We start from the raw sequence: 115,343 nt of genomic DNA on the forward strand, positions 1-115,343 counted from the left end.
CCAACCTGAGCGTTGGCCTGGGTTACCGCACCCTGTTTGGCGCTGACTCCAGCCTCTACGGCTCACTGAGTTTCGAACGTATTGATCCGGATCATTTTGATGACGATACCGGTATGGTATTGGCTGTCGGTATTCGCGGTTTTATTACCCCGGAAGTTGAAGGTCGTATCGAGCTGGCCCACCATACTGTCTACGACGGCGATACCCAACTGAATGCCGGTGCGGCCTATTGGTTCAACGCCCAGTTTGCAGCCACGGGGGACGTTACCCTGGGCTCGGAAACCACAGGTATCGGTATCGGCCTGCGCATGAATTTCTAATGCATTGAGACCCGCAAGGATGCGGAAACCACTCCTCCCCGCTTGTGTTTCCCCGCTTCGCCAGCAACACTGCACACCAACCCAGATCAACCGAGGGACTGATGTTGAATTCACCATCTCATCAAACACAAGACCACGGCAGTAAAAGCCAAGCCCAGGCGCGCGCCGACCAGATACGGGCATTTCGCGCCGAGAGCGATTTGCTGGCCCAGGCCGGGCTCCTGTCCCTGACAGAGGAAAACCGCCAACACATCAATACTTACCATCAACAGGTACTCGACGATTTGCGCCGACACCAGGACGTGGACCTGTCCGAAGGCGCGAGGCACCTTTCACTTGGGATGCAAATCGTCTCCTTCCTGGGCGCCAGCGCACTGGCGACCAGCTTGTTTTTTCTTTTCTATCAATACTGGGGCTATTTTTCGACCACACAGCAGGTCGTCCTGCTGACACTCGCACCCCTGCTCAGTTTTGGCTTGGCCCTGGCGACTCGGCGTTTCGACACCAGCGGTTACTACGCAAAACTCATTGGCCTGATTTCCTTTGCCGCGCTGGTACTGCAAATCAATATGCTGGGCAGTATTTTTAACATGGCCCCCAGCCCCAATGCCTTTGCGCTGTTTGCAATATATGGTTTTCTGCTGGCGTATCTACTACAGGTACGCTTGTTACTCGCGGCCGCTATGGCGAGTACCTTTGCGTTTATTGGCGCCCACCTGGGCACCTGGATGGGCGGCTACTGGATTTATTTCGGTGAAAAACCAGAGCACTTTTTCCTGCCTGCGCTCTTGTTGTTTGCAGTGCCCCTGGTATTTACACAACATCGCTACCACGGCTTTGCCAGCATTTACCAGATACTCTCCAGCATCGCTTTTTTTATTGCCGTTTTAATTCTCGCCAACTGGGGAGGTGCCAGCTATTTGCCGTGGGAGCGCAAGCCAATTGAAGGCTTTTACCAGGTTATCGGCTTCGGGTTTGCAGCACTGCTAATCCTCTACGGGTTACGTGCGGGGCGACCTTACTTGATGCTCACCGGCAATGTATTTTTCGCGCTGTTCCTCTTCACCAAATTTTTCGATTGGTGGTGGGACTGGCTCCCCAAATATCTCTTCTTTCTGCTGATTGGACTGACCGCCATCCTGGCGATGATGGTGTTTAACCGGTTGCGCAAGTTACAACAGGGAGGTCATCTATCATGAAGAAACTGACCATCATCAGCATTGGATTTTTATTAACGACCAACATCCTGCTGCTGGGTAAAGTCTGGTACAACCGCTGGGAGCCTCATTACGGAGCACTCACCCTGAGCGAAAGGGAACTGCGGCTACCCAGCGGGTACCGCTTCAACAAGGAGAATAGTGGTATCAGCCTGGATCTCACCTGGAACACCAAAGACGATGACACGCCCAACAGGCTATGGGGATACAATCGGGAGTTAACCTTATCGGACGAACACTTTTCCAGTTTTGGCTTTGCCGCTTGCAACAATCAATACAGGGAAAGGGCACAACCGGGCTGGATCCTCGTAGAGTTCAATGGCCCTGCATACCGCAACTACCTGGCCTCGATGACTGCCAGACGCGACCAGCATATTGCCGCTGAACCTACCGATGAAACACTACAAAAAACCTGGCAACAGGAAAAAGATACCCTGGACAAGCGCGTCAGGCAGGTAGCGCAGGAGGAATCGCGTCTTTTTGTGATTGATGCCGCCGCAAATTCCGCTGTATTGATAAAAAACCAGGTCAGTTTGCAGGCGAAAAATACGCAGACCCAATACCTTACCCTGCCCGCAAAAATCAGAAGCAGTTACCGCCGTTGCCTGGACAACAACGCCAAGCCGACCAGCATACAAATCGATAGCCTGTTGATCGCCCGGATCCATGTTCCCAATCGCCTTGCCAGGCAACTACCCAACACCAGCAACAATAATTCAGTTCGCTATCAAGCGACCTTGCGCTATGGCCGCCTGCTTGAACCCTGGGTTCGGGAGTTGCAAATACTACCCCCGTAGTTGCCGGGATAGCTAAAAAACTATTGCGGGATGGGCTGGTGATCACGCGACAAATAGGCACCGCCAGTGTTGAGTTTGACTTGTCGCCAAATGGGAAGGTCTTCTGAGGCCCAGTAATGGGTAACCAGCGTGCGTCGGGTTCTGTTGTGATCTGCTATCGCCGAGCCGCCGTGATATAGCTGTCCGTGCCATATAAACACATCCCCAATATCACCGACAAAAATGTCCGGCGTTAATCCTCTCTCCGCCAATTGCGCCTGAATGTAACGACGGGCATCGGGCAGTTCATCATTAACTGCCGCCAGTCCTCCATGGGAAAAACGGTAAGGGGGAATGAGGTGGCTTCCGGGGTAGTAGCTCAAGGGGCCGGCTTCCAGCGTTTGTTTCTCCAAACAGATACTGCTGACAACCATCCGCCCCTCAACCGGGGGAGGCATGTAATAGGTATCAAAGTGATGTGGTTGCTGGCTGCCCTTGGTAAAGGATAAGGAGTTTACGACCACCGGCACTGCGCCCAACACATCGTTCAGCACTGCCACCAGGCGATGGTGCAAATTCAAGGATCGACAGTTGTCAGACACGAGGTACAGATCGTTAATCTTATGGGTGTGATCAATAGCTTCCTGGGGCGCATCGCGCAATTTGATTCGCTTACCGGTCAATGGGCCATCCAGGACATCAATCACAACTTCACCGGCGGCCTGGGCGCGCTCCTGTATCAGTTGCGCCACCTCATCTTCAAAGACATTAATATCCTGTGGTGTAAAAAAACCTTTGAGCACTAAAAAACCATTGCGCGACCAACTGTCCATTTGCTCATCACTGAGTAACTGCCTAGCACTGGAGCCAGCCTTAAACCAACGTTGTAATTTATTCCACATAATTAATCCATTCAGCCATTGGCCGCTTCTAATTCTTCACTGATTAATAACCAATTTTCTTCGGTTTCTTGCAGCTGTGCAGTGAGCTGTGATTGCTCAGCCAGCAACTCCTGCAGCGTTGCCTTGTTTTTATCATCATAGATCGAGGTATCCCCCAACAGGGACTCTATATCACCCAGTCGTTTTTGTAATTTCTCTAATTGAGCTTCGAGATTTTTCAATTTATTGGCCAGGGGTTTTAATTGTGCCCGCTGGGCGGCCGATTGCTGGCGTTGGGCTTTTTTATCCAGCCTGGGCTCAGTAGTCGGTTTTTCGGCTTCAGGCACATTGGCCCGCTGTTGGCCCAACCAGCGATAATAGTCTTCAAGGTCGCCATCAAATTCTTCAACCCTGCCATCGGCTACCAGCCAGAACTCATCGACTGTATTGCGCAGCAAATGGCGGTCGTGCGATACCACAATCACCGCGCCTTCAAAATCCTGCAACGCCATGGTTAATGCCTGGCGCATTTCCAGGTCCAGGTGGTTGGTAGGCTCGTCAAGCAAGAGCACATTGGGTTTTTCCCAGGCGATCAATGCCAGTGCCAGGCGCGCTTTTTCGCCGCCGGAAAAATGGGTAATCGGCTCAAAGGCGCGCTCACCATGAAAATCAAAGCTGCCGAGGAAATCGCGAATCTCCTGCTCACGCGCTTTGGGTGCAATGCGCTGGAGATGGAGTGCTGGCGATGCATTGAGATCCAGCGCTTCGAGTTGATGCTGGGCAAAATAACCGAGCTTAAAATGCTCGCCATTGGTGCGGTCACCGGCGAGCAGCGGCAGGGAACCTGCCAGGGTTTTAATCAGGCTGGACTTACCCGCGCCATTGGGGCCGAGTAAGCCAATACGGGTTTCAGGGATAATACTCAGCTCTACCCTGTGCAGGACAGTTGTATCGCCATAACCGATTTCACCGCGTGCTATGTGCACCAGCGGTATCGACATTTTATCCGCACAATCAAAGGTGAAACTAAAGGGAGAATCCACGTGGGCCGGAGCGATTTTTTCCATGCGCTCCAGTTCCTTGATTCGGCTTTGCGCCTGGCGCGCCTTACTCGCCTTGGCGCGGAAGCGGCGGATAAAATCTTCGATATGCGCAATGCGCTCCTGCTGCTTCTCGAAATTCACCTGCTGCTGGGCCAGCTTTTCAGCGCGCTGGCGCTCGAAGGCAGAGTAGTTACCGGCATAGGCATCGAGTTTTTGCCTTTCGATGCAGACAATCCGGTCAACAATATTGTCGAGAAAATCGCGGTCGTGCGAAATGATGACCAGGGTGCCCGGATAGCGCTTGAGCCAATCTTCCAGCCAGAGTGTGGCATCCAGGTCCAGGTGGTTGGTGGGCTCGTCGAGCAGCAGCAAATCCGATGGACACATCAGTGCCTGCGCCAAATTCAGGCGAATGCGCCAACCGCCGGAGAAATCGCTCACCGGACGCTGGTCGTCGCCCGGGGCAAAGCCCAAACCATTAAGCAGCTGCTGCGCACGGGCCGGCGCTGTATAGGCATGGATATTTTCCATCTCGCTGTAGAGATGGGCCAGTTGCTCACCGGGATCAGGCAGTGCACCGAGTCGGGCAATTTCCGCTTCCAGGCGACGCAATTCGCTGTCACCATCAAGCACGTAATCCAGCGCCGAGCGACTGGTGTGGCCGACTTCCTGCGCCATGTGCGCACGGCGCCAGTTGCGCGGGATATCGACGCTGCCGCTATCGCTCTGCAGCTCGCCCAGCAATAACTGGAACAGGGTGGATTTGCCACTGCCATTAGCGCCGATCAAACCGACTTTCTGGCCCGGATAAATAGTGAGGTCAGCATTTTCCAACAGGAATTTGCTGCCGCGCTGAATAGAGATAGTTTGCAATTGAATCATGGGGGCGCATTCTAGCAGTTTGTACGCCCTCTACGACGAGGAGATTCTTGTGTTTGATACCGGTTCACTGTGGGACTTTTCCCTTATCCAGTACGCCAAACCCGGTGTGGCAGACGCCTGCCTGACGTTGCAGGACAAGTATGGGGCCGACGTCAACCTGCTGCTGTGGTCCTTGTGGATGGCACAGCGGGGTATCCTTCTGGATCAAGCCCGATTGGACCTGGCCCGAAAGCACATCCAACCGTGGCATGCGCAGACAGTCTTGCCGTTGCGCCAACTGCGGCGTGCGCTGAAAGCCCAATATGGCACTGCGGATAAACGCATTGAAGCCGTGCGCGCGAAGATTAAAGCGGCTGAACTGGCCGCCGAACAGCAAGTGCAGTATTCACTCGAACAACTGTGCAACACCTGGCCACCGGCCAATGGAACGACCCCGGCCACTAACCTGGCAATTTACTTTGAGGATGTGGGAATCGCAGAAAAGGACTGGCCAGAATGGTATCGACAACTCGCCCTTCAGGATGAGTAGCCTGGAAAAAACAAAACCCCGCTCAGCGGGGTTGGCAAGGGGTAGCTGTTACGACATGGCTGTGGTCACTGCACCCGATGTCGACCTGAGACACTGCCTCAGGCCGCACGATACTGTTTAAGCACATCCGATACTTTGGGTTCAGAGGCGTGAATGAACTCGATAAATTCGCCCACCCCCACTTCGGCGTCCTCGCGACTGTCAAAGGGCCCGATATCCACCCCCTCTCGGGTGGTGTAATACCAGTAACCGCCTTTCTGCAGATAGCGCACCCTGCGTGGTGGCGCCTCACCCTTCTCACCGCTTCTGTTAGTGGTATCACTCTTGTTCAGACTTGTCATCATGTACTCCTCGATACTGGCGTGACAAAGGTTCCTTTTGCAAATGGCGATCAGAAATCGCTCGCCTGATTATAAACACCCGCAAGCATCCATCACTAGATTTAGTTTGTCTCTAAATATGTATTTTTTATAACCGGCGCTGTGACATTTTCCCGTTTTAGCCCAAAGGGGCAAACCTGGCCGTTATTCCAGCCATTTAAGGGCAGGTGGCAGGGAAAAAGGATCATGCAACGGCGGCGTTTCTGCCCAGAGGGATAGGGGCGGAGCGAGGCATTGGCCCGCGTTGACCGATGGGCGGGATGAAGGCATTAACAGCGATGCTTTTACCAGGGTTATGGCGTATTTCTCTAACAGCGGAGCAATCTTTTCCAATGCGGCGAGCGTCGACGGATAGGGGTGACCTATGGCCACCGCACTGCCTTGCCGGCGGGCAGTTGCCATCGCCAATTCCAACTGGCTGGCGACATGGGCAGGTTCGGGGCGGTCATCCAGGAAGACATCGCGTTTGCGATTAGGGAGTCCGGCAGCCTCTGCCATGGCCTGGGCACGGGTTTTTGCCGTTGTACGGCTGTCGACAAAATAAAGCCCGCGCTGCTTCAGCTCCGCCATCAACCAGCGCATAGGTTCCTCTTCCTGGGTCAGCTGGCTGCCGGTGTGGTTATTCACCCCGCGCACATGGGGAATATCCGCCAGGTTCCGCTCAAGTACCTGCAAAAAGGTTTCCCGGGACATACCACTCTCCAGGCCACCCTTACCCAAAGGCAGGTGCTGTTCGTTACTCATGGGGGCGTGAAGCATGATTTCCTTGCCCCTGCGATAGGCGCGCTCGGCCAATTCGCGACCATGGGGTGTAAACGGAAGTACCGCAAGGGTGTAGTCCCCAGACAAGTCCGCTGCCCGACGGCCTGCGTCGAGGTTGTAACCAATATCATCAATAATGATGGCCAATTGCCCTGCCTGGAGTTCCAGGCTAGACACGGCAAGCACCAGCATCGACAGCCAGCGCATTAACCTGTGGGCAAGGCTAGGGACGGGGAGTGGATTGCTCACTGCCAAGGTCGGGCGTAATGCTGATATCCGGTGCTATGGCAGGCGCAGGCTGGGCCGGTGCCGGCTCGGGTTGTTTGACCGGGGAGGACTGGATAAAGATGTGCAAGCCCTTGAGCAGGTTGAGCGCCTCGTGCAACTGGTTGTCTTCCTTTAACAGTTGCGCGCTGGTGATGCGTTTTTCCTGGCGCGACTTGCTATTGCTCTCCCGCCCATCCTTGCGATTCAGGTGGCCGGCGAGGTCTGCCTCGGTCGTGCCCTGTACTGTGCTTATCTCAGCGATCTTAACCCGCTCCACTTCGACATCCGGCTCTATCCCCTGGGCCTGGATACTGCGCCCCAGGGGTGTGTAGTAAAGGGCGGTGGTCAGTTTGACGGCGCGATCCTGGCTGATAGGGATGACTGTCTGTACCGAACCCTTGCCAAAGCTGCGCGTTCCCATAATGACCGCGCGCTTGTGGTCTTGCAAGGCGCCGGCCACGATTTCCGAGGCTGAAGCCGAGCCATCGTTGATCAATACCACCAGCGGCAAACCATTGGCCAGGTCACCGGCTTCAGCATTGTAGTGAATATTGCTGTTTTCCAAGCGCCCCTGGGTATATACCACCATGCCGCCATCCAGGAAGGCATCGGCGACCTCCACAGAGGATTGCAACACCCCGCCGGGGTTATTGCGCAAGTCCAGCACTATGCCTTTGGTTTTCGGATTTTTTTCCAGGTGAATGCGCAGTTTTTGCAGCATTTCAGTGCCGGTATTGAGCTGGAATTGGGAAATGCGAATGTAGAAATAATCGTCTTCCAACACCCGGGTGCGGATACTTTGTACTTTGATGATGTCGCGCACCAACTCAAAATCGATAGGTTGATCCACTCCCTGGCGCATCACACCCAGCTTGATCTTGCTGCCTTTGGGGCCGCGCATCATGTTAACGGCCTTATTGAGATCCATGCCTTTAACCGGCTGATCGTCGAGGCGAATAATCACATCGCCGCTGAGAATACCGGCGCGCGCTGATGGACTGTCATCAATGGGGGTCACGACTTTGACAAAACCATCCTCCAGGCTGACTTCCAGGCCTACCCCGCCGAACTCACCGGACGTATTGGCCTGCAAATCGGCGAAGGCATCTTTGCCCAGGTAGGCGGAGTGGGGGTCGAGCTCGGCAATCATGCCGCGAATAGCGTATTCCAGCAGTTGGGAATCGCTGATCTCCTCAACATAGCCATTGCGGATCTGGTCATAGACACGCGTGAAGGTACGCAGGTCTTCCAGCGGTAACAGGGCAGGTGGAGACTGCTCGGCAGATTGCGATCCGGTGTCCTGGGCGGACAGAGGACTAACCCATAGTGGCGCAGCCATACAGGCCAACACCATCAGCAGGCGGGCTGGTTTACAGGCAGGTGTCAGTAACGCGCACAACATGAAAACTCCGCAGGCTCCTCGCCAGATTCGCACAACAGGACATCCCGTTGCCGACAATAAAAGACTACACAGCATCGCAGGGAATAAGGCATCACCCTCGCGCTAACCAGGCGCCCGGATCTATGGGTTTACCCTGGTAACGTATTTCAAAATAAAGCCCATTGCTGGACTGGCCACCACTGTTGCCAACTCGCGCGATGGTATCACCTGCGCTGACCAATTCACCGGCTTTTTTCAGCAATTCCTGGTTATGGGCATAGAGGCTCATATAGCCCTCGCCATGGTCGACAATAATCAGCAGCCCATGCCCGCCAAAATAATCGGCAAAAACCACCCGGCCATGATGTACCGCAACCACTGAATTACCGGCAGGCGCACTGATATAGGCGCCGCTCCAGTTGATCTGTCCGGCAATACGCGCACTGCCGAAACGATGGATCATACTGCCTTGTGTCGGCCAGGGCATACGTCCCTTGCGCTTGCTGAAGCGCTCGCCACCCGGCGGCAGGGGCACATAGGCGGGCGACTGGGCCGCGCCTGCCACACGCTTGGCGACCTGGTTCATCAAGGCCTGCAGGCGATTGCGATCCTGCACTGCCTGGCGCAGGGCTTCCTGTTTATCCTTGAGGCTGTGGTTAACTTTGGCCAGCGCTGACTGGCGCTGGCCATGCAGCTTTTTTAGCTGGTTACGCTGCCTATCCAGTTGCTCCTGTAATCCGCGCAACTCGTCTGTGCGCTGGACAATAGCCGGGGTCAGGTTATCGATCTGTGCAATGGTTTCCCGGTAGCCGGCCAATTTCTGGTTATGTGCTGCCATGAAATAACTGTGGTATTTCATGATGCGCGCAAAATCACCGGGCGACTCCTGGTTGAACAACACCTTGAGTTCACTTTGTTGGCCCAGGCGGTGGCTGGCGCGCACCTGCTCGGTCAGTTGCGCCAGCTGCGCTTGCTGCTGGCGCTCCAGTGCAGCGCGCTCATGTTCCAGTTTGTTGAGTTCCTGTTGCTGCTGCTTCAATTCCTGATTGATCTTATCCGCCTTTTTTTGCAGCTCGTTAATGTCCTTTTCGGACTTCTCGACTTCTTTCTGCAATTCAGTGCGGGTTCCCTGGACCGATTTCAACTCTTTCTGCAACGCCTCTATATCGCGCTGCAATTTGGCCATTTCCTCCTGATTGGCAAATACCGGCACGGTCGCCAGCAACAGGGCAAAGGCAACCAGGGCTGTAGCACAGGGTGAAAGAAATCGGCGGGAAAGGCTGCTGGTCATGAGCAATTCAAATCCGTGGCTTGTCTTGCGGCTGATCGATGATAACGCCTGGTGGAAAAACAAAACCCGGATTGCGCGGCAATCCGGGTTGGTTCAGTAGGCTTTAACCTTCGAGGGTGATGAGGTTGCGGCCAGTCATCTCTTTCGGTTGTGGCAAGTCCATCAAGGCCAGTATGGTCGGCGCCACATCCGCCAGCGAACCGCCGGAAGCCAGTTTTCCCTTGCGGCTGCTAACAAAAATAAACGGAACCGGCAGGGTCGAGTGCTGGGTGTGGGGCTGGCCGGTTTCCTCGTCAAACATTTCCTCCACGTTGCCGTGGTCAGCGGTAATCAGGGCTTCGCCGTCCACTTTTTTCACTGCAGCCAATACCCGGCCCAAGGCAACGTCTACCGCTTCCACCGCTTTAACCGCGGCATCAAACAGACCGGAATGGCCCACCATATCGCAGTTGGCATAGTTACAGATAATGGCGTCGTACTTGCCCGACTCTATGGCCTCAACCAGTTTATCGGTCACTTCCGGCGCACTCATTTCCGGTTGCAGATCATAGGTGGCAACCTTGGGTGAAGGCACCAGGATGCGGTCTTCACCGGGGTATACCACTTCATTACCGCCGTTGAAGAAAAAGGTCACGTGGGCGTATTTTTCCGTTTCGGCAATACGCAGCTGGGTTTTTCCCAGGCCGGCAATATATTCGCCAAAGGAATTGCTCAGATCCTCGGGAGGGAAGGCGATAGGGGCTTTAATGTCCGATGCATATTCGGTGGTCTGTACGAAATGGGCGATGGCCGGATGCGTCTCACCGCGATCAAAACCGGTAAAGTTTTCGTCGATCAGCGCGCGGGTAATTTCACGGGCGCGGTCGGGGCGGAAGTTCATGAAAATTACTGAGTCGCCATCATTAATGGTGGCCACTTCTTCATCTTCACCACAGATAACCGTGGCTTTTACAAATTCGTCGTTCTCACCGCGCTCGTAAGCGGCTTTCAGGCCGTCCACGGCGGTAAGCGCATCAAACTCGGCCTCACCGGTGACCATAACATCGTAGGCAGTTTTCACGCGATCCCAACGGTTGTCGCGGTCGAGTGCGAAATAGCGGCCCACGATAGAGGCGACGCGACCGGTACCGAGCTTGGCAAACACATCCTGGGCTTTTTGCAGCGAGGCTTCTGCGCTGCGTGGCGGGGTATCACGGCCGTCGAGGAACGCATGTAAGTAGACTTGTTTGGCACCACGCTCCACCGCCATATTGATCATGGCGTAGAGGTGATCCTGGTGGCTGTGTACACCACCTTCGGACAGGAGGCCGAGGATATGCACCGCCCTGTCGTTGGCGATAGCACTGTCGATTGCCTTCACATATTCGGGGTTGGTAAAGAAATCGCCATCGCTGATCGATTTATTGATACGGGTAAAACTCTGGTAAACCACACGGCCGGCACCGATGGTGGTGTGCCCCACTTCGGAGTTACCCATCTGGCCCGCAGGCAGGCCAACGGCCATGCCGGAGGTATCGATCAGGGTATTGGGGCAGGTTTTCCAGAGGTTGTCATATACCGGAGTCTGCGCCGCGTAAACGGCGTTGTATTTGGTTCGTTCCGAATAGCCATAGCCGTCGAGGATCAGCAGAACTACAGGTTTCTTGGCGCTCATAGGGTCTCGTTTCCGGGGTCGTTGACTGCCTGCATTTACACACAGGCAAAAGGCGGGTTACTCATGCCCCGCATTCTAACGGGTTGAGCGACGTAACTCTATGCAAAATATGCCTATCAGATACCGTAAAGGCCGGCTATAACCCGCGCAACCTGCGGTAAGCCGGAAGCGATGGTGTATACTGCCGCCGCCCCAGACCGGGCCCGGGTCGCGGGTGAGTTGTTGCAGGTCTATTCCGGCAGTTGAAATCCCTGGCACTCGCCCCCACTCTTCACAACCATTGGCTCCTGGTGAGCAACTGACAAGAAGGCAATTTCTGTGGATTTTCTGGTTTTTATTACCCAAGAGTGGCTGTTAGTCACCACCCTGATTGTGCTGGTTTACCTCTATGTCTGGCGCGAGCGCATTAAAAGCGGCCGCCCCATCACGCCCCATGAAGTCACCAAGCTGGTCAACGAGGGTAATGCGGTATTGGTCGATGTACGCGAAAGTACCGAATACAAGGCCGGCCACATCGTTGGCTCGCTCAACATTCCCTACGCCAAGCTCAGCAAGGAATCGACCGAGCTGGCGGATTACAAGGGCAAGGTCATCATCCTGATCGACAAGCTCGGCCAACACGCCGGTGCTGTAGGCCGCTTCCTTGGCCGCGAAGGATTTGATGTGCGCCGCCTGGGTGGCGGTATCGCCGAGTGGCAAGCGCAGAGTTTGCCGCTGGTAAAAGGTAAAAACTGATCCTGAGCGCGACGAGGTTTAAATCATGGCCCGTGTGTTGATGTACACCACCGCTGTTTGCCCCTACTGCAATAACGCCAAGAAGTTGCTGGCGGAGAAAGGCGTGGTGCCCGAGGAAATCCGTATAGACACGCAACCGCAGCTGCGCCAGGAAATGATGGCCAAAAGCGGCCAGCGCACGGTGCCGCAGATCTGGATCAACGATTTCCATGTAGGCGGTTTTACCGACCTCTGGGCGCTGGATAAAGCCGGCAAACTGGATGCGCTTCTGGCTCAACACTGAGCCCTGCATATTCCTCCTGTAGTTTTTAATCACCTGAAAAAACGAGTTCACTATGTCTGACGAAAATAACCAACAAGACGCCCAGCAGGCCGCTGGCGGTCCACAATTTGCCATTCAGCGCATTTACCTGAAGGATTTGTCTTTCGAGACCCCCATGGGAGTCGAAGCCTTTACCAAGGCCTTCAAGCCTAATATCCAGCAAGATTTGAATATCCAGGCCAACCAGGTTGAAGAAGGCCTGTTTGAAGTGGTCCTGTTGCTCACAGTGACTGCCCGCACTGATAATCGCGCTGTGTTCCTGGTGGAAATCAAGCAGGCAGGCCTGTTTGCGATTGGCGGCCTTGAAGGCGGCGCCGTGACCCAGTTGATTAACACAGCCTGCCCGCAGATCCTCTTCCCCTATGCGCGCGAAGCGATCGATAGCATCCTCAACCGCGGCAGCTTCCCTCCGCTGATGCTGCCCCCCATTAACTTCGACGCCGTGTTTGTACAGGCAATCAGCCAAGCGCAACAGCAAGCTGAAACCGAAAAAGCCCAGGGCGAAACCATTAACTAAATCCGGTTTATGCCCCTGTAAGGCAGCCCTGGTGGCTGCCTTTTTTATTTTCCACGGCCAATAGCGGCACGAACATACACAGGCAATCGCGATGGGGTAGAATCGGGCCAGCTGTGAACGATCAGGACGCCCCATCCATGTTTAACCTCTCCCCCGGCAAAGACAGCCAGGCCAGCCATATCGCGGCAATCGACCTGGGTTCCAACAGTTTTCACATGATTGTGGCGCGCTGGGACAATGACCAATTGGTGCTGCTCGACCGCTTGCGCGAGCCGGTGCGCCTGGGCTTTGGCCTGCAGGAAGACGGCAGCCTGAGCGACGATGCGCGCGAGCGGGCCATGGCCTGCCTGGAGCGCTTTGGCGAATGCCTGCGCGCCTATCCCTCGCGCAGCGTGCGTATTGTGGGCACCAAAACCCTGCGCAGTATCAGCGATTCGCGCCAATTCCTCGCCGATGCCGAGAAACGCCTGGGTCACCCGGTGGAAATTATTTCCGGCGATGAAGAAGCGCGCCTGATTTACCTGGGTGTGGCCCATTGCATTGCGCCGGACAAGGGCAAGCGAATCCTAATGGATATCGGTGGCGCCAGCACCGAGGTTATCCTCGGCGAAGGTATGAAACCGCTATTGAAAGAAAGCCTGAATATGGGCTGTGTTGCCATCACCAAAAAATTCTTTATGGATGGCAAGGTCACTGAAAAACTGGTCACCAAGGCACTGATTGCCTGCCTGCAAGAGCTGGAGCCGGTCAACGAAGGCTTCCTGGCCCTGGGCTGGAATGAAGTGCTGGGGGCATCCGGTAGCATCAAGGCGGTGGCGAAAGTTTGCGCGGCACAGGGTTGGAGCGATGGCACCATTAGCCTCGACTCACTCGAAAAAATCCTCCACGCCTATCTCAAGCACGGCTCACTCGATTTGACTATGGATGGGCTCTCCAGCGATCGCCAGCCGGTGTTTCTCGGTGGGGTTATTGTGTTGACTGCGCTGTTTGAAGCCTTGGAATTCGACCGCATGACTGCCGCGGATTGGGCCCTGCGTGAGGGTCTGCTGTTCGATGTCAAAGGCCGCCTGGAAAACCGCGACATCCGCCAGGCGAGTGTCGATGCCCTGGCACAGCGTTTCCACGTGAATATGGATAAAGCCAGGGCTGTGGAAAAAACCGCGCTCAATTTGTTAACACAGGTTTCCGGCAGTTGGTCACTCACAGCCGACGATGCCAGCAAGTTACTGGGCTGGGCCGCGCGTTTGTATCAAGTCGGCCTGGATATTGCGCACAGCGATTACCACAAACACAGCGCCTATGTGGTACAGCATGTGGATCTGGCCGGTTTTTCGCGCGTCGAACAAACCCAACTCTCCGCCCTGGTACTGGCCCATCGCCGCCGTTTTCCCACCAGGCAATTTCCGCTCGATAATACTGACCTGTTGAGATTAGCCATCTTGCTGCGCCTGGCGGCAATTTTTCACCGCGGCGGCGCAAGGGAAAATTTACCAACCCTAAAATTGGCTGCCACCGCAAAACAATTGCAACTCAAACTACCTGGCAAATGGATGGATAAACATCCGCTGACTATCGCCGACCTGGAAACCGAGCAGCGCTACCTGGGTGATATCGGCTACGCGTTGCAGGTGGGTGAACACTAAACCATTGCCGGAAATATTTAGCGCAAGAAGCAAGAAAAAGGGGCATGACTGCCCCTTTTTCTTTTGGTCACTCAGTTACACACAGACCCACTGATCACCGGCGTTTCCGTGCTGCCGGAGTAAGTCCCCTGGAAACCGAATTCCACGGTTTGCCCCGGCTGGATGGTTGCATTCCAGCCCAGGTTGGCAGCGCTGTAGGGATTGCTGCCGCTGACAGTGGCATTCCAGCTATTGCTAATGCGGGTATTACCGCTGTAGGTCCAGCTGACATTCCAACCGTTAATCGCGCTGCTGCCGCGATTGGTGATGCGAATCGCACCGGTAAAACCGGAGCCCCAGTTATTGGTGATCACATAGCTGCAGCTACCGCTGCCGCCACTGGCCGCCGAGGAACTGGATACAGCACTGCTGGCCACGGAGCTGGAAGAGGATGACGAACTTGAAGACGCCACTGAGGAGCTGGAACTGGTGGCAGCCCCAACCGGGGTTGCGTTGAAGGCATTGGAATTGTAGGCCGTGCCATCTGCCCCGGTGTATTTCACCCAGAACCAATAGGGCTGGCCATTGGTTAACCCGGTAGCCGTATAGCTGCGCGTGCTGGCACTCAGGGATGCGATGCGCGTGCGGCCCGCAGGATCGGCATCGGTATCGCGATAGATTTCGATACCGTTAATGCTGCCATTCACGGTCCAACTCAAACTGACCTGGCCATTACCGGCCACACCGCTCAGGTTGACCTGGGGTGCTGCCACCGATGAGCTGGAACTGCTCGATGAGCTGCCGGTTGAACCGCCATTGGGGTTGGTGCCTACAAAGTAAATATCCGGTGCCGCCGGTGTCGCCATACCATCGCCCAGGAAGAAGCTGGGGTGGGGTGGCTGGTTGTAAGCCACGTTTTGCCAGGCAATTGCCGTGCGGTATTGGGTATCGTGCATCAGCGTGCGCAGCTTGTGGGTGGTGACAGCAGTGGTGCTAAAGATCAGCAACTGGCTGTTGTTGTCGTGGCGCCAGATCACTTCTTCGCGCCAGTCGCCAAACAGGTCAGCCGATAGCCCCGGTGTTGCCTTGGTACCGTTATTGGACGCCGCACCGTAGTTATAGGCTGTGAGCAGGCGCGAACTGGTGTTATTGCTGTAGTTCCACTTGTCGATCATGGTGTTGTTCAACTGCTCGCGCAGCAGGTCAGCATCCCACCACACCCCAAAGTTAATGCTGGCCGGTTTGCTGGTGGTGATCTGCTGCCCGGTGGCGGAGTAGAGTCCGCCGGTGGATGCCCAGCTTTCGTTACCGGGATAGCGCGGATCGACATCCATGGTTACCCCGCGACCTATATCGCCACCGCCCTGTACACTCCAGACGATAGCGCCGGTGCGCGCATCGTGCATTTCAATACCGTGCTGGCCATAGCTGGAGGGGGATTCGTGCACCATAAACACTTCCAGCCCCGGCCGGTTGGGGTTGAAATCGCCCAGGTGCAAGGCATCGCCATGCCCCAGGCCGGTGGAATAGAGCAGGGTACCGTTATCGTTGATGGTGGCGGCGCCATAGACAATTTCATCGCGGCCGTCCTGGTCCACATCGCCAATGGTCAGCGAGTGGGCGCCCTGGCCGGCTGCCGCGCTGTTGCCGCCGCTGTTGCTGTCGAACGTCCAGCGCCGGCTGAGGCTGCCATTGCGCCAATCCCAGGCAACCACCACTGCACGGGTGTAATAACCGCGCGCCATGACCAGGCTCGGGCGCTGGCCATCCAGGTAGGCGACCCCGGCGAGGAAGCGATCTACACGGTTGCCATAGTTATCGCCCCAACTGCTGACCGTGCCGCGCGCCGGTACATAGTCGGTGGTTGCCATGGCAACCCCGGTCTGGCCATTGAAGATAGTCAGGTATTCCGCCCCCGAGAGGACATAGCCGCTGGCATTGCGGTAGTCGGTATTGGCATTACTGCCACCGAGTACATTACCCGCTGCATCGCGCGTACCGGGGGCTGTTTTCATGGCGACCTCGGCCTTGCCGTCACCGTCCAGGTCGTAGACGATAAATTGCGTGTAGTGGGCACCGGCGCGGATATTACGGCCGAGGTCAATGCGCCACAGCTGGCTGCCATTAAGGCGATAGGCATCTACATACACATTACCGGTATAACCACTCTGGGAGTTGTCCTTGGCATTGGACGGCTCCCACTTCACGATAATGTCATATTGGCCGTCGCCATCGAGGTCGCCCACGCTCAGGTCGTTGGGTGAGTAGCTATAGGCTTCGCCACTGGGTGTGGTACCGCCGGCCGGGCGGTTGAGGTTAACCAGCCAATAGGGGTTGCTCCAGGTCGCTTTTGCCGGGTTGGCCGCCTGCTCTACCCCATTCACAACCGGGCGCACGGTATAGGCTGCACTGGAGCTGCCACTGGCATCGAAGTAGTTGGTGGAATTGGTGATCGGACTTGACGTAATACGGGTGCCATTGCGATACACGTGGAAGCCGATATTGGCCGGATCATCGCCCAGCATACGCCAGCCGATATAAATCCCCGACCCCGATGGCAGGGCTACCACCCCGCGATCCAGATACTCCGCCTGGCGCGCGGCGAAGGCAGGGGCCGCCAGCAGAACGCTACACCCCAGCGCCAGGACCTGCTTGCATAGCCTATGAAATAGTGATCGGTTTTGGGGGCGCCAGAGTGGCGACCGCGATGGTTCTTTTCCTTGCATGGTTATCTTCATGGCAGTTATCTCGTTATTGGGTTTATTCGCGGATACTCGCTTTACTGCACAAAAAAAGCGCAACACAGGGTATATAAGTCAGATTTATCTGCAAGTATGAAAGTCGCGTTCTGTGGGAGACTGCGCAGGAGAAATGATGGGGTTTTCGCTATTCGGATAAATGCTTATCCAGCCCGTCGCCTCAAGCGACGGACTGCCTTGCCAACGCCGGATCAGGTCGCGGGTGGTTGTTGAACGGGCATTGGATCAGTTATGCGCCGCCCAGCGTTCCAGCAGGGTAGCTTGCGCATCGACCGGCTCTTCATCTGTGCCGGGCCGGGCCAATACGTAGGCGCCATCGGGCTGTAACAACCAGGCGTGGGTGTTATCGCGCAGATAGAGCTCCAGATCCTCCATAATCCGCTCGCGGATTTTTTTATGGCGAATCGGGAAACAGGTTTCCACCCGGTGGAACATGTTGCGCAGCATCCAGTCGGCGCTGGAGCAAAACAATTCCGGATTGCCGCCGTTTTCAAAATAAAACACGCGATGGTGTTCGAGGAAGCGACCGATAATTGAGCGCACGCGGATATTCTCTGACAGGCCTGCCATCCCCGGCAGCAACTGGCACACGCCGCGCACGATCAGGTCTATTTGCACCCCGGCCTGGGAGGCCGCATAGAGTTCATTCACCAATTCCAGGTCGTAGAGCGCATTCATCTTGGCAATAATGCGCGCCGGCTTGCCCTGCTCGGCATTTTCACGCTCGGTGCGAATGCGTTTGACCATGCCCTTGTGCAGGGTAAACGGTGCATAGAGCAGCGCATCCATTTTGGAAGCTTTGCCCATACTGGAGAGCTGCAAAAAGATGCGGTAGACGTCCTCACCGATTTCCTTATCGCAGGTCAGCAAACCATAGTCGGTATAAATTTTACTGGTGCGCGGGTGATAGTTACCGGTGCCCAGGTGCACGTAGTAGCGCAATTTTTCCGCTTCGCGGCGCGCCACCAGGATCATCTTGGCGTGGGTTTTAAAACCCACCACCCCGTAAATTACATGGATACCATAGCGCTGCAGGCGCTCGGCCAGGGCGACGTTTTGCTCTTCATCAAAACGCGCACGCAGCTCAACAATTGCTGTCACTTCCTTGCCCGCTTTGGCCGCTGCAACCAGCGCATCCACAATGGGCGAGTTGGAGCCGGTGCGATAGAGGGTTTGCTTGATCGCCAGTACCTGGGGGTCTGCGGCAGCCTCGCGCAAAAAATCCACCACACACTGGAATGAATCAAACGGGTGGTGCAACAGGATGTCCTGCCGCTGGATTGCATCAAAATAAGAGCTGCTGCGCTTGGGCAATTTGGGCATGGACTGCACAAACGGCTTGAAATAAAAGCGCGCGTCCTTGATCAACTCAAATAAATCGCTGTAGCGGTTGAGGTTGACCGGGCCATTGATGCGATACAAATCGCGCGGTTTGATTTCGCAGCGCTCCAGCAGGAATTGCTCCAGTTCCGCCGGGCAGGTGTCGGTCAGTTCCAGGCGCACCTCGTCGCCATATTGGCGGTACACCAGCTCACCCTGGACGGCGCGCAGCAGGTCTTCGGTTTCCTCTTCGTCGAGGAAAATATCCGAGTTGCGCGTCAGGCGGAACTGGTAGCACTCCATCACCGTCATGCCGACAAAAATCTCGGCCATAAAGTAATGGATGATGGAGGAGATAAACACAAAGGCGCGCCCGCCCTCTACCAATGCCGACGGTAATTCAACCAAATGGGTCAGCGAGCGCGGCACCTGGACGATAGCGCGCCCGGAGTTGCGCCCAAAGGCATCTTTGCCATCCAGGCGCACAATAAAATTCAAGCTCTTGTTGAGGATGCGCGGAAAGGGGTGCGCCGGGTCCAGGCCGATGGGGCTCAGCACGGGTAGCACATCGCTATGGAAATAGTGCTGCAGGTAGGCCACCTGCGCCTCGCTCCACTCCTCGCGCCGCAGCACACGGATACCCTCTGTGGCGAGCAGCGGGATCAGTTCGCGGTTGAGTATCTGGTATTGCTCATGCACCAGCTGATGGGCGCGAATGGAAATTTCATCCAGGGTTTCCTTGAGCGCCAGGCCATCGGGGCCGGTTGTCGGCGGGGCATTGCGCTCAAGCACCTCCAGCAAACCACCCACGCGCACTTCGAAAAACTCGTCGAGGTTGGTGGAAAAAATACACAAAAAACGCAGCCGTTCCAGCAGGGGCAAGTTTTGGTTATAGGCTTGATGCAACACCCGCTTGTTGAATTCCAGCAGGCTGAGTTCGCGATTGAAATAGGCGTCCGACACCTTATACCTCGGGGAGCAAGCAATGAAACGATTCTGAAACAAAGGATGCCCGCTAAATTATGGCAATTATGTGACAGAAATAAGACAGCGCTGAATTAACCCTAGCAAAGAATTGGATTTCGGGAATCAGGGTCAGGAATAAAAACCAAACAGGCGGGAAGGAGACATGGCCCCGGCATTGCCGGGGCGAGAACATCAGCAATCAATAACAGTTGTACACATCAAAGCTCTGGCGGCCATCGGCAACCTGGCTCACCGGTACAATAGTATTACCGCCTTCCGCTGCCGCTTCATTGCGCGCCAGGTTGGTCAACTCCTGGGCAACCTTGTTAGGGTCGCGTTTCATAGAACCCACAAAATTGTCTTTAACACGCACGGTTACTGTGCTCAGTTTTTTGCAATCGCGCACGTTCGCCAGATTGGCAACTGCCACAGAGCTCCCCTGTTCGGAGACTTTTACCCAGGAGCAACCGCTACTCAGGCAGGCCAGGGCGATAACAAATACAGCGAAACATTTCATACTCAGCTCCTCGGACAAGGTAATAGGAAAACGGCAGCTACACTAATCGCAACCACCTGGATTTGGCAAGCCGGACTCATCAACCCGCAAATTTATATGCCAATTCGATTGGCCTGATTTGGCCCCCATAGTATCTTTACGACCAAATGTATCTTTACCACCCAATATTTCCTGCAGTGCACTCCACCGGGCAAGGTGCTGTAACCACCACAACTTCAACGCAAGGCTTAATCCGGGAGTCAAGACATGGGTATTTTCCGTATTGCCACTATTGTTGGTCGCCTGCGGTGGCGCTTCTTAATCTACGCCTTCCTGCTCATCCTGGGGGCAATGTTAATCGCCTTAGCGATCGGTAAGACCTACCAGCGGTGGGATAACGATCCGGAGCGAGGTGCGCTTGCTATCAGCCAGGATCGCTTCGGCGAGCCGTATTCCACCCCTATCTACCTGGACCAGGGCTGGAGCCCCACGGATAGCCTTTGGTTTTACAACACCACCCAGGGCTCGGCCCTGCTGCCCTACGATTTTTTTATCGCCCTGGAACAGGCCGGTACCCAAACCCTGTTCCGCGCTAACACCAACATGGACGGGTATCGCTACCTGCCCCAAAAACCCACCTTTTTTAACCGCGATGGTTTGCCCGTCGGCTTCGTCAAAGATACCTACCAGGGCGTGGACTACCTGGGCTTTACCTGCGCTGCCTGCCACACCAGCCAGATTAATTACAACGGCAAAGCAATCCGTATTGATGGCGGCCCCAGCATGGCCGATATGGTGGGATTCCTGAGCGGACTTGAGCAGAGCCTCCAGGCCACCCTTGATAACGACGAAAAATACCAGCGCTTTGTCACCGCCGTGCTCGCGCGCAATAACACCTACAAAACCCCCTCCCAAATCCGCGCCGACCTGGAAACCTGGACCGCCAGCCTTAACCTCTATAACCGCATCAACCATTCGCCGTTTGACTATGGCTATGCGCGCCTGGACGCCTTCGGGCGCATCTATAACCGGGTACTGCAATACATGATCAACCGGCAGCAACTGGAAGCTGTGCTGCTCGGCGCCACCAATGACCAGCGGCAGTATTTGCTCACCCCGGACGAAGTAAGCCGGGTACTGGACGGCATCAGCGAGACCATTATCAGCGACCGGCAATTTGTCCAGGTCATCACCCGCCTGGGCTCAACAGCGGCGGGCTATCCGGGGCTCAGCCGCGCCGACATCACCCGTATCAAGCAGCATATTTTTAATGAGGCCAATGCGCCGGTGAGTTACGGTTACCTGTGGGATGTCCCCCACTCCGACTACGTGCAATGGAATGGCCTGGCAGCCAATGCCGGGGTTGGCCCCCTGGGGCGCAACGCGGGCGAGGTGATGGGTGTATTTGCCATACTCGACTGGAGCGCGCAAAAGCCGGGATTCAGCCTCTCCGCCTGGCTGACGGGGCAACAGAAGAAAACCCGGCACATCGATTTCACCTCCTCGATTGATTCAGTCAACCTGGCGCGCCTGGAGGCGCACCTGAAAAGCCTGACCTCCCCACGTTGGCCAACCCTTGCCACCAGCCACGAGAACCAGCAAAACGCCAAGGCTATTTTCGATGCAGAGCCCGCGTGGAAAATTGACCCGGAGAAAGTCCGGCGCGGCCAATGGCTCTATGCCACACATTGCCAGTCCTGCCACGAGCTGATCGACCGCACCGACTGGGATCGCAAAATTGTCGCGCACCTATCGAACGTGAACCAGGTCGGTACCGATCCCGCCACTGCGCTTAACAGCGTCAACTACACCGGTTACTCGGGAAACTTTAATAACACTTACCTGCGCGGAGGCATTGGCAGCCAGGTCATTCAAAACCGTGCCCCCGCCCTGCAAATCCTCACCGCCGCCACTACCGGGGTTGTCGCCACACCCGACCCGGATAAATGGCTAGTGCATCGCTTCCTCGACTGGCTCTATATGCTGGCCCATTCCTTTTTTAACAACGAGCTCAAACCCAGTATCAAAACCGGTGATTACCAGCCCGATACCACGGCCGATCCCTATGCCTCACTGCGCGCCTATAAGGCGCGACCGCTAAATGGCATCTGGGCCACAGCGCCCTACTTGCACAATGGTTCAGTACCCACACTCTACGATTTACTGCTGCCCAAACAGCGCACGGGGGATCCCGAGGAGGGTGTCTATCGCCGCGATGAGTTCCGTGTGGGCGCGCGCGAGTTTGATCCGCTCCGGGTCGGTTTCCGCAGTGAAGGCTACGATGGTTTTTTGTTACGCACCACGCGCCCCGGTGATTTGAATAGCGGCCACGAATACGGCACTATTCACGATTTACGGGTCAAAGCCGGTGAGCTGGAACCGCTATCGGATGAGGATCGCTGGGCACTGGTGGAATATTTAAAAACCCTGTAGTGAAAACAGCCCCTTTGCTGATGCCTGCAGATAGCCACAAACAGCTACACTGATAACCGATAAACCCTGCAGCCGAGAACGCATAACGCAACACTAAAGGAAGATAACGCCACTCGATGCTGTGCGGCCTGACCGCCAGTCGACAGTGGCGTTGTTCGTTTCAGATCAGGATGAAAACGCCCATGCTGATAATTTATTTAAGAGTGCTATGCCGATTTTGAAGTACCTGCGCCCAGATTACCGTTGTCCCGTCCCAGGGAGCGGGTCAATCCGCCAACTGCCCCAGCTCATCGCGCTCATGGCGCTGGTATTCAGCCCGCTGCTGTCCGCCAATGACAAGCGTGTCACCATTCCGCTGACGCTCCCTATCCAACAGGCCATTAACGCCCCCAGTAGCGCCACAACCAGCAGCGCCCCCACACTGAATAGCACCCAGTTCACCCAGACGCTGGAGCACAACCCCCAAGCTGTAGTGTCCAATCCCCCCCAGGCAACTGCCCAACCAGCCCAGCCCGCCGTACAACCCAAACCGGCGCCCCCTGCAGCAAGCAGGGCCAACCCCCGGGCTGATGACAAGATCCCCCCGGCAGCGGATATCGCCAGCGATGAGGCAATCCGCAACAGCAAGCTGCTGGCCAAGAAAATCCCCCTGATCACCACCGCGTCCATAGCCGCACCGCGCTATCCCCAGGGCCATCCGGAAGCCTTTGTTACCCAGTTCGAGGATTATGTCGCCAGGGAAATTGCCCCCTATGTCCCCGGGGTGGCCATTGTGATCGTGTCCCAGGGACAGATCCGCTCCCTGCAGGCCTATGGGGTAAAACGTGCGGGAACGCGCGAAAAAATGACCCCCGATACTGTTTTTCGCCTGGCATCGGTTTCCAAACCGGTTGCCGCCACAGCGACAGCCATCCTGGTACAGGAAGGCCAGTTGAGCTGGAACGCCAAGGTCACCAGCGTCTTACCCGATGTCAAATTCAAATCCACCCGCTATGGCGAACAGATCAACCTGCGCCATTTACTGTCGCAAAGTGTGGGGCTTCCCAGCCACGCCAATACCAGTGTGATCGAAGCGGGTATGAGCTACGCTGAAGCCGTGCGCCGCCTGCGCCTGGTTAACTTTGTCTGCCAGCCGGGCAAGTGTTACGCCTACCAGAACATCACCTATAGCCTGGCCGGGGATATGGTCAGTAAACAGTACGGCAAACCCTTTGAGGATTTTGTCGAGGATAAGCTGTTCACCCCGCTCAATATGCGCAGCGCCTCCTTTGGCCTGGAATCCTTCCTCGCCTCACCCAATCGCGCCAGCCCCCATATCGCCAGCGGTAAACGCTGGATTCCCACCCATGTCACCCCCAACTACTACCGCATTCCCCCCGCCGCCGGGGCCAATGCCAGTATTGTGGATATGTCGCGTTTCCTTATGGCCCAACTGGGCAAGCGTCCGGATGTGCTCTCACCAGCCACCTTGAAACAATTGCAGGCGCGCGTCACGCACAATTCCCCCGCGCAAAACCACTACGGCACGCGCGACGCTGTGGGCAATACCGCCTACGGCCTGGGATGGCGGGTGTTTGACTATGGTCGCTACAAAAACTTTGCCCACCACGGTGGCTGGGTAAAAGGCTTCCGTTCCGAGGTGGTGTTTAACCGCGACCTGGGCATTGGCATGGTGTTCCTGACCAACTCGGAAACCCGCCTGGCGCGCAATGTGATTTTCAAGTTCATGGACTTGCATGAAATTGCCCAGGAAGAAGCCAAAAAAGCCCGTCGAACCGCCGCTACGCCTTGACACAAGGCAGTGATATAGTCGGCGCCATTCCATAACAACATGACCGACAGGTGCCCCCTTGCGCTCACTGATCAACCGCCTTCACCCGCGCCAGATACTGGTTGCCCTCGACCGCATCGACCAGGAGCCGGATGCCTACCGGCTCAACCGCCCCCAGGCCTTGCGCCGGGTACTGTTAACTCTTGCCTGCGTCAGTGTCTGCCTGTTACTGCTGCACTACGCCAAGTATTCCAGCAACCTGCACGACCTGCTGCGCCTGCTGGCGCAATGGCAAGGCAAGCCATCCAACGACTATTTGCTGCAACTGGAAACTGCCGGCTGGCTTGAGCTAGCGGGTTATCTGTGGTGGACCTTCTGGCACCTGGTCGCCTTTATCCTGATTCCGTTTGCCCTGGTCCATTTCGCGCTGCGTGAACCCATCCGCGATCACGGCTGGCGCTGGAACCAGGTCAGCCAGCACTGGCGCGGCTATTTACTCCTGCTCAGCCCGATTCTGTTGTTTGTGTACCTGGTCAGCCTGGGCGAGGATTTCGTTAATCACTACCCCTTTTATCGCCATGCAGGACGCAGCTGGTTTGACCTGATCACCTGGGAGCTGCTCTACCTGTCCCAATTTATCTTCCTGGAATTCTTCTTCCGCGGTTTTATGCTCAATGCCCTGCGCCCGGCGATCGGGGCTAATGCCATCTGGGTGATGTGCGTGCCCTACATGATGATCCACCTGCCCAAGCTCTGGCTGGAAGCAACGGGAGCCATCCTGTTCGGATTGTTCCTGGGCATACTGGCCATGCAGTCCCGCTCCATCTGGGGCGGGGTACTGGTACATGCGGGCGTGGCGGTGAGCATGGATCTGGCCGCCCTGGCGCGCAAGGGACAGATTCCTACCCAGTGGTGGCCCTTCTGACCCGCCAACGCCCTGGCCAAACGGAAAATTTCCACCATACCGCCATCGGGGACTCATCTGGCGGTGGCTATATGTATATCTGCCCAGTACAATTTCACGCCCAGGCCCTTCCGGCCATCGCCCAGAGATTTGATACCGGTAGCTTTTATGGATGTGTCCCACCTGCTCGATAACCTTAATGACGCCCAGCGCGAAGCAGTTAGCGCCCCGGCCGGCAACCAGTTGATCCTGGCCGGTGCCGGCAGCGGTAAAACCCGGGTGCTGGTACATCGTATTGCCTGGCTGATCCAGGTGGAGCAGGTATCGCCCTATTCGATTATGGCGGTCACCTTTACCAATAAAGCCGCGCGCGAAATGCGCGCGCGGCTCGACGAGCTGTTTGGCCAGTCCCTCACCGACAGCGGCAGCCAGCACATCAACAGCCGCGCCATGTGGGTAGGCACCTTCCACGGCCTGGCGCACCGCCTGCTCAAGGCCCACTGGCAGGACGCCGGCCTGCCGCAAAATTTCCAGATCCTCGACAGCGACGACCAGCTGCGCATGATCAAACGCGTGTACCAGCAGCTCAACCTGGACGACAGCAAATGGCCACATCGCCAGGCCATCTGGTACATCAATGGCCAAAAAGACGAAGGCTTACGCCCACAGCATATCGAAGAAACCGCCGATCCCTTTGTGCGCACCATGCTCAGTATCTATCGCGCCTACGAGGAAGACTGCGCGCGCGCCGGGGTGGTGGACTTTGCCGAATTATTGCTGCGCGCCCACGAACTCTGGCTCAACAAGCCCCATATCCTCGAACACTATCGCCAGCGCTTCCCGTTTATTCTGGTGGACGAATTCCAGGACACCAACAGTGTGCAATACGCCTGGTTGCGTGTTCTTGCCGGCAAGGAAAGTGTTGTCACCGCTGTGGGTGACGACGACCAGTCCATCTATGGCTGGCGCGGTGCCAAGATCGAAAATATCCGCCAGTTCAGCGAGGATTTCCCCAACACCCAGTTGATTCGCCTGGAGCAAAATTATCGCTCCACCGGCAATATCCTCCATGCCGCCAATGCCGTCATTGCGCACAATTACGGGCGCCTGGGCAAGGATTTATGGACGCAAGGTGCCAAAGGCGAGCCTATTTCCCTCTATGCCGCCTTCAACGAGCAGGATGAAGCGCGCTTTATCGTGGAGCGCATCCAAAGCTGGGTGAAACAGGGCAAGGCTAAAAATACCTGTGCGATTCTCTATCGCTCCAACGCCCAGTCGCGGGTGCTGGAAGAGGCCCTGCTGCGCGAAGCTATCCCCTATCGCATCTATGGCGGTCAGCGCTTCTATGATCGCCTCGAAATCAAAAACGCCATCGCCTATATGCGCCTGATCAGCAACCGCCACGACGACGCGGCGTTTGAGCGGGTAATCAATACACCCACCCGCGGCATCGGCGGCAAAACGGTTGATGATATCCGCCTGTTTGCGCGCGAGCAGGGCTGTTCACTCTGGCAGGCCTGCGAACAAATTATCGCGCAAAAGGCACTGTCAGCCCGCGCCGCCAATGCCGTACAAACCTTCCTTGCCCTGGTCCAGCAACTGGCCCGCGCCGCCAACGACATCAATATCCATGGCGATACACCGTCACTTGATGAGATCGCACGCCTGGTCATTGAAGATACCGGGCTACTGGACTTCCACCAAAGTGAAAAGGGTGAGAAAGGCCAGGCGCGCGGCGAAAACCTGCAGGAATTAATCAACGCCTGCCGCGCCTTTGATGCGGAAGATGCCGAAGAGGGTGTCACGCCGCTGCAACAGTTCCTCGATACCGCCGCACTTGACGCAGGTGAAACCCAGGCCGATGAATTTGAAGATGCGGTGCAACTGATGACCCTCCACTCCGCCAAGGGGCTGGAATTTCCGCTGGTCTTCCTGGCCGGTGTCGAAGAGGGATTATTCCCCCATAAAATGTCCGCCGACGACCCCGACCGCCTCGAAGAAGAGCGCCGCCTGGCCTATGTGGGTATCACCCGCGCGATGGAAAAACTCATCATTACCTATGCCGAAACCCGGCGCATGTACGGCAGTGAAACCTTTAACAGCGTTTCGCGCTTTGTGAAGGAAATCCCCGCCGACTGCATCGAGGAAGTCCGCCTCAAAACCGCCGTTACCCGCCCGGTCAGTTTCCAGCGCACAGCAGCGCGTGAAGCCCTGGTAGATACCGGCAGTGACACCGGCTTTAAACTTGGCCAGCGCGTCAGCCATCCCATCTTTGGCGAAGGCGTTATCCTGCAATTTGAAGGCTCAGGCCCCAATGCGGTGATCCAGGTAAAATTTGAAAAGATCGGCAGCAAGCGTCTGGTGATGCAATACGCGAAGTTGCAGGCGATTTGATAGGTATAAACCAAGAGGTGTAGCCAAAAAAGCTACAGTTGTAGCTAAATAAGCTATAGGCAGAAGTATTTTGGTTGATTACAAAAACCATAAAAATTTAACTTTTCTGTAAATGCGACTATGAATAAGCAAACAATAAACTGGTATCCCCTCGTTATCATCCTGCTGGCAGCAGCACTGATTGCCACCTTCGCCGCATTGGTCCTGAGTAAAGCGCGAGCGGGATCCATATCCCCGCGGGGAGAAAATGCCGATATACCTGTGCAGCAGCAATTTCACTGGAAAATGGTTACCTCCTGGCCCAAAAACACGCCCGGCCTGGGCACCAGTGCGGAAAAAATTGCGCAGGTTATTAATGAGATGAGCAACGGTCGCCTGCAAATCCATGTGTATGGCGCCAATGAACTGGTGCCGGCACTGGGGGTGTTTGATGCAGTCTCCTCCGGCAGCGTGGAAATGGGCCATGCCGGCGCCTATTTCTGGCGCGGTAAAGTACCCGCCGCACAATTTTTTACGTCAATTCCCTTTGGCATGAATGCACAGGAGCAGAATGCCTGGCTGTTCCACGGCGGCGGCCTGGAGTTGTGGCGAGAGGTTTATGCCCCCTTTAACCTGATCCCTTTTCCCGGCGGTAATACCGGTGTGCAAATGGCAGGTTGGTTTAATCGTGAAATCAATTCAGTGGCAGACTTGCGCGGCCTGAAAATGCGCATTCCCGGTTTGGCCGGTGAAGTGTTTAACGCCGCGGGCGGCACCTCAGTCAATATTCCCGGTGGAGAGCTCTACACCGCACTGCAAACGGGCGTCATTGATGCAGCGGAGTGGGTAGGACCGGAAAATGACCTCGCGTTCGGTTTTCACCAGATCGCCAAATACTATTACTACCCCGGCTGGCACGAACCAGCGCCCACCCTGGAATTGATTGTCAATAAAACCGCGTTTGAAAAATTGCCCAAGGATTTGCAAGCGATTGTCACCTGGGGTGCGCGTGCCGTTAACCAGGACATGCTCGACAGTTACACCACCAATAACAGCCGCGCCTTAAAAAGCCTGGAGGAAAAAGGGGTGCAGGTGCGCCGCCTGCCCGACGAAGTCCTGAAGCGCTACTACGAAATTGCGCAGCAAGTTTATGCAGCCCAGGCAGCGAAAGATCCACTTTTCAAAAAAGTCTATGACTCTTATAAAGCGTTTATGAAAGATGCTTCGCCTTATCAGAAAATTTCTGAGCAGACCTATTATGAGGTACGGGAAAAACTTTCTGCCGAATAACTCCATTAAACCCGGCGCCAATCGACGCGATCAAACGCCGCCAGTGTGACCTGGTCCGGTTCAACCTGGTTATACAGGCGGCTGACCAGTTCACTGTTTTCAACTGTCAATGGCTGGGCCAGTGAAAATAATTTCTTGAAGTGTTCAGCACTACAGGTGTTGTGTCCTGTATAGCAGTAGATATACAGCTTTGGATCTTGCAGTGGAGCGATAACGCCCTGCGCTTTTAGCTTGCCGAGAAAATAGGTATCTTCACGTTTATTAATTGAAGGGTAAACCAAATCATTGTCCACAATGAATTGCTTACTGCACATCATACTTGGCTCCCAGAGCCATTGGCTGGAAAGATAGGCTTGCGTGCAGGTGTTATCCAACATCACCATATTTAGTAGAACATTTGCCCATTTTCCCGCCTGCACAATGCTTTCATATTGCGCCCGCAGGCGATCCGGGTGAAACCAGTCATCATCGTCCCAGGTACAAATATACTCACCGCTGGCCTCAGCAATAGAGATATTGCGCAGGTCACCCAGTGAGAGCGTATCCTCATAAGGCACTTCAACCGCTTTTACTTCATGATCAGATACCCATCGTAAAAAATGCCGGGTTGAAATATCCGTTGAAAGATAAACAACAACCATCTCCTTATGCGGATAGCCTTGTGCTTTAAAAAGTGCAATGGATTTTTGCAGTAAAGCAACGCGATTATTGGTAATACACAGGCAGGATATTTTGGGTAAATGGGGTTGCATGGAAAGCACGAACAATCCTTATGATGTTGTCTGGTCACCGCGAGCAGTGATTTCCACCAGGGTGGCAATCCCCTTCTGGCGCAATTTTTCCATCAGTTGTGCCAGCCTCTCCACCTCTGCGGCATCCAGTTGCTCACCGTGGATAAAACTCAGGCGCTGTTTGGCTACCAATTCGCGGACATACTCGGGGCGCACACGCAGACGCTCTGCGGTTTGGGTGATGGAAAGCAGCTGGCGCAACATGGTAAACCTGCACAATCGGGTGGGTAGTATCACTATGCCACAGATTGTGCCCCAGGGCGCAGACTTTGCCCTGATAGGAGCCATCAGGCTGAAGCAGGGACAAAGCTGTGCCATAATTTTGCTTTCCCTTTCTCACTTGCCCCGAAATAAGGCGTTGTTCATGGCTAATCTTGGCACTCTTTATACCGTTTCGGCGCCCTCAGGCGCCGGCAAAACCAGCCTGGTCAGTGCGCTGGTTAAATCCAATCCCGAGGTTTGCGTTTCTGTGTCCCACACCACCCGCGCCATGCGCCCGGGCGAGCTCAATGGTGTTAATTATCACTTTGTGGATCACGCCACTTTCGAGGCCATGCTGGAGCAGGGCGAGTTTCTGGAATCGGCCCGGGTATTCAGTAACCTCTACGGCACCTCGCAGAAATGGGTGATGGATACCCTGGCTCAGGGGTTGGATGTCATCCTCGAAATTGACTGGCAGGGTGCCCAGCAGGTGCGCAAGCTGATTCCCGGCACGATCAGTTTGTTTATTCTGCCGCCATCACTCGCCTGCCTGCGCCAGCGCCTGACCGGTCGCGGCCAGGATGCAGACAACGTGATTGAAGCGCGCATGGCTGAGGCTATCAGCGAAATGTCCCACTATGTTGAGGCAGACTACCTGATCATCAATGATGATTTCACCACCGCCCTGGCACAATTCCAGGCTCTGATTACCGCCCAACATATTCGCCGCGAGGCACAGGTTCAGCGCCATACCCAATTGCTGCAGGATTTATTGGGCAACTAACCCGGGCTATTGGGGCTATAGCCCCTATTGTTGGATTTATAACCAGCCAGGTGTTGGCAGCCCTCGGGCTTCTGACGCATAATGGCTCCCCTTTTTTCAGAACCACCCTTTGGTAGCGATTTTTATGGCACGTATTACTGTTGAAGACTGTTTGGCCCACGTAGACAACCGTTTCGAACTGGTGATGGTTGGCAGCAAGCGCGCGCGCCAGTTGGCCATTGGCGGCAAGGACCCCTTTGTTCCGGTAGAAAACGATAAACCCACCGTAATCGCCCTGCGCGAAATCGAAGAAGGTTTTATCGATGCCAGTATTCTCTTGGAAAAAGACGTTCTGCCCCAACCTAAGCAAGAACCGGTTTACGATACCGAACTGTAATACGCGTGTGATTGATCACCAGCCGCTCATGCGGCTGGTATTGATGGAGTAGGGCGTGCAAACCATTGAGGCTTTAAGCCACCGGCTATCGTCTTATCTCGAGCCTCCCCAAATCAGTTTGGTGAAGCGCGCCTACTTTTACGCCGAACAAGCCCACGATGGCCAAAAGCGCCGCAGTGGCGAAGCCTATATCACCCATCCCCTCGCCGTAGCCGATATCCTCGCCGATATGCACATGGACCATCAAAGCCTGATGGCGGCCATGCTGCACGATGTGATTGAAGATACCGGGATCAGCAAAAAAGCCATCTCCGGCCAGTTTGGCGATGCGGTGGCCGACCTGGTGGACGGGGTATCCAAGCTCACCCAGATTGAATTCGAATCCCACGCCGAAAAACAGGCGGAAAACTTCCAGAAAATGGCCATGGCCATGGCCAACGACCTGCGCGTAATCATGGTGAAGCTGGCCGACCGCCTGCACAACATGCGCACCCTGGGCGCCATGCCTGCCGATAAAAAGCGTCGTATCGCGAAAGAAACCCTGGAAATCTACGCCCCGATTGCCCACCGCCTGGGTATGAATGATGTGCGCCTGGAATTGGAAGACCGCAGCTTCTACTGCATGTACCCGCTGCGTGCCACACGCCTGCAGGCCGCGCTGAAAACCGCGCGCGGCAACCGCAAGGAGCTGGTGGAGCAGATACAGACCTCGCTGGACAAGCGCCTGGCGAAAGAAAACATCAGCGCTGAAGTCATCGGACGCGAGAAACACCTGTTCAGCATCTATGAAAAGATGCGTACCAAGAAGAAATTCTTCAAGGAGATCATGGATGTCTACGCTTTCCGCATCATTGTGGACAGTGTGGATACCTGCTATCGGGTCCTGGGGGTCGTGCACAATCTCTACAAACCCGTGGCCGGTGAATTCAAGGATTACATCGCCATCCCCAAGGCCAACGGCTACCAGTCACTGCACACGGTATTGGTCGGCATGCACGGGGTCCCGATTGAAGTGCAGATCCGCACCCGCGAAATGGATGAAATGGCCAACAGCGGTATTGCGGCCCATTTCCTCTACAAATCCAACAGCGATGACACCATCAATACCAGCCATAACCGCGCCCGCCAGTGGGTGCAGGGCCTGCTGGAAATGCAGCGCCGCGCGGGTAACTCGCTCGAATTTATCGAAAACGTGAAAATCGACCTCTTCCCCGACGAGGTCTATGTGTTTACGCCCAAGGGCAAGATTGTCGAACTGCCCTCGGGCGCTACCCCGGTGGATTTTGCCTACGCGGTACATACCGATATTGGCAACACCTGTGTTGCCTGTCGTATCAATGATCGCATGGCTCCCCTGTCACAGCCGCTGCAATCAGGGCAAAAGGTCGCCATCATCACCGCCCAGGGTGCGCAACCCAACCCCAACTGGCTCAATTTCGCAGTGTCGGCCAAGGCTCGCTCAGGTATTCGCCACTTCCTCAAACACCAGCGCCATCACCAGTCAGTGACCCTTGGCAAGCGCATGCTGACCCGCGCCCTGGCGGAAATCCATATCGATATAGAACACCTGAACGAAGAGCAGAAACAACGCATTCTGCTCGGCGCCCAGGTGGATAACCTGGATAAGCTGTACGAGGAAATCGGCCTGGGCAACAAGGTGGTTTACTCGGTCGTAAAACTGCTGGAGCCGGAGGCGGAGATCAAACCCAAGGCGGTGGCGACATCGGCCATTACCATCGATTCCGCCGAAGGCATGATGATCAGCTTTGCACGCTGTTGCCGCCCCATTCCCGGCGACCCGATTATCGGCCATATCAGCTCAGGCAAAGGCCTGGTAATCCACCAGGATACCTGCCGCAATATGGCCGAAATCCGCAACTATCCCGATAAGATCAGCCAGGTAAACTGGGCCGCTACGGTCAGTGGCGAGTTCCTGGTGGATGTGCGGGTGGAGGTCGAAAGTGAGCGCGGTATTATCGCCACCCTCGCAACGCGCATTACCGAGCAGGGTGCCAGCATTGAGCACATTAACGTGCAGGAGCGCGACGCCCACAACAGTGTTATCCACCTGTGTATCGGTGTGCACAACCGTATCCACCTCGCCAATATCATGCGCCGCATCCGCACCCTGAGCTTTGTGATTCGGGTGCACAGGGCGAAGAACTAGTTGGTGCCCCACAGGATTCCGACAGAAATTTCGAGACACGCCGTAAACCCATCCCTGGGGGCTCGACGGCGGATTCCCGCCGCCGACGGTCTCGAAATTTCTGTCGGAACCCTGCTGATACACAGTGCCATGATCTCCAGATACTTTCTTCCACCGCCTTATATACCTATACTCGCCCGCTTTCGTTATTAGCCAAAAGGGTTAGCCATGACCAACAAAGCCATTATCCACAGCGACAACGCACCTGCTGCCATAGGTACCTACTCCCAGGCAGTTAAGGTCAACAACACGGTTTACCTCTCTGGCCAAATCCCGCTGGACCCCAAAACCATGCAATTGGTCGAAGGCGACTTTGCTGCCCAGGCCCACCAGGTTTTCAAAAACCTGCGCGCGGTCTGCGAAGCTGCCGATGGCGGCCTGAAAGACATCGTTAAACTCAACATCTACCTCACCGACCTGGCCAACTTCCCCACTGTGAATGAGGTCATGGGCCAATACTTCCAACAGCCCTATCCCGCCCGCGCCGCGCTTGGTATCAGCCAATTGCCGCGCAATTCACTGATTGAGGCGGATGGTGTGATGGTGATTTAATCGCGCAAAACCTTCGCCCATTAAAAAGCCGACCCGGTTTCTCGGGTCGGCTTTTTTAGTCTTATCAACCTACCGAATTACTTCTTCAGTGTCGCCTTGGGATTGGGCAGGTCGGTAATGGTACCTACACCCAGTTCAGCCGCTAGGCCAACGGATTCGTGCAGGGTCGGGTGAGCGTGGATGGTCAGTGCGATATCTTCCACGCTGGAACCGAACTCCAGCGCCAGGGTAATCTCACCTAACAACTCCCCGGCGTGAATCCCTACCAGACCGGCACCCAGCAGGCGATCCGATACCGGATCGTAGATCAGCTTGGTCTTGCCTTCGCTGCGATCCGACGCAATGGCGCGACCGCTGGCGCTCCAGGGGAATACCGCGACCTTATAATCGCGCCCTTCCTGCTTGAGTTCCTTTTCTGTTTTGCCGACCCAGGCGATTTCCGGGCTGGTGTAAGCGATAGAGGGAATGGCGATCGGGTGGAACGCATGGGGATGGCCAGCGGCGCCCTCAGCAGCGGCATGGCCCTCGTGGGTCGCCTTATGGGCCAGCATGGGCTGGCCGACGATATCGCCAATCGCCCAGATGTGGGGCTGGTTGGTTTGCAGGTATTCGTCGACGGGAATAAAACCGCGCTCGTCCACTGTCACACCGGCTTTGTCAGCATCGATCAGTTTACCGTTGGGGCTGCGCCCCACAGCGACCAGCACCGCATCAAACTGGCGTGGCTCAGCAGGCGCCTGGGCACCGCTAAAGCTGACTTCTATCGCCTCCGGCTTGGCAGCCACAGCCTCCACCTTGGTGGACAGCAAGACTTCAAAACGGTCTTTGTTGTGTTTGGTGTACACCGCAATCAGGTCTTTATCCGCTGCGGGTACCAGTTGGTCGGCAAACTCCACGACCGTGACCTTACTGCCCAGGGCTTCATACACAGTGGCCATTTCCAGGCCGATAATACCGCCGCCAATCACCAGCAAACGCTGGGGCACCTGGCGCAACTCCAGGGCGCTGGTGGAATCCCAAATACGGGGATCTTCGGGGATAAAGGAGAGTTTTACGCTGCGTGAACCGGCGGCAATAATGGCTTTTTCAAATTCAATTGTGGTTTTCTCTCCCTGGTTGTCCACTTCCAGCTGGTGAGTGCCCACAAACCTGCCGTAGCCTTCCACAATACGTACCTTGCGCCCCTTGGCCATGGCTCCCACGCCGGATACCAGCTTGCCAACCACCGATTCCTTATAGGCGCGCACCTTATCCAGGTCATAGCTGACCTTGCCAAAGCTCAGGCCCAGGCTGTCGGCATGCTCGGCTTCGTTGATAACCTCGGCCACGTGCAGCAGTGCCTTGGAGGGAATACAGCCCACGTTGAGGCACACACCGCCAAGGGTTGGGTGACGCTCTACCAGGGTGACATCCAGGCCCAGGTCGGCGGCGCGGAATGCAGCGGAATAACCACCGGGACCACTGCCCAGGACAACGAGTTGGGTTTTGATATGAGCCATTTAGATACTCCTTAGTATGGGATAAAGGTCCGCATCATAAGCGATTCGAAGCAGACAATAGCTGGCCAGGTTGATTGATTTAATAAAATCATATCAGTGTGATTAATATCTCTTTTTCATGATTTGGTGGGAAAAAGCGATAGCGATCTGATCGGAAGAGAAAGTAGTATTCATAATGTTGAAAATAATGACCAGGGAATTACGGTTGCCCCTTGTACCTTAATCCTCCTGTCTTATCTTCCTCATTTCCAAACCATGCCCTCAAGATTTATGCAACAAGCACAAACAACAAAGGGGCCTACATTCAATAATTAAATGGATATTTTCACAATGAAAAAATATATGCCTGGTTTATTGGCAGTTTGCGGAATGGTTTTAATCAGCTCTGCTGCAAGCGCGATAGAGGAGGTTATTGTAACCGGTACACCTATGCCCACCCCCACTTATGATATTCCTGGTTTTTCTTCGTCCACCAGTGGCTCTTATGGATCCAGTTTTGGTTTTAGTGGCGGCTATAAAGATGCGGCCATAGCGGCAGCTAAAAAGCAATGTGAAACAGTGTTTGCCACAGCACAAAAGAAAGCATGTGATGATAAAAAAGAAATGATTTATAGGGCACAAACAGAAACCTGTAATAGCTTGGGAACAAATGGTACGGTCGGAATGGTGGTAGGTAGTACCAGTGTGGTGGTAGGTGGGGCAGTTGCCTTCGCAGGTGGCCCAATTGGGTGGGCAGTAGCGTTAAGCCTCGGAGGAACAGCGATTGCTGGTGGAGGGGCAGTTGTACAGCAACAAGGAAATTATAGTTGTCGCGACCAGGCTAATTTTGATTACCAATACAATACACAGGCCTGTATTAATTATGCGAACAAACTAAAATCAGAATTCTGTTCAAAAATTTACTAAGAATCCCGTTTTATGAAAAAAATACATTGGTTTTTACTAATTGTAATTGTAGGTATCTGCTATATCGCATATAGCTCTTTATGGCAACCCGAAATTGATGTACCGACTCAAGTAACTGCTGTTACTCAATCACCTGTCGAAACAACAATAACATCTTCATTATCCAGCGAATCAAATGGATCAATTCAAGCAGATACGCCAAATGGCCGTAGGCTAACAACTACTGAAATGGCTGTTAAAAGTGACTGGATGCGCCGCCAAGGCTTGTCCGCTATCGACCAAGAAACATACAAGGACTATTCTGATGCGCAACTGATGGAACTGAGCGAAAAAGGTGATTTTAATGCCATGCATGTTCTTGGAATAAGAAAATTAACTTCTGAAGGCGTACAAGCTGCAATCCCTTTTGCAAAGAAAGAAATTATATACGGCAGTTTGAGAGGGATAAGCACCATGGCTAATTATTTGGGACCGGATATGTCCAGTGACTTGCCAATTGACGAGTTGAAAAAACAACTGCTGGAGTCTACGGCTTACTACAAGTTTTATAGTATGCGCGGCGACCAATATAGTGCGAAATTATTTAGTGAAACACAAATCAAAAGTTTCGAGACAGCCTATAAAATCGATCAGGTTTTTAACGAGGACGATGAAGCCTGGATCAATAATCGGGCAACAGAACTTTATGACTATTACCAAGCGGAGCGCTATAAGTTGGGGCTGGGTGACTTCGACAACGAGGTACCGCAAGAAGTTAGGACTTTTTTTGGTGAGTAAGTTATCTGTTTAACAGGAAAGGGCTGCATAGCAGCCCTTGCAGACTTCTGATAAACCCCACCTGACAGCCTGTTAAGTGGGGTTTGTTTTTTGGATACCGATGATTTTGAAAGCCGTTTGTAAAAATAAAATGCCAATACAACACCCAGGCCTGCATTAATTATGCGAACAAACTAAAATCAGAATTCTGTTCAAAAATTTACTAAGAATCTCGTTTTATGAAAAAAATACATTGGTTTCTATTAATTGTAATTTTAGGCCTTTTTTATATGGCATATAGCTTCTTATGGCAGCCAGAGATTAGTGTACCCGATCAAGTTTCGACAATTATCAAGCCATCATCTGATATGACAGTAATCTCATCATCACCTGTTGAATATAACTCATCAATTGAAGCAAGTTCTCTATCTGGTCGTAAATTAACCGCTGCTGAGATGGCTGTTAAAAGTGACTGGATGCGACGTACCGGGCGCTCATCTGAGGATCGGGAAACATACAAAAGCTATTCAGACGAACAACTGCAGGATTTGATTGAGCATGGTGATACTAATGCTATGTATGAGATGGGGGATCGAAAGTTGGTTTCAGAGGGAACGCAGGCAGCAATTCCTTTCGCAGAAAAAGAAATTGTCTATGGAAGTTTGAAAGGTATAAGCACTATGGCAATTTACTTGGGACCGGATATGTCCAGCGACTTGCCAATTGACGAGCTGAAAAAACAACTGCTGGAGTCTACTGCTTACTACAAGTTTTACAGTATGCGCGGCGACCCATATAGCGCGAAATTATTTAGTGAAACACAAATCAAAAGTTTCGAGACAGCCTATAAAATCGATCAGGTTTTTAACGAGGACGATGAAGCCTGGATCAATAATCGGGCGACAGAACTTTATGACTATTACCAGGCGGAGCGCTATAAGTTGGGGCTGGGTGACTTCGACAACGAGGTACCGCAAGAAGTTAGGACTTTTTTTGGTGAGTAAGTTATCTGTTTAACAGGAAAGGTCTGCCTCGCAGCCTTTTTTAATTTTTTATCCCCCAGTCAGAAGAAGCTGAAACCCACCTGGAACAGTTTTTCCAGGTCGCGGATATGCTTTTTCTGCAGCAAAAATACAATGACATGGTCACCCGACTGCACCACCACATCATCATGGGCAATGATCACCTCCGGACCATCGGGGCCGTGGCGTACCAGCGCGCCTATATTGGCACCTTCGGGCAGGTCTATATCCTCCAGCGCCTTGCCGACAACCCTGGAAGACTTGGCATCGCCGTGGGCAACAATCTCGATGGCCTCGGCGGCGCCGCGGCGCAGTGAGTGCACATTCACAATATCGCCGCGCCTGACGTGGGTGAGCAGGCTGCCAATGGTCGTTGTCTGCGGGGAAATCGCAATATCGATATCGCCACCTTGTACCACATCGACATAGGCCGGGTTATTGATCAGTGTCATTACCTTGCGCGCGCCCAGGCGCTTGGCGAGCATGGAAGACATGATATTGGCTTCATCATCATTGGTGAGCGCCAGGAATACATCGGTATCTTCAATATGCTCTTCCAGCAGCAGGTTTTTATCCGACGCGCTGCCCTGGATCACAATCGCCCGCTCCAATTGCTCCGATAAACGGATACAGCGCGGCTTGTTGTATTCAATCACCCGCACGTTGTAGCGGCCTTCCAGCATCCTGGCCAAGCGCAAACCGATATTGCCGCCACCGGCGATGGTGATGCGTTTGTAGGCCAGTTCCAGGCGGCGCAGCTCACTCATCACCGCCCGGATATCGGCTTTAGCGGCGATAAAGAAAACCTCATCATCGGCTTCGATCACCGTCGCACCAGTGGGCACAATGGCGCGGTTGCGCCGATAAATTGCAGCCACCCGCGTATCCACCGAAGGCATGTGTTCGCGCAGAAAGCGCAACTCCTGTCCCACCAGGGGGCCGCCGTGATATGCCTTGACCGCCACCAATTGCACCTGGCCCTCGGCAAAGTCGAGTACCTGGAGGGCACCCGGCTGCTCGATCAACCGGTAAATGTATTCCGATACCAGCGTCTCCGGGCTGATCAGCACATCAACCGGAATCGCCCCCGACTCAAATAATTTTTGCTGGGTAAGGTAAGCGGTGGCGCGCACGCGCGCGATCTTGGTGGGCGTATGGAACAGGTGCTCCGCAACGGCGCAGGCGACCATATTGATTTCATCGTCGCTGGTCACCGCGACCAGCATGTCGGCATCTTCCATCCCCGCCTGGATGAGGACATCCGGATGCGAGGCCTCCCCCGTTACCACACTGATATCCAGCCGGTCACGCAGCTCGCGCAGGCGCTCCTCGTCGGTATCCACCACCGTAATATCGTTGGACTCGCTCGCCAGATGTTCCGCGAGGTTGCCGCCCACCTGGCCAGCACCAAGGATGATGATTTTCATAGGTTACCTGTACAAAGGTTCCGGGGTTCAAGCAGGCAAAGCCTAGAGGCTTTTGCGCAGCCTTGCATAATAAAAACCATCGTGCCCCTCAGGCTGGGGCAGTAATTGGCGGCCACAAGGCTGCAGTAAACCCCAGGGGACATCAAGCGTGTCACAGCGGGCCTCCGGCTGGCGCTGGATAAACGCCTCTACCACCCGGGTGTTTTCACGGGGCATGACCGAACAGGTGGCATACAGCAGGATGCCACCCGGTTTGAGCAGGGGCCAGAGACTGTCGAGCAACTGGCCCTGCAGCTGTGCCAGGCGCGCGATTTCCTCAGGCGTGCGCAATACCTTGATGTCGGGATGGCGACGGATAATGCCGGTCGCAGAGCAGGGCGCATCCAGCAGGATACGATCATAGGGCTCACCATCCCACCAGGCCTCCGGCCGGGTGCCATCGCCGCAGCGAATATCCGCCGTCACCCCCAGGCGCCCCAGGTTATCGCGCACGCGTTGCAGGCGCCGCTCTTCAACATCCATGGCCGTCACTTTCATACGGGGTTCTATTTCCAGCAGGTGACCGGTTTTACCGCCAGGTGCGCAGCAGGCATCCAGCACACGCAGGCCGGGGGCCAATTGCAGTAAATCGCCACTGAGCTGGGCGGCCTCGTCCTGCACGCTGATCAGCCCTTGCGCGAAACCGGGCAGGCTCCGTGGATCGCAGGCCTGTACCAGGGTAATACCATAGGGACTAAAGGGCGTCGCGCCAGCGGCAATATCCAGCGCCCGAAGCTGTGCCAGGTAATCGTCACGGCTCATATGCCGGGTATTGAGGCGCAGGGTAAAAGGGGGATGCTCGTTGTTGGCGGCCAACAGGCTATCGGTCTGTTGGGGCCAGCTTTTACGCAGCATGCCTTCCAGCCAGTCGGGATGGTTGCTGCTAAAAGCCCGATCAGACGCCAGCTTTTCGCCCAGGGTTTGCTGATCGCGCTGGAACTGGCGCAATACACCGTTCACCAGCTTGGTCGCCCAGGCTTTTTTAATATCACGCGTCACTTCCACCGTTTCACCGATAGCGGCATGATCGGGGATACGCGTGTGGATGAGCTGGTACAACCCCAGTAACAGCAAGGCTTGTACATCACTGTCTTTGGCGCGCAGGGGTTTATCGAGCAATAGCGACGTGTACGCCTGCAATTGGGGATAGTAGCGGCATACCCCAAAGCAGAGCTGCTGCAATAAGGGGCGATCCTGTTCGGCAATCTTTACCGACATCGCCGGCAGCAGGCTGGACAGCGACCCCTGCTGGCGCAGTATCTGCGCCAGCACCTGGGTTGCAGCGGCGCGTACAGGGATCATGCAGGCTGCTCCAATGGGTCGCCTGTCCTGAACAGATCCGGATGCCCGCACAGTATGTCGCTCACCGCCATGGCTTTTTTCCCGGGCAGTTGCAGTTGCTGCAACACCAATTGCCCCTGGGCACAGGCGACCCACAGGCCCTGGTCATCCAGCCGGGTGATAGTGCCGGGAACAGCGCCAGTGTTTCCCGCCACCGCCGTGGCCGCCCAGACGCGAATACGCTGGTCATCGCCGGCGCCCGCTGGCTTGGTGTGGGCAACAGGGAAAGGATTAAAGGCGCGCACTTTACGCTCCAGCTCCACTGCCGCTAAGCGCCAGTCCAGTGCAGCCTCCTCTTTACTCAATTTGGGCGCATAGTTGCTCAGGCCGTCATCCTGTCGCTCCGGTTGAGCGCTACCGGCCTGCAGTTGATCAAGCGCCTCCAACAGTGCCGGCATCCCGAGGGTGATAAGCCTGTCGTGCAGGCTGCCGCCGGTATCGTCCGGCAAGATCGGACAGCGTGCCTTGACCAGCATATCGCCGGTATCCAGGCCCACATCCATTTGCATAATGGTTACCCCTGTCTCACTATCGCCCGCCTCAAGCGCGCGCTGGATAGGCGCTGCACCGCGCCAGCGCGGCAAGAGTGAGGCGTGGACATTAATGCAGCCCAGGCGTGGAGCATCGAGGACGGCCTTGGGCAGGATCAGGCCATAGGCCACCACCACCATTACATCGGCATTTAACCCGCGCAATTCGTCGATCGATTCCGGGGCCTTGAAATTGAGCGGCTGATAGACGGGCAGCCCATGGGCCAGGGCGACCGCCTTGACCGGGCTGGCGGTCAGTTTTTTACCGCGCCCGGCCGGGCGGTCAGGCTGGGAATAAACACCGATCACCTGGTGGCGGCTGGCCAGCAGGGCGTGGAGGTGCGCGGCAGCAAAGTCGGGGGTTCCGGCAAAAACAATACGTAAACCTTGGCTCATGGGCAGTACAGGTATCCGGTTAATAACAGGTCGGGAAATAAAAAAGGCGCTCATCGCGCCTTGGGGAGGGGAGCCTAACGCACCCCCGCCTTGTGTTTTTTCTCCAGTTTGGAGCGAATGCGGGAGCGCTTGAAGGGTGAAATATGATCGACAAACAATTTGCCATTCAGGTGATCCAGCTCATGCTGGATACACACGGCAAGTAATCCCTGGGGCTGGAGTTCAAAGGCATTACCTGCGCGATCCAGCGCTTTCACCCGGATATGGCCGGGGCGCTCCACAGTTTCATAAAACCCCGGCACCGATAGACAACCCTCATCGTACTGGCTCAGCTCTTCGTCCAGCACCTCGATTTCCGGGTTAATAAACACCAGCGGCTGGGATTTGTCTTCGCTTACGTCTATAACTACCACACGCTTGTGCACATTCACCTGGGTAGCCGCCAGGCCGATGCCGGGAGCGTCGTACATAGTCTCAAACATGTCGTCAACCAGCTGGCGGATACTATCGTCCACTTGTGTGACGGGTTTGGCGACAGTACGCAGGCGCGGGTCAGGAAATTCAAGGATAGGTAACAAGGCCATAGTGTTTGTGACAAACTTCTAGTAAAAAGGTAATTACCGCTGCTAACATGATGATCGCACAGGATTTATGCGGTGCATCCGTCTCAGCATGGGCTCAATGAAAACCATTATACGTCTATCTGCCGCAGGACCGAATAAAACAGGATCGGTTTCTATGAAAAAAATATTTCTGGCGCTTGCCGCCGCTTCCCTGCTCAGCGTCTTCGCCTGGGCCCAGGATTCCGTGCTAAAAAGCGGCCACCCCGATGAATACACCGTTCAAAAAGGCGATACCCTCTGGGACATTTCCGGGCGATTCCTCAATACTCCCTGGATGTGGCCCGAAATCTGGCATGTGAACCCGCAGATTGAAAACCCCCACCTGATTTACCCCGGCGATGTCATCAAGCTGATTTACCTGGATGGCCAGCCACGCCTGACCCTGGAGCGCACCCTCAAGCTGGCCCCCGGCACTACCAAGCTCAGTCCGAGCGTGCGTGTGCAGAGCGCCGAAGAAGCCATTACGGCGATTCCACTGGATAAGATCGACAGCTTCCTGTCGCGCAGCCGTATCCTGGAAAGCAATGAGCTGGATATCAGCCCCTATATGCTGGCCGGCCCGGATCGCCGCCTGATTGTCGGCGAGGGCGATGCCGCCTATGCGCGCGGTAACTTTGCCGAGGGGCTGACCAATTACGGGATTTTCCGCAAGGGAAAGATCTACAAAGACCCGGTTACCGGTGAAATACTGGGGATTTATGCCCAGGGCATAGGCACCGTCAATATTGACAAGATCCAGGGTGAGGTTGCCACAGTCCACGTGGTGCGCTCCTATGAGGAAATCCGCCAGGGCGATCGCCTGCTGCCGAGCGAGGACCGCAGTGTCGACTCCATCTTCTTCCCCAGTGCGCCGGATACGGATATTGAGGGTGCCATCATTGATGTGGAAGGCGGCGTCACCCAGGTTGGCAAATACAATGTGGTTATGGTTAACCGCGGCGAACGCGAAGGCTTGCAAATCGGCAATGTCCTGGCCATCTACAAAAAGGGCGAAGTGGTACGCGACCGGGTTCAGGGTGGCAGTATCGCCCTGCCCGATGAGCGCGCCGGCCTGCTGATGGTCTTCCGCACCTTCGACAAAATGAGCCTTGGCCTGGTGCTGGAAGCCGATCGCCCACTGGCTGTGACTGACAAGGTTAAGAATCCCTAGTATTCTGAAAAGGTCTCCTGAAAGCCGCCATCGGGCGGCTTTCTTGTTTTTGCTGATACATTTCCAACCGCCAACAAGGATGATTTATGGCCACTTCACTCAATGCTTCCCTGTTAATCCTGCGCCTCCCCGAAACAGGCACTGTCACTTACTGGAAACTGGTAGACCACTTCGGCAGTCCGGAAGCCGCCCTCAACCAACCCGCTCCATACCTGGAAGCCTTTCTGCGCCCCCAGGCATTGCAGGCACTGGAAGAATACCGACGCCATCCTGCCAACAGCGCCCTGGCACAGAAAGTTGCCGGCGACCTGGAACAATTGGATGCCAATCCGGATATACATTGCCTGCCCCTGGAGCACGAGCTGTACCCCGAGTTACTGCGTCAAATCCCCAATCCGCCGCCACTGCTTTTTGTCCGCGGCGATCCTGGCTGCCTGGGCTTGCCACAATTGGCGATTGTCGGTAGCCGCAACCCCACCCGTAGTGGTACTGATAATGCACGGCACTTTGCCGCCTACCTCGCCGAACGTGGATTCACCATTACCAGTGGCCTGGCCTTGGGGATAGATGCGGCAGCACATCGCGGCGCGCTGGAGGCCTCCGGCAAAACCGTTGCCGTGATGGGCACAGGGATAGATCGCATTTACCCGGGACGGCATCGCACGCTGGCACAGCAGATTATTGCGCAGGGCGGGGCACTGGTGAGCGAATTTCCGCTGGGGACCAGTTCCCACGCCGGCAACTTTCCGCAGCGCAATCGCCTGATCAGCGGACTCAGCCTGGGCAGCCTGATTGTCGAAGCTGCTGTCCAGAGCGGCTCGCTGATTACCGCCAGCTTTGCCCTGCAACAAAATCGCGAAGTCTTTGCCATCCCCGGCTCCATTCACAACCCCCTGGCACGGGGCTGTCACCAATTGATTCGCCAGGGCGCCAAGCTGGTAGAAACCGGGGACGATATTGTGGAAGAACTGGATGGCTTGCTGGGCTTCCATCGGCAGCAACTACAGCGGAGTGCCGTCAAGCAGGTGCAACCACTGCCGACCGCCTCCACCAACATGCCCCTGGCAGAATTGGACCCCGCTGCCACACAATTGCTCGAAGCCATGGGTTACGACCCGGTCAACATAGACACCCTGGTAGAGCGAACCTCGCTGGATGCCGGCATCATCGCCGCCCAGCTCGTATCCCTGGAACTCAGCGGTGCTATCTGCACTATTGCCGGGGGCTACCTGCGCGTCCCCAATGCCTGAAGCTGGGGACGGGCTGCCGGCGCCGTTTGTTGCAGGAGCGATGACAGGCGCACATCGGCGCCCAGTACATAGAGCAATTCACCGCGCTCATCAAACACCGGGGCAGACAGCGTAAAGCAAAATGCATCTGTCGCTACAGAGCGATAAACCGCCGTCATATACACCTGACGCTGTTCTATCGCGCGGCGAAACCACTCGCGCGACGACCAGTTTCGCCCCCTGGCACTGCCCTCATAGGCCAGGTGGATATCGCGCGCACTGATGTTCTCGCTGACCTGGACACCATCGCGGCCCACCAGGTACAGCAGCTCAAAGCGCGGATCGCGATCCAGCAGCTGGCCCATGGCAGTTTCCGCGCGATAGGTCGATGCGCGCAATTCTGCTGACGTGGCCAGGGATTGCACAGACTCGCGCACATCCTGGTGAGCCGCCAGTTGGAACCCACCCAGTCCCTCAAGCAATTTGTCACCTTCACGCCGCACCAACTGGCTTTGCTGGCTGACTTCTGTGGCCTTGTCTTTCAATTGGGCAGCCACCTGGGCCACAGTTTGTACATCCTGGTTGATTCCCTTGACCGCCATACCAATTTGCTCTGTGCCGCTGGCCATGGCGGTAATGCGCTGGTCAAGCTGATCCATCGCCACACGGGCACTGGCCAAGCCCTCATTAACGCGGCTCATCCCCTTGCGTCCTTCATCGACCGAGGCGTGCATGACCTGGCCAGCGTCATCCAGGCGCTGCATATTGCTGCGAAATGCATCGATAATCCGGCTAACCTGATCAGTGGCATCCGTCGTGTGGCCCGCCAGGCGCCGCACCTCCTCGGCAACCACGGCAAATCCCCGGCCATGCTCACCGGCCCTGGCTGCCTCAATGGCTGCATTCAAGGCCAGCAAATTGGTCTGGCGCGAAATATTGGCGATCAGGTCAATAACCTGGGTGACCTCTTCCAGTTGGGTTTTAAGCAGCTGGATCTCCTGCCCAACCTGCTCTTCACTGCTGTGGATAGCATTCACCTGGGTCAGCACCAGGTCGCTATCGCCCTCGCAATGGCGCAGGCTATCGGCAACCTCACCCGCCAACTGCGCCACCTGGGCAGCCCCCGGCACCAACTCGGCTGCCAGGGTCGTAGTGACCTCTTCGCTGGCGCTGGCGATCATATCGGCGGACTGGGCGAGACGCTGTCCGTATTCTTCCGTTTCCGCCGCGATAGCCGATAGCCGTGGGGCATGGCCTGCAATGCTCACCGCCGCTTCAAGGCTGGTGCCTATACGCTGGTGTAACTGGTCAATAAAATCTTCCAACCCCGGTAAACGGGTCAGATCCGTAGGCAGGCGAACGGTCAGGTCCAGGTGTTCAAATACCCGGGCGAGCTGTTCGGGGGAGGGTTGGCGCTGGAAACGTCGCATGAGGAGTTGCATGGATAAGTTCTCAAAGTGGTCACCCGCAATCGAGCAAAGTAGGTGCCAAAAAGCGTGCAGCGCATCACATTTATTGGCAGACTGACCCAGTATCAATGGCTTGGCATAAAATCCTGTCATAAAAGACAGGGGTTTTTATACGATGCTATTCATTTACAGCCGCACCAAAAAATACCGGATCAGGCTCTTTTTTGGTGCAAAAAAATCAGGATTGAGTCCTACTGGCCAGTCCTTTAGAGTTCGCCCCGTTAAATGGCCCCACAGGATTTATTTGATGATCGACTGGTCCCTCAACCCTCGCGTCAACTATGCCGCCAACATGATGCGCCAGGGTGGTGTCATTGCGTATCCCACCGAAGCGGTCTGGGGCCTGGGCTGCAATCCGTTTGATGAAGATGCCGTAGCCGACCTGCTCGCCCTCAAACAGCGCCCTGTCGAGAAAGGTGTCATCCTGATCGCCGCCAACCTGCAACAAATCGAACCCTTTATTGATCACCTGGACGACCTTCAGCGCCAGCGCCTTAAAAATACCTGGCCAGGCCCGGTAACCTGGCTGGTGCCGAATAACGGCCTGGCACCCCACTGGATTACCGGCGCTTTCCCGTCCGTTGCCCTGCGCGTCACCGATCACCCGGTAGCCGCCGGACTCTGCCGCGCCTTTGGCGGCCCTGTAGTGTCCACCTCCTGCAACCCTGCCGGTAAACCGCCGGCGCGCAACATCCACGAGGTTCGCCGCTACTTTGGCGGCCAGTTGGATGCTGTCAGCAGCGGCCTGGCAGGGCGCAGGACGAATCCCTCGGAAATTCGCGACCTGCTCACCGGCCAGGTCGTTCGCCCCAGCTAGGGCAGATGCGCAGCCCATCCATCCGTTAATTTCCCTATCCTCAGGAGCGGGGAGTACAATAGCGCGCTTTTTTCAGCTCCCTGTGTACAAGGAAACCCCATGACCCCTAGCACCGCCCCCGACAAGGCCGCCGTAAAAGCCTATCTGCTGGACTTGCAGGATCGTATCTGCCAGGCGCTGGCAGCCGAAGATGGCGCTAGCGGTTTTATCGAAGACAGCTGGCAGCGCGCCGAAGGTGGTGGCGGCCGCTCGCGGGTACTGGCCGATGGCCAGGTGATCGAAAAGGGCGGCGTTAATTTCTCCCATGTATACGGCACCCAGATGCCCGCCTCGGCCACCGCCCATCGCCCCGAACTGGCCGGGCGCGCTTTCGAGGCCATGGGCGTTTCCCTGGTGATTCATCCCGGCAACCCTTATGTGCCCACCAGCCATGCCAATGTGCGTTTTTTTATTGCCGAAAAAGAGGGGGCGGCTCCGGTGTGGTGGTTTGGTGGCGGTTACGACCTGACACCCTACTACGGCAACGAAGCCGATGTGATCCACTGGCACCAGAGCGCGAAAAATGCCTGTGATCCCCTGGGTGAACACCTGTATCCCAAATTCAAAAAATGGTGCGATGACTATTTTTACCTGAAACATCGCGGCGAAGCGCGCGGTGTGGGCGGCCTGTTTTTCGATGACTACAACGCAGAAAGTTTTGCGCACAGTTTCGCGCTCATGCGCGCGGTGGGGGACAGTTATGTACCCGCCTATTTGCCCATAGTACAGGCGCGCAAACACACACCCTATGGCGAGCGCGAGCGCCAGTTCCAACTGTACCGTCGCGGCCGCTATGTGGAATTCAACCTGGTCTACGACCGCGGCACCCTGTTTGGCCTGCAGACCGGCGGCCGCACCGAATCCATCCTGATGTCCCTGCCGCCCCTGGTGCGCTGGGAATACGACTGGCAACCCGAGGCGGGCAGCCCTGAAGCAGAACTCTACGAAAAATTTTTACCCCAGCGCGACTGGCTGAAATAATTCCCGCTCACGCTGGCAACCGTGTGCAGGTGACCTTGTTTTCGGGCAGCAGCGCGTTTTTACAACGGATTTCCCCATGACAGACCTTTATGCCGTTTTTGGCAACCCAATCAACCACAGCAAGTCTCCCAGCATCCACCGCATGTTTGCCGAACAGACCGGCCAGGATTTGCATTACACCAAGCAATTGGTCGATGTGGACAAATTTGCCCAGACTGCCGATGCGTTTTTTGCCCAGGGCGGACGCGGATTAAATATTACCGTTCCTTTCAAGCAGGAAGCGTTCCGCTACGCCCATTCGCTCACCCCCCGCGCTGAACGCGCCGGTGCCGTCAACTTCCTCGTCCAATTGAGTGATGGCAGCATTCGCGGCGACAACACCGATGGCATCGGCATGGTGCACGACATGCACAACCTGGACTGGAACATCGCGGGAAAACGGGTTTTGCTGCTGGGTGCAGGCGGCGCTGTGCGCGGCGTATTACAACCCCTGCTCGAAGAACATCCGGCACAAGTGGTGATTGCCAACCGCACCCTCAGCAAAGCGGAAGAATTGGCCAAAAACTTTCTCGACCTGGGCAATGTGGAAGCCAAAGGTTACGACCAATTAAACGGCGCCCACTTTGATATTGTCATTAACGGAACCTCCGCCAGCTTACACGGCGAATTGCCGCCTTTACCTGACAACCTGCTCAATCCCGGTGCCTGTTGCTACGACATGATGTACGGCGCTGAACCCACGGTATTCCTGCAATGGGCGCAACAACAGGGCGCGGCACACACTGCCGATGGCCTGGGTATGCTGGTCGGACAGGCAGCCGAGGCCTTTTACCTGTGGCGACAAATTCGTCCCGAAGTCGTACCGGTACTGACGGCCCTGCGCCGCCAGCTGCACGAGAAAAAATAACGACCTGCCCCGCACCTGCGGGGCATATTTTTTATATGGTTTACCTGAGTTTATTTCTCACCGCCTTTATCGCCGCTACGCTTTTTCCGCTCTCGTCGGAAGCGCTGCTGCTGGCGTTATTGCACCAGGAGCACAACCCCGTGCTGCTGTGGCTGGTTGCCACAACCGGTAACAGCCTGGGTTCCTGCGTAAACTGGTTCCTAGGCAGGCAGTGCCTGCACTGGCAAGATCGCCAATGGTTTCCGGTCAGCCGCTTCCAACTGGAAAAAGCGCAACGCCATTTCCAGCGCTACGGAATCTACTCCCTGCTCTTTGCCTGGCTGCCCATTGTCGGCGACCCACTCACACTGTTTGCCGGGGTTATGAAGGTCAACTTCTGGAAGTTTTTGCTTTTGGTCATCATCGGCAAAGCCCTGCGCTACGCACTGATTATTGGTTTTGCAGTAGCCGTGTTATAGAGCGCTTTTTATTGCACTGCTGAGCTCCACCGGCGCCTGACGATCACTGCGGGTAGCTGGCACCTTTATCCAATTCCACCACCACCTGTCCCACCTGGATTAGTCCGCGGTCGTGGGTATTGGCGATCACCCGTTTGCTGTGGCTTGATCAAGTCCGGGTTTTACCGTGTTTTGTATCAGGCCAGGGCCGACAAGCCTATTCAAAAGCACCGGCGGGGGCTACCCTGTTGCCGCTCCTTGACTCCAGTGTTGTTTTTTATGACGTTTATGTGCCGCCCTCTCCTTATCTCCCTCCTGTTGTTACTCGCGTCCCTGGCCAGCTGGAGCGGTGAACCCGTCCTGTCGGACAAACCGCTGGTGATCACAGAAACCCTGGGTGGCAGTGACCAGGTACAGGGCTGTGCAGTGCTACTGCACGGTTTGGCGCGCACCCACAAATCCATGCGGCCTTTGGCCAAGGCGTTGGCAGCCGCCCATTACTATGTGGTGAATGTGGGCTATCCCTCGCGCAAATTTGCCATTGCGCCACTCGCCAATATGGCGATTCCCCCGGCGCTGGCGCTGTGCCGCCAGCAGGGCCTGACACGCATCGATATTGTCAGCCACTCCCTGGGCGGTATTTTGCTGCGCCAGTATTTACAGGCAAACACTATTCCCGAGTTGGGCCGGGTGGTGATGTACGCACCGCCCAACCAGGGTAGCCAGGTGGTAGACAAGCTGAAAAACATTCCCGGCTTTCGCTTGATTAATGGCCCTGCCGGGCTTGAATTAGGCACAGATGCCAAGAGTGTCCCCCGGCAACTGGCGCCGGTTCATTTTGACCTGGGGGTGATTGCCGGCACACGCAGTATCAATTGGATACTGTCGCAGTACCTGCCCAATCCCGACGATGGCAAGGTCTCGCTGGAAAATACCAAAGTGGAAGGCATGCGCGACTTTATCAGCCTGCCGGTATCGCACCCGTTTATCATGAAAGATAAAAACGCCATTCGCCAGACTCTGCACTATTTGCAAACGGGCGCTTTCCTGCATGAACCCAAGGATTAATAATGGCTGCCGGTGCAATTGCTATGGGTGATGGAATGCTGCTGAAACTCAATCGCGTTATTTTTTTATGGATAGGTTGTATCAGCCTGTTGGGTGGTTGCAGCACGCTCAAAAATGCCGAGCCCTGGTACCGCATTTCACTCGATGAGGAATTTACCCGCAGCGATTTGCGCGACGATTATCGCTGGCCAGATTACCTGGCCCAGGAAGAGCGGCTGTTTGCCCAGCTGCGGCGGGAGCTGGCCGAAGACCCGCGCGACAATGCCTACCGTTTTAATATCCACTCACCGCTCAATTCCCTTAACCACCAACCCAATTGGAATCGCAGTTTTGTACTCAAGCCGCAGCATTTGCGCGGCGCGATCCTGATGATTCACGGCCTGAGCGATTCGCCCTATTCCGTGCGCAGCCTGGGGTTACATTTCCAGCAGCAGGGCTTTTATGTGATAGGCCTGCGCCTGCCCGGCCACGGCACCCTGCCCACCGGCCTGCTCACCACTGACTGGCGCGATTGGGCCGCTGCCGTTGAGCTGGCTGCAAAAGAATTGCATCAACACCTGGGCGAAAACCAGCCCCTGTTTTTATTGGGTTATTCCGCCGGCGCCGCCCTGGCGGTGAACTATGCACTGGAGGCGCAACACAATACACAGTTGCCCAAAGCGCAAAAACTGGTGTTGATATCGCCCATGTTTGGCATAAGCTTTTTTGCCAGTTTCACCAAAAACCTGGATTTGATCAGCCGCCTGCCGCTCATGAGCGCCTACCGCTGGACCGACCAGAGCCCGGAGTACAACCCGTTTAAATACAACTCTTTTACACTGAATGCAGGCTGGCAGGCACACAGCCTGGTCAAGCAGGTCAACCACCGCCTGCAACAGGAAAAAAAGCGCGATAACTTACGTGGTTTTCCACCCGTGCTGGGTTTTCAATCATTGATGGATTCCACCGTACATACGCAGGCCGTTAAAGACAATTTTTTCGATCTCCTGCCCGCCAACCACAGCGAGCTGGTCATTTTTGATATTAACCGCCAGCAAAGCCTCGCGCCCTTAATGCGCCCCACGACCAACACTCAGCTCAGCAAACTGTTCAACAAGGTTCCCGCCAATTACCAACTGGTCAAAATTGCCAACAGTAATCCCACCGTCGATCAGGTGAGCGAATGGCGCTACCAACCAGGCGCAGATACACCGACCGAAAAACCGCTCGGCCTGGCATTTCCGCGCGGCGTTTATTCGCTGACGCACATAGCACTGCCCTTTCCGCCGGATGATCCCACCTATGGTTTACAGCCACGCACTGATGAGTTTTACGGTATCAGCCTGGGCAACCTGGATTTTCGCGGTGAGCGCAATACGCTGATCATCGCCCAGGACGCCAACCAGCGCTTAAACGCCAATCCTTTTTACAGTTACATGCAACAGCGAATGGATGAGTGGCTCGGCAATGAATCCATTGAATAGCACTTATCTCCCGCACAGGAGAATCCCATGAATGCCCAACAACGCAATACGCTGCTGGAAACCTTAAAAACCCGCTTTGAGAAAAATAGGCAGCGCCATAAAGACATTGACTGGGCACAACTTCAAACAAAACTCCATGGTGCACCAACCAAACTTGCAGCACTCAATGCAATGGAAAGCACAGGGGGTGAGCCGGATGTAGTCGGCTATGACGCCGCGACAGGGGAATATCTTTTTTTCGATTGCGCGGCAGAGAGTCCGAAGGGTCGCCGCAGTGTTTGTTACGACCGCGAAGGATTGGACTCGCGCAAGGAACATAAACCGCAACACAATGCCCTGGACATGGCGGCAACCATGGGCATCGACCTCTTAACAGAGGCAGAGTACCGGCACTTGCAGACGCTGGGAGAGTTCGATACCAAAACATCCAGCTGGATCAAAACACCTGCCAGTATCCGTCAACTCGGCGGCGCCCTGTTTTGCGATCGACGCTATAACCAGGTATTCACCTACCACAACGGCGCCCAGTCTTACTACGCCGTGCGCGGATTTCGCGGCGCCTTACGGGTGTGACGCTTAACGTTCCACGGCTTCATGCCGTGCCTCCCTGCACGGCCTATCCCATTTACTGTACAGACGTTATGACATAGGTCTTTCCCGCCACCGTTGCCAAATCCCACACCTGGCTGGCGCGCAGTTGCGGTTGCCGGAGCTGCACCCCCTCGGCAACGCGCGGTGCTTTTATCCCGGGCACAGCAAAGAAAGGATTGGGGTTATCACCGCTGGCAGCCACCAGGCCCTTGGCAGTGATGGCATTGTGCACGCGCACGCGCGCATTGCCCCCCAGGCGCGAGTAAAGGCTGGCACGGGTGAGCTGGCCATTTTCCCAGGCGATATCCACCACAAAACCACCGCGCGTGACCAGGCCCTTTACCTCCCCCTTGGGCCAGGCATCGGGCAGGGCGGGCAACAGGTGGATAACCCCGTCGTGGCTTTGCACCAGCATTTCCGCAATACCGGCGGTCACACCAAAGTTGCCGTCAATTTGGAAGGGCGGATGGGCGTCGAGCATATTGGCGTAGGTGCCGCCCTTTTCACTCACCGCCTGGGTTTCCTCGGTGAGGTTGATCTGCTCCTGCAGCAATTGATAGGCGCGGTTGCCATCGTGGAAGCGCGCCCACCAATTAATTTTCCAACCCATGGACCAGCCAGTGGACTTGTCACCGCGCTGCATCAGCGACACCCTGGCCGCTTCAAATAATGCCGGTGTGCGATAAGGCGAAATCTGGTTGCCGGGGTAAAGCCCATAGAGGTGTGACACATGGCGATGGTGATCATCCGGGTGATCCCAATCCTCCAGCCATTCCTGCAACTGGCCAAAGTGACCTATGCGCATGGGCGCCAGGCGCTCGCGCTTTTGGCGCAGTTGCGCGGCCAGGTCACTATCCACCCCCAGGATATGGGCAGCGTCAATGGTGATGGAGAAGAGGTCAAACACCAGTTGGTTGTCCATGGTGGTTCCCGCGCTGATCGAGGTGGGGTAACCCGCGCGCTCATAGGTGTTTTCCGGCGAGTTGGAAGGCACGACCACCAGCGCACCGCTGTTGGGTTCCAGGGTCAGGCTGTCGACAAAAAAGCGCGAGGCCTCGCGCAGCACCGGGTAGTAACGCTGTAAAAAATCGCGGTCGCCCGAATGCAGGTAGTGATACCAGATATGCTGGCACAGCCAGGCGCCACCGGTCTGCCACTGGCCGTAAAAGGCCTTGTCCACCTGCCCGGTGATACGCCAGAGATCGGTGTTGTGGTGCATCATCCAGCCGCGCGCGCCATAGAGTTGTTGCGCGCTCGCGCGCCCGGTGAGCGCCAGGTCTTCCAGCATGGCAAACAGCGGTTGGTGCAGCTCCGGCAGTTGCGTGACCTCCGCCGGCCAGTAATTCATTTCGGTATTGATGTTGACCGTGTATTTGCTGTCCCAGGGCGGGCTGGTATGGGGGTTCCAGATACCCTGCAGGTTGGCCGGCTGGGTGCCGGGCTGGGAACTGGAAATCAACAGGTAGCGGCCATATTGGAAGTAGAGCATGGCCAGGTGCGGGTCCTGGCTGTGGGCAAACTCAGCAATGCGCTGGTCGGTGGGCCTGGCCATGGCGGCGCTGGTGCCCAGGTCCAGGCTGACACGGTTGAACTGGGCCTGGTAGGCGGCCACATGGGCCTGCTGCAATTGTGCAAAGCCCTTGCCTTCGGCAGCGGACAGATACGCCTGGGCGCGCGCCAGGCTGTCGCCGCCCAGGTCGTTGTAGCGGACGAAGTTGGTGGCGGCGGCGATGCGGATCAGCACCTCGTCAGCACCTTCAATGCGCAGGGCCTTGTCATCACGCCGTAATGTTCCACCGCGCAGCTCCGGGGCAATCAGCGCGGTGAAGCGGATCTTGCCGTCCAGCCCCTCGTGGCTGCCACCCCGGCCATCAACCTGCAACCAGCGCTCATGGACGCTGAGTTGATGCTGCATGGGGCTGTCGAAGCCAATGCGGGTATTGATCTGGCCCGGTTTGCTGGCACTCAGGCGCACCACAATCACCTGGTCGCTCAGGGAACTGAATAGCTCGCGCGTAAAGGTGACCCCCGCCTTGACATAACTCACCCTGGCAATGGCGTTGGCCAGGTCCAGGTCGCGGTAGTAATCGTCAACCTGCCCATGGCCGGCAAAATCCAGGCGCAGGTTGCCCAGGGTCTGGTAGGGCATGCCGTTGTTGAGCGACCTAATCTGCTGGTCTGCCAGGGTTTGCGCCTGCTGGTGCTGGCCCTGGAGTAACAGCCGGGTCACCTGTTCGATGGTCTGGGCCGCCGCCGGGTTGACGTTGTTGTTAGGGCCACCGGCCCAGATGGTGTCTTCGTTGAGTTGTAATTGCTCCTGCGCCGGCTGGCCAAACACCATGGCACCCAGGCGGCCATTGCCGATGGGCAGCGCCTGGTTCCAGTCGCTGGCGGGTGTGTTGTACCACAGGCGCAGATCCTGTTTGGTCGCAGAGGAATGGCTGCTGCGCCCGTGCTGGCAGGCAATGAGCCCCAGGCCGAACAACATCAGTGATAGCAGCGCCAGCAGGCGAATCCACCTTTTAAGGGGCCGCCGTTTAAGGGAGAGTGTCATGATAGGAATCCTGGCTTGTGCCCCCCCCTGCGCGAGGGGGGCGAATTGAAACTGGGACAGGCTTGAAGGAAAGCATGCTGCCCCACTCAGGACCGAGAGAGGCATGGATGCCGACCTCGAGCTTACAGGGATGTATTCACAGCGTGTCCTGAGTGGGGCAGCATGCTTTCCTGGCACCCCGCGACTCTTTACGCGCTGCCGTTACGGCAGCGCCCTATACACCAGATTGCGGAACTTCACCTTGCCCGTACCGGCGGCATAGATGGCCGGACGCAAGCTCATAAAGCCGTAGGCCACATTGTGGTGATAACCGGACACATCCATTTGCGTATCGTACTTATGCCAAGTATTGCCCTGGTCGATGCTGTAGTGGATGGTCAGCACATGGCGATTGTTGGTAACACGCAAGCGGAACTGGTTGCCCGCCGGGCGCGGGGTATAGCGCTGGTCCATGCCGTAGCGATGCAGCAGGAAGCCCTGCTCGGCAATACCTACACCGGCATAGAGCTTGTCGTTGTAGAACAGCAGGGCACCGGCCAGGGCGCCAGGTTGCAACTCGATATCGACCTCAAACTGATACGCCTGGTCGCCACTGACAAAGGTCAGCGGTGAGGAATTGCTGGGCGAGGTGCCCTTGGGAGCCACTTCCAGGTAAGCGCCGCGCGCATCGCGCCCGTAGTGCAAACGCTGGTTTTCACTCACATCACCGCGGAAAAAGCTCCACTGCACCCCGAATTTGTTCGTGCTGAAATCATCGGACAGCGCCTTGCCGTGCTGGCCGGAGCTGGTGCCGCCCGCCGGCTTGGCAATGGGTTTGCCCACATCCAGCCCCTTGCTGCGAAACCAGCCATCGTCGGTCCATTCGATAGGTTCCAGCAGGGTTTGGCGCCCCAGGGTATGGAAACCATTTTCATAGCCGTGGTACATCATGTACCAGTCACCGGCCGTGGGGCCCTCCACCAGGGTGGCATGGCCGCGCGACCACCATTTTTCCAGGGCCGACTCAGTGCGGATAATCGGGTTATAGGGCGAATTCTCCCAGGGGCCATGGACCGATTTGGCGCGCGCCGCGATCACCATATGGCCTGTCGGTGGGCCGGCAGTACCGCCCACGGCGGTCACCATGTAAAAGTACTCGCCGTGCTTCATCATTTTCGGCCCCTCCTGGGCGTAGCTTTCCACGTCCCATGCCTCCGGGTATTTCCAGCCGTCGTAGACATGTTTCATCTCACCCACCAGGCTCAGGCCATCGTCGGACAACTGCACATAATCGCCGTGGGAGAAAAACAGGTAGCGTTTGCCATCCTCACCCACCAAGTGGCCGGGATCGATGCGATCCGGGTATTTTTTATCGGGGTTGAGGTCAATCGGATCGGACCAGGGACCGCGGATATCATCGGCCCAGACCACATAGTTGGAGTTGTGGCCGGGGAACTTGGCCGGGATATACACGTAATAGCGCCCCTGGTGCCTGGTCAGCTCCGGTGCCCATATACTGCCGATGTACTTGGTCAATGACGGGCCTATGGGCTGCCAGTTAACCATGTCGCGCGAGTGCCAAATGGTCAGTGCCGGATAGGACTCAAAGGTGGAAAACACCATGTAGTAGTCATCACCGTCCTTCAGGATACTGGGGTCGGGGCGGTCGCCCGCCACAATCGGGTTGAGGTAGGTGCCATCACCCAAATCGCCCTGGCGCTGGCCCTCATAGGTGGTGGCCCAGGTTTGGCAGTGGCGCACAAAGGAAATGCCCAGGTAGGGACTGCAGTCTTCACCGCTGGCGGTTTTTTGCAGGCGGGTTGTCCCGGTGTGATGGCTGCCGCTATTGCCCGTGCTGTTACAAGCCCCGAGCAACAGGGCCAGGACGCCCGTACAGAGGCGGATGGTTAGTGGACGCATGGTGGGTCTCCTCGCTGTTATCTGTTTTGTTAAATCGGTTGTTGTTATTCAGGTATACCGGGGCGGCGGGATGCCCCGGTTCAAACATTGCGTTTGATGATCTCCATGGCCGCCACATGCCGCCGGGGTTCGCGCTGGCCCTGGATGAGTTTTTCCATCTCCGCAAAGGCGGTGTTGATCATGTCTTCGTAGTCCTGGCGCACCGAGCAGAGCGGGTTGGGCAGGAAATCAAGCATGGTGTGATCGTCAAAGGTCGCCAGCAGCATCTCTGCCGGGACACCACCGCGCTCGCTGCGCAGGGCGTGGAGTGCCCCTTCAAACAGGGCGATGGACGAGGCGATCAACACCCCCGGACACGGCTGATGATCGTGCAGGTAGCGATTCATCACCTCTACCCCCTCATCAAAGCCATTGCGCGGCGTCTGGTAGATTTCCACCTGCTGATCCGACACGCCCAGTTGCGCCAGCGCTCGCCGGAACCCCTGCAAACGGCCGGCGATAGAGGGCATTTGCGGGTTACCGGCCAGGAATAAAAAGCGGCTATCGCCCTGGCGTTGCTGCAAAAACGCCTGCAACTGGCTGGTCAGCTGATAGCTGCTTTCCTCGTTGGCGGTCACCACCACCGAGTAGTCTGTAAACCCGAAATCCCGGTCGAGCAACACCAGGCGCTGATCGAACAGGGGCGCCGCCAGGGGTGGAATCTCCGCATTGGAGGGCACCACAAACAAACCATCGATATTGCGCTGGTGGAAGTTGCGGATCAGTTGCACCTGGGTCTCCGGGTTGTCGTAGCAACAGGAGATAAACAGCTGCAAACCCGCCGCGCGACAGCGAATTTCCAGCCGCTCGGCCAGGAGTGCAAAAAAGTGGTTGGAGAGTCGAGGCACGATCAGCGCCAGCGAATCGGTACGCTGTAACCGCAGGCTGCGCGCCGTGTGGTTAATCTGGTAACCATGCTCCTGGATATAGCGGTTAACCCGCTCTTCCGTTTTGGCACTAATACGGTACTGGCGTGCTTTGCCAAGCAGCACCAGCCGTACTGTGGTGACCGAAATACCTAAATCTTCTGCGATTTCTTCAATCGTTTTAGCCATTGTTATTCTCTGTTGATTTTTTATACGAAGCGTCAGGCTTTTTTAGATTAAGCCAGTGCTAATTCGAATTTGCAATATTTCGATAAAAAATAATCAGCAGTCTTGTGTTCAAATAGACCATATGATAATTTTAAAGCTAACACGAATTAGCTGATAGCAAATTCAGCGTCCGGACAGCGGCGGCGGCGCCCGGACGAAGCCATAACAATAACCAGCCGAAACAGTGGAGACAAACATGCAAACCCCCAGCCCATACCCCCTATTACACGTTGCGACAGGCTCAGTTGCTGCCATAGCAACAATTTCCCGCAAGGGCCCCAAACCGCCTCAATAGCGTTAGCAGCAGCCAGGGGCTTCCCCAGTCTATTTTCTCTTGGTGTGTTGGCGGCTTCGCCCGAGCCAGTCACGCCCCTGCGCCGGGTGTCGTCGCGCAGGAACCACTCCCGGAACCACAACAACAAGGCCGGACGCCAGGGCAATCACACAATAACTAACGAGGATGAACACCATGAATACCCGTAGATTTACCCCCAAACTGCTCCCCTTGAGTATCTGCCTGGGCATGGCAGCCAGCGCCCAACCGCTGCTGGCGCAACAGCAAGACGATATCGAAGAAGTCATCGTACTGGGCAGCTTTCGCGAGAGCCTGGCAACCGCCCTGGTGGCCAAACGCAACAACGCCGCAGCTATCGACAGTATTGTCGCCGACGATATTGCCTCCTTTCCGGACAACAACCTGGCCGAATCCCTGCAGCGGATTCCCGGTATCAACATCGACCGCGTGGGCGGCGAGGGCAAGCAAATCAGCGTGCGCGGCCTGAGCGCCGACTTTACCCGGGTGCGTATCAACGGTATGGAGACTATCTCTACCGGGGTGAACAACCGCGGTCGCGCCTTCGACTTCAACATCTTCGCCTCCGAGCTGTTTAACCGTATCGATGTGCGCAAAAGCCAGTCGGCTGCGGTTGAAGAGGGTTCCCTGGGCGCTACCGTAGACCTGTCTACCGGCAGGCCCCTGGACTACGAGAGCTTTACCCTGGTGACCTCGGTGCAGGGCGGCTATAACGACCAGGCGGAGTCCTTCGACCCGCGCTTTACCGGCCTGGTGAGTGTTACCAATGAGCCGGGCACCTTTGGTGCACTCTTCTCGCTCGCCTATTCCGAGCGCGAGGTCTACCAATACGGCCATAACTCGGGCCGCTGGGAAGCCAACAACAGCAATCCGGCCAATGTGAATAACTGGGCCAATTCGGCGGACCTGCCCACCGAGGTTAACCAGGCCGTTCACCCGCGCTTTCCGCGCCAGCTCGATCGCACGATCAACCTGGATCGCCTGGGCATGACCGGCGCCCTGCAATGGCAGCCCAATGACGATACCAGCCTCAGCCTCGATCTGATGTACGCCGACATGAACCAGGTGCAGAGCGAATTCACCCTCACCCCGATTTCGCTCGCGCGCACCGGGGCCACTGGCCGCAAGGAAACCACCGTTAACGACTATTTCTACGATGCGGAGCGTAACGGCCTGCTGTACGCCGACCTGTCCGGTGTCGATGTGCGCAACGAAAACTACCGCCAGGACTGGACCACCCAGTTCCACCAGGTATCGCTCAGCCTGGATCACAGCTTCAGCGATAACCTGCGCCTCAAGGCCCTGGCAGGCACCTCCGAGTCAGACCACAAGGTCCACAGCGAAATGACAGCCATCTTCGAGCGCTACAACGCTGATATGAGCTACGACTACCGCAACAGCATGACCAACCCCCTGGTGGCCTATGGCTTCGATACCACCAGCCCGGATAACTATTGGGTAGCGGAACTGCGCGACCGCCCCGCCGATACCACCAATACCTTCGACACGGTGCGTGGCCAGGTGGAATATGACTTCGCTGTTGGCGCAGTGGACATGACCCTGAATACCGGTGTGTCCTGGAAGGAGTTTTCCTTTGATAACAACCAGTACACCCGCGACCGTGCGCTGATCAACCAAAACAACCACACCAGCCTGGCCGTTAGCGTGCCCAGTGGTTGCGGCATCACCCTGGATGACCTGCAAGTCACCGGCGACATGGGCAGTGTCTACACCCCCAGCGGCGGTGCGCCTTCGTACCTGCTGCCCAACCTGGATAAGGTGGCCGCCCAGTATGGCCTGCTGACCGATAGTACCTGCTTCCCCCTGGTTGCCAACGAAGGTGCCGACCGCTCGGTTACCGAAGAGAGCCTGGGCTTCCATGTGCAACTGGACTTCTCGACCGAGCTGGCCGGTATGCCTTTCCGCGGTGACCTGGGCGTGCGTGACGTGGAAACCGACCAGACCTCCAACGGGTTGGTCAGCGGTGCGCGGCAGGAGATTAAGCGCAGCTACAGCGACACCCTGCCCGCCATCAACCTGGTGCTGGAGCCGGTGGAAAACGTCCTGGTGCGCGCGGCCTGGTCTGAAGTCATGAGCCGCCCCGGCCTGGGCAACCTGACCCCCGGCGGCAGTGTGGACCGCTTTAACCGCGTGCTGACGGCAGGTAACCCCTACCTCGACCCCTTCCGCGCCAAGGCAACGGATTTATCGGTGGAGTGGTACTTTGCCGAAGAGGCCCTGCTGTCACTGGCTTACTTCGACAAGGACATAGAATCCTTCCCCGTGAGTATCCGCAAGGATCTGGCCTGGTCGGAAATCCGCGCCCTGGGTTATTCCGACAGCCTGCTGGAACCAGGCCCGGCCACAGTCAACGACATCTTCAACTACCGCACCTCGGTCAATGGCGATGGCGGCTTCCTCGAAGGCTGGGAATTGCAATACCAGCAGCCCATTACCGTCGGCCCGGCCTGGTTGCAGAACTTCGGTATCAAGGCTAACTACACCTACATCGAGTCAGAGCTGGATAGCCGCGATAGCAACGGCAATCGCATCGTGACGCGTATGAACGGCCAGTCCAAGATCAGTTGGAACACCACTCTCTGGTACGAAAATAAGGCCGGCTTCAGCGGGCGCGTATCCTGGACCTACCGCGATGCCTACCAGACGGCGAATAACACCACCGCCGTTTCCGGTGTCGACACCACCGCCAGTACCAAGGTAGTGGATGCCGCCTTTAGCTACGCGCTTAACGACAACATCAAGCTGACCTTCGACGCGCTCAACCTGACCGACGAAACCGAAACCTGGCTGCTGGGTGACTACAACTACCTGGATACCCAGGTGTATTCCGGCCGCCAGTTCTATGTCGGGGCGCAATACAGTTTCTGACAGATCGCTTAGTGCAGGTTTCCCTGTCCGGACGGTCCATGCCAAACCGAGCCGGGCAGGGCGATAACCGGTACTCCGGTTATTCCCCCACCATCGATAACCTGGTGGCTTAAGGGTACGGCCAGGATCCATCAAGCCTGGCGTACCCCCTTTTTGAAACCCTTTGGGCAGAGAGCACGTCAAACCCCTGGTATTTAACCCGGATACCCGCCTATGAATAACGCTAACGATGTCCTGCGCGTAAATCGCCGCCGCTTTATCGGTGGGCTTGCCAGCACCGGGCTGCTGCTCGGCCTCAATAGCTATGCCGGCAACCGCCAGGACAGCATCGCCACCACCCGCAGCGGCCAGATTCGCGGCCAGCAGCAGCATGGCATCCACCGCTTTTTGGGCATTCCCTATGGCGCCGACACCCACGCGCGCCGCTTTATGCCCGCCTTGCCGGAAGTGCCCTGGCAGGGCCTGCGCGACTGTGTGGACTATGGCCCCGCCGCGCCGCAATTGGGCAGCCGCGAAACCATCAGCGAAGACTGCCTGTACCTGAATGCCTGGACCCCCGGCCTGCGCGACGGCGCCAAGCGACCTGTGCTGGTGTATATCCACGGCGGAGGCTACAACAATGGCTCGGGCGCCGATGCCCAGTACGACGGCACCAACCTGTGCCGGCGCGGCGATGTGGTGGTGATCACCCTTAACCATCGCCTGAACGCCTTTGGCTACCTCTACCTGGCCCCCTTCGGCAGCGCGGATTTTGCCTACTCAGGCAATGTCGGCCAAGTGGACCTGGTGCAGGCCCTGCACTGGGTTAAGGCCCACGCCCGGGAACTGGGCGGCGACCCGGACAACATCACCCTCTTTGGCCAGTCCGGTGGCGGGGCCAAGATCATCACCCTGATGGCCATGCCGGCAGCCCAGGGCCTGTTCCAGCGCGCCTTTACCATGAGCGGCCAGCAGGTCACCGCCGCCGGGCCGCGCGCGGCCAGCCAGCGCACCGAACGCTTCCTGGACGCCCTGAAACTGTCGCCCGGCAAGCTCGACAAGATCAAAACCCTGCCGCTGGCGCAGTTACTGGAAGCCACCCAGGTGAGCGACCCCTCGCGGGTGGAAAACAACCGCCTTTACTTCGGCCCGGTGCTGGATAACCAGGTGTTGCTGCGCCACCCTTTCTACCCGGATGCGCCGGCCCAAGCGCGCCACATCCCCCTGGTTATCGGCAACACCCGGGACGAAACCCGCGCCTTCCTCGGCGGCGACCCGGCCAACTTCCAACTGACCTGGGCACAATTGCCGCACAAACTGGCCGAGCAGCAATATGTGGACCTCAACCCGGAGGTGGTGATTGCCGAATACCGCCGCCTGTACCCGCAGTATTCGCCCTCGGAAGTATTTTTTGCCGCAACCACCGCAGGCCGCTCCTGGCGCGGAGCGATTATTGAAGCTGAGGAGCGCGCGCGCCAGGGCGCACCGGCCTACGTCTATCAACTGGATTGGGGCTCCCCCCTGGATGGAGGCAAATTCGGCGCCTTCCACACCCTGGATATCCCCCTGGTATTCGACAATATCGCCCAGCCAGGATCGCGTACCGGCACGTCTCCCGCAGCGCAACACATGGCCGACCAGATGAGCAATGCGCTGCTGGCCTTTGCGCGCACCGGCAACCCCAGCCACAAGGGCATTCCACACTGGAAACCCTATCGCCTGGACAAACGCGAAACCCTGGTCTTTAACCACACCTCTGCCCTGGTCAATGATCCGCGCGGCGGCGAGCGCGAACTCTACGCGCGGGTGCCCTTTATCCAGAGAGGCACCTTTTAAACCGACACCCTTAAAAAAACGACATAACGCAGTGAGAGAAGACGATGTACCGATTGCCACTCCTGAAAAGCCTGTTCCTGGGCCTGGCCTGCGCCCTCAGCGCCTGCTCGACATCCCCCGGCACACCGGCGGGCGCCGCAGCCGTAGCACAACTGGTCTATGGTTAGGCTAAATCACCCACACAAAGGCAGCTAAATAACAGCGACAGCGAGGCCCCCAGGTGAATCGATTGTTTTGCAGACCCGGCGTATGGCTGGGTGTTTTTTTCATGGCACTGGCAACACTTACCGCCAGCGCTGCCCAGGCGCCCCAGGCGCAGTTGCTGTTTTACGTCTCTGCGCGCGACAGCCTCAACGCCGATATCGCCGGGGGTGACGCCCAGCCCAATTTTATCGACCAGATAAAGCGCAGCCATACCGGCGTGCGCGATGCCCAGAGTAACCAGGGGTGGGCGATTGAATGGGCCGATGAAGGAATCCTGAGCTGGAATGCACCGGGCAATATCTACGCCCAGCGCGGCACCCTGAGTTTTTTCTGGCGCCCCGGTTATCCGGTGGGCGAAGCGCCCTTTGTGATTTTTCGCGTGGGCTATGCCGACCACAGCAGTTGGGATATGGCCTGGCTGCGTATCGACTGGAATGGCAGCGGCTTTGATGCCTTTGTCACCGATGCCAACCTGGCGCGCACACGCGTGTCCTACACCATGGCGCAAGTACCGGCGGCCGACCAGTGGCTGCATCTCGCGTTCAGTTGGGATGAAACCCGGGGAGTCGCCCTGTATGTGGATGGTAAACCCGCTGCCCGGGCCGCGCTCAACACGCGCCTGGGCAGCGCTGATTTTGATACGGGGCTGGACCAGTTCGGCCTTGCCGGTCGCGTGCTGTCGCCCCACCAGGTACAAAGCCGCTACAACTTTTTGCGCGGCAGCCACCTCGCCGAGCTGCGCGTGTACGACCAGATGCTGGACGATACCAGCGTCCAGTCCCTTGCCCGGCAACAAACGCAGGCAGTTGCCGCACAGCCAAGTGGCGATCCACACCAGGCCTGGCTGTATCGCCACGGCTGGGAAGCGCGCAACGCACCGCCGCTGCTGAAACCGGGCCACAACAGCTTTCGCAAAATTGAATTAACCGACACCTTCGATTTAAAGCAGTGGATGTGGAAAGCCACCGACGGCATCGCCGAAACCACCTGGCCCGGGGTGTATAACCGTTCGCGCCTGCCGGGGCGCAACGATTATTTCCAATTGCCGGATTGGAATACCTATGTCGAGGGCGGCCAGCATTTTGATGTGTACCTGCCCGCAGAAACGATCAACCGCATTGAAATGCGCGGTGCAGCCTTCGGTGAATTGCAATACCGCCGCAACACGCAAGGCCAATTCAACACCCTGGCACAGCGCCCCCGGGGCAGTGTGCGCTCGGTGTTTGACATAGCACCGATCACTGCCGGCCAATTGCGTTTCAGCAACAGCCAGCCGGAAACGCCTATCCAGGAATTCTGGGCCTATCGCACAGGGACAGACGCGGAGCCGGAAGGCAACGTCAAACTGCGCTATCAGATTCGCGCCGATGCCGCCCCGGATTTCGATAACCTCGACAAGCTGCGCCAGTTTATCCAGGGGCGCTATCCCGCAACCGAGCGCGCGACGGTATTGGCCGCACCGCGCGGCGCGGCACTGCGCAAACGCGACAGCACACTTGCCGATACGCTAAAACACCAGCCGCTGGTACACGTCTTGATTCCCTCCAGTGTCAGCCATCCCCCGGCGGGCAAACCGCTCACGCGCAGTTGGGCCTACGGCTGGGAAAATATGTACGATGGCCTGGATGGGATTGCGCTGGATTTACCGCCGCTCAACCTCACGCCCACCCACAAGGGCGGTGTGATTCCGCTCAATATCCGCATCAAAGATCCCCTTTGGCCGATGCGCGACCTGCTGGATATTTCCGTCTCGGTTAAACCCAACCAGGCCTACAGCCTGTGGCTGGACACACGCGACCGCATCCTCACCAACGACAGCCTTTATTTAACCATCGCCGCTGCCGCACCGGCATTTAACGGCAGCTTGCTGGAGGGTGCGGAAATACGCCTGGTATTTAAACCGCGCGCCCAGGCAATCGCCGAACACACCACCGATCGCTTTAACCAGGTGCGCGACAACTGGGGCTTTCTGGTGGAAGAGCACACCACCTCGCAACGCCAGCAGCTCTATCGCCGCGCCCATGTCGATATCAGCGATTTGCTGCGCGTCGATCCCGACCATGAACTGGGCCGCCGCTACTGGGCGTACATGAGTTATGGCAACCAGGGCCTGCCACCCTTCGAGCAGCCGCAAGCACCCGCCGGTATCCCGCTCTGGGCATTTCGCCAAATCGAAGAATTAAAACTGGTGCGCCACCATATCAACTGGTGGATCGACAAGCGCCAGGTGGACTACGGCGATTTCGGCGGCGGGATTTCCGATGATTCCGATCTGGTACAGCAATGGCCGGGGCTGGCGTTGATGGGCGTAGACCCCGACAAAATCAACACCTCCATCACCGCACTGGCCGATGCCGCTTATCGCAACGGCATGTTTACCGATGGATTACCCAGTATCGAAACCGACGAGCTGCATGTGTACGAAGAGGGCATCAACACCAACAGCGCCCTGTTTTTATTAAATTGGGGTCAGCCCTGGGCCACGGAACGCTTAATGGAAACCGTCGCGGCGCTGCACCGGATTATCAAACCCAATCCGCAGGGCCATTGGCTGTTCTCCAGCAACTGGTTCAGCGGCAAAAAAATCTATCGTGAAGGTCATTGGGAATGGCAAAAGCCCTATTCCTTTCCGATCATGCACCCCGCCATCATGCTCGGGGAATTCAATGCCGACCCGCGCAGCCGCCAGTTGGTTACGCGCCTCGCCGATGGCTACCTGGCCTACAGCTATACCGCTGCCGATGGCCAATGGGCCCTGCCCAACGAAATTAACTGGCGCACGGGCGCAACCCGCGGCGGTGAAATGCATCGCGGCGCCGGCGCCGGCGATATCCCCACCTTGTTCTGGAGTGCCTGGCACTGGACCGGGGATGAGCGCTATTTAAAAGTGCTGGATTACCGCGCGGCGCGCGCGGGCATCAGTTCGCTGTCGCGCATCAACGACAACTTTATCGACCTGCTGGGCAAGCGCGATACCTGGGGCAAGGCGCTGGCCGCCGATGCCGGCCCCAATCGTGAATTTGAAAATTTTGTCGCCTGGGAAAACAGCGGCGACAAAACCTACCTGGAGCAACTCTACGCCGACAACATCCGCCTGAAATCGCTCAGCATGTATTTCAATACCGAAGGCCACTGGTGGAGTGACCGTGTGGAAGCGCGCCATGACCTGTTGCAGCGCGCGCGCCTCGGCGGCGTGGCGCTGAGCCGCAACCGCACCAACCCCGGCCACAGTGTCAGCTGGCGTTTTGACGATCCGGACGGCGCGCTACAGGTGGCCCTGCTGATGCCGCGCGCACGTACCGATAAGCTCAAGATTATCGCCTACAACCTCAGCGACAAAGTGCAATCAGCACAGATGACTGGCTGGAATGTGCAGGCCGGACGCTGGCAATTTACCACCGGTATCGACAGCACGGGTAATGACAAGATTGATAAACCCCTGACACAACAGCAAGTGGCGTTTGAAAAAACGCTATCGATTCCCGTGACCTTCCCACCCCGGCAAACCCTGGTGATCGAGATGGCATTATTGGACGCCAGCACGCCCGTGGAATTTCGCCCCGACCTGGCCATTGGCCGCGGCGATGTCACGCTCAAGGGCAAAGCCCTGCACGTCCGGGTGCACAGTCTGGGCCACCAGGATGCGCCTGCCGGTGAAGTGCTGGTCGAAAACGCCCAGGGGCAGGTATTGGCGCGCGCCCCTGTTCCCCCGCTGGCTGCCCCCAGCAACCTGCAAGCACAGACTGTGCAGGTCAGCCTGGATTTGCCACGCAAGATGGATCTGCACAATGCCCATGTACGGGTAGTGCTGGCCGATGACACCGCGGAAATCACCCAGCTCAACAACCGCGTGGACTTTAACGACTGGATTCGATAAACCGAGGCTGTACGATGTTCAAACCTGTTTCTATCCGACGCTTACTCATCGCCGCCCAGGGCGTTGTTATTGCACTTGGCCTGGGTGCCTGCATACACCAACCTGTGCAACAGCAACAACCCTGGGTAGCTGACCTGGGCAATGGCGACTATCAAAATCCGGTACTCCATGCCGATTACTCCGACCCGGATGTGATTCGGGTCGGCGATACCTACTACATGACCGCCTCCAGTTTTAACAGCGCACCGGGTTTGCCACTGCTCACTTCCAAAGACATGGTCAACTGGGAACTGGTAGGCCACGCCTTCCAGCAGCAATCCCCCCTGGCTGTGCATGCGCGCCCGCAACATGGCGGCGGTGTCTGGGCACCGAGCCTGCGCTATCACAACAATATGTTCTGGATTTTCTACGGTGATCCCGATGTGGGTATCTACATGTATCAGGCCAAGCATTTTGCCGGCCCCTGGAGCAAACCCCATTTGCTGCTGCCGGGCAAAGGCCTGATCGATCCCACGCCCTTTTGGGATGAAGACGGCAATGCCTACCTGCTGCATGCCTGGGCACACAGCCGTGCCGGCATCAGCAACAAGCTCACCCTGCGCCGCATGTCCCCCGACGGCCGCCGCATCCTCAACCAGGAAGCCCCGATTGTGGTCAACGCCGACCTGCTGCCGGAATACCGCGCACTCGAAGGGCCCAAGCTCTACAAGCGCAATGGCTATTACTACATTTTCGCCCCTGCCGGCGGCGTAGCGCCCGGCTGGCAAAGTGTGTTCCGCGCCAAACAGATTTACGGCCCCTATGAAGACAGGATCGTGTTGGAACAGGGCAATACCGACGTCAATGGCCCGCACCAGGGCGCCTGGGTGCAAACGCCGGAAGGCACCGACTGGTTTTTCCATTTCCAGGACAAAGGCGTCTATGGTCGCATCCTGCATTTACAGCCCATGCGCTGGGAAAACGATTGGCCGCTGATCGGGCAAAACATCAATACCCAGGGCGTTGGCGAACCTGTGGCGCGCCATCGCAAACCGGTGCAAGGCTTCCCACAGCAAGTCCCCGCCACCCGTGACGAATTCGATACACCTGAACTTGGCCTGCAATGGCAGTGGAACGCCAACTGGAAGCCCGAATGGTATTCGCTCAGCGCCAACCCCGGCTATCTGCGCTTATACAGCCAATACGATGCCCTGAGTACGCAAAAAAACAGCCTCTGGCCAACGCCATCGCTACTGCTGCAAAAAATTCCCGCTCCGGAATTTTCAGTGACCACACAGATCACCCTCAACGCCACTCACACAGGTGATCGCGTTGGCCTGATCGCCTATGGCTTTCACTATGGCTGGATCGGCCTGCGCCGGGAGGGCGGACATACCCAACTGGTCTACGCCACCTGCTACGACGCCGCCAGCGACCGCACCGAACGCATCCGCTTTCGCAAAACCCTGGACACCAACAGCATCTATTTGCGCATGGACATGCGCGAAGAGGGCAAGGCCGAATTTTTCTACAGCCTGGATGGCAAACACTATGAACGCGTCAGCGGCCTGTTCCGCGCCGACCGCGGCCGCTGGGTAGGAGGAAAAATCGGTTTATTCAGCGCAGGCGCACAAGCGTCAAAGGGGAAGTCCTATGCCGATGTGGCGTATTTTCAGGTGACGCCGTTGGTTAAGTAACTGCTGCACCTGGCCTAAAACAATAGGCCAGGTGCATTTATAACTCTTATGGCTTAAACATATCTTTCGCAAAGGAAATCAAATCTTCCCTGCTAACTGTATTAACAATTGCCATCTGCTCTTCGGCACAGGAGTTCAACTCAACACATCTTGGCGGTTTATTATTATCGTCATATGTATTAAGCTGATTAATTACCATTTTTTTTAGCGGCCGAATGTCCTCAGGAATATTGGAGGCCAGATTAGCTACAAAATCTCTTGTGAATTTATCATTCAATTGCTGAATTTTTTTGGCTTTCATTGTGTAACTTTCTGCAACTAACAATAGAGCTGGAGTGCCATCGATCAATTGAAACTGAACGTCTACATGATATCCAATGTTATGCACGGATCTCATTGTATAAAAATACTGTGCTTCAAGTAACGGAGCCATCATTTTTGCCAAGACTACTGCGCGGCTCTCTTTACTGGCAGCAAAGAGAGCACTCACCACAACCTCACCATTACTTTTTACAGGCGCCACCAGATCCAACTTTGCCGGCAAGATAGCAGGCTTATTCCTATTATCGAAATACCCTTGGCTTTTGTTATCAACGACCGCTTTAAGTTTTTGAGTAAACAAGTTCATTTCAGCCTCAGAGACTGCACTCGTCGCATTTATCGAAACAAATATTTGCTTTAGATAAGCATTGTAAAACACTTTAAAATCTTGAACACTCACGTCCGAGCACTGCCATTGGTCATAGAAAGACCATAATGGAATAGTATTAGTCTTATACGCATTAACGAACCTATCAGCAGCTTCTAACGAGTTTGTCAAACGCAAAAAATCCATCGTGCATGCATCCTGTAATGCAGATTCAATGGCTTGATCATCTACATTCAATTGATATAGCTTTTCAACCACGCGCATAACATAATCCAGTTGATCAATGGCCTCTTCTGCACTTCCCTCCAGCGCAATATTTACTCCACCAAAATCGTTAAAATCCATTTTACATGACTGATATCGCTGACAGGGCAAAGGTACATTGAGATTATCCATACCAAGTAGATTTTTTATTATTTGCAGATAAATGAAATCACTGTACTGATAAAGTGAAGTTAATGAATCTATATTTACCTTTAAAAAGGAAGCATCCAAGGAGCTCGGCTCTCGCTCAACAAAAAAAGCATTTGCGTTAAAGAGAAAGGGCGATTTTGGAGTAGATGCCATATCCGGCAAACCATGCCTAACCGGTTTTTTATCTGAACCGACCCATGCATCAAGATCTATTTCAGAATCAATTTTTATAGATTCACGCTCAGCAGAAAACTCAACGCCATCAAATTCTGACTTTATATTAAAATGACCTTTTTCATTAAAACGAAATATCTTTGCGTGATTCACATTAATCTCACTTATGATATCTGCAACAAACCCATACCTGTCCCGAATAAGAGATTTCTTAGTAACATCCTGAGCAGATGCATACATAAGGCGCTCAAGCGGCCCATAAGGCATTATGGTATTCCAAGGGCTAATTCCGGATTTAGCCTCTTTATCCGCAGCAGTATAAATTTCCCCGATGTAAGCCTCGTTATTCAATATCTGGAAATGTGAAAAAAACATGCTTAAAACATCTTTTTCTTGAACCATCCCCTTATCAGTCAAATACATAAATACCGTCATTTCTGAAGAAAAATTATCTTCAGAAAGAATCTTTTGCAAGGGAAAAACACCCAAACTGTAAACAAACCCCGCCGACTCTAATTTTGATCTAATCGACCATCTATTTCTTTCAAAAAATAATTTATCAATCACTGAAGAAGAGAATGAATCCGATGTAAAAATTGGATAATTTAGCTGACTCTTTAAAGGAACCTTAATAACCAAAACATTTTTTCTATCACCTTTAATGGTTATTTTTATCGGCCCTGCATTTTTTTCATTTGAAACAGGGCTTATGACGGATCTTACTCTACTCGACCCACGTTTAATTACACCGAATTCCTTATTGATTAAATCTCTTACTTCATCAACACTTTTTTCTGTAATGACTACCACTTTTATATTATCAGCAAAGTAGAAATCATTATGATGAGACATAAGTGCAGACTTAATGGTTTCTGTGTTAGTGGCAACTTGATAAAAGCTATTCTTGTTTCCCTGAAACAAACCAAATGCAGGATCATCCGTTTGCCTTGTAAGGTAATTAGCTCTATTTAACTTATAGTCTTCAAGCTGTGAATGCCCCCAAAACTCTGCATCCATAGCATTAATTTCATTTCTAATCGTTTGATTATCAAAAATGGGATGATGCAATGAATCTGCCAGTCGGCTCATCGCCATATCAAGATAATGATCATCAATAACTATTTCATAGGTAGTATTTAACTCAGACATTATCCCTTTAACAACACCGCCATGCTTTCTTATAAATTTCCGCAGCTCTCCCGGCTCTGGATAGTTTTTTGAGCCGCCCATACCCACTATATGTTCCAACAAATGACTTAATCCCGGCATGGTTTCAGGATCATTTATCAGCCCGTTTTTTACCCCAACCAAAATATGAGACTGCTGTTGATTATTCCGATTAATAATCAGGGCCTCAATACCATTACGGAGAGTTATATGTTCGTAATTTGCTGAGTCAAACTCAGCCTTTGGTATTGCCTGATGAATTACAATCGATTTTTGTTCCGAAAAATCTTTATATTCAATAAAGCAATATAGTAAAAATACAAATATGATTAATGATAAAAATCCATGCTTAACCACTCTCTGAACTTGCATAATAATAAATCCATTATTAACTATAAAATTTTATATACCCCAATAAAGTAGGGCATTTAAGCTACCCAAAGACTCACAACACATTGCTCTGGATAATTTTTGTATGTTAGTGTACGTCCGCTGATCATGATTCAGCAATCAGAAATTTAAATCAAAAAAATATGATTTAAATTTTAATAATTGAAAATCAATCTTAATCAAGGAGTAAGCAAATGGAAGCTTATCAATTCCGTTTTTTGTCTGAAGAAGAATTATTAATAGTATCCGGTGGTTTAACTGCAGCAGAGGAGGCCGAAAGGGAAGCGTTACGTCGCCAACAAGAGCAAAATCGTCCTGTTGAAGAAGTTACAGTGACTGGTTACCGAATTCCCTCAGATGGTAATCATATAAGCTACGCGGATTATGCAAACATGATGCATGGCAGAGCAAATGCCAGTATGACTATAGGTAATGGGAAGGGTGGAGTAACTATAGGGGGAGACAAAGGAGTCTATATACCACCAATGTCAAGTTATATGTCTTATATGCAAGGGCAAAAAACAAGTGATTCGGGGTGTCAAACTTGCCATTATTAAGTAACTAATCATTATGGTCACTCAGTAATTATATGAGTGACCATAATGCAATGGAAAATTGAAAAAATCATATATCACCGCCGTTTAGGTGGGAGACTTTTGAAATATTAATGGATACCGGTGTTTCATGAGGGAGCCTTCTTTAGATAATTATCTGCTACGACCAGTTCAATTTAAGACATGCAAAGTCGAAGATTCAACACTTTTATGGAGAATCGATGATCCTCAATACTGGAACGATTTAAAACTTATATCGCCTGAAACATTTCTTGAGCGTTATTCTTACGCAAACAATAAGAGTCCCTCCTTTGTCGATATAAAATTTGATAAAAATAAAGTGAAGCATCTCACTGCGGAGCAGTATGGCGGTGATGGAGTATCAAAAAACGGAGGTGGGGCAAGGTGCGGAAACATTGATTGCTTTCAACTGAAAGGAATCGGTGTGAATCCCTTGTTGGGTACTTATGACCGATTTGGAAATTCCAATGGAATTTACTCGGTACATGAGGCGCTACGCGAAATTATCTACACTATGCTATTTGATTACATTTTCCCAGGAAAGGTCGTTAAAATTCTTGGGTTAATCAACTTGGGGGAATCAACCCACGCCGATCCATCATTTGATATCAGGCTTCCTCTAGTTATTTCAGTCAGGGAAAAGTGCGTTAGGCCGGCACATTTTTTCCGGGCTCCTCATTTTGAGCCACGAAAAGAAGATAGGAGTAGAATAGTATCTGATATTGCCAGAGTCAGGTATGCATGGATGCAGCTTTCAAAAGAATTGCCACATCATCAGCAGGCAATCAATTTGATGTATGATTTTCTCTCCACTTCTGCAGAAATGTTTGCCCGAGCATTTATTCACCGATTTGCTCATGGCGCCATATCTCCCTCAAATTTATCCATTACTGGAAAATGGCTGGATTTGACCAACGCCTCGTTTATCAATGGATGCCAAAACTATCAAGCAGCGAAAGATACAATAGCGTTTTCTCGTGAGCTCGATAATGTATTTTTAATTGCCAATCAATTTTTAGTGGAATGTGAAAAGTATTGCCAAACTTCTTTGGAGTATCACAGGGGCCAGCTTTACTTTTATTATTTCACCAGGCTATTGAATGAGAAGTTAAATAATCTTCCTGAATTATTTGGCCTGGATTGCGTTAATCAACAAATATTTCCGCATTTTCATGAAAGACTGCTGACAGAATATACTGCATTTTTAATGTCAAGTATGACGTTATCTGTTGGTGCGCCGGGCCGGGACTTTGACAGCAGCGTATTGGATTATATTGTTAGTCGGTTTCATGAAGCGTCGGCAAGAAAGGGAAATCTGTATCTGATGCTGGAACAGTATTATCACGATAACTTCCCCTCATTTAAAGACTTTGAATCGTCATTGATATTTTGTTTCATTCGCTCGGTTAAGCGAATAATTTACTCAAGGATATTTATGTCAGAACCGGTCCAGAGGACGGTTTATGATTGTGTAGCCCAGCACCATTTTAGAAAAATTAATGAATTGGTCAATCAATATGGCGCTATTTCTAAAGCGATGTTTGATAAGAACGGCGAGCAACAAAAACTTATTGTCATTGATGCTGGATCAACCAGATTAATGTTCGATAAGTTGGCTGGCCATTTTGAATACTGTTCTTTATTTTGCAAAATGCGCGTTATCTCACTCGACAATTTTCACCTAGCGGAGATGAATATTGATGACAATTATGACGGCGTAGTCAAGAAAATTGAGGAAGATAGGCTGTTGATGAAAACGCTAGAAGATTTTTGTTTCAGGTTATCACATCAAAAAATGGAAAATACACATGATGTTTGATGAAAATCAGCATAGGGACTTCTTCTACATGTGCGACATTGCTATGCAGGCCAATGGCGACTCCTCAATGAATGAAACCACGTTCAGTTTCATCAGAAAATCGGTAATAACCAATCATTATCATGTCTTTTATGGTGAGGCCGGACTTCCTGCGGGTTACCTTATTTGGGCAAGGGCTGGCAGGGAAACGATTCTTGGATTTCAACGAACAGGTGATTTTTTTACCTCCCTGGAGCAGTGGAACGAGGGCGGCATATTTTTCATACTGGATATCCGATTTTCTGGCAGGACTATTGGCAAAAACAATCTGGCCGAGTTAAAACAGTTGTTAAGGAAGGAAAGAATTTTTGCCCATATGAAAAACACTATGTTGACCTTGTCCCAAAGGAAAGGAGCATTTCGCAAGAGGGTAAATCCTTTAACATTACTAAAACTCAAGGAAAACGTGTAGCAATGGAGTCGGTCAGTAATCTTCTTCATTTTTCAAAGAAAAACCGCCTCCCCGTTATATTTCAGTCAGAAGCATCTGAGTGTGGGTTGGTATGTGTGCTTATGATCGCTGCTTACTATGGGCATAAAATTGACCTGGCAACAGCGAGAAGTCAGTTTAGTGTTTCATCAAAAGGGTTGAATCTCAAAGGGGTGATAGACATAGCCCAACATTTACATTTGCAGGCAAGGCCAATAAGGGCCGAATTAGCCTATCTGCAAAAAATGAATCTTCCCGCAATCGTGCACTGGAATTTAAACCATTTTGTTGTGTTGTCGAAAATAACCGATGACTATGCCGTCATTCATGACCCGGCAAAAGGGAAGGTAAAACTTAAAATTTCCGATTTTTCATTATCGTTTACGGGTGTTGCAGTCGAGCTATTCCCTACCAATGATTTCAAAAGAAGAGAAGAAGTAACCTCCCTTAAAATTTCAGATTTCTGGTCGAATATGACAGGTCTGAAAAGAAATATTGTGAGTATATTTATTCTCTCGCTTGCCTTACAGCTGTTTGCTATTGCAGCCCCATTACTTCAGCAGGTTGTAGTAGATGATGCGATTTCCAATAAGGACAATGAACTGCTTATTGTTTTATGCATTGGATTTTTTTTAGTCAATTGCTTTCAGCAATTAATAAGTTACCTTCGGTCTAAAATATCGCTTTATTTTACCAATTTATTAGGATTTCAGTTGTCGGCAAATCTGACCCGGCATATGTTGAGATTACCTATCTCTTTTTTCGAAAAGCGAACAATTGGCGATATAACGACACGATTCTCTTCTCTTGGCCCTATAGAGTCGTTATTGACATCAGGATTAATAGCCATCGTGCTGGATAGCGTGATGTTTGTGGTCGCGTTACTCATGTCTTTTTTGTATTCGGCCAAATTAACAATGATTGTTATATGCCTGCTTTTTATTGGCTTTGTCATAGATTTAGTCGTCTTTCCCTATAGGAAATCGATGGAAGAAAAGATAATCGAACTGTCAGCAAAAGAAAGTACAGTGTTTTTGGAAAATATACGGGCAGCGAAAATAATTAAAATATTTGGACAAGAAACCTGTCGGGAAAGAATATGGTTGAATAGAAAAGCAGATTTTAATAATTCCTCAATTGAGCTGGCAAATTTCGATATAAACTTTGGATTCTTTGTGTCATTTTTTGGAATAATTTCATCTGTTATGATGTTGTATATTGGTGCCCAAATGGTAATCAAGGGAGAGTTTACCATTGGGATGCTGTTCGCTTATCAGGCATATTCGGGCCAGTTTTCAGGTCGCCTTTCAGCATTATTCGGACACTTTCTTTCATTTAAAATGCTGAACCTTCACCTGACGCGGTTGTCCGATATCGCCCATCATGAAGCAGAAACAAATACGCTATCGTCTGCTGGTTATACGCAACTGCCTGACAATAAAATTTCTACTGTCAGGTTTGAAAATCTTTCCTTCCGTTATGCCGATAATGAACCCTGGGTTTTGAAGGATGTTAATGTAGAAATAAACGATGGTGATATGCTCGCTTTTGTAGGGCCTTCCGGGCAAGGAAAGTCGACGCTGTTAAAACTGCTGATTGGACTTTTAAAGCCAACAGAAGGCGCAATCTATATCAATAATATTGATTTAACTCGATTGGACCCGAATGAATACCGGAAAATGTTAGGCGTCATCATGCAGGATGATAGTCTTTTATCGGGAACCATCAGGGAGAATATAACCTTCTTTGATCAACAGACTGATGAAGAGGCGTTAACAGAAGCAGCGAAAATCGCTTGCATTGATGGTGATATCCTGAAATTCCCCATGGGATATAACACCTTGGTGGGAGAAATGGGGTCAGCCCTTTCTGGTGGACAAAAGCAACGAATCTATTTTGCAAGAGCGATTTACAGGAAGCCCAATCTTCTCATGCTTGACGAAGGCACGGCAAACCTGGATGTGCCAACGGAGATCGCCATTGCAAACACAATAAAAGCATACGCCGGAATTAGAATTGTCGTGGCTCACCGACCGGCCTTGGTAGAAATAGCATCCAGGGTTTTCCTGGTTGATAACACCAGAGTGATCGAGTTCAAGGAGCGATAAACAATTGAAATTATTCAGAGACGAAGCCATCGAAAACCAAAAAGGTAAGGTGTATGGCGACATCGTTTTATCCGCCCCTAAAATGTATAAATATTACATTGTTGTGATTGTCATATTACTCGTTGTTGCGCTGTTTTTTTTATGGCTTGGAAAATACAACAGAAAAGAAATTGTAAGTGGTTATATTGATCCTGTTGATGGTGTCATTAAAGTAATTGCGGATGAACCTGCGGTTATCGATAAAATTTTAGTGTCCGAAGGAGCGCAAGTTAAGAAGGGAGAGCCATTGATTGTTTTCAACAGGGGAAAATCAACGCTGTCAAATAAAGTGGTATCTGATGAAATAGTTACGTCCTTGCAAAAGGAAATTGATCTTGTCGATCAACTTATTTTGGCTGTTAATCAAAAGTCTGATGCCTCCATACTTCAAACAGAAGAGGCCATTAAGTCACATTATGCAGCCATTAAAAGTCTTTCCTTGGAACAAACGATAATAAATGATGCGATCGGTTTAATTGAAAGAAAGAAAAATAGATTGTTGAAACTGAAAAAATCTGGATTTGTATCAGAAATAGACGTTGAAAATGTCGATCTTGAATATGTCAATCTGGCAATGGAAATTGCCAGGGTAAAAAGAGAGATAACAAACCTGGAAAATCTTATTTCGGAGCGACGCAGGGCACTTGATGTTGAAAGCCAAAACTGGAAGGTTGAAATTCTCAATTTAAATCAACGAAAAGAGGGAATTACCAAAGAACTCATAAACGCTTCGGTTATGAATAGTTACACAGTTCGATCACCCATTGATGGCGTGATTGATAATGTATTTGAAAATGCAGGTCGACAAATTTTCCCTGGGGCGCCTGTATTAACGGTACGTAAAGCTCATGCCGAAATGATTGCAAGACTTATTGTTCCAGTAAAATCGTCCGGTTTAATATCAACAGGTCAGAAAGTTTTTTTACGAATGGATGCATTTCCCTACCAGCGTTATGGTGTGATAAGTGGCACGATCAGGCGTATTTCTACCAGTCCAATGACACCCGGTCAGCTGGAAATGCCTATTACTGTTGGTGAATCGTTTTATGTGGTTGATGTAGAACTGAAGAATGCTCAAAAAAAGGATGGAAATGCCGGACTGATTTTGAAAGTGGGTATGACATTGAAAGCGGAAATTATTATCGAGCGTCATTCCTTGTTATCATATTTATTATCTCCTCTTAAATCCGTTACAAAGCAATATGAGGTTAACCCATCTTGAGTGAGATTAATAAGGTAATGTCGATTGATATGTTTAATGAGTCCCTCATTAATTTTGAGGTCACAAAAATGGAGGAAGCGGAGTTTGTGTGGGCGCAATTTCCTGAAGACTCCACAAGTGGGGCGCCACATTTTTCTTCCGCAAAGGACATCACATCTACTTTTGCCTATGGCATTAAAGGCAATCGCTATTTCGATGAAATTGCATTCAGTGCAAATGATACAAAAAATGCCCAGGCAGAAATATATCCCGGCGGCTCTAATGCAGGGGGCTCAAGATCAGGAAATATAGCGGGTTATCATGTGAAAGGCATGGGCGCCAATCCGTTGCTTGGCGAGGTCGATTATGATTGGTACTCTTATGGAGGTTTGTCATTTTATGAAGCAGCGCTTGAAGCAATAAATACGATTATATTGAATGCTATTCTGCCATATGGGTGTGTAAATTGTTATGCGATCATAAAAACAGGCGATAGAACAGCACTTCATCCAACAGGAAAGTTACTGGATGATAATAGAGGCAAAGGCGCTTTGCTTGTGAGAGAACAATGTTTAAGACCTGCGCACTTTTTCCCCTTGGAAAATTTCGTTCCTGTCGACAGGAATCAATATTTGGTGGAATTCGATCAAGAAAGAGTTTCGTCATTAAGTCAAAAACTACTTAACCTATTGGGTGGAATTGATCGCCTTAATGACTACATCGTTAATTTTTATATCAAGTCGGCAGCCCAATTTTCCACAGCGAAAATATTTAGAATATTTCATGGTGCTATGAACTATTCAAATATTTCATTTGATGGTCGTTGGCTGGATGTGGCTACAACCGCGTTTGTGCAAGGCGGATCCGATTATGGAGTAAACCGACCCCTGCCATCTTTTTACAAAGAACACATATCTCCGCTTAACTATATCAACGTTTTCTACCAGGAAATTGATGGCATCATCCCCAAAGAGATGATAGTTAAAATTTATTCTGCTGAATTGAAAAAACATACGATTCGTTCATTTATTAAAATAATGGGAATAAATAAAGAACCTTCTGAATCCATAGTGGATTTGCCCGTGATATCTGAACTTGCAATGAAATTTTGGGATTGTGTACTGGATGCTAGCGGCAGCTCCGGCGAGATTAATCTACCCATGGTTGTTGATGAAAATGATCCTTCATTAATTCACTTAAAAAGGTTACATCACGATCTTCTATTGTTTACCAAAGATAAAAATAGAACATCCTTGATCAGCGAATTTTATACTGCTTTTTGCAGCCAGATTGGATTGTGCACACACGATGAAGTTTGTGAATTTATTCGTCACTCACTATTGAGATCCAGTCGTCTGATTTACGGCGGCGAATTTTTTGTGGGCGGTAGATTGAGGACATATTTGGATAGCCTAGTGCGAAATGAACCAGAGCATCATGTGGGGCAATTTATTAGTGCGGTTGACGATATATCGAAGTGGGTTTTCAATTTTTCAGAAGAACAGGTAACCCTTTTTAGCTCAACAGCCTGCCGTGTTATTTATTCTGATTCCCGGTTTTACTTTGAAATAAGGGGCTATGTAAAACACGTCAACAATCCTGAAAATGCGTATAAGATTGCTCTTCATATACACAATCAAGATTTAAGCGTCGCTCACTTTTGCTTCAAAAAAGCCTTGCTGAATTCAATCTCTGCTATTGTATAAAATATCGATTTTTATACTTGCATAATGAGCTGTATTTTAATCTGTCATGGCACGACAATACTGTTACTCTGTGTAGCTTTCAAGAAATTAAGTACATACCTCCAATATCAATCAATGGTCTGATCGTCTGTGGGGTTCACTACGACTATATCGTCCTGTACCTAGATGACGATATATCCAGCTGATCTACGCCGCTAGTGATTGCGCCGACCGCGACCGCTGGGTAGACGGGAAAATAGGTTTATTCAGCGTAGGCACACAAGCGTCGAAAGGGAAGTCCTATGCCGATGTGGCGTATTTTCGGGTGACGCCGCTGGTGAAGTAACTGTTTATCATCTTGAGCGACAAGGAAGTCATCACGCGTAACGCGTGATGACGAAAAGGTGATTCGTTGAAACCTATCAATAAAATTAATATTCAGCCCAGCCAATTTTCCAGGCGTAATGCAGCCACTCGTTCAAACTCGCGCAGGTTATTGGTTACCAACACCAAGCCTTCACTGCGTGCATGACCAGCGATATGTAAATCGTTAACGCCTATGGGAGTACCTTGACGTTCCAGCTGTGCACGAATATCCCCGTAATGGGCTGCCGCTTTATTGCCGTAATCCAATACCTGCAAGCGCGATACAAACTCTTCAACCTGGTGGAGATTATGTTCAGGCTTCGCACTTTTTTCCGCACCGTGCAGTAATTCCGCCAGGGTGATACTGCTGATACAAAGCTGACCGGCATGGCGATTAAATGTTTCCAGTGCTTCAATTGGACGACGTTTAATGACGTAGATAACGATATTGGTATCCAGCATATATTTCAGCATCAAAAAGCTTCCCGCTCAGATTGCTCCTGGCTGGCTCGCTCCGTCATAAAATCATCACTGACAGACTCACCACCGAGGAAAAAACTATCCCAGGTTTTATCAGCAGGAGACAGGATACGATCTGGCCCCATTACCCGCACATGTACTTTCTTCACCTCATCAGGAAAACGCACCTCCGCAGGCAAACGCACTGCTTGAGTGCGGTTATTTACAAATACCGAACCTGTTGCCATGACCATATCTCCCGTATTACCTGCACCCGCTCAATTAATATATAGCATAAGTATATAGCACAATATCCCACTAATCCAGCCAAGCTGTCGCCGCACAAGCCTCCACAAACCACCGTAGCGCCTTGCCGTTATTGCCCTTGCGCCAGGCCAAGTACAGGGGTATAGGCGGGCGCGGTACGCTGCAGTCCAGGGCGATCAGGCTGCCGTTGTGCAGTTCATCCGCCACCAGATGTTTGGGCAAAAAGCCCACGCCGACGCCCATGACCTGGGCCTGGATTTTGGCCTGGGTATTGGCCACCCGGATCACCTGGCGACTTTCCAATAATCCTGAGGAGCGACCCGGTGTACTTACGGAAGAGTCAGCAATGACGATGGTGGGAAAGGCCCGGATGGCTGCGGCATCTACCGGCCCCTGGTGTAAACACAGGGGATGGTTGGGCGCTACGGCGAACACAAATTCCACTACCCCCAATTGGCGATATTCAAAAATGCCCTTGGGCAGTTCACCGCTGGCGCCCAGCGCCAGGTCGCAGCGCTCAGCTACCAGCGCATCCCAGGTGCCGCCCAGCACTTCCTCGCTAATGCTAATGGCCACACGCTTATCCAACTGGTTAAACGCGTTGATCTGCAGCAGCAGGGGCGCTAACGGCAGGACGGTATCTTTGGCGATACGCAGCTGGGTTTCCCAACCGGATTCCAGTTGCTGTACCGATTCTTCAATAGCCGTCGCCGCCTGTAACAACTGGCGCCCCTGTTCCAGCAACAGGCGCCCGGCAGCGGTGAGCCGGGCCTTTTGCTTGCTGCGATCAAACAAATTGATGCCCAGGTCGGATTCCAGCTTTTGCACCGTATAAGACAGGGCAGAGGGCACCTTAAACAGCGCCTCGGCCGCGGCACCAAAACTGCCTTTTTTATCGATCATATCCAACACCCGCAGGGCTTCCAGGGTAATGGCGTGGTGCATAGTCATGCCCCCTCAATGTTCAAGAAATTTGAATATACAACTCAAAATCTTCCGCTTTTTTATCCATGGGAACAAGCCTAATCTAGACTGCAAGTGAGGTGCTCAGCACCAACGTTCACACAAAAACCCTTTTCAATGTTCAAGTCCTTTCAAATTTTTTGGAGCAATCATCATGAGCCTGATTAACCGTGTCCTCAGTACCAACAACAGCTTTTCCGCCCTGGCCCTGCGCCTGCCACTGGGCATCATCTTCGCCGCCCATGGTGCGCAGAAACTTTTCGGCTGGTTTGGCGGCTATGGCCTGCAAGGCACCGGACAGTGGATGGCGTCTATCGGCCTTGAACCAGGTGTATTGATGGCCTTCTTCGCTGGCTCGGCGGAGTTCTTCGGCGGTGTTGCCCTGATTATTGGCCTGCTCACCCGTCCGGCCGCGGCGGTACTCGCCATCACTATGGTGGTTGCTATCTTCTCGGTACATATCGGCAATGGCCTGTTTATGAGCAACAACGGTTATGAATTTGGCCTGGCGCTGCTCGCCGGTGCGGTATCCCTCGCCATTTCCGGTGGCGGGCGCGCCAGCCTGGACCGCGTCATCACAAAATAGGCACGTGTGAAAACATGGCGGGCAATGGGGCCCGCCCCCACCACTGGAGGTAGTTATGATCAGTATTCGTCACAGCCAGGAACGGGGCCATGCCAACTTCGGCTGGCTCGACAGCCACCACAGTTTTTCCTTTGGCTCCTATTACGACCCGGCACATATGGGCTTTTCGGCACTGCGTGTAATTAACGATGACCGCGTTGCCCCTGAAGCCGGCTTTGCCACCCACGGTCACAGCGACATGGAAATTATCAGCTATGTGTTGGAGGGGGAAATTGCCCACAAGGATAGCGAAGGCAATATCGCCACCCTGCCTCCGGGTGAGTTCCAGTTGATGAGTGCCGGCAGCGGTATTCGCCACAGCGAGTTCAACCCCTCGCGTGCAACACCGCTGCATTTTTTGCAGATCTGGATCCAGCCCAATGTGTACGGACAACAACCTGGCTACCAGCAAAAAGATTTTGGTCGCAGCCCAGGCCTTACCCTGGTAGTAAGCCCTGACGGTGCCGAGGGCAGTTTGGTGATCAAGCAGGATGCGCGCCTGTATCAACTGCTGCTGGAACCCAACACCCGGGCGCAACTCACCGCCAGCAAAGCGCGCAAATACTATGTGCACCTGGTCGATGGCGAGCTGGACATCGAAGGCACCACCCTGCGCCCCGGTGATGGTGCAAAGCTTGCCGATATCAGCGCGCTGGTCTTAGCCGCCAAGGGGGAAGCCGTTAAGGCTTTGGTGTTTGATTTGCCGTAGCATGATATCCGTGCTACCGTGTTTCCATGATTCTCTCCTTCAAAGACATAGCCACGGAAGACATATTCAATGGCAAATCCACCAAGGCAGCCCGGACAGCATGCCCGCAAGCCATATGGCCAGTGGCACGCAGGAAGCTGGATCAACTGGATTCTGTCATCGCCCTCGATGAACTTAAAATTCCACCCGGAAATCGACTAGAGCAGCTTTCCGCAAACCGCAAAGGACAGCACAGCATTCGCATCAATGATCAATTCAGGCTCTGCTTCACCTGGACAGACACAGGTCCCGACAAGGTAGAAATTACCAATTATCACTAGAGGTTTACTATGGTCCGCATACCTATCAACAGAGAACCTACTCACCCAGGGGAAATGCTGGCTGAAGAATTCCTGCTGCCTATGAATATCACCCAGCGGGAATTGGCTGATGCCATTCATGTACCCTATCAAAGGGTGAACGAATTGGTTAATAAAAAAAGAGGGGTAACCCCCAGCACGGCCTTGCGCTTGGGGCGCTTCTTTGGTGTATCGGCTGATTTTTGGCTGAACTTGCAAGTGCGTTGGGATCTTTACAAAGCACAGCAGGCTGAAAAAACCGAACTCACCAAAATCAAGGATTACCAGCATTTTCGAGAGATCGCTTAACGTAAAAAAACAAACAGGATATTTTTCAGGATTTAGCCTCATAGTGAATGAAGTACATTTCTCGCAATGGAAATAACATTCGTGCCTTTTTATATTTATCTACTGGTTGCAGCAGCACTGATACTTTGGTTAGTACCCGCAACCTTACTGACGCTTAAAGTTTGCAAAATAAAGTCATTGTCTACTGCATTTAAACGTCAGCTAATACTGCCTCTCTGGTTGTTACCTATTGTTGGAAACCTGGTGTGTTATATGGTTTTTGCCAAGGTTGGAACATTAACGCCATTAACAAATGATGAGCGCAAACGCTACTGGCGTGGTTAAGGCAGCAATATCCAACCTACCAACGTCATATAACAATAATCCGTTTAATCCAGCCGCTTTTTAAAACGCAGTGTTGCCGCTGTCATGCCGATGACACTAAACACCAACAGTGCCAGCACATCCGGGGTTAAATCTGTCCAGTGGGCATCGCGCAGGACTACACCGCGGATCATGCGCACATAGTGGGTAGCGGGCAGGATTTCGGCAAGCCACTGCGCTGGCTTGGGCATGGCGGCAAAGGGAAACATAAAGCCGGATAGCAGAATCGAAGGCAGCAGGATAAAGACCGTCATCTGCATCGCCTGCAACTGCGTTTGGGCGCGGGTGGAAATCAGCAGGCCCAGCGTCAGGCTGGATACAATAAATAAAAACGTAATTATCAACAGCGAAACAATATCGGCGGGCAAGGGTACCGCAAAAAATAATCGCCCCAATCCCAGGATAAGGCCCACCTGGAAAAACCCCACCAGGATATAAGGCAGGATTTTACCGATCATTAATTCCAGCGGGCGAATCGGCGTGGTAATTAAAAACTCCATATTACCCTGTTCGCGCTCGCGCACTATGGCCGCCGAGGTAAACAGGATCATGGTCATGGTGAGTATCACAGCAATCAATCCCGGCACTATATTGACAGCGCTGCGCTTTTCCGGGTTGAAATAGTTGACGATTTCAAATGTCGACGAGGGCAGTACCGATACTTGCACACCGCGTATACCTATCGGCCAGTGTTGCAATGCACCTATGGCATTGCTGAGCATGGGGTCAGAGGCATCGGTGAGCCACTGTGCCACCGGGCGCGGATTTTCCACCAGGCTCAACTCATTTACGCGGCGGTTGAAATCCGGCGGAATATACAAGACCGCGCTGATGTCGCCTTGGGTAATGGCGTGTTCCGCCTCTTCCAAGGACATAAACACCTGCTGGAAATCAACTACCTGGCTGGCGCGCAGGTCTTGCACCATCTGCCGCGCCAGGCTGGAGTTACTATGATCCACCAACGCCGCTGGCACATGACGCACATCGGTGTTAATGGCGTAGCCAAATAACAACAACTGTACAAGCGGGATCATCATGATCATGGCGAAAGTGATACGGTCGCGCGCCAGCTGTTTAAATTCCTTGAATAAAATCGCACTGATTCTACTGGCGCTGCGCATAAGCCACTCCTGTGTTGGCAACAAAGACATCCTCCAAACTGGGTCGCACTTTTTCGTAACGGCGCTGTTCGCCAAATAACTGGCGCAGTTCAGCATCGCTATATGTACGCGACTTTTTTAACAACACCCGCAGGCGTGAGCCCAGCTGTGCTGCCGATAAAACAAAATCTTCGTCGAGTAATTGCCGGCGCAGTTCGCGCAATTGCTCGCCGCTAATTTCAACCACCTCGGCATTCATGCGAGCCATCAATTCTTCCGGGCTGCCATCGGCGCGCTTTTCACCGGTTTCAAGGATAGCGATACGGTGGCAGCGCTCAGCTTCGTCCATATAGTGGGTGGATACCAGGATGGTTGTACCGGCATCGCACAGATCGAATAGCCGCTCCCAGAATTCACGCCGGTTTTCCGGGTCTACCGCCGAGGTGGGCTCGTCAAGGAATAACAATTGCGGGCGATGCAAGGTAGCGGCAGCCAGTGCCAGGCGCTGTTTTTGTCCGCCGCTTAACGAACCGGCCATCACACGCTGCTTGTCCAGCAAGTGGTAAAGATCCAGCGCTTCGGCAATGCGCGCTTTAGCGGTGTCATGGATAATGCCGTAGATGCGCGCAACAAAATCCAGGTTTTCACGCACGGTCAGGTTTTCGTAGAGGGAAAATTTTTGCGTCATATAGCCAATATGCTGGCGCAGTTTTTCGGCGTCGCGCGGCAATTCACATCCCAGTACACTTACATCACCACTGGTCGGGGTGAGCAACCCGGTGAGCATGCGAATCGAGGTGGATTTACCACAGCCGTTTGGTCCAAGAAAGCCATAGATGCAACCGCGTGGCACTTCCAAGTCCAATTCGTGCACTGCAAAAAAGTCACCAAAGCGGCGCGAGAGTTTTCTTACCTGGATCGCCAGGTCATTCGCCGTAGTGTTATTCATGGCAGTGGCATCTGCAGGGGGATACCGGTGGGTAAATCACTGGCGTTATCGAGCAATACTTCGCTCACATACATCAACCGCGTGCGCTCGGTTTGGTACAGGGCAAAATGCGGGGTGAAACTGGCCTGCTGGCTAATCAGGCGAATGCGGCCTTGCAGCGGTTGTGCACGACCGTCCACCAGAATTTTTACAGTATCTCCCACTTTATAATGGGCTAGTGAAGGCTCGGGAATAAACAGGCGCGCGTAGGGCTGGGTATCGGCCACCATAATGGCAGCTACGGCACCGGCGGGGACACGCTCGCCCAGTTGCCAGGGAAAATCTTCCAGCACACCATCGCGCGTGGCGCGAATGCTCAAATCTTCCAGGTGTTTTTGCTCCTGCGCCAAGGCCGCCTCGGCACTCTGCACAGCCGCCTGTGCCTGCGCGATGGTCTCCACCCGCGTGCCGGTTTCCAGTTCGCGCAATTGCTGCTGGTAATCGGTGAGCTGCGCATTGGCCAGATCGCGCTCCAACTGCGCCTGGTCGAGATCTGCTGCCGCCACCAGGGATTGGCTGCGCAATTGTTTGATACGTACCCATTGTTTTTCCGCTTCATTAAAATGGGTTTGAGCACCGCTTACCCGCGCACGCGCGCTGGCAACTTGTTCTTCGCGCGAGCCATTTTGGTATTGCAGGAGCGCCGCGCGCAAACGCCCTACTTCCGCCTGTGCCTGTGCAACTCGCGCCTGTTGGCGAGTGGTATCCAACTGCAACAATAAATCGCCCCGCTGTACTGCACTGCCCTTGCTCACGGCCTGTTGCACGATAATTTCGCTGTCGGTGGCCAACAGCGTAAGGCGATCGCGCTCCAGGGTTCCGTAGGCGGAGCGATCTTCCATTTTCTGGCAGGCGGCAAGGCTGGTCAGCAAACCGAGCAGTACCAGCATGTGCCATATCCGTTGAGTCTTCATGTTGATTTACCGGGTCGAGGTTGTAGGGTCGAGGGTTGTATAAGGCGCTTGCAACATGCCGCCACTGAGTAAGGTGCCATTGTGTTGCGCAAACTGCGTGAGGAATTCAGGATTGAGCGAGATAGCCAATTTATTGAGCATGATGGACGGCGCCAGGAAAGGGAATACCGCAAGCGCTATGGTGGATAGCAGTGCCTGGTTGGTGACAATACCATCACGCAATACACCCGGGTTGTTCAGTAATACATGAAAACTTTGTACGGCCTGATCGACAAAACTACCCAATACCCGACTGACGATACGATGCTCAGGCGAGCCGGGATCGTGCAGGGAGCGAAACACCAGCTTGGGTAAATCGGGATTGGGGCCCATCACCTGGTAATACATACCGATCACCGCCGCTATATCCTGTGCCTGGGGCGCACGGGCACGACGGCTGAGTTCCTCAATTATGGGAGCGAGGGTCTCGCGCAATGTGGCTTCAAACAGGCCAGCCTTATCGCCGAAGTAGTAACGGATCATGCCTGCATTCAGGCCGGCAGCCTCGGCAATTTGACGGGTGGAAACCTTGGCGTAACCGCATTTTACAAATAACTGGCGCGCGGCCATCAGCAGGCGCACCCGCGCCGCATGGGTGTCGCTGTCCGGGGCTTTGGGTCTTCCGCGATTCGCTGGCATAGGCAATGGAGAAAAGATGAATTATCCAGATGGATAAATCATAGTCAGGCGAGCGGCAGACGCACACTGAATTAATTCAGCAAATCTGGCCGGATTGGAGAATTTATAGCAGCCGGTTATTCGGGCGCGAACACAAACACACCCTGTTCGCCCAACTGTACCCAGGGCCTGGCCATGAGTACCGGCAACTGATGGCTGGGTAATTGCATTTGCAGGCGCCGGTTTTCACCCTGCCAACCGAGCTGGATATCCACCACACTGGTGGCACCCAGCATATGGACTTCATCCACCACCAGGGCAACAGCACCGGGGCTGTGGGGCTCTGCCAACTGGATGGCCTCCGGGCGAATCAACACCTGGGCACTGGCTGCCTCCGGCAGAAAGGCCGCCGCCAGGGGGCCAAATGGGGTAGCCACCTGTGCATTGCTCACCTGTGCCGGCAAGCGGTTGATATCACCAAAGAATTCCGCCGCAAAGGGGGTAATGGGCTGCTGGTAGATCTCCGCCGGCGTGCCAACCTGGACAATGTCACCGGCATTCATCAGGGCGATGCGATCGGCCATAAACATGGCTTCCTCCGGGTCGTGGGTGACCATAATGCTGCTGATACCGCTGGCCTTGAGCAGGTGCAGGGTATCGGCACGCAGACGGTGACGCAGGCGCACATCCAGGTTGGAGAAAGGCTCATCCAGCAACAGCAGGCGCGGCTGTGGTGCCAGGGCGCGCGCTAGGGCAATGCGCTGCTGCTGGCCGCCGGACAGCACCTGGGGCAGATCCCGGGCGCGTGCGGCCAGGCCCACCCGCTCCAGCATCTGTGCAGCGCGAACCGGGCGTTCGGCCTTGGGTAAATGCGACAGGCCGAAGCTGACATTGTCCAGCAGGCTCAGGTGGGGAAAGAGGGCAAAGTCCTGGAATACCATGCCTATACCGCGTTTTTCCGGCGGCACCTGGCACTCCGCACTGGCGATGGTGTGATCGCCCAGGCAAATGCTGCCCTGTTGCACCGTCTCCAACCCGGCGATCAGGCGCAACAATGTGCTTTTGCCACACCCCGAAGGCCCAGCCAGGCAGAGCATTTCACCTGCCCCCAGTTGCAAGTCCACCTGGCGCAATACCTGTTGGTGGCCAAAGCGATGGGCCAGTCCGTTAATGCGCAGCAGGGGGGATGTCTCTATAACCATGGGATGATCCAGTCCTCAACCGGGCTGTGCCTGAGCGCCACTACCATAGCGCGACAGCAGAATAATGGGCAGAACCCCCGCCAACACAATCAACAGCGCCGCGATGGCACCGCTTTCGTAACTGCCGCGCGAGGCCTCGCCATACAGATGGGTGGCCAGGGTGTCGACATTCAATGGGCGCAACAGCAGGGTAGCGGGCAGTTCCTTCATGCAATCGACAAAAATCAGCAACATGGCCGCAGTCAGTGCCGGGCGCGATAAGGGCCAATGGATCAGGCGCGCACGCGCCAGTTCACCGCGGCCTAAAGAGCGGGCGGCATCGTCGAGGGACAGGGGAATTTTGTGGAATCCCGCCTCCAGGCTGCCAGCACCTATGGCCAAAAAACGGGCCACATAGGCATAGACCAGGGCGGCGCCGGTACCCGAGAGGGCCAGCCCTGCAGAAACCCCCAGCAATGCCTGGCTGCGGTTATCCAGCCAATCATCAAACCACCCCAGGGGACCCAGCAGCCCAATGGCCAATACGGTACCGGGAATCGCGTAGCCCAGGCCGGCAATGCGCACCAGCAAGCCCATAGCCGGGTTAGCGCGCGCCAGGCGAAGGCTGTAAGCCAACACGAAGGCGATCACAGCGGCAATCAGGGTGGCAATGGCAGCAAATAGCAGGGTATTCACGGTTTTGTCCAACAGACTGGCATCCACCCCCATGGCGCTGATGCGCTCCACACTGGAGAGCAGCAAATGGGTTGCAGGCAACACAAACCCCAACCCTACCAGCAACCAGGCGGCGGCGACCAGCAACCAGCCCGCACCGCGCACCGGATGCGCGGTAAGGTGGCGGCTTTGCCGCGCGCTGGCGGCGTATTGCCGGTGGCGGCGCACCCAGCGCTCCAACACCATCAGGCTCACCACCAGTACCAGCATAAACAGGGCGATTTGCGCCGCCCCCGGCAAGCTGGAGCGGTTTACCCAGGTGGCATATACCGAGACTGTCAGGGTGCGCACCCCCAGTAACTCGGCAGCGCCTATGTCATTAATGGCTTCCATCAACGCCAGGCTGGCCCCCACCGCGACGGCCGGGCGCACCAGTGGCAGCGCTATATGGAAGAAGCTGCGCCCCGGCCCGGCCCCCAGGGTCCGGGCAGCATCCAGCACACCGGCCGCCTGCATTAAAAACAGGGCGCGGGCCGGCAGGTACACATAGGGATAGAGCACCAGCCCCAACAGCAGAATACAGCCCCCCAGGGAGCGGATATCCGGTAAACGGAATTCACGCGGGCTTGAGTATCCCAGTAATTCGCGCAGACCGGTTTGCAGCGGACCTATGGGATGGAGGATATCCAGGTAGACGTAAGCGACTATGTAGCTGGGTACCGCCAGGGGCAACAATAACGCCCAGCTGAGCAGGCGCCGCCCGGGGAATTGGTAAGCGGTTACCAACCAGGCGCTGCCGGTTCCCAGCACAATCACCAGGCACCCGACGCCCACTAACAACCCCAGGGTTTGACTGAGTGCCTGGGGCAGCACATAGGCGCGCAGATGTGGCCAGAGCTCGCCCGAGCCCTCAAGGGCATAACCAACCAGGCTGAGTACCGGCAACAGTACCAGGCATGCCGGCAGCAGGCTCGCCAGCCACCAACCGATCGACGCAGTGGTGAGTCGCGCGTACACCGCCCCTCTCAAGGAGTAAGCCTCAGAGGTCAAAACCCACTTTATCCACTAGCAGGCTGGCGGCCTTGCGGTGTTTGGAAATCTCGGCCAGGGGCACTTCATCCACCGTCAACGCCCCCAGGGCAGCAATAATCGGGTTGAGCCTGGCCTTGCCGTTAACCGGGTATTCGTAATTGGCTTCGGCGTAAATGGCTTGTGCCTCGTCGGACACCAGAAATTCCAACAGCTTGATGGCATTGGCTTTATTGGGGGCGTACTTGGCCACCGCCGCACCGGACACATTCACATGGGTGCCGCCACCGGCAAATACGGGCAGCAGGGCATGAATACCCTCACCCCATTTTTGCTGATCGGGGCCACCTGCACCGCTGCGCATTAACCCCAGGTAGTAGCTGTTGGCCAGGCCAATATCGCAGATGCCGCCAAGAATATCGCGCGCCACATCGCGATCACCGCCACCGGGTTTCTGCGCCAGATTGGCCTTCAGGCCACGCAACCACTGCTCTGCCCTGGCCTCACCCTGTTTGGCAATCATATGGGCGATAAGGGCGGTGTTATAGGGGTGCTGGCCGGAGCGGATACATACCTTGCCCTTCCACTTGGCATCGGCCAGCTCGTCATAAGTGACCGCTTTCGCATCCAGCTCCCGGGCGACATAGAGGGTACGGGCACGCAGGGAAAGCGCAAACCAGTGTCCGCCGGCATCGCGCAGGGGGGCGGCTATGGTTTGCTCCAGAACGGGGGACTTGATGGATTGGGTAACGCCTTTGTCTACCAGGTCTGTCAGGTTGCCAAAATCCACAGCCATAAGCACATCAGCCGGGGAGCGACGACCTTCGCTGGCCACACGCTCAGCCAGGCCATCCTTCAGGAACACCGTATTGACCTTTACTCCGGTGCGCTCACCAAAGGCCTTGAGCAGCGGATCGATCAATGCCGGTTCCCGGGTGGTGTAGAGATTGAGTTCACCGGCAGTTGGGACAGCGCCGCACAGGCTACTGAGCCCCAGGACAACCAGGGTAATCAGCCCGCGCAACGCAGGGGACCAGGAAGATAAAAGCGACATAGGCGATCTCCAGAATGGCGTAATGGCCGGGGAGTCTAGCATTGACACCTGTCAAAACCAATTGAGAAACCTTATCACCTATTGTCGTATTCCAAGGCGCAACTAACGCAACGGTTGAGGGTAGCACGCCACGTCGTCGAACCAGTCTGCCGCTTCCGGAATATCAAACAAACGCTGGCGAAGCTGGGTTTTGACCCCGTCCGCCAGCTCACCCAAACGGCTGACCTGGTTGCTATAGCAACTGGTAGCCTTGCTGGGGGGATCGACCATAACCTGATGTACCAACAGGGTCATGCGCAGATTGGTGACATCGATGAGCAAATCCACGGCATGGGGACAGTTATGGGCTTCGCACAGGTGTACATGGAGGTAGTCGCTGTCGAGGCTCTCAATGGGGGTTTCGACCGTCAGGGAGGCGATTTCTGCCAGAATCTCCGGCGCAAAGGCCCGGGCCATGGCGGTCTGGATGGCAGGCATCAGGAGCAATGGCGTTCCATAGGGTTGCTGTCCCAAGTCCGCGCTGCGCGGATACTGGCCAATGTAGCGCTGCCAATCCGGAGGGCCGTTTACTAGCAGTTGTTCCGCGCCTACGGGCACCGCCGAATCGCGCACTGGCGCACACCCCATGATCCCCACAAGGATCGACAACACCATTAATTGCACAAAGGATTTCATAGCACAGCTCCTTGAAAGACAACACCAAAGCCCGTTCAGGGGCGACGCACAACCAGGTCCAGGGTGACGGGAAAGCCCTCGATGCTCGCCTGCAATTCATCGCCCGGTAATACAGGTCCAACACCCGCCGGGGTACCGGTAAATATCAAATCCCCGCGCTGCAATTTCACATACTGCGAAACCTGGGCAATCAACTCTGCCACCGGCCAGACCATATCGCGCCAGCGGCCGCGCTGTACCACCACGCCATTGCGCATCAACTGCATCTCACCCAGTTTGACCAGGTCCGCCAGGCTGCCCGGCCATATGCCGGTACAGGGCGCCGAGCCGTCAAAACCCTTGGCCAGCTCCCAGGGGCGCCCCTGTTGCTTGGCCTGCTGCTGCAGGTCGCGGCAGGTCATATCCAGGCCCAGCGCGTAGCCCTCTACCAGGGTTCCCGCCTGCTCCGGACTCAATTGATAGCCATTGCCCCCGATAGCCACCACCAGCTCCACTTCGTGTTCAACCTGCTGCGAAAAATGCGGGTAGACAAAATCCTCGCCATTTTGCAGCAGGGCACTCTGGGGTTTGAAAAAGAAAAACGGCGGTTCGCGCTCGGGGTCATGGCCCATTTCGCGCGCATGCTCGGCGTAGTTGCGACCAATACAGATGATTTTGTTGACCGCGAATTGCCCGCCAGCGGGGGTGAGCAGGGGCAGGGCGTAATGGAAGTCAGGCATTGAGGCTCCCCGGGTGGTGTTGATCGCTGATCACACAGCGGTTGCGGCCATTGACCTTGGCCTGGTGCATGGCGGTATCTGCATATTTAAGCAGGCTGTTGACCGCTTTGCTGTCGTCGTTGAACAGCACTATGCCGATACTGGCGGTGACCTTGCAGGGCTGGTCGCGCAGGTAAAATTCGCGCTCGAACAGATCGAGTAATTTTAGGCCAATCATCAGCGCCTGCTGGCGCGCTGTCTCCACATCCTGGCTCAAGTGCTCGGACACCACCACAAACTCATCGCCGTTAAAGCGCGCCAGGGTATCGCTCTCGCGCACGCCCGACGCCAGGCGCAAGGCTATTTGCTGCAACAGCAGGTCGCCATCGTCATGGCCATAGTTGTCGTTGATATAGCGAAAGTTGTCCATATCGATAAACAAAATGGCACAGTGCTGGTGCTGCCGGGCACAGCCGGCACATATTTGTTGCAGGCGATCGTATAGCAACCGGCGATTGGGCAACTGGGTCAGTTGATCGTTCAGCGCCAACTGGCGAATGGCATCCTCCGCCTGCTTGCGCTCGCTGATATCGCGCGAGCTGCCCTGGGCGCCGGAGAACTCTCCCGTCGGTGTGAAGAACATACGCACAGCTGCTTCCACCCACACCAGGTGCCCATCCTTGTGGGCCAGGCCAAAGCGGGTGATGGAATCCCGGTAGCCATGGAATTCGCCGCGCCGGGCGGCCGCCAGTATGTGGGCCAGCTGCGCATAGGCCCGCTCGCGATCGCTGGGGTGCAGGACACAGCCCATATCGCGCCCCACCAATTCCCCGGCCTCATAGCCAATCAATTTTTTAACCGAAGGACTGATGTAGGTGTATGCCTGCTGCTCATTCACCATCCACACCCAGTCGGTCATATTGTCCGTTAGCAGGGTGACCTGTTGCTCCTGCGCACGGATCTCAGCGGCTTGGGCCGCCAGGCGCCGGTTGAGTACGGCATTGTGATAGAGCAGGAAGCTCACGCCCATGAGCAATACACTGGCAACCACCAGGGCCAATAGCCAGGGGGGTAATGTCTCCACCTCGCGGTGGCTGATCCACTTCTGGGTCAGGCGGGTCATCTCCTCGGGGCTGATATCGTTCAGGGCCCGGTTAATCTCATCCAGCGACGCGCTATTGCCGCGCGCCACTGCCGCGTGGATGGGGCGCGAATAAAGCACAGATAAGACACGGAACTGGTCGGGAGTGGTAAACCTGTCCAGATAGAACATGCCAACCGGGTAATCTGCCACAAACGCATCCACGTCACCGCGTACCGCCGCTTCCACCAGGGCCCGATTGTTGTTGTATAAGCGCAGCGCCAATGCCGGGTGATGCTTGCGCATGAATTCCTCTTCAAAGCCACCGGCAGTGATGCCGATAGGCTGGGTCAGATCGGCAGGCTCCAACACCTGACGCAGGCTCCTGGCGTTAACAAAAAGGGCCGTGCGCAACTGGAACAAGGGGTTGGAAAAATCGAGATAGGCGCGACGCTCGGGCGATTCCAGCAGGCCGCCGTGGATCGCCTCCCGGGAACCTTTGACCCTGTGCAGGGTGTGCTGCCAATCGAGCAGTTCAAACTGAACCGGGCGACCGGTTTTAGTCCCGATCAACTTCCACAGATCGACAATCAGGCCCTGGGGTTCGCCGTGGCGGTCGCGAAACGCCAGGGGTGCCCAGCTGTGATCCTGCACCACATACCAAGTGCGCGGATTGGTATCGGCAACATCGGTGGCGACACTGTCCGGCAGGGACTCGGCGGCAGCGGACAATGCCAGCGACAGGAACAAGGCAGCAATTTTCCCGCCCCTCAACATGGCAACAACCTTACCAACCATAAAAATCCGGCGCATTTAATCGACATCATTGGGGCGGTTTCCCGCCAGGTAAGCATCCTTGAGCTTGACGTAGTTAGTGGCGGAATAGCGGAAAAAATGCCGCTCACCCTCCTTCAGCGGGCGCACCTGCTTGACCGGCGACCCCATGTACAGGAAACCGGACTCCAGGCGCTTGCCCGGCGGCACCAGGGAACCGGCACCAATCACCACCTCGTCCTCCACCACAGCACCGTCCAGCACGGTGGAGCCGATACCGATCAACACCCGGTTGCCGATGGTACAGCCATGCAGGCACACCGAATGCCCCACAGTCACCTCGTCGCCGATGGTGAGCGGATGGCCAGCGGGGTTGTAATCACTGGCGTGGGTGATATGCAGCACCGAACCATCCTGCACACTGGTGCGCGCGCCTATGCGAATGCGATGCATATCGCCGCGAATCACCACACAGGGCCACACGGAGGAATCGTCCCCGATACTGACATCGCCAATCACTACCGCTGCCGGGTCGACAAAAACATTTTCCCCCAGGCTGGGGATATGGCCTTGAAAAGGACGAATCGCGCTCATACAAAAACCTCTCGAAGGCTCACCAGGAGCCCGGTAAACATCTACGCAAACCAGCGGTGTATGATACGCAAACCCCGCCGCTTTTTCCCGGAGCTTTTCGCTATGACCAACCCGCTGTTGCACGCCCATGTGTTGCCCCCTTTCAGCCAGATCCAACCCGAGCACATAGAGCCGGCCATCCGCCAGCTCATCGACGAAGGGCGCAGCCAGTTGCAGCAACTCTTGGCTGAGCTCAAGAACCCCACCTGGGAAACCCTGGTTGCCCCCCTCGAAGCCCAGGGCGATAAACTCGACCAGGCCTGGGCGCCCGTGAGCCACCTCAACTCCGTCGCCAATAGCGAAGCCCTGCGCCAGGCCTATAACACCTGTATTGGCCTGCTGACTGACTACAGCACCGAATTCAGCCAGAACCAGGCCCTGTACCGCGCCTACCAGCAACTGGCTGACAGCACCGCATACGCCCACCTGACCCAGGCGCAAAAACAAACCATCGACAACGCCCTGCGCGATTTTCGCCTGGGTGGCGTCGCCCTGAACGATGCCGACCAAAAACGCTACGGTGAGATCCAGAAGCGCCTGTCGGAATTATCGACCCGGTTTTCCAATAACCTGCTCGATGCCACCCAAGCCTGGTACAAGCATTTTGATAATGCCGACGCACTCGCGGGGCTGCCGGAATCGGCACTCGCCCAGGCCGCCCAGGCCGCTGCACAGAAAGACCTGCAAGGCTACGTCGTCACCCTGGACTTTCCGTCCTACTACGCCGTGATTATGTACGCCGACAACCGCGCCCTGCGCGAGGAAATTTACCGCGCCTATGTCACCCGCGCCTCGGCCGAAGGCAAAAAAGCGGACGGCTCATCCGCGGCGGAATTTGACAACACCGCCATCATCAGCGAAACCCTGGCACTGCGCCACGAACTGGCACAACTGCTCGGTTTCAACAACTATGCCGAGCGCTCCCTCGCCAGCAAAATGGCCGAGTCACCCGCCCAGGTGCTGCAATTCCTCAACGAGTTGGCGAGCAAATCCAAACCCTTCGCCGAGCGCGATTACGCTGAACTCAAAGCTTTCGCCGCCAGCCAGGGCTGCACTGACCTGCAAGCCTGGGATACCACCTATTACAGCGAAAAATTGCGCGTGGCCAAGTACGCGGTATCGCAAGAAGAATTGCGCCCCTATTTTCCCGCCGAAACAGTGATCGCGGGAATGTTTACCGTGGTGCAGCGCCTGTTTGGGATTGAGGTCAAACAAAACAGCGAATTCGATAGTTATCACCCGGATCTGCGCTTTTACAACATCCATAAAGACGGTGAAACCATTGCCAGCTTTTATCTGGACCTGTTCGCACGCGACAAGAAAAAAGGCGGCGCCTGGATGGCCGACTGCCGCGTGCGCCGCAATACGGGCAGCGCGGTGCAATTACCCGTCGCCTTTTTAACCTGCAACTTCACTCCTCCGGTGGGAGACACGCCTTCGCTGCTCACCCACGATGAAGTCACTACGCTGTTCCACGAATTTGGCCACGGTCTGCACCATATGCTGACGCAAATTGATGTGGCGGCGGTCAGCGGTATTAATGGCGTCGCCTGGGATGCGGTGGAACTGCCCAGCCAATTTATGGAGAACTGGTGCTGGGAACCGGAGGCCATTCCACTTATTTCCGGCCACTACCAAACCGGCGAACCGCTGCCACAAGCACTGCTGGATAAAATGCTGGCCGCGAAAAACTTCCAATCCGGTTTGCAGATGATTCGCCAGCTGGAATTCTCCCTGTTCGATTTCCGCTTACATGCAGAATACAACCCGCACACGCCTCAAACCGCGCAGCAAGTGTTGAATGATGTGCGCGCACAAGTAGCCGTTATTGTGCCGCCTGCCTTTAACCGTTTTGAAAACAGTTTTAGCCATATTTTTGCCGGTGGTTACGCCGCCGGTTATTACAGCTACAAATGGGCCGAGGTGCTCTCTGCCGATGCCTATTCGCGCTTCGAGGAAGAGGGAATTTTCAATCGCACGACCGGTGAAAGTTTCCTCACCGAAATCCTGCAGCAAGGTGGCAGTAAAGCGCCCATGGAACTCTTTAAAAACTTCCGCGGCCGCGAACCGCACATAGACGCCCTGCTGCGTCACAGCGGTATCCAGGAGGAGGCTGCCTGATGGCCTACAGCAACAAACGCCGCTTTATCGCGGGCGCCGTATGTCCGCGCTGCTCGGAAATGGACAAGCTGGTGGTCTACAGCGAAGACGGCAAGGACTTCCGCGAGTGTGTCGCCTGCGGCTACAAGGATGAGATGCGCTTTAAGCCCGCACAGCGAGAATTGGAAACGCGCGTTAACCAAACCGAAGCAGAAAAAAATGCGCTGCAAGTGGTAACAATACTGCCGTTTACCAAAGCGGAATAATGTGGCTTTGCACCACAGCATTTTACCCGTACCATTCGCAATTAATCTTATTTATCTGCACAAACTGGTCTCCACAGGCATTTAATGAATGTGGAGACAACACCGCATCAGGCATTATCTCAATGCGCAAAACTAATAATATTAATAATAACTAAATTATATATTTCATCGATAAAACAATTTCCCTGTTTGAATTTTTTACCATTGCAACTTTTTGCGCCACAAATTGAACCTCCCACCCTCTTGCATACTTGTAGTCATTTTGCACATATGATACTAGTATACGAAATACATCACATAACAAGGGCAAACAGGGCTTTTTCATCCCTGAAAAAATGACAGCGCTGTCCGAACTGGTTATCAGCAGCAATATTTTTATAGAAAAACGCTAATACAAAAACACAATTTCATACACCTCATCCCGAGGTGGTTGGGGGTATCAGCTCACCCCCGCGAATCTATCTTGGCAACAAGATGATCCTGTCCGGAACGCTGGTGATCTCGGCTCAATCGGCACCGGACTTGTAGTGGTAAATGGAAATAATCCAGACGATAACGAATCCCACGAAGGAGAGCTTCATGTATAAAACAACAAGCTTCAAAAAAAATATTTTAGCCACTGTCATCGCATCCGCTGCGCTGACCGGGCTAAGCAGCGGTGTTCTCGCCCAAAGCAATGACAGTGTTGAAGAGGTCATGGTAACCGGTATTCGCGCCTCGCTTGATCGGGCGATGGATGTTAAGCGCGAGTCTGCCGGTGTTGTAGATTCCATCAACTCGGAAGACATCGGTAAATTCCCCGATACCAACCTGGCAGAATCGCTGCAGCGTATTACCGGTGTTTCTATCAGCCGCCAAAACGGTGAAGGTTCTGAAGTGACCGTGCGCGGTTTCGGTCCCGAAAATAACATGATTACCCTCAACGGGCGCACCATGCCAACGGGCACTACCTATGCGGGCGGAAGCGGCGCAGATGGCACCACTCGCTCGGGCGGCAGCCGCGCGTTTAACTTTGCCAACCTGGCATCCGACAACATTGCCGGCGTCGAAGTCTATAAAACCAGTAAAGCCAATATTGCCACGGGCGGCATAGGCGCAACCATCAATGTTAAAACTGCACGGCCCCTCGACAACCCCGGGTTTAACGCCAGCATCGGTGCCAAGGCCCTGCACGATACCACCAATGTCGCAGGCGATGACATCACGCCGGAAGTATCCGGATTGATAAGCTGGTCGGATGATAACGATGTCTTTGGTGCATCACTGGCGCTGAGTTCACAAGAGCGCAATTCCGGTTCCGCCGGTGTGACGGTTAACAACTGGAACATCGGTGTTTGGGGACAGGACTTTTTGTATGACACCGCACCGGAAAGTGTTTTCGTCAATGCACCGGAAGCGGGCCAACTCTATGCGCGCCCCAATGATTTCCGCTATGCCTTTTCGGATTTCGAGCGCGAGCGCTTAAATGGCCAGTTAACCTTCCAGTATCGCCCGGCTGAAAATATCACCGCCACCGTTGATTACACCTACGCTGACACAGACCTCACCGAGCACCGCGGGGAAGTCACAAACTGGATCCAGAATGGCTCCAATATTGCCGCCGTTGTTTTTGATGACTCTGAAATTGCCACACCACTTAGCATCACGGAAGCCTATAGCGGAACCGTTGATATTGGTTACGAGCAGCAATTCCGCTCGCAAAGCAATACCCTGAAATCCGTCGGTATCAACCTGGATGTACAAATCAGCGATGAATTTAAATTAGTATTCGACGCCCACGACTCATCCCTGGAAAGCTTGCCTACCGGTCCCGGCAAGTCCGGTGAAGTTGCCATAGGCCTTGGTTCGCCTACCGTGAGCGGAAAAACGCTGGACTTCTCGCGCTCCATTCCCACTTATGGATTTGTCACTACGGTTCCGGATAACAACATTACCGAAGACAATGTCGGTTCATCCATTTTGCGCGTTCGCGGTGCAGGCTCAGTTAACGACATTACCCAGATCAAACTGGATGGAGCCTATCAAGCCGATGGAGCACGCTTTGATTTTGGTATTGAAGCGCGCGATATGGAAATGAAAGCTTACCAAACGGCAGAAGTAAACCAGGCACTGGGCAACTGGGGTATTGCCAATCCCGGTGAGTTCGCCGGTATGGGTGTGCTGGAGCGGATTAATGTCCACAGCATGTTTGACGATTTTAATGTCGGCAATAGCCCCGCCATCGGTTTCCGCGGTGACGCAGTTGAACTGACGCGCATCTCCAATACACTCTATCCCGATAGCTGTTTGTGTGTGGCAGATGCCAATGCGTCGGACGATTACATCGAGGAAAAAACACAGGCGTTCTACCTGCAGGTAGGTTTTGATGGCGAAATCGGCCAGTTCCCCATCAGCGTATTAACAGGGCTTCGTTACGAAACGACGGATGTCACCTCCTCCAGCGTTGTAACACCGGTAGCGTATATGCTCTGGGAAAACAATAACGATTTCTCAACGGTCTATACCAACACCACCATATCAGCAGGCGAAAAAGCAAGTTACGACCATTTGCTGCCCAGCCTTGATCTGAAAATGGATTTGACCGAGAACCTGGTCGCACGCGCTGCCTTCAGCAAAACGATTGCCCGTGCCGACTTCGGTGATATGAGCTTCGCACCCAGCGAATTTGATATGACGGGCTCGACCTTCAATGGCTATTTGCCAACAGCAACCTCCGGAAACCCGGGGCTTCTGCCACTTGAATCCAATAACTTTGACCTTTCAATAGAATATTACTTCGACGACTCAAGCTATGCGTCTGTCGGTTTCTTTGAAAAACGCGTTATCAATTTTATTGGCCAGGGCCAGGAGCTGAGAAGCTTCTATGGTATTAGGGACCAGTCTTCAGCGAGCAGCCAACGCGTACAGGCAGCGGTAGCCGAATTGAGGGATCTGGGATTACAAACCGACGATACCAATCTCTATGCCATGATGGTACTGCAGGCGCATCCGGAAGCACTGAATGCGACCAATGGCAATGGCGACCTGATATTCCCCAACGGGGTATTTGAAGGCACAGGCGAACAACTGTTGCTATTGGGTGAAACCAATGGCTGGGATATTGCGCCCAATGGTGATGATCCGGAATCTGAATTCCTGACCAGCACCCCTGTTAACGATAAAGAGGCAAAAATCTACGGTGCCGAATTTGCCGTACAGCATTTCTTCGGTGACACAGGCTTCGGTGTACTGGCCAACTACACCCTCGTCCGCGGGGATGTGAAGTTCAACAACACCGGCTCACCGGAAGAGGCCCAATTCGCGCTAACCGGTCTGAGTGATACCGCCAACCTGGTATTGATGTATGAAAACCACGGCATCGAAGCGCGCCTGGCTTACAACTGGCGCGATAAGTTCCTCACTGAAACCAACCAGGGCTCTTCACGTAACCCACGCTACGTAGAGGCCTATTCACAAATCGATTTAAGTGTCAGTTATGCTCTCACTGATAACCTGACTATTTCAGCCGAAGGTATTAATATAACCGGTGAAGATAGTCGTGAGCACAACCGCAACTCCCGGATGCTTCGCTATGCCGATGACCTGGGTGCACGCTATGCTCTGGGTATGCGTTACAAGTTCTAAGCAAGCCAGGTTGTATGGAATAAAAAGCTGCATGGAACAAGAAAGCCGCTGTCTGCCAGCGGCTTTTTTATCTGCCCTTAATCCAATAAAAAATGTTAACGGGAGTACAGCGATGACACGCTATGTAATGCTCAATAATCTGGATCACATTGGCATTAAGGTAAACGAGCACTTTATGCCTGAGCAAGGCGACAACAAAGCGGCTGTACTGACATTTCCTACCGAATTCTCCAATGTCCAAAAAGAATATCCCATACTACTGTCCAGGGACCCTGCCACAGGTAATTTCCAGGCTGTCGCGTTGCTCGGCCTGCAAAAGGATGAGAACCTGTTCCTTGAACCAATCCCGGAGACTGATCATTGCTCCTGGTCTGGCCAATACATCCCGGCAGTACTGGCAAAAGGGCCATTTATCACAGGAATACAAGAGGATATGGATGGTCGTCAGGAGGCTATGGTCTATATAGACCTGGATAGCCCCAAACTTGGCGAAGGCTCCGGAAAATCACTTTTTCTAGCACACGGAGGCAATAGTCCCTATCTGGACTACGTCACCAGGCTGCTCTCCATTATCCAGCAGGGCAAAGCTGTTGGTGACGCCATGTTTGCTGCACTGGCTAAACTGGACTTAATAGAACCTATCACCATTAATATTGACCTCGCCAATGGCAGCAAGATAAAACTTAGCGGCTACTACACGATTAGTGAAGAAAAACTCTCCCAACTTACCGGTGAGGTGTTAGAGCAACTTAATAAGCAGGGTTATTTACAGGGCGTTTTTTTGATTATCAATTCCCTGTCGAATATTGAAAAATTGATCAAGCTGAAAAATGCTCGCCTGTAGATAGGCTTTAACCACCGACCAATAGCGCCATTTTTGCCATGCACAATATTATGAAAAAAACTGTGGTTGTTGAAGGTTATGATCCAAAGACCATTCCAGCAGAGGTAATCCAATCACCGGAGCCAGTTGTGCTAAAGGGTTTGGTTAAGGATTGGGAAATCGTTAAGGTGGCAAGCCGCTCCGCAACCGCGGCCGTGGATTACCTAAAGTCGCACTACAACGGTAAATTATCCCTGGTCAATATTGGACATCCCCACATAGAGGGACGTTATTTTTATAACGAAGACATGTCTGCATTGAACTACGATACACAGAGGATGCCGATTGATGAGGCCCTGGATTTAATACTGGCCAGTGAAACGGACCCGGAACATCCCTCCTACTATATTTCATCCAACGGTATTGACTCTCACTTTCCCGGCCTGCAACTCAAGAACGACCTGCAATTACCACGCGCAGTAAAAGATTATCCGGTGTATCCGCCGGATGTAAAAATCTGGATAGGCACCCGCTCCACGGCCACCTGCCATTATGATGCATTGGAAAATATCGCCTGTTGTGTTGCAGGCAGGCGGCGCTTTACCCTTTTCCCTCCCGCACAATTTGAAAATTTATACTTTGGCCCTCTCAGCCCAACACCGGGTGGACAGGCAATCAGCCTGGTTGACTTCCAAAATCCGGATTATGAAAAACACCCCAATTTCAAACTCGCCGAGCAAGCGGGGCAGGTTGCCGAACTGGAACCTGGTGATGCGGTTTTTATTCCCAGCATGTGGATGCACCATGTAGAGGGTTTAAGCCTATTTAATATCCTCATTAATTACTGGTGGGATGATGCCCCCGCTTATACCGGTTCAGGCATGAACCTGCTCTACCATGCCCTGCTCAGTTTGCGCGATAAACCCGCCCATGAAAAAGCCGCCTGGAAGCACCTGTTTGATTATTATATTTTTGGTGATGCCACACGCGCCGCCGAACACATTCCGGAACCGGCACGGGGAGTGTTGGGCCCATTAACCGAAGCATCGTCGCGCCAGTTGCGCGCCATGATTATCAATAAATTAAATCGTTAGGATGCCCATGTCTCCAGAGCCTTTGTCACCTCGAAAACTGCACATTGTTATTGCCGGTGGAGGCACTGCCGGCTGGTGCGCGGCAGCGGCACTCTCCCAGCAGCTCATGCCGCTTGCCGATATCACCCTGGTTGAATCCGATGCGCTCGGCACCATAGGTGTCGGCGAGGCCAGCATACCGCCGATGAAAGCGTTTCATCGGTTAGCCGGTGTTGATGAACAGGCCTTTATGCGCGCGACGCATGCGACGTTTAAAATCGGTATCCAATTCGAACACTGGACACGACCGGGGGATAGTTATATCCACTCGTTTGGCCGCCTGGGAAAATCCGCCTGGATGGCCGATTTTCACCATGTGTGGCTACATGCAAAGGCCCTGGGGCTGGATGTCAAACTGGACGATTATTGCCTTGAACTTAAGGCGGCATTAAATGGCAAGTTTGTGTTGTCAGATGCCATGCCGCTGAACTATGCCTACCATCTGGATGCTACTGCCTACGCACGCTTTTTACGCGACCTGTGTGCGCAGCGCGGCGTCAAGCGTATTGAAGGGCTTATCGAACAGGTTCAGCAACACGCGGATTCCGGGCATATCACCCATCTGGTGTTAGAGAATGGACAAGCGATAGCCGGGGATTTTTTTATTGATTGCACCGGTTTCAGGGCGCTACTGATTGGCAATACCTTAAAGGTCGCCTATGAAGACTGGAGCCGATGGTTACCAGCCAACAGGGCGGTTGCCATCCAGTCCGAACTCAATACCCCACCTATGCCATACACCCGCTCTATTGCGCGTGAAGCAGGTTGGCAATGGCATATTCCATTACAGCACCGCGCGGGTAACGGATTGGTGTATTGCAGTGATTATCTCTCCGATGAAGCAGCCCAGGACAGGTTACTCCATCACCTTCCGGGCAAGCCGACTTCCGCGCTGCGCAAAATTCCGTTTCAAACCGGGTACCGCACAGAACAATGGAACAAGAATTGTTTATCACTCGGATTATCCAGCGGCTTTCTGGAGCCCCTGGAATCCACCAGCATTTACTTGATGATGATTGGCATTACCCGGTTTATAAAACAGTTTCCGTTTGATGGTATTGCCCAGGCAACTATCGACCAGTTCAACACCGTATCGCGTGAAGAATTTGAGCATATTCGCGATTTTATTTTCCTGCACTATTACCTGAATGAACGGCAAGACTCGCCCTATTGGGCGGACTATCGCCGCAGGCCGGTTCCCGAGAGCCTGCAACACCGGATGGATTTATTCCGCACAACCGGGTTGGCGTTTCCTCCCAGTGGCGATTTATTTACCGTGGATTCCTGGGTTCAGGTTACCCTTGGCCAACACCTGTGGCCAACCAGTTACCACCCCATCGGCAGAATGGTCAGCGATGAGCACCTTATCCAATCGCTGAATAATTATAAAAATACCATTACCCGGCAAGTTGATGAAATGCCACACCACGCCGAATTTATTGCACATTATTGCGCGGCAGATGAACAGCCGATGTGACCCACCCTGTACTGCAAACAGGGCGGGTTACACACAGGTTTATTTTCCAACAACCTCAACCCAATAGCCCTTGTTGCGCGCCTGGAGTTTTTCGTTGTACATCGCCACAGCTTGCCAACCCGGCAAATAGAATTTACCGGCATAGCTGGCATTAAGGATAATACGCAGCGTCACACTGGTCTGGTTGCGATCCTGATAGCGGTAGGACCAGTAGTAATTGCGCCAGAGACTGAAATAGGCCAATACACGGTCATCGCGAATATCGAGATAATCCAAACCCTTGGGCAACTCTGAGCCCTCCAGGCGCTCGTTGCGGATTTGCCAGCCGCTGGGCATGACGGCCGTGAGTGCAATATCCTCCAGCTTGTCGTGGGGCAATTGATCAAACTCGCCGCGAATGGTTACCTCTGCCACAAAGTCGCTGCCCTGGGGTAATTGCTGCACATCAAGCGGCTGGTTATCCAAGGTCATGAAATTCACATCCATCACCAAACCATGGTTCACCGTCTCCTCGTGTAAATTGGCCGGTGTGCCGCGGTTGCTGACCAGCACCCGTATGGGTTTATCGTGATCATTGCGCACACTGATATGTGGTTGCAGGATCGCCTGCCGATACCACAATTGCTGGCTGCTATGGACTTGCCATTGTTGCTGGCCAGGCTCACGCACAGCAAATTTAATCTGGCCATCGCCACTGCCGTTTTGCGCCGCAAACTCACTCATGCCCAGCAGCGCCCAGGCAATACTTTGCGTTGAGTACCAGGCATCGGATGACAGCATATTGGCCACTTGCTCTGCAACCTGCCAGCTCAATTCAGGGTCGCTGTTCAGGCTGACCAGTGCAGCGAGCAATAAACCGCGGTCGCGCATATCCGAACCGTAGGTATAACCCGAATCGCGATAGGTCGGCAGGGTATCAATGACGGTACCGAAAATATCCCGGGCAGCGTCCTTAAGGCCAATGTGCTGATAGGCCATGGCCAACAGCCAGCGCGCGATCTGGCGATATTCACGGTAAGCCGGTGCTGCGGTTTGCGCAAAGCTTTCACGCAAACGGTTCATGGCGGCCAGCTCCGCCTTATCAGCCAGGGCCAGGGTATAGAGGCGATAGGCTAATACCGTTTCATCGTAATAATTACCGTCAACACGCGGATTGCGCGCCGCACTGCGCTGGTATTTCACCCAATTATTGAGCATACCGGCCGGCAGGCTGTAACCGGCGCGTTTGGCTTCCACCATGAAATGGCCTGCGTAATTGCTCGCCCATTCATTCACATAGGCATCGCCCGGCCAGTAGGTAAACCCGCCGCTGGCATGCTGGAATTGCGCCAGGCGTTTAATACCCGCTGCAATATTGCGATCGATTTCGGTTTTTTGCGCATCGTCCAATGCCAGCAATTTATGCAGGCGTAATTGTGGAAACACAGCAGACGTGGTCTGTTCCAGGCAACCGTGGGGATACTGCACCAGGTATTCAAGGCGCTGGTCGAGATTGAGTGCCGGCAGGGTACTGATTTCCACATGGGCCTGGTTGGTGCCCGGCATACCATGTGCGCGCAGGGGACTTTCCCAGGTTTCACCCGGTGCCAGCAATTTGCTCTCCCAGCGGGTGCCGGGTGAATTGGGTGAGCGCGAATCAATATAGATTTCCTGCTCTGCGCGTTCATTACCGGCCTGTGCACTGACCTTGATACGCCCTTTGCCAATCCGGTCGTTTACCTTGAGCTGCAAATTGGCGATGGCATCGCCCGGCTCAGTGAAATGGAGGGAATCACTGCCCTTGATCACCGTAAACAGCTCATTGGCTTCCACCTGAATATCCACGGCCGGGATATTCGCCTCGCTGACAAAGACATTCACCGGCAGGCTGACTTCTTCACCGGGCCCTAACACGCGCGGCAAGGTGGCAAACAGGGTCACCGGCTGGGTGACGGTAATGGTTTTTTCCAGGGTACCGTAAGCACTTGCTGTATCAGTGACCTTGTGTGTTGCCGCGCCCATCGCGGTATCACCGGCGACCAGCATCACGCGCACCGAGCCCATATAGGGCGGCAGCTTCACGGCGTGTTCGCGCACCTCACCCGCTTTAAGTTCAAAGACGCCGAGGAATTTCACCACCGGCGGGAAACGCCGCTCGCGCCGCTTGCGCTCTGCTTCCTGTGCGGCATCGGAACCACCAATCGCCAACACACGTTGCAGCGATGCACCATAGCCGCCCACCACCTGGTCAAATAAATCCCAGGTGCGCACTCCCAGGGCTTCGCGCTTATAAAACACACCGTGTAAATCCGGTGCGCGGAAATTGGTGAGGCCTAACAAACCCTCGTCAACCAGTGCCAGGGTATAGGTCATGGTGCGCCCCTGCTGCTCGCTGACCTTGATGTTGAATTCACTTTCGGGACGCACTTTTTCCGGTACATCCAGTTGGGGTTGTAACCGGGTTTCCGGGTCTTCCACCAACAGTGGCACAATGCCATATAAACGCATGGGAGCGTCGGCAACACGCTGTTGATGCGGCAGTAGTAAACTCAGGTTGACATAGACGTTGGGGGCCATAGCGCGGGTGATCGGGATTTGAATTTGCGTTTGACCTGCCTGCAAATCCAGCCAGCGGCTTTCCAACACACGGCTGCCATTTTCCAGGCTGAGGAGCACACGCCCTTCGGTCGCATTGGGCAGGCTGATATTGGCAATATCACCCACCTGGTATTTTTCCTTATCGGCCGAGAGCATCAATTGAGTGGCAGCAGTGGCTTTGTTACCGCTATCCCAACTCCAGCCCAGGTATACCGTTTGGCTGGCACAATGGCCTTCACCCTTAACGCTCAGATCACACACACGAATTAAATGGCGGCCCCATTCGTATTTGCCTTTTTCCAGTTGCCAGTGAACGCGGCCGTGCTTGTCACTGCGCAGGGATTCGCTGACAACCGCGCGGTAATTACTGTTGTTAACATACTGGGCAAGGTTGTCTTCCTCTTCGTCCCACCACCAGCGCCAACCAATTTCATAGACATTAATGTCCAACTCGCGATCAGCCAGGGGCTTGCCCTGGGCATTCAGCGCCTGGATTAATACCGGATGATCCTGATCGCGGCTGATGGCATCCATATAACCACTGCCTTTGGCAATGTTGAGCCCCACCCAGGTGTCATAGGGACGCAACTCAAAGGGGCGCAGGATCGTACTAAAGTTGCCGCTCTCCTCGAACACTCGCGTCACAAATTGCGCAGTCAACATGCCCGGTGGCGGGGAAGACAAACTGACATTTACCGGAAAGCTGGCATAGCCCTGAGCATCCAGCTTGCCATCGAAGACTTTTTGCGTACTGCTGCTAAATTCGCGTACCGCATCGTCAAACACAAATTGTTCAAAACCGTCGAAGCGCGTAGTGCGCGGCAATAATTTTAATTCGCTATCCGCTTTCAGGTTTTTAGCGGTAGCTCCCTGCAGCCATTGCGCAAACAACGACACCTGCGTCGGCATCTGGCTTAATTGCAAGGGGTTGACTGCCGGGGTGAGTTCTACCTTGATGCGATTGGGCACCACCATTTCAATTTTTAACAGTTGATCAAAATAGCGGTTGCCCACATGCACCACAGCGCGGTAATTGCCCGTAGGTGCATTTTCATCGGTGCGCAAGTGGAAGGTATAAAAACCATTGAGTGGCTGCACATGGGTTTGGCTCAGGACTTTCTTGCCACTGGGATCAAACAAATCCAGTACCGCCGGATGGTTTGCCGGTAATTGCCGGGCTTTATCCTCCAGCACAAACGTGAGGTAAATATCATCACCGGGGCGCCATACATCGCGCTCACCATAGAGCGCGCCTTTTAATCCTCCGCGGACACGTTCGCCACTTACATCAAATTGGTTAGTGGGTAAGGCTTCGTTGTTGCGTAAACGCAAATAGCCCACCTGGTTACCCTGGCGCGCCTCCAGATAAAAAGGCACACCATCGGTGGTTAATTGCAGCATCCCGTAGCCATCGCTGGTGCCTGTGCCTATGGGTTGTTGTTGATAGTTATAGGCCGTGACCTGGACACCGGGCAATGGATTGGCCGAGGTTAATCCTGTCGTTACAACATGTAATTGATTGTCATCACCGCGCTTGGCCAACAGCCCCAGGTTGGACACAATAAAGTTGCGCGCCGCATTGGTTTCCGAGCCATAGGCGTAGTAGCTATCTTTACAGGGATTGTTGCGCTCACTGTAATTGTAATAACCCCGTGACTCATAATATTGCTCATACCATTGCGGTTGGCGTTCGCGCTCGTAATAGTTTTCACCCTCGGTATTTTCCGGCATTTTTGCCACTGATTCAGACGGCCGCTGTTCATCACAGGAATAAATGGCGTTACTGCGATCAATACGCAATTCAATACGCACCAATCCGTCCGGGTGTTGCGCCATTAATTCTGTCAGGTCCAGGTTAAAACGCTTGGCACCACCGCGCGGCACTTCCGGTAAAGGATACACTTTGCGCCACAGGAAGCGGCCGGTATCTGTCGCCGCAATGGCGCTGGTCAGCTGATAATTCTGCAGGTATTGACCAACATTATTGGCGTAGACCTTAAAGGCAATGACCTGGACCGAATCAACACCGGCAGCTTCGAAGGGAACCGAAATTTGGCTGGCCGGTGGCAAAATAGCGCTGCTTCCCACAAAGCGAACCAGGGGTTTTGCCAGTTCCAATACCAGTTTCTGGTGATATTCATTGCCCAGGCTTTTTTGTTTTTTACTGCGGATATGGCTGCTCACCACCAAATCCATTTCACCGGATGAGGATTCCTCCGGGTAGTAGCGCAGGTTGCTGCCATCAACCACCACTGGCACCGCCTTACCCGATAAGGTCACCAAACCATTCAGGCTCTGGCTGCTATCCAACACATCTGAAAACTGGATTTCAATCGCGCTATTGGGCTCACGCACTACTTGTACGCCGGTAATTTGAAACGCTTTCTGTGCCGGGATGGCCAATTGCCGCTCACCTTTTTCAGCGGAGCCTATCACGGCACCATTCCATTGCAGTTGCAATTCTCCAGCGGTTTCAGTGCGTGCAATATTTTCAAGGCGGAAGCTATTGGTTTTGCGATCCAGCTCCTGGCTCCAGACCAGCGGCTGCTCCTGGTTATCAATGCGCGCGCTGAGGATTTTCTTCACATCCTCAAGTTGTGCGGTGTCGTCGGTCACCAGGGTGCCGGTTAATTGCATCAGGTCTTCGTCGTCTTCCTGGATACTCAGCCCGTTCACCTGCAGATCAAAATCCTGTTTGATGGTGTGAACCTCAAATTCAAAATCCTCCAGGTCCGGGTCTATTCCCTGCAAACCGGCGGCGCTCAGGCGCACCCGAATCGGGGTATTGCCGGGCAAGCGCTCTGCCGGGGTAATGCGCAGCTCATTGTCTGCCACAAAGACCAGGTTGACCGGCGTTTTGATATCCAGGCTGACCTGTTTGCGCGCTACCGCTTTATTAACGTCATCGGCGCTGACAACCGGATGGGTAAAGCGGATAAACAACGGCGCCTCTGCTGCAATCCAGCGTTTGGGATAATCGGCAATATGCGCCTCCCAGCCGGAAGCCACAGTGTGCGACAGCTCCTCTTTTTTTTGCGCACTCGTATCGGTAGCAGGTGTGGCGCTTTTATCACATCCCACTATAGCCAACCCCAGCACCAATACTGCTAACCAGTAACGCCATTGAATCTGCATATCAGTTTCCCTGTTTCAATTTCTTTCAATTGAGAATAATGCTTTATACAGTTGAAAGTTCATTCGCAATTATCTCAGCTTGCCGTAATACCGTTTCTGTCGCCAACAACTGCATATCCGGCGGATAGCCGAATTGCCGCAAAGTACGTTTCACAATGACTTTCAGTTTCGCTTTGACGCTTTCTTTTATTGTCCAATCAATACTCGCATTTTCACGCACCCGCTGGGTTAACACCACGGCAAGCTCACGCAAGGTATCCTGTTGCATCAATTCCTTGGCAGAGTCATTGTCTGCAACCGCGGTATAGAACGCATATTCAAAATCCGAAAGCCCCATTTGCTTTGCAGTTTCATCTGATGCAGTGATTTCCTTACTGATACTGATCAGCGCATCCATTACCTCCGCAGCGGTAAGGATTTTGTTATGGTATTTCTTGATCGCTTCCTCAAGCATTTCGATCAATTTTTTACTTTCCACCAAATTCTTTTTCAGGCGGATTTTCAGCTCATCATTGAGAATTTTTTTCAAAACTTCCAACGCAATATTTTTGTGCTGATAATCTTTCAACTCTGCCAGGAACTCTTCGGACAAGATAGATATATCCGGTTTTTTAATCCCGGCAGCGTCAAACACATCAATAACCTTGTCCGACACCAATGCTTTATCAATCACCTGCCGGATGGTTGTTTCCACATCCTCGTTACCACTGCCATCTTCGGTACTGTCAAATTTAACCAGGCGCGCTTTAACTGCCTGGAAAAAACCGACTTCATCCGTCACATCAATTGCCTGCTCATGGGGAATGGCAATCGCATAAGCCAGTGATAATTCAGTGACCTCTTTGATGTAACGTTTCTTGCCATCATCAAGGCTGAGGATATGCTCTTCGGCAGCCAGAATCATGGACAGTTTCTGTGATGTATCTGCCGCAAAATAACTCTCATAAGCAAACCCATCAAACAGCGCAGAGACGACTTCAAGCTTTTCCAGCATCAGAGTCACGGCCTGCTCTTGTGCCAGTGTGGGGTCGCCTTTACCGCCGGCTTCAGAATAAAATGACAGGGCTTCTTTCAGGTCGGCAGCAATACCTAAATAATCAACTACCAAGCCACCGGGTTTATCCTTATGGACACGGTTAACCCGTGCAATAGCCTGCATTAAATTATGGCCTTTCATCGGTTTATCGATATAAAGCGTATGCATTCCCGGTGCATCAAAACCGGTCAACCACATATCGCGCACAATCACCAGTTTCAACGGATCGTCATCATCCTTCATTCGCTCGGCTAATAATTTGCGTTGCTCTTTGGTGGTGTGGTGTTTTGCCAGCAATGGGCCGTCGCTGCTGGCAGCGGTCATCACCACTTTGATAACGCCCTTGGTTAAATCATCCGAATACCATTCAGGGCGAAGCTTGATAATTTCCGCATAAAGTTCTGCAGCTATGCGGCGTGACATACTGACCACCATGCCTTTACCGTCGAATACCTTTTGACGCGCTTCAAAATGCGTAACAATATCCTTGGCAATATTACGGATACGCTTCTCACTGCCGATCAGCGCTTCCATTTTTGTCCATTTCGCTTTGGCTTTTTGGGTTTCATTCAGTTCCATTTCGCCAAGTTCTTCATCCAGTTCTGCAATAAGTTTCTTACCTTCCTCTGATAACTGGACTTTTGCCAGACGGCTTTCATAAAAAATGCGGACAGTTGCACCGTCTTCGACAGCTTGGGCAATATCGTAGATATCGACGTAATTGCCAAACACTGCCGGCGTATTGGCATCAGCTTTCTCAATCGGGGTGCCGGTAAATCCCAAATAGGTCGCATTGGGCAATGCATCGCGCAGGTATTTGGCAAAACCGTAAACCACTTTTTTACCGATCACTTCACCGCTTGAATTTTTTTCATCGACTGTTTTTGCGGAAAAACCGTATTGCGTCCGGTGTGCTTCGTCGGCAATTACCACAATGTTATTGCGGGTTGATAATTGTTCGTAGACATTACCGTCTTCCGGCTGGAACTTTTGGATAGTGGAAAACACCACACCGCCGGAAGCGACACGCAATAATTCTTTTAAATGGTTTCGGTCTTGCGCCTGCACCGGTTCTTGGCGCAACAATTGTTTGGAGGAAGCAAAAGTATCAAAGAGCTGGTCATCCAGATCGTTGCGGTCGGTGATAACCAATACCGTAGGGTTGTTCAATGCGAGCACAATTTTACCGGTGTAAAACACCATCGACAGCGACTTGCCGGAACCCTGTGTATGCCATACCACCCCCGCTTTGCGGTCGCCTTTAGGCTGATGACTGACACCCGGTAAACCATAACTTGCGGGGCTCTCATGTATCATGGAATGACCATCCATATCAGCAGCGCGCAACGTCGACGCAACGGCAGCATTAACTGCGTAATATTGATGATAAGCGGCCAGTTTTTTAACCGTGTTGATGGTAATCAGTCCACTGACCGGATCTTCTTTGCTGCTTTTTTCAAACACAATAAAGTGCCGTATTAAATCCAGCAGAGTCTTTGGGTGAAGCATCCCTACAATCAGCGTTTCTAACTGACTCACCAGTTTCGATGCTTCTGCTTTGCCGTCCGCTGTTTTCCAATGCATAAAACGTGATAAGCCGGAGGAAATGGAACCGGCTTTTGCTTCAAGGCCGTCAGAAATAACAATGAACGCATTACTGTTAAACAGGCTCGGTATCAATGCTTTATAAGTTTCAATTTGCTTAAACGCACTTTTCACACTTGCGTTTTCATCACCGGCATTTTTCAGCTCAATGACTACCAACGGCACACCGTTAACAAACAACACCAGATCCGGACGTTTGTTCTGATGGTTTTCTATCACTGTGAATTGGCTGATTACCGCAAATTCATTATTTTCCGGCCGATCAAAATCAATCAGCCACACCCGCTCGCCGCGTTCATTACCATCCTGCTGGATACTGACAGGTACACCTTCGGTTAACAGACGATGAAAAGCTTCGTTGTTCGCCAACAAATCCTGCGACTGCACACGCTCAACATCTTTGCGGGCCTGAAGTAAAACGTCCTCAGACAGTCGCGGATTAATACGGCGGATCGCCTTATCCAGGCGCTCAGTCAACAATACTTGGGCGTAGTCGCTACGTTCGGGAGTATCACCGTCAGGTGCTATATCCAGGCCATGAATAGCGGTGTACCCCTGCTGCTCAAGCAATGTGATGGCGAAGGCTTCGATGGCGGATTCGTTGAGTTTGGACAAAATCGGGGTTCCTTATAACCTTCGGGCCACTGATAAAGCAGCCTTATTCCGCTCCACAGCTTCTGAGGGGCGCGGTGATTCTGGTGTGATCAATATCATTGCACCATTAATAGTGTATTCAACACAATCAGGCAATCCCTCATGTTAGGTGACAGATTTACTACTTATAAGTGTGGTTTGCGTACACTTGTAATCGGCAGTATCATGTCAACATTAATAACACGTAAAGATAGTCTATTTGTTCACTTAAGAGGTCTTTATGCATCAAACAACCGCCATTCAGCGCCTTGCAGCCTGCGATAAGACCGGCCGGTATGTTTTTACCTATAGAGACTTGGCCAAGATCTTTCCGGAAGACAGCGTCCGTACCTTGCAGGCCGGGCTGAAACGCCTGGTACAACAAGGGATTTTAATCAATCCGGCAAAGGGCATTTATCTGTATAGCCTGTCCCGACACAAAGACAGCAATACCCTCGAACAGATCGCCAAGACCATCCGCCGGGGCGAATACAACTACGTCAGCCTGGAATCGGCATTGTCCGAGTACGGTGCCATCTCCCAGATTCCGATAGATCGTTTAACGGTGATGACTACCGGGCGCAAAGGCGAATATAAAACCTCTTTCGGCACTATCGAATTTACCCATACCAAACGCCCGGTTAGCGATATTGTCAGCAATCGCATCGATGTCGGCCGCCCGCTGAAACTGGCCAGTAAAGCTGCCGCCTATCGCGATTTAAAACGGGTCGGCCGAAATACCCATCTGGTTGAAGAGCAGGTTATTTATGAAGATCACTGAAGACGATTTTACCCAACTGGTCAATAAAGCCATGCAGGACAATAATGTCACGCATATGCGCCCTGTTATTGAAAAGGAACTGCTGCACTACGACATTTTGTTTTGCCTGGAAGACAGCGGGCTTCTGGATAATCTGGTGTTTCAGGGCGGCACCTCGCTTCGCTTGTGTCGAGGGGGAAACCGTTTCAGTGAAGATCTGGACTTCGCCGGCGGCAAAGATTTTTCATCAGGTATGCTCAGTAAAATGAAAAATTGCCTTCAGGATTATTTGGGGAAAAGGTACGGCCTTGAAGTCCTGATTAAAGAACCTTCAACCTTAAAAGAAAGTGCGGAATACGCCGAACTGAACATTGATAAATGGCAAATCTCAATAATCACCGCACCGGATCGAAAAGAGGTGCCAAGGCAACGCATCAAAATCGAAGTTGCCAATGTTCCTGCTTATACCAAAGAAGCTGTACCGCTCAAGGTTAACTACGATTTTTTGCCGGACGGCTATGAAGACACCCTGATCTTTACTGAAACCCTGGATGAAGTCATGGCCGACAAATTGGTTTCTCTGCCCGCCACACAAAGATATGTGCGCTATCGCGATATTTGGGATTTATCATGGCTAAAACAACAAGGTGCCGTTGTGCAGCCGGAGCTGGTCCAGCGAAAAATTACCGATTACCGTCTGACAGATTACCCCGACCGGCTTGAGTTGATGATCAATAAAATTCCCGACATAGTTGCAAGCACTGATTTTAAAAAT

The 115,343-nt window shown here is 53.9% G+C and carries 91 protein-coding genes (2 of these 91 cut by a window edge); 53 read left to right on the forward strand and 38 right to left on the reverse strand.

The window, feature by feature from the left end:
• The 3 genes from CJA_RS17075 to CJA_RS17085 form a co-directional block, all read left to right on the forward strand.
• Positions 1 to 320: the 3' portion of an outer membrane beta-barrel protein gene (locus tag CJA_RS17075; protein WP_012489118.1), read on the forward strand. It extends 250 nt beyond the left edge of the window; 320 of the gene's 570 nt are visible here — the last part of the coding sequence; its start codon lies off the left edge, out of view; the stop codon is at positions 318 to 320.
• 101 nt (positions 321 to 421) lie between these two features.
• Positions 422 to 1,519 carry a DUF2157 domain-containing protein gene (locus CJA_RS17080; protein ID WP_041552646.1) on the forward strand — a complete coding sequence of 366 codons (1,098 nt, stop codon included), beginning with the start codon at positions 422 to 424 and terminating at the stop codon, positions 1,517 to 1,519.
• Entirely contained in the window at positions 1,516 to 2,334 is an 819-nt protein-coding gene (locus tag CJA_RS17085; RefSeq protein WP_012489120.1) for a DUF4824 family protein, read from the forward strand. The genes CJA_RS17080 and CJA_RS17085 overlap by 4 nt, the downstream gene beginning before the upstream one ends.
• A gap of 20 nt (positions 2,335 to 2,354) precedes the next feature.
• On the opposite strand, the gene CJA_RS17090 is transcribed toward CJA_RS17085, so the two are convergent.
• Together CJA_RS17090 and CJA_RS17095 are read right to left on the reverse strand one after the other, a co-directional pair.
• The gene (locus CJA_RS17090) at positions 2,355 to 3,215 is read right to left on the reverse strand and encodes a phytanoyl-CoA dioxygenase family protein (RefSeq protein ID WP_012489121.1); all 861 of its coding nucleotides are present in this window, start codon (positions 3,213 to 3,215) and stop codon (positions 2,355 to 2,357) included.
• An 11-nt stretch (positions 3,216 to 3,226) separates the two neighbouring features.
• Complete coding sequence (locus tag CJA_RS17095; RefSeq protein ID WP_012489122.1) at positions 3,227 to 5,119, reverse strand: ATP-binding cassette domain-containing protein; 1,893 nt, start codon at positions 5,117 to 5,119, stop codon at positions 3,227 to 3,229.
• Between CJA_RS17095 and CJA_RS17100 the strand changes: the two genes are divergently transcribed.
• Positions 5,118 to 5,648, forward strand: coding sequence for a TIGR02444 family protein (locus CJA_RS17100; RefSeq protein WP_012489123.1), 531 nt, complete (start codon positions 5,118 to 5,120; stop codon positions 5,646 to 5,648). The genes CJA_RS17095 and CJA_RS17100 overlap by 2 nt on opposite strands.
• Before the next feature lie 98 nt (positions 5,649 to 5,746).
• On the opposite strand, the gene CJA_RS17105 is transcribed toward CJA_RS17100, so the two are convergent.
• The 5 genes from CJA_RS17105 to gpmI form a co-directional block, all read right to left on the reverse strand.
• Positions 5,747 to 5,992: a DUF6316 family protein gene (locus CJA_RS17105; RefSeq protein WP_238526788.1), complete on the reverse strand. Its 246-nt coding sequence runs from the start codon at positions 5,990 to 5,992 to the stop codon at positions 5,747 to 5,749.
• Positions 5,993 to 6,172: 180 nt separating this feature from the next.
• Positions 6,173 to 6,967: a divergent polysaccharide deacetylase family protein gene (locus tag CJA_RS17110; RefSeq protein ID WP_238526789.1), complete on the reverse strand. Its 795-nt coding sequence runs from the start codon at positions 6,965 to 6,967 to the stop codon at positions 6,173 to 6,175.
• Positions 6,968 to 7,013: 46 nt separating this feature from the next.
• On the reverse strand, positions 7,014 to 8,459 hold the full coding sequence (locus CJA_RS17115) for a S41 family peptidase (protein ID WP_012489126.1): 1,446 nt from the start codon (positions 8,457 to 8,459) through the stop codon (positions 7,014 to 7,016).
• Between the two features lie 91 nt (positions 8,460 to 8,550).
• Positions 8,551 to 9,729, reverse strand: coding sequence for a murein hydrolase activator EnvC family protein (locus CJA_RS17120; protein ID WP_148208921.1), 1,179 nt, complete (start codon positions 9,727 to 9,729; stop codon positions 8,551 to 8,553).
• 103 nt (positions 9,730 to 9,832) lie between these two features.
• A complete protein-coding gene (gene gpmI, locus CJA_RS17125) occupies positions 9,833 to 11,383 on the reverse strand; it encodes a 2,3-bisphosphoglycerate-independent phosphoglycerate mutase (RefSeq protein ID WP_012489128.1) in 1,551 nt (516 codons plus the stop codon).
• A gap of 318 nt (positions 11,384 to 11,701) precedes the next feature.
• On the opposite strand from gpmI, the gene CJA_RS17130 reads away from it, so the two are divergent.
• From CJA_RS17130 to CJA_RS17145, 4 genes are all read left to right on the forward strand, one after another.
• A complete protein-coding gene (locus CJA_RS17130; protein WP_012489130.1) occupies positions 11,702 to 12,118 on the forward strand; it encodes a rhodanese-like domain-containing protein in 417 nt (138 codons plus the stop codon).
• A gap of 25 nt (positions 12,119 to 12,143) precedes the next feature.
• Entirely contained in the window at positions 12,144 to 12,401 is a 258-nt protein-coding gene (gene grxC / locus CJA_RS17135; RefSeq protein ID WP_012489131.1) for a glutaredoxin 3, read from the forward strand.
• 52 nt (positions 12,402 to 12,453) lie between these two features.
• Positions 12,454 to 12,957, forward strand: coding sequence for a protein-export chaperone SecB (secB, locus tag CJA_RS17140; RefSeq protein ID WP_012489132.1), 504 nt, complete (start codon positions 12,454 to 12,456; stop codon positions 12,955 to 12,957).
• A gap of 137 nt (positions 12,958 to 13,094) precedes the next feature.
• Positions 13,095 to 14,600, forward strand: a complete 1,506-nt coding sequence (locus tag CJA_RS17145; protein WP_012489133.1) for a Ppx/GppA phosphatase family protein — start codon at positions 13,095 to 13,097, stop codon at positions 14,598 to 14,600.
• Positions 14,601 to 14,671: 71 nt separating this feature from the next.
• Here CJA_RS17145 and CJA_RS17150 read toward each other — a convergent pair whose 3' ends face one another.
• The 3 genes from CJA_RS17150 to CJA_RS17160 form a co-directional block, all read right to left on the reverse strand.
• A complete protein-coding gene (locus CJA_RS17150; protein ID WP_012489134.1) occupies positions 14,672 to 17,317 on the reverse strand; it encodes a rhamnogalacturonan lyase family protein in 2,646 nt (881 codons plus the stop codon).
• A gap of 246 nt (positions 17,318 to 17,563) precedes the next feature.
• Complete coding sequence (ppk1, locus tag CJA_RS17155; protein WP_041551734.1) at positions 17,564 to 19,621, reverse strand: polyphosphate kinase 1; 2,058 nt, start codon at positions 19,619 to 19,621, stop codon at positions 17,564 to 17,566.
• 202 nt (positions 19,622 to 19,823) lie between these two features.
• Positions 19,824 to 20,141 (reverse strand): DUF4156 domain-containing protein, encoded by a 318-nt coding sequence (locus CJA_RS17160; protein WP_012489136.1) that lies wholly within the window; start codon positions 20,139 to 20,141, stop codon positions 19,824 to 19,826.
• Positions 20,142 to 20,387: 246 nt separating this feature from the next.
• Here CJA_RS17160 and CJA_RS17165 point away from each other — a divergent pair, with 246 nt between their 5' ends.
• The 5 genes from CJA_RS17165 to CJA_RS17185 all read left to right on the forward strand — a co-directional run bounded on the left by CJA_RS17165 (position 20,388) and on the right by CJA_RS17185 (position 28,891).
• On the forward strand, positions 20,388 to 22,553 hold the full coding sequence (locus tag CJA_RS17165; protein ID WP_012489138.1) for a di-heme-cytochrome C peroxidase: 2,166 nt from the start codon (positions 20,388 to 20,390) through the stop codon (positions 22,551 to 22,553).
• 298 nt (positions 22,554 to 22,851) lie between these two features.
• Complete coding sequence (locus tag CJA_RS17170) at positions 22,852 to 24,345, forward strand: serine hydrolase domain-containing protein (protein WP_238526790.1); 1,494 nt, start codon at positions 22,852 to 22,854, stop codon at positions 24,343 to 24,345.
• A gap of 67 nt (positions 24,346 to 24,412) precedes the next feature.
• A complete protein-coding gene (locus CJA_RS17175) occupies positions 24,413 to 25,249 on the forward strand; it encodes a CPBP family intramembrane glutamic endopeptidase (RefSeq protein WP_041552653.1) in 837 nt (278 codons plus the stop codon).
• A gap of 147 nt (positions 25,250 to 25,396) precedes the next feature.
• A complete protein-coding gene (gene uvrD / locus CJA_RS17180) occupies positions 25,397 to 27,622 on the forward strand; it encodes a DNA helicase II (RefSeq protein WP_041551736.1) in 2,226 nt (741 codons plus the stop codon).
• A 120-nt stretch (positions 27,623 to 27,742) separates the two neighbouring features.
• The gene (locus CJA_RS17185) at positions 27,743 to 28,891 is read left to right on the forward strand and encodes a TRAP transporter substrate-binding protein (protein WP_012489142.1); all 1,149 of its coding nucleotides are present in this window, start codon (positions 27,743 to 27,745) and stop codon (positions 28,889 to 28,891) included.
• A 5-nt stretch (positions 28,892 to 28,896) separates the two neighbouring features.
• Here CJA_RS17185 and CJA_RS17190 read toward each other — a convergent pair whose 3' ends face one another.
• Together CJA_RS17190 and CJA_RS17195 are read right to left on the reverse strand one after the other, a co-directional pair.
• A complete protein-coding gene (locus CJA_RS17190; protein ID WP_041551738.1) occupies positions 28,897 to 29,643 on the reverse strand; it encodes a glycosyltransferase family 2 protein in 747 nt (248 codons plus the stop codon).
• 18 nt (positions 29,644 to 29,661) lie between these two features.
• On the reverse strand, positions 29,662 to 29,886 hold the full coding sequence (locus CJA_RS17195) for a hypothetical protein (RefSeq protein ID WP_041551740.1): 225 nt from the start codon (positions 29,884 to 29,886) through the stop codon (positions 29,662 to 29,664).
• Positions 29,887 to 30,046: 160 nt separating this feature from the next.
• Here CJA_RS17195 and gmk point away from each other — a divergent pair, with 160 nt between their 5' ends.
• From gmk to CJA_RS17215, 4 genes are all read left to right on the forward strand, one after another.
• A complete protein-coding gene (gene gmk, locus CJA_RS17200; protein ID WP_041552655.1) occupies positions 30,047 to 30,667 on the forward strand; it encodes a guanylate kinase in 621 nt (206 codons plus the stop codon).
• A gap of 124 nt (positions 30,668 to 30,791) precedes the next feature.
• Complete coding sequence (rpoZ, locus tag CJA_RS17205) at positions 30,792 to 31,043, forward strand: DNA-directed RNA polymerase subunit omega (RefSeq protein WP_041551742.1); 252 nt, start codon at positions 30,792 to 30,794, stop codon at positions 31,041 to 31,043.
• A 55-nt stretch (positions 31,044 to 31,098) separates the two neighbouring features.
• Positions 31,099 to 33,210: a RelA/SpoT family protein gene (locus CJA_RS17210; protein ID WP_012489146.1), complete on the forward strand. Its 2,112-nt coding sequence runs from the start codon at positions 31,099 to 31,101 to the stop codon at positions 33,208 to 33,210.
• 207 nt (positions 33,211 to 33,417) lie between these two features.
• Positions 33,418 to 33,801 carry a RidA family protein gene (locus CJA_RS17215; protein ID WP_012489147.1) on the forward strand — a complete coding sequence of 128 codons (384 nt, stop codon included), beginning with the start codon at positions 33,418 to 33,420 and terminating at the stop codon, positions 33,799 to 33,801.
• 77 nt (positions 33,802 to 33,878) lie between these two features.
• Here the strand turns inward: CJA_RS17215 and lpdA are convergent, their stop codons facing one another.
• Positions 33,879 to 35,300 (reverse strand): dihydrolipoyl dehydrogenase, encoded by a 1,422-nt coding sequence (gene lpdA, locus CJA_RS17220; protein WP_012489148.1) that lies wholly within the window; start codon positions 35,298 to 35,300, stop codon positions 33,879 to 33,881.
• A 330-nt stretch (positions 35,301 to 35,630) separates the two neighbouring features.
• On the opposite strand from lpdA, the gene CJA_RS17225 reads away from it, so the two are divergent.
• The 3 genes from CJA_RS17225 to CJA_RS17235 all read left to right on the forward strand — a co-directional run bounded on the left by CJA_RS17225 (position 35,631) and on the right by CJA_RS17235 (position 37,966).
• On the forward strand, positions 35,631 to 36,206 hold the full coding sequence (locus CJA_RS17225; protein WP_041551745.1) for a hypothetical protein: 576 nt from the start codon (positions 35,631 to 35,633) through the stop codon (positions 36,204 to 36,206).
• Between the two features lie 12 nt (positions 36,207 to 36,218).
• Positions 36,219 to 36,983 carry a hypothetical protein gene (locus CJA_RS17230; protein WP_012489151.1) on the forward strand — a complete coding sequence of 255 codons (765 nt, stop codon included), beginning with the start codon at positions 36,219 to 36,221 and terminating at the stop codon, positions 36,981 to 36,983.
• Between the two features lie 218 nt (positions 36,984 to 37,201).
• A complete protein-coding gene (locus CJA_RS17235; protein WP_012489153.1) occupies positions 37,202 to 37,966 on the forward strand; it encodes a hypothetical protein in 765 nt (254 codons plus the stop codon).
• Between the two features lie 59 nt (positions 37,967 to 38,025).
• Here CJA_RS17235 and trkA read toward each other — a convergent pair whose 3' ends face one another.
• The 4 genes from trkA to def form a co-directional block, all read right to left on the reverse strand.
• Positions 38,026 to 39,411, reverse strand: a complete 1,386-nt coding sequence (trkA, locus tag CJA_RS17240) for a Trk system potassium transporter TrkA (protein ID WP_012489154.1) — start codon at positions 39,409 to 39,411, stop codon at positions 38,026 to 38,028.
• A 42-nt stretch (positions 39,412 to 39,453) separates the two neighbouring features.
• On the reverse strand, positions 39,454 to 40,752 hold the full coding sequence (rsmB, locus tag CJA_RS17245; RefSeq protein ID WP_012489155.1) for a 16S rRNA (cytosine(967)-C(5))-methyltransferase RsmB: 1,299 nt from the start codon (positions 40,750 to 40,752) through the stop codon (positions 39,454 to 39,456).
• Positions 40,749 to 41,717 (reverse strand): methionyl-tRNA formyltransferase, encoded by a 969-nt coding sequence (gene fmt, locus CJA_RS17250; protein WP_041552656.1) that lies wholly within the window; start codon positions 41,715 to 41,717, stop codon positions 40,749 to 40,751. Before fmt ends, rsmB begins: the two co-directional genes overlap by 4 nt.
• Before the next feature lie 74 nt (positions 41,718 to 41,791).
• Positions 41,792 to 42,301 (reverse strand): peptide deformylase, encoded by a 510-nt coding sequence (def, locus tag CJA_RS17255; protein ID WP_012489157.1) that lies wholly within the window; start codon positions 42,299 to 42,301, stop codon positions 41,792 to 41,794.
• A 154-nt stretch (positions 42,302 to 42,455) separates the two neighbouring features.
• Between def and CJA_RS17260 the strand changes: the two genes are divergently transcribed.
• On the forward strand, positions 42,456 to 43,490 hold the full coding sequence (locus CJA_RS17260) for a LysM peptidoglycan-binding domain-containing protein (protein WP_041551751.1): 1,035 nt from the start codon (positions 42,456 to 42,458) through the stop codon (positions 43,488 to 43,490).
• Positions 43,491 to 43,576: 86 nt separating this feature from the next.
• Positions 43,577 to 44,740, forward strand: a complete 1,164-nt coding sequence (dprA, locus tag CJA_RS17265; protein ID WP_012489159.1) for a DNA-processing protein DprA — start codon at positions 43,577 to 43,579, stop codon at positions 44,738 to 44,740.
• On the opposite strand, the gene CJA_RS17270 is transcribed toward dprA, so the two are convergent.
• Complete coding sequence (locus CJA_RS17270; RefSeq protein WP_049765542.1) at positions 44,716 to 46,161, reverse strand: methyl-accepting chemotaxis protein; 1,446 nt, start codon at positions 46,159 to 46,161, stop codon at positions 44,716 to 44,718. The genes dprA and CJA_RS17270 overlap by 25 nt on opposite strands.
• A gap of 274 nt (positions 46,162 to 46,435) precedes the next feature.
• Here CJA_RS17270 and tsaC point away from each other — a divergent pair, with 274 nt between their 5' ends.
• From tsaC to CJA_RS17305, 7 genes are all read left to right on the forward strand, one after another.
• Complete coding sequence (tsaC, locus tag CJA_RS17275; RefSeq protein WP_148208923.1) at positions 46,436 to 47,005, forward strand: L-threonylcarbamoyladenylate synthase type 1 TsaC; 570 nt, start codon at positions 46,436 to 46,438, stop codon at positions 47,003 to 47,005.
• A gap of 99 nt (positions 47,006 to 47,104) precedes the next feature.
• Positions 47,105 to 48,025, forward strand: coding sequence for an oxygen-dependent coproporphyrinogen oxidase (gene hemF, locus CJA_RS17280; RefSeq protein WP_012489162.1), 921 nt, complete (start codon positions 47,105 to 47,107; stop codon positions 48,023 to 48,025).
• 76 nt (positions 48,026 to 48,101) lie between these two features.
• Complete coding sequence (gene aroE, locus CJA_RS17285; protein ID WP_012489163.1) at positions 48,102 to 48,932, forward strand: shikimate dehydrogenase; 831 nt, start codon at positions 48,102 to 48,104, stop codon at positions 48,930 to 48,932.
• A 35-nt stretch (positions 48,933 to 48,967) separates the two neighbouring features.
• On the forward strand, positions 48,968 to 49,390 hold the full coding sequence (locus CJA_RS17290; protein ID WP_012489164.1) for a YqaA family protein: 423 nt from the start codon (positions 48,968 to 48,970) through the stop codon (positions 49,388 to 49,390).
• A 258-nt stretch (positions 49,391 to 49,648) separates the two neighbouring features.
• On the forward strand, positions 49,649 to 50,437 hold the full coding sequence (locus CJA_RS17295) for an esterase/lipase family protein (RefSeq protein ID WP_238526792.1): 789 nt from the start codon (positions 49,649 to 49,651) through the stop codon (positions 50,435 to 50,437).
• Positions 50,438 to 50,439: 2 nt separating this feature from the next.
• Positions 50,440 to 51,900 carry an alpha/beta hydrolase gene (locus CJA_RS17300; protein ID WP_148208924.1) on the forward strand — a complete coding sequence of 487 codons (1,461 nt, stop codon included), beginning with the start codon at positions 50,440 to 50,442 and terminating at the stop codon, positions 51,898 to 51,900.
• A gap of 27 nt (positions 51,901 to 51,927) precedes the next feature.
• Entirely contained in the window at positions 51,928 to 52,473 is a 546-nt protein-coding gene (locus CJA_RS17305) for a DUF4256 domain-containing protein (protein WP_012489167.1), read from the forward strand.
• A gap of 52 nt (positions 52,474 to 52,525) precedes the next feature.
• On the opposite strand, the gene CJA_RS17310 is transcribed toward CJA_RS17305, so the two are convergent.
• From CJA_RS17310 to CJA_RS17320, 3 genes are all read right to left on the reverse strand, one after another.
• On the reverse strand, positions 52,526 to 55,045 hold the full coding sequence (locus tag CJA_RS17310) for a glycoside hydrolase family 95 protein (RefSeq protein WP_012489168.1): 2,520 nt from the start codon (positions 55,043 to 55,045) through the stop codon (positions 52,526 to 52,528).
• A gap of 201 nt (positions 55,046 to 55,246) precedes the next feature.
• Positions 55,247 to 56,944, reverse strand: a complete 1,698-nt coding sequence (locus CJA_RS17315) for a family 43 glycosylhydrolase (RefSeq protein WP_012489169.1) — start codon at positions 56,942 to 56,944, stop codon at positions 55,247 to 55,249.
• Between the two features lie 80 nt (positions 56,945 to 57,024).
• Positions 57,025 to 58,038 carry a LacI family DNA-binding transcriptional regulator gene (locus CJA_RS17320; protein ID WP_012489170.1) on the reverse strand — a complete coding sequence of 338 codons (1,014 nt, stop codon included), beginning with the start codon at positions 58,036 to 58,038 and terminating at the stop codon, positions 57,025 to 57,027.
• 508 nt (positions 58,039 to 58,546) lie between these two features.
• Here CJA_RS17320 and CJA_RS17330 point away from each other — a divergent pair.
• The 5 genes from CJA_RS17330 (at position 58,547) to CJA_RS17345 (ending at position 68,851) form a co-directional block, all read left to right on the forward strand.
• Positions 58,547 to 61,279: a TonB-dependent receptor gene (locus tag CJA_RS17330; RefSeq protein ID WP_012489171.1), complete on the forward strand. Its 2,733-nt coding sequence runs from the start codon at positions 58,547 to 58,549 to the stop codon at positions 61,277 to 61,279.
• A 213-nt stretch (positions 61,280 to 61,492) separates the two neighbouring features.
• Entirely contained in the window at positions 61,493 to 63,094 is a 1,602-nt protein-coding gene (locus tag CJA_RS17335) for a carboxylesterase/lipase family protein (protein WP_012489173.1), read from the forward strand.
• A gap of 44 nt (positions 63,095 to 63,138) precedes the next feature.
• Positions 63,139 to 63,261 (forward strand): hypothetical protein, encoded by a 123-nt coding sequence (locus CJA_RS19910; RefSeq protein ID WP_012489174.1) that lies wholly within the window; start codon positions 63,139 to 63,141, stop codon positions 63,259 to 63,261.
• Positions 63,262 to 63,362: 101 nt separating this feature from the next.
• On the forward strand, positions 63,363 to 67,175 hold the full coding sequence (locus CJA_RS17340) for a LamG-like jellyroll fold domain-containing protein (RefSeq protein ID WP_012489175.1): 3,813 nt from the start codon (positions 63,363 to 63,365) through the stop codon (positions 67,173 to 67,175).
• 14 nt (positions 67,176 to 67,189) lie between these two features.
• Positions 67,190 to 68,851 (forward strand): glycoside hydrolase family 43 protein, encoded by a 1,662-nt coding sequence (locus tag CJA_RS17345; protein WP_012489176.1) that lies wholly within the window; start codon positions 67,190 to 67,192, stop codon positions 68,849 to 68,851.
• A 46-nt stretch (positions 68,852 to 68,897) separates the two neighbouring features.
• Here the strand turns inward: CJA_RS17345 and CJA_RS17350 are convergent, their stop codons facing one another.
• On the reverse strand, positions 68,898 to 71,627 hold the full coding sequence (locus CJA_RS17350; RefSeq protein ID WP_012489177.1) for an insulinase family protein: 2,730 nt from the start codon (positions 71,625 to 71,627) through the stop codon (positions 68,898 to 68,900).
• Positions 71,628 to 71,839: 212 nt separating this feature from the next.
• Here CJA_RS17350 and CJA_RS17355 point away from each other — a divergent pair, with 212 nt between their 5' ends.
• The 6 genes from CJA_RS17355 to CJA_RS17380 all read left to right on the forward strand — a co-directional run bounded on the left by CJA_RS17355 (position 71,840) and on the right by CJA_RS17380 (position 79,562).
• Positions 71,840 to 72,202, forward strand: a complete 363-nt coding sequence (locus tag CJA_RS17355) for a hypothetical protein (protein ID WP_041551758.1) — start codon at positions 71,840 to 71,842, stop codon at positions 72,200 to 72,202.
• Positions 72,203 to 72,329: 127 nt separating this feature from the next.
• Complete coding sequence (locus CJA_RS17360) at positions 72,330 to 74,039, forward strand: hypothetical protein (RefSeq protein ID WP_012489178.1); 1,710 nt, start codon at positions 72,330 to 72,332, stop codon at positions 74,037 to 74,039.
• Positions 74,029 to 74,490, forward strand: coding sequence for a hypothetical protein (locus CJA_RS17365; protein ID WP_041551760.1), 462 nt, complete (start codon positions 74,029 to 74,031; stop codon positions 74,488 to 74,490). Before CJA_RS17360 ends, CJA_RS17365 begins: the two co-directional genes overlap by 11 nt.
• A gap of 2 nt (positions 74,491 to 74,492) precedes the next feature.
• Complete coding sequence (locus CJA_RS17370; RefSeq protein ID WP_041551761.1) at positions 74,493 to 76,616, forward strand: peptidase domain-containing ABC transporter; 2,124 nt, start codon at positions 74,493 to 74,495, stop codon at positions 76,614 to 76,616.
• Between the two features lie 4 nt (positions 76,617 to 76,620).
• A complete protein-coding gene (locus tag CJA_RS17375) occupies positions 76,621 to 77,877 on the forward strand; it encodes an HlyD family secretion protein (protein ID WP_012489180.1) in 1,257 nt (418 codons plus the stop codon).
• Positions 77,874 to 79,562, forward strand: a complete 1,689-nt coding sequence (locus CJA_RS17380; protein ID WP_041551763.1) for a hypothetical protein — start codon at positions 77,874 to 77,876, stop codon at positions 79,560 to 79,562. The genes CJA_RS17375 and CJA_RS17380 overlap by 4 nt, the downstream gene beginning before the upstream one ends.
• A gap of 417 nt (positions 79,563 to 79,979) precedes the next feature.
• Here the strand turns inward: CJA_RS17380 and vapC are convergent, their stop codons facing one another.
• The 3 genes from vapC to CJA_RS17395 form a co-directional block, all read right to left on the reverse strand.
• Positions 79,980 to 80,381 (reverse strand): type II toxin-antitoxin system tRNA(fMet)-specific endonuclease VapC, encoded by a 402-nt coding sequence (vapC, locus tag CJA_RS17385; protein WP_041551765.1) that lies wholly within the window; start codon positions 80,379 to 80,381, stop codon positions 79,980 to 79,982.
• Entirely contained in the window at positions 80,381 to 80,614 is a 234-nt protein-coding gene (gene vapB / locus CJA_RS17390; protein WP_012489183.1) for a type II toxin-antitoxin system VapB family antitoxin, read from the reverse strand. Before vapB ends, vapC begins: the two co-directional genes overlap by 1 nt.
• A gap of 70 nt (positions 80,615 to 80,684) precedes the next feature.
• On the reverse strand, positions 80,685 to 81,578 hold the full coding sequence (locus CJA_RS17395) for a LysR family transcriptional regulator (protein WP_012489184.1): 894 nt from the start codon (positions 81,576 to 81,578) through the stop codon (positions 80,685 to 80,687).
• Between the two features lie 172 nt (positions 81,579 to 81,750).
• Between CJA_RS17395 and CJA_RS17400 the strand changes: the two genes are divergently transcribed.
• The 5 genes from CJA_RS17400 to CJA_RS17420 all read left to right on the forward strand — a co-directional run bounded on the left by CJA_RS17400 (position 81,751) and on the right by CJA_RS17420 (position 83,901).
• Positions 81,751 to 82,182: a DoxX family protein gene (locus CJA_RS17400; RefSeq protein WP_012489185.1), complete on the forward strand. Its 432-nt coding sequence runs from the start codon at positions 81,751 to 81,753 to the stop codon at positions 82,180 to 82,182.
• 55 nt (positions 82,183 to 82,237) lie between these two features.
• Positions 82,238 to 82,930: a pirin family protein gene (locus CJA_RS17405; protein WP_012489186.1), complete on the forward strand. Its 693-nt coding sequence runs from the start codon at positions 82,238 to 82,240 to the stop codon at positions 82,928 to 82,930.
• Between the two features lie 26 nt (positions 82,931 to 82,956).
• Positions 82,957 to 83,250, forward strand: coding sequence for a type II toxin-antitoxin system RelE/ParE family toxin (locus CJA_RS17410; RefSeq protein WP_012489187.1), 294 nt, complete (start codon positions 82,957 to 82,959; stop codon positions 83,248 to 83,250).
• A gap of 9 nt (positions 83,251 to 83,259) precedes the next feature.
• Entirely contained in the window at positions 83,260 to 83,577 is a 318-nt protein-coding gene (locus tag CJA_RS17415) for a HigA family addiction module antitoxin (protein ID WP_012489188.1), read from the forward strand.
• Positions 83,578 to 83,643: 66 nt separating this feature from the next.
• Positions 83,644 to 83,901 (forward strand): hypothetical protein, encoded by a 258-nt coding sequence (locus CJA_RS17420; RefSeq protein WP_041551769.1) that lies wholly within the window; start codon positions 83,644 to 83,646, stop codon positions 83,899 to 83,901.
• A 44-nt stretch (positions 83,902 to 83,945) separates the two neighbouring features.
• Here CJA_RS17420 and CJA_RS17425 read toward each other — a convergent pair whose 3' ends face one another.
• From CJA_RS17425 to CJA_RS17475, 11 genes are all read right to left on the reverse strand, one after another.
• Positions 83,946 to 85,061, reverse strand: coding sequence for an ABC transporter permease (locus CJA_RS17425; RefSeq protein ID WP_012489189.1), 1,116 nt, complete (start codon positions 85,059 to 85,061; stop codon positions 83,946 to 83,948).
• A complete protein-coding gene (locus tag CJA_RS17430) occupies positions 85,045 to 85,989 on the reverse strand; it encodes an ABC transporter ATP-binding protein (protein ID WP_012489190.1) in 945 nt (314 codons plus the stop codon). Before CJA_RS17430 ends, CJA_RS17425 begins: the two co-directional genes overlap by 17 nt.
• Positions 85,986 to 86,942 (reverse strand): HlyD family secretion protein, encoded by a 957-nt coding sequence (locus CJA_RS17435; protein ID WP_012489191.1) that lies wholly within the window; start codon positions 86,940 to 86,942, stop codon positions 85,986 to 85,988. Before CJA_RS17435 ends, CJA_RS17430 begins: the two co-directional genes overlap by 4 nt.
• Before the next feature lie 6 nt (positions 86,943 to 86,948).
• Positions 86,949 to 87,620: a TetR/AcrR family transcriptional regulator gene (locus CJA_RS17440; protein WP_049765492.1), complete on the reverse strand. Its 672-nt coding sequence runs from the start codon at positions 87,618 to 87,620 to the stop codon at positions 86,949 to 86,951.
• 116 nt (positions 87,621 to 87,736) lie between these two features.
• Positions 87,737 to 88,801, reverse strand: a complete 1,065-nt coding sequence (locus tag CJA_RS17445; RefSeq protein ID WP_012489193.1) for an ABC transporter ATP-binding protein — start codon at positions 88,799 to 88,801, stop codon at positions 87,737 to 87,739.
• A gap of 15 nt (positions 88,802 to 88,816) precedes the next feature.
• The gene (locus CJA_RS17450; RefSeq protein ID WP_148208926.1) at positions 88,817 to 90,484 is read right to left on the reverse strand and encodes an ABC transporter permease; all 1,668 of its coding nucleotides are present in this window, start codon (positions 90,482 to 90,484) and stop codon (positions 88,817 to 88,819) included.
• 10 nt (positions 90,485 to 90,494) lie between these two features.
• Positions 90,495 to 91,538 carry an extracellular solute-binding protein gene (locus CJA_RS17455; protein WP_012489195.1) on the reverse strand — a complete coding sequence of 348 codons (1,044 nt, stop codon included), beginning with the start codon at positions 91,536 to 91,538 and terminating at the stop codon, positions 90,495 to 90,497.
• Between the two features lie 102 nt (positions 91,539 to 91,640).
• The gene (locus tag CJA_RS17460; protein WP_012489196.1) at positions 91,641 to 92,213 is read right to left on the reverse strand and encodes a hypothetical protein; all 573 of its coding nucleotides are present in this window, start codon (positions 92,211 to 92,213) and stop codon (positions 91,641 to 91,643) included.
• Between the two features lie 35 nt (positions 92,214 to 92,248).
• Positions 92,249 to 92,932, reverse strand: a complete 684-nt coding sequence (locus tag CJA_RS17465; RefSeq protein WP_012489197.1) for a fumarylacetoacetate hydrolase family protein — start codon at positions 92,930 to 92,932, stop codon at positions 92,249 to 92,251.
• Positions 92,925 to 94,790 carry a diguanylate cyclase domain-containing protein gene (locus CJA_RS17470; protein ID WP_158304083.1) on the reverse strand — a complete coding sequence of 622 codons (1,866 nt, stop codon included), beginning with the start codon at positions 94,788 to 94,790 and terminating at the stop codon, positions 92,925 to 92,927. The genes CJA_RS17465 and CJA_RS17470 overlap by 8 nt, the downstream gene beginning before the upstream one ends.
• Before the next feature lie 15 nt (positions 94,791 to 94,805).
• Positions 94,806 to 95,360, reverse strand: coding sequence for a gamma carbonic anhydrase family protein (locus CJA_RS17475; protein WP_041551772.1), 555 nt, complete (start codon positions 95,358 to 95,360; stop codon positions 94,806 to 94,808).
• A 102-nt stretch (positions 95,361 to 95,462) separates the two neighbouring features.
• Here CJA_RS17475 and prlC point away from each other — a divergent pair, with 102 nt between their 5' ends.
• From prlC to CJA_RS17505, 6 genes are all read left to right on the forward strand, one after another.
• Positions 95,463 to 97,520 carry an oligopeptidase A gene (prlC, locus tag CJA_RS17480; protein WP_041552674.1) on the forward strand — a complete coding sequence of 686 codons (2,058 nt, stop codon included), beginning with the start codon at positions 95,463 to 95,465 and terminating at the stop codon, positions 97,518 to 97,520.
• Positions 97,520 to 97,765: a YheV family putative zinc ribbon protein gene (locus CJA_RS17485; RefSeq protein WP_012489201.1), complete on the forward strand. Its 246-nt coding sequence runs from the start codon at positions 97,520 to 97,522 to the stop codon at positions 97,763 to 97,765. Before prlC ends, CJA_RS17485 begins: the two co-directional genes overlap by 1 nt.
• Positions 97,766 to 98,344: 579 nt before the next feature.
• Entirely contained in the window at positions 98,345 to 101,389 is a 3,045-nt protein-coding gene (locus tag CJA_RS17490; protein WP_012489202.1) for a TonB-dependent receptor, read from the forward strand.
• A 112-nt stretch (positions 101,390 to 101,501) separates the two neighbouring features.
• Positions 101,502 to 102,233: a SapC family protein gene (locus CJA_RS17495; RefSeq protein WP_012489203.1), complete on the forward strand. Its 732-nt coding sequence runs from the start codon at positions 101,502 to 101,504 to the stop codon at positions 102,231 to 102,233.
• A 50-nt stretch (positions 102,234 to 102,283) separates the two neighbouring features.
• On the forward strand, positions 102,284 to 103,306 hold the full coding sequence (locus CJA_RS17500; RefSeq protein ID WP_238526793.1) for a cupin-like domain-containing protein: 1,023 nt from the start codon (positions 102,284 to 102,286) through the stop codon (positions 103,304 to 103,306).
• Positions 103,307 to 103,313: 7 nt separating this feature from the next.
• Complete coding sequence (locus tag CJA_RS17505) at positions 103,314 to 104,822, forward strand: tryptophan halogenase family protein (RefSeq protein WP_012489205.1); 1,509 nt, start codon at positions 103,314 to 103,316, stop codon at positions 104,820 to 104,822.
• A gap of 39 nt (positions 104,823 to 104,861) precedes the next feature.
• Here CJA_RS17505 and CJA_RS17510 read toward each other — a convergent pair whose 3' ends face one another.
• Positions 104,862 to 110,534, reverse strand: coding sequence for an alpha-2-macroglobulin family protein (locus CJA_RS17510; protein WP_012489206.1), 5,673 nt, complete (start codon positions 110,532 to 110,534; stop codon positions 104,862 to 104,864).
• 43 nt (positions 110,535 to 110,577) lie between these two features.
• Positions 110,578 to 113,790, reverse strand: a complete 3,213-nt coding sequence (locus tag CJA_RS17515; protein ID WP_012489207.1) for a type I restriction endonuclease subunit R — start codon at positions 113,788 to 113,790, stop codon at positions 110,578 to 110,580.
• Positions 113,791 to 114,049: 259 nt separating this feature from the next.
• Between CJA_RS17515 and abiEi the strand changes: the two genes are divergently transcribed.
• Both abiEi and CJA_RS17525 read left to right on the forward strand, forming a co-directional pair.
• Positions 114,050 to 114,589 (forward strand): type IV toxin-antitoxin system AbiEi family antitoxin, encoded by a 540-nt coding sequence (gene abiEi / locus CJA_RS17520; protein WP_012489208.1) that lies wholly within the window; start codon positions 114,050 to 114,052, stop codon positions 114,587 to 114,589.
• Positions 114,576 to 115,343, forward strand: partial view of a nucleotidyl transferase AbiEii/AbiGii toxin family protein gene (locus CJA_RS17525; protein ID WP_012489209.1) — the 5' portion only. It continues 153 nt past the right edge of the window; only the first 768 of its 921 coding nucleotides appear in the window; it begins with the start codon at positions 114,576 to 114,578; its stop codon lies beyond the right edge, outside the window. The genes abiEi and CJA_RS17525 overlap by 14 nt, the downstream gene beginning before the upstream one ends.

The sequence above is a fragment of the Cellvibrio japonicus Ueda107 genome (assembly GCF_000019225.1).
In the GTDB taxonomy this organism is placed as follows: domain Bacteria; phylum Pseudomonadota; class Gammaproteobacteria; order Pseudomonadales; family Cellvibrionaceae; genus Cellvibrio; species Cellvibrio japonicus.

Coding starts and splice junctions, on each gene's coding strand:
- CJA_RS17080 (WP_041552646.1), top strand. CDS start 422: ATGTTGAATTCACCATCTCATCAAACACAAGACCACGGCAGTAAAAGC.
- CJA_RS17085 (WP_012489120.1), top strand. CDS start 1,516: ATGAAGAAACTGACCATCATCAGCATTGGATTTTTATTAACGACCAAC.
- CJA_RS17090 (WP_012489121.1), bottom strand. CDS start 3,215: ATGTGGAATAAATTACAACGTTGGTTTAAGGCTGGCTCCAGTGCTAGG.
- CJA_RS17100 (WP_012489123.1), top strand. CDS start 5,118: ATGGGGGCGCATTCTAGCAGTTTGTACGCCCTCTACGACGAGGAGATT.
- CJA_RS17095 (WP_012489122.1), bottom strand. CDS start 5,119: ATGATTCAATTGCAAACTATCTCTATTCAGCGCGGCAGCAAATTCCTG.
- CJA_RS17105 (WP_238526788.1), bottom strand. CDS start 5,992: ATGATGACAAGTCTGAACAAGAGTGATACCACTAACAGAAGCGGTGAG.
- CJA_RS17115 (WP_012489126.1), bottom strand. CDS start 8,459: ATGTTGTGCGCGTTACTGACACCTGCCTGTAAACCAGCCCGCCTGCTG.
- CJA_RS17120 (WP_148208921.1), bottom strand. CDS start 9,729: ATGACCAGCAGCCTTTCCCGCCGATTTCTTTCACCCTGTGCTACAGCC.
- gpmI (WP_012489128.1), bottom strand. CDS start 11,383: ATGAGCGCCAAGAAACCTGTAGTTCTGCTGATCCTCGACGGCTATGGC.
- grxC (WP_012489131.1), top strand. CDS start 12,144: ATGGCCCGTGTGTTGATGTACACCACCGCTGTTTGCCCCTACTGCAAT.
- secB (WP_012489132.1), top strand. CDS start 12,454: ATGTCTGACGAAAATAACCAACAAGACGCCCAGCAGGCCGCTGGCGGT.
- CJA_RS17145 (WP_012489133.1), top strand. CDS start 13,095: ATGTTTAACCTCTCCCCCGGCAAAGACAGCCAGGCCAGCCATATCGCG.
- CJA_RS17150 (WP_012489134.1), bottom strand. CDS start 17,317: ATGAAGATAACCATGCAAGGAAAAGAACCATCGCGGTCGCCACTCTGG.
- CJA_RS17160 (WP_012489136.1), bottom strand. CDS start 20,141: ATGAAATGTTTCGCTGTATTTGTTATCGCCCTGGCCTGCCTGAGTAGC.
- CJA_RS17165 (WP_012489138.1), top strand. CDS start 20,388: ATGGGTATTTTCCGTATTGCCACTATTGTTGGTCGCCTGCGGTGGCGC.
- CJA_RS17170 (WP_238526790.1), top strand. CDS start 22,852: ATGGCGCTGGTATTCAGCCCGCTGCTGTCCGCCAATGACAAGCGTGTC.
- uvrD (WP_041551736.1), top strand. CDS start 25,397: ATGGATGTGTCCCACCTGCTCGATAACCTTAATGACGCCCAGCGCGAA.
- CJA_RS17185 (WP_012489142.1), top strand. CDS start 27,743: ATGAATAAGCAAACAATAAACTGGTATCCCCTCGTTATCATCCTGCTG.
- CJA_RS17190 (WP_041551738.1), bottom strand. CDS start 29,643: ATGCAACCCCATTTACCCAAAATATCCTGCCTGTGTATTACCAATAAT.
- CJA_RS17195 (WP_041551740.1), bottom strand. CDS start 29,886: ATGTTGCGCCAGCTGCTTTCCATCACCCAAACCGCAGAGCGTCTGCGT.
- gmk (WP_041552655.1), top strand. CDS start 30,047: ATGGCTAATCTTGGCACTCTTTATACCGTTTCGGCGCCCTCAGGCGCC.
- rpoZ (WP_041551742.1), top strand. CDS start 30,792: ATGGCACGTATTACTGTTGAAGACTGTTTGGCCCACGTAGACAACCGT.
- CJA_RS17215 (WP_012489147.1), top strand. CDS start 33,418: ATGACCAACAAAGCCATTATCCACAGCGACAACGCACCTGCTGCCATA.
- lpdA (WP_012489148.1), bottom strand. CDS start 35,300: ATGGCTCATATCAAAACCCAACTCGTTGTCCTGGGCAGTGGTCCCGGT.
- CJA_RS17225 (WP_041551745.1), top strand. CDS start 35,631: ATGAAAAAATATATGCCTGGTTTATTGGCAGTTTGCGGAATGGTTTTA.
- CJA_RS17230 (WP_012489151.1), top strand. CDS start 36,219: ATGAAAAAAATACATTGGTTTTTACTAATTGTAATTGTAGGTATCTGC.
- CJA_RS17235 (WP_012489153.1), top strand. CDS start 37,202: ATGAAAAAAATACATTGGTTTCTATTAATTGTAATTTTAGGCCTTTTT.
- trkA (WP_012489154.1), bottom strand. CDS start 39,411: ATGAAAATCATCATCCTTGGTGCTGGCCAGGTGGGCGGCAACCTCGCG.
- rsmB (WP_012489155.1), bottom strand. CDS start 40,752: ATGATCCCTGTACGCGCCGCTGCAACCCAGGTGCTGGCGCAGATACTG.
- fmt (WP_041552656.1), bottom strand. CDS start 41,717: ATGAGCCAAGGTTTACGTATTGTTTTTGCCGGAACCCCCGACTTTGCT.
- def (WP_012489157.1), bottom strand. CDS start 42,301: ATGGCCTTGTTACCTATCCTTGAATTTCCTGACCCGCGCCTGCGTACT.
- CJA_RS17260 (WP_041551751.1), top strand. CDS start 42,456: ATGAAAAAAATATTTCTGGCGCTTGCCGCCGCTTCCCTGCTCAGCGTC.
- dprA (WP_012489159.1), top strand. CDS start 43,577: ATGGCCACTTCACTCAATGCTTCCCTGTTAATCCTGCGCCTCCCCGAA.
- CJA_RS17270 (WP_049765542.1), bottom strand. CDS start 46,161: ATGCAACTCCTCATGCGACGTTTCCAGCGCCAACCCTCCCCCGAACAG.
- tsaC (WP_148208923.1), top strand. CDS start 46,436: ATGATCGACTGGTCCCTCAACCCTCGCGTCAACTATGCCGCCAACATG.
- hemF (WP_012489162.1), top strand. CDS start 47,105: ATGACCCCTAGCACCGCCCCCGACAAGGCCGCCGTAAAAGCCTATCTG.
- aroE (WP_012489163.1), top strand. CDS start 48,102: ATGACAGACCTTTATGCCGTTTTTGGCAACCCAATCAACCACAGCAAG.
- CJA_RS17290 (WP_012489164.1), top strand. CDS start 48,968: ATGGTTTACCTGAGTTTATTTCTCACCGCCTTTATCGCCGCTACGCTT.
- CJA_RS17295 (WP_238526792.1), top strand. CDS start 49,649: ATGACGTTTATGTGCCGCCCTCTCCTTATCTCCCTCCTGTTGTTACTC.
- CJA_RS17300 (WP_148208924.1), top strand. CDS start 50,440: ATGGCTGCCGGTGCAATTGCTATGGGTGATGGAATGCTGCTGAAACTC.
- CJA_RS17305 (WP_012489167.1), top strand. CDS start 51,928: ATGAATGCCCAACAACGCAATACGCTGCTGGAAACCTTAAAAACCCGC.
- CJA_RS17310 (WP_012489168.1), bottom strand. CDS start 55,045: ATGACACTCTCCCTTAAACGGCGGCCCCTTAAAAGGTGGATTCGCCTG.
- CJA_RS17315 (WP_012489169.1), bottom strand. CDS start 56,944: ATGCGTCCACTAACCATCCGCCTCTGTACGGGCGTCCTGGCCCTGTTG.
- CJA_RS17320 (WP_012489170.1), bottom strand. CDS start 58,038: ATGGCTAAAACGATTGAAGAAATCGCAGAAGATTTAGGTATTTCGGTC.
- CJA_RS17330 (WP_012489171.1), top strand. CDS start 58,547: ATGAATACCCGTAGATTTACCCCCAAACTGCTCCCCTTGAGTATCTGC.
- CJA_RS17335 (WP_012489173.1), top strand. CDS start 61,493: ATGAATAACGCTAACGATGTCCTGCGCGTAAATCGCCGCCGCTTTATC.
- CJA_RS19910 (WP_012489174.1), top strand. CDS start 63,139: ATGTACCGATTGCCACTCCTGAAAAGCCTGTTCCTGGGCCTGGCCTGC.
- CJA_RS17340 (WP_012489175.1), top strand. CDS start 63,363: ATGGCACTGGCAACACTTACCGCCAGCGCTGCCCAGGCGCCCCAGGCG.
- CJA_RS17345 (WP_012489176.1), top strand. CDS start 67,190: ATGTTCAAACCTGTTTCTATCCGACGCTTACTCATCGCCGCCCAGGGC.
- CJA_RS17350 (WP_012489177.1), bottom strand. CDS start 71,627: ATGCAAGTTCAGAGAGTGGTTAAGCATGGATTTTTATCATTAATCATA.
- CJA_RS17355 (WP_041551758.1), top strand. CDS start 71,840: ATGGAAGCTTATCAATTCCGTTTTTTGTCTGAAGAAGAATTATTAATA.
- CJA_RS17360 (WP_012489178.1), top strand. CDS start 72,330: ATGAGGGAGCCTTCTTTAGATAATTATCTGCTACGACCAGTTCAATTT.
- CJA_RS17365 (WP_041551760.1), top strand. CDS start 74,029: ATGATGTTTGATGAAAATCAGCATAGGGACTTCTTCTACATGTGCGAC.
- CJA_RS17370 (WP_041551761.1), top strand. CDS start 74,493: ATGGAGTCGGTCAGTAATCTTCTTCATTTTTCAAAGAAAAACCGCCTC.
- vapC (WP_041551765.1), bottom strand. CDS start 80,381: ATGCTGAAATATATGCTGGATACCAATATCGTTATCTACGTCATTAAA.
- vapB (WP_012489183.1), bottom strand. CDS start 80,614: ATGGCAACAGGTTCGGTATTTGTAAATAACCGCACTCAAGCAGTGCGT.
- CJA_RS17395 (WP_012489184.1), bottom strand. CDS start 81,578: ATGCACCACGCCATTACCCTGGAAGCCCTGCGGGTGTTGGATATGATC.
- CJA_RS17400 (WP_012489185.1), top strand. CDS start 81,751: ATGAGCCTGATTAACCGTGTCCTCAGTACCAACAACAGCTTTTCCGCC.
- CJA_RS17405 (WP_012489186.1), top strand. CDS start 82,238: ATGATCAGTATTCGTCACAGCCAGGAACGGGGCCATGCCAACTTCGGC.
- CJA_RS17410 (WP_012489187.1), top strand. CDS start 82,957: ATGATTCTCTCCTTCAAAGACATAGCCACGGAAGACATATTCAATGGC.
- CJA_RS17415 (WP_012489188.1), top strand. CDS start 83,260: ATGGTCCGCATACCTATCAACAGAGAACCTACTCACCCAGGGGAAATG.
- CJA_RS17420 (WP_041551769.1), top strand. CDS start 83,644: ATGGAAATAACATTCGTGCCTTTTTATATTTATCTACTGGTTGCAGCA.
- CJA_RS17425 (WP_012489189.1), bottom strand. CDS start 85,061: ATGCGCAGCGCCAGTAGAATCAGTGCGATTTTATTCAAGGAATTTAAA.
- CJA_RS17430 (WP_012489190.1), bottom strand. CDS start 85,989: ATGAATAACACTACGGCGAATGACCTGGCGATCCAGGTAAGAAAACTC.
- CJA_RS17435 (WP_012489191.1), bottom strand. CDS start 86,942: ATGAAGACTCAACGGATATGGCACATGCTGGTACTGCTCGGTTTGCTG.
- CJA_RS17440 (WP_049765492.1), bottom strand. CDS start 87,620: ATGCCAGCGAATCGCGGAAGACCCAAAGCCCCGGACAGCGACACCCAT.
- CJA_RS17445 (WP_012489193.1), bottom strand. CDS start 88,801: ATGGTTATAGAGACATCCCCCCTGCTGCGCATTAACGGACTGGCCCAT.
- CJA_RS17455 (WP_012489195.1), bottom strand. CDS start 91,538: ATGTCGCTTTTATCTTCCTGGTCCCCTGCGTTGCGCGGGCTGATTACC.
- CJA_RS17460 (WP_012489196.1), bottom strand. CDS start 92,213: ATGAAATCCTTTGTGCAATTAATGGTGTTGTCGATCCTTGTGGGGATC.
- CJA_RS17465 (WP_012489197.1), bottom strand. CDS start 92,932: ATGCCTGACTTCCATTACGCCCTGCCCCTGCTCACCCCCGCTGGCGGG.
- CJA_RS17470 (WP_158304083.1), bottom strand. CDS start 94,790: ATGGTTGGTAAGGTTGTTGCCATGTTGAGGGGCGGGAAAATTGCTGCC.
- CJA_RS17475 (WP_041551772.1), bottom strand. CDS start 95,360: ATGAGCGCGATTCGTCCTTTTCAAGGCCATATCCCCAGCCTGGGGGAA.
- prlC (WP_041552674.1), top strand. CDS start 95,463: ATGACCAACCCGCTGTTGCACGCCCATGTGTTGCCCCCTTTCAGCCAG.
- CJA_RS17485 (WP_012489201.1), top strand. CDS start 97,520: ATGGCCTACAGCAACAAACGCCGCTTTATCGCGGGCGCCGTATGTCCG.
- CJA_RS17490 (WP_012489202.1), top strand. CDS start 98,345: ATGTATAAAACAACAAGCTTCAAAAAAAATATTTTAGCCACTGTCATC.
- CJA_RS17495 (WP_012489203.1), top strand. CDS start 101,502: ATGACACGCTATGTAATGCTCAATAATCTGGATCACATTGGCATTAAG.
- CJA_RS17500 (WP_238526793.1), top strand. CDS start 102,284: ATGAAAAAAACTGTGGTTGTTGAAGGTTATGATCCAAAGACCATTCCA.
- CJA_RS17505 (WP_012489205.1), top strand. CDS start 103,314: ATGTCTCCAGAGCCTTTGTCACCTCGAAAACTGCACATTGTTATTGCC.
- CJA_RS17510 (WP_012489206.1), bottom strand. CDS start 110,534: ATGCAGATTCAATGGCGTTACTGGTTAGCAGTATTGGTGCTGGGGTTG.
- abiEi (WP_012489208.1), top strand. CDS start 114,050: ATGCATCAAACAACCGCCATTCAGCGCCTTGCAGCCTGCGATAAGACC.